Here is a 108,060-nt window from a genome sequence, read left to right as displayed (position 1 = left end):
GTGGCGAGGGAGCTTGCNTCCCGCTGGGTCGCGAAGCGGCCCCAGCTCTTTGTTTCAAAAGACTGGGACTGCTGCGCAGTCCAGCGGGAGCAAGCTCCCTCCCCACAGGTTACTTTTCGCTCTTGCTGCTTCTTAACTGACTGGCATTAGGCTGCCATGCCCCTTTTTCATACCAAATCTTGACGCGGATCCCTGAATAACTGAGGCGGTCAAGTTCCATTGAACGCCATGAGAGCTGAATCAAAATGAAGGCATTCTCGATCGACCGTTACGGCAAAAAGAATGGACGCATCAGCGAAGTGCCCACCCCTGAAGTGGGCACCCATGACGTGCTCGTTCAGGTGCATGCCACAAGCGTCAACCTGCTCGACGCGAAGATCAGGACGGGCGAATTCAAACTGATCCTGCCGTACTCATTCCCGCTGATATTGGGTAATGACCTGGCGGGGGTGGTGGTCCGCGTCGGGGCCTCCGTGCGGCGCTTCAAGCCGGGTGATGAGGTGTACGCACGCCCTCCTCAGGCGCGCATAGGCACCTTCGCGGAACTGATTGCGGTAGATGAAAACGCACTGGCATTGAAACCTGAAAACCTCAGCATGGAAGAGGCCGCCGCCCTCCCGCTGGTTGCGTTGACGGCCTGGCAAGTGCTGGTTGACAGCGCCAGGCTGAAACAGGGTCAGAAGGTCTTTATCCAGGCGGGCTCCGGCGGCGTTGGCAGCGTCGCCATCCAGCTCGCCAAGCACCTGGGTGCCTTTGTCGCGACCACCACCAGCACGGCTAACGTGGAGTGGGTCAAGGCACTCGGGGCAGACGTCGTGATTGACTACAAGACGCAAAAGTTTGAACAGGTTCTTCAGGATTACGACGTCGTATTAAACAGCCTGGGCGCGGATGAACTGGAAAAATCACTGACCATTCTGAAGCCGGGAGGCCAACTGATATCCATCTCCGGGCCACCGACGCCGGCGTTTGCCCAGGCGCAAAAGTTACCCTGGGTAGTGGGCCTGGTGATGCGTCTGTTGAGCAGCGGTATCCGCAGGAAAGCGCGAAACAAGAAAGTCAGTTATGCGTTCGTATTTATGCGTGCCAGTGGCGCGCAACTGGACAAGATAACGGCGCTGGTTGAGTCCGGCAGTATCAAACCGGTGATCGACCGCACATTTACCTTCGACTCGACCGCCGACGCCTTGAGCTATGTCGAACAAGGAAGATCCAAGGGCAAAGTCATCATTAAAGTCAAATAACTACCCCTCCTCTTCGTCCACGAAAGACGTTTTGATTGAGCCGCACACTTGGAGCAGCAAATGAGTACATCTTCCGAAAGAACTGCGATCGTGACCGGCGCCTCATCGGGCATTGGTCGCGCGACCGCTGAGGCGCTGGTACAGGCGGGATACACCGTGTTCGGCACGAGCCGCAAGGCCACCGACACGCCAACCCAGGTGACCATGCTCGTCTGTGATGTGACCGATGACGACGCTGTCAGCGCCCTCGTTTCCACTGTACTTGCGCGGACCGGGCGGATCGACCTTCTGGTCAACAATGCTGGCGTTGGCCTGCTGGGTGGCGCGGAAGAGTTCTCGATCTCGCAGGTGCAGGCACTGTTCGACGTCAACCTGTTCGGCGTAATCCGCATGACCCATGCGGTATTACCGTCAATGCGGGCAAAGGGCCAGGGACGCATCATCAATATCGGATCGATCTTGGGGTTAGTGCCCGCGCCCTACTCCGCTCATTACTCAGCGGTCAAACACGCGCTCGAGGGCTATTCGGAATCCCTTGATCACGAGGTGCGCGCCTTCAATATCCGAGTCTCGATTATCGAGCCGGCATTCGTAAGAACCGTCTTCGATCAGAACGGCATAGAACCGGACTCACCGCTGAAGGAGTACGACCAGGCGCGCGCCGGGTTCAAGGCGCTGCTGGCCGATGTGATGCCCAACGCCGATCGTCCAGAAGTCGTAGCGACGGTAGTCGTAGAAGCGGCGAGCGATATTCACCCCAAGCTTCGCTACACGGCCGGGAAGGCAGCGAAACAAATCAGCCTGCTGCGCCGCTTCGCTCCCGCCGGGGTGTTTGATAAGAGCTTGCGCAAGCAATTCCGGTTGCCGGTTTGAATCCCGGGTCTCATGACGCGCCTGCGAAACCTGTGTAGTCGAGGCAGCCGACTCTCGTCCTAGTACATTTCGCCCTCCGCCACGGGGCAGGGTTGAGGAAGTGTTTCTCAAATCCCAGGCAATAAAAAACCCCGTAGACCATTGATCTACGGGGCTTTAAGAGTGGAGGCCGAGGTCGGAATCGAACCGGCGTAGGCGGATTTGCAATCCGCTGCATAACCATTTTGCTACTCGGCCTCAAACGATCAATGCCCCAACTGCTGACACTCACCGTATAAAAACTTGAGTGGGCTGTATAACCCTGCCTCTACTCTAACTCATTGAATACATTGAAGTTTTTAATGCTTCGTTGCGTTCGATGGGCGCCATTATGTACGTATTTACCAACGCGTGCAACCCCTTGATTTCAAAAATATTTCGTAATGCCATCAAGGGGTTGCGCGTCTGCCCTACTCCTTGATGCGCAGTTGCTGGTACTGCGGGTCGGCCTTGATTTGGGCTTCGGTGAACGGCAGCGGGCTGAGTTTTTTCTGGGAGAACGCTTGGGTCTGGTCGTTGGAATGCGCGGAGGCAGGGTTCGTGGACTCGGAGAACGCAAGTACGCCTTGGGCATGCGGGCCCTGATCGTCGAAGGTAACGATTTGCAGGTAGCTGCTGCCGCTGACCACTTCGCGCTTGCCGTCGGCGCGGGGCACGGTTTGCATGGCGTTGTAGATCCCCAGTTCCTGCGGGCCACCGTGGATTGGGGTTTGGCCGGAGACTTGGATATCGCCCCATGTGCTGTCGGCAGTCAGGCCCAGTTTTTCGACGTCGGCAGTAGAGGCCAGCATGGCTTCGCGCAGCGCTTTCGCCACGGGTGCGCGGTCGATCGCCAGGCCGCGTGGGGTGGTGAGCGGCTGGGCCGGGTCGAAGGCGACGCGCCAGGCGTCGGGGATTTGCTGCAGCTGTTGCACCAGGTTGATGAAGTGCACCAGGCCCATGCCGCTGTCGAGGTTGGCGCGTTGATCCCAGTTTTTCAGGCTGGAGCACAGGGGTTGCAGAGCGGTGGCGTCGGCGCCGAGGTGCTTGGCGCAGAAATCGAGCAGGTCGGGCATGACTTGGCCGGCCAGGTACACCTCGTTGTCCATCACCATGTTTTGCAGGTCGGTGACGCTGATCGGTTTTTGCAGGGATTGCAGGCGCTGCAGGGCAAAACGCGCGCGCGGGCCAAGGCCGATGTGGTCCTGGCTGATTACCGGGGAGAAGCCCGTGAGCGGCGCCTTCGGGTTGGCCAGCCACGCCGAGTCGTTGGAATGCTGGACGTAGTCGGTGCGTTGCAGTTGCGGCAATTGGTCGGCCGCGAAGATCCCAGGCTGGGCCGCGCGCGGGTCGATGTCCCAGGCGCAGGCGCTGTGTGCACCGTCGAGCAGGATCAGTTGCAGGCCGGCACGCGGGTCGCTGCACTGCGCCAGTTTGGCCGCGCTGACGTTGGGCACCACCGACTGGTTCATGTACAGGCTCTGGCCCTGGTCATCCGCGGCCAGGGTGTTGACCCACGGGATGCCTTGCAGGGTGTGCACCGAGGTTTTCAGTTCATTGAGGCTGGCGGCGCGGTTCATCGCGTACCACTGTTGCAGCACGCGGTCATTGCCCAGGTTGGCGTCGCGCAGGCTGAAGGCGTAGTGGCTGTCCCAGTCGAGCTTGCCCGGCCATTGCACCACCGGGCCGAATGGCGAGCTATAGACGGTGTGCGACTGGTCCTTGAGGCTGCCATCCGCTTGCTTGACCTGTACGTTCACCGTGGTTTTATCCAGCGGCACCGACTTGCCATCAAGCATATAGCGCGTGGGGTCCTTGGGATCCAGGGTCAGGCGGTACAGCGTGAAGTGCTTGGACGTATCCACCGTATGGGTCCACGCCACATGCTGGTTAAAGCCGATATTGATGACCGGCAGGCCCGGCAACGCAGCGCCCATCACATCCAGCTGACCGGGGATGGTCAGGTGCATCTGATAAAAGCGCATGCCGCCTACCCACGGGAAATGCGGGTTCGCCAATAGCATGCCGCGCCCGTTGAACGAGCGGTCACGCCCCACCGCCACCGCGTTACTGCCGCGATCGAAGGCGAAGCGCTGCTGGTTGGCGGCCGCGAGCTCAAAGGCCTTGGCGTTGCTCGTCACAGAGGCTGTCGCTTGAGGTGGCGTCGCGCCGACCAGGGCTTCGGCGAATTGCCCCACGCCACCCTCTACCAGCAACCTACGGGTCAATTTGACCAAATCCTCAGCCACCAATGGCCGCACCCAGGCCGCCTGGCACTGTGCCGGGGCGCCCTGCTCTTTCAGGTAACGGTTGTAGCCGGCCACATAGCCTTCGATACGCTGCTGGATCTGCGGGCTCTGCGCTTTCCAGAACGCGGCGACCGCCTCCGGCGGGTTGAGCCAGTTGAAGAACACATCGCTGGCCAGGTTGTTGCGCTCTTCCAGGGTCGCCTGTTCGGGGCCGAAGAACCGGGCACGCTGGCCATTCACCGTGACGACTTCATTGGCCAGCAGGCACAGGTTGTCCTGGGCGTAAGCGTAGCCAATGCCGAAGCCCAAGCCACGCTCATCATTGGCGCGGATATGCGGCACGCCATAACTGGTACGACGGATATCCGCCGACGCTTGCGTCACCTGCTCCCGCGCCGTGGCAGCCAGGCTCAACCCCAGCAATACCCCGGCCACACACACCCTGGACAACCCATTGGAAATAATCACGCAGACTCCACCGTCAGATTTAACCGCCTCACACGGGGCAATAACCCCACCGTAAGAACGCAAACCACCGGGAATAATTTAGCGTGGAGGGAGCGTTAATCAGGGCCGCGCGGATGTGACAAAACGGATACCGACGAAATTTCTACATCCTTCACTTCATGATTTCGCTCGCTCGTTCGTCTTATTAACTAAGAGCGCTCATTTTTTCCTGATCAGGCTCTGAAAAGGAGTTTTTGCATGTACAACCCGCAAGTGCCCACGGATGGACATTCATCGGCTGCCGAGGCCAGTTTCGGCAGCGGTACACAGGCATTCGGCAAAGTGCCCGAACAGCAAGGCAACCAGCGTATCCGCCATTTGCTCAAGTGTTTTGGCTTGCGCACCAGCCTGATCCGGCTGAAGGTCATCGACGCCCTGCTCACCGCCGCCGACAACCAGCGCACCCTGGGTGTGCGCGGCGTACACAGCCATTTATTGGAGCTGGGTATCCCGCTGTCGTTTCTCAGCGTGCGCGAGGTGCTTAAGCGTCTGTGCAGCGAGGGCGTGATCACCCTCAATGCGGATAAAAGCTACAGCCTCCATGAAGAGGCTGCCAAGGTACTCGAAGGTCGCGCCTGATGGGCGCCCTTTCGCTTAGAGCTTGACCTTGCGGCGCATGATGCCGTTGATCACCACCACGACCACTGCGACGGCAATGGCGATGGTCTGGAATGTCTTCTCGCTGATAACCCCGGTGTTCTGCAAATAGGACAGGCCAAACATCGTCGCCAGTACGGCCAGGGCAATCAGAATCGAGTACTTCAAACGCTGCTTTTGTGTCATGACGGGTTCCTGAACTTGAAGAATAGAGCCGGTGTGAATCGCCGGACCTGCGCGGCAGATAAGCGCCAGCACGTCAGGCAGGCGCTTATGGTACAGGCGATGAAAAACTTTGGCTCGACCAATCAGCCCGCATCCACCTCACGCCGTAACCCGGTGCCGGGCTGGGCGCAAAGTGCTACCAGCCAATCCACAAACACCCGTACCCGCTGGGACAATTGGCGATGCGGCGGGTACAACGCCGACAGTGCCATGGTTGGCACCTTCACCTGGGGTAATACTTCCACTAAAGATCCCTCGGCCAATTGACGCATCGCGTGATAATGCGGCGCCTGGATCAAGCCGAACCCGGCCTCACACGCGGCGAAATAGCCGTCGGAACTGTTCACCGCCAAGCCCTTCGACAGGTTCAACGTGTGCAAGTGGCCGCCGACCTGGAACTCCAGGCCAAACCGTTTGCCACTCGCGCTGGAGACGTACTCGACCATCTGATGGTTGGCCAGGTCATCAAGCGACGCGGGCACTCCCCTGCGCGCCAGATACTCCGGACTCGCCAGGGTCAGTTGATCCATCATCGCCAACGGCCGCGCCACCAGCGACTCGTCCAGCGCAAGGCCGCCACGCAGTACGCAATCCACACCCTCACGGATCAGGTTCACCGGGCGGTCGTTAAGGCCGACCTCCAGTTCGATCTGCGGGTAGCGCGCGGTGAACGCGGGCAACGCAGGGATCACGATCAACCTTCCGATTCCCGAGGGCATGTCCACGCTCAACGTGCCGCGTGGGTTCTGTCGCCGGGTGGAAAAGACCGCCTCGGTTTCTTCCAGGTCGGTCAGCAGTTGCACGCAACGTTGGTAATACGCCGCACCGTCCAGCGTCGGGCTGACTTGCCGCGTGGTGCGTTGCAACAGTTGCACGCCCAAGTGCGCTTCCAGCTGCTTGATCAGCACGGTCACCGACGCGCGCGGCAGTTGCAGGCTGTCGGCGGCCTTGGCGAAGCCACGCAGTTCGACGATGCGTGTGAACACGCGCATTGCGTTGAAACGGTCCAAAGGCAGCTCCTCGAACTGATTATTCAGATAATACGAATAGTGATAGTGCTTTTAGCCGGTTTATCCCGATTTTGTCGAGCGTGACAATGCAGCCCTTCCCACCCAAGGCGCTGAAACCATGCACACACGTCAACTCGGAACAAACGGCCCGCTCGTCTCCGCCATCGGCCTCGGCTGCATGGGCATGAGCGATTTCTACACACCCGGCAGCGACACCCGCGAAGCCACCGCGACCCTGCACCGTGCGCTGGAGTTGGGCATCAACTTTCTCGACACCGCCGACATCTACGGCCCGCACACCAATGAACAACTGATTGGCCAAGCCATCGCCGGCAAACGTGACCAGGTGTTCCTGGCCAGCAAGTTCGGGATTGTGCGCGACCCGGCACACCCGGCGCAGCGTGGCGTGAACGGCCGCCCCGACTACATCCGCGAGGCTATCAACGGCACGCTGCGGCGCCTGGGCGTGGAGACCCTCGATCTGTATTACCAGCACCGTATCGACCCGGACGTCGCCATCGAAGAAACCGTCGGTGCCATGGCCGAGTTGGTCCAGCAGGGCAAAGTGCGCTACCTGGGCTTGAGCGAAGCCTCTGCCGCGACGCTTGAACGCGCGCATAAGGTGCACCCGATCAGCGCGTTGCAAAGCGAGTACTCGCTGTGGAGCCGCGACCAGGAACACAACGGCTGCCTCGCCGCCTGCCGGCGCCTGGGCATCGCGTTCGTGCCCTACAGCCCGCTGGGCCGTGGTTTTCTAACCGGTGCGCTGAAAAGCCCGGATGACTTCGGTGCCGATGACTACCGTCGGTTCAGCCCGCGCTTTCAGGGTGAGAACTTTGGCAAAAATCTCGAACTGGTAAAGCAGGTACAAACGCTGGCAGCCGACAAAGGCGTGAGCGCCGGACAACTCGCGCTGGCCTGGGTGTTGGCGCAGGGTGACTTCATCATTCCGATCCCCGGCACCAAGCAGCGCAGGTATCTGGAAGAAAACGCGGCGGCGGTGTCGATCAGCCTCAGCCAGGCAGAGCTCGCGGCACTGGAGGCGATCTTCCCCATCGAGGCAACCGCCGGCTTGCGTTACCCCGAGGCAGTAATGGCCATGCTGGATATCTGAATAAAATGCCAGTCAGTTAAGGGTGAGCACCGTACCTGTGGCGAGGGAGCTTGCTCCCGCCGGACTGCGCAGCAGTCCCATTTTTGGGGCCGCTTCGCGACCCAGCGGGAGCAAGCTCCCTCGCCACGGGTGACTTTTCGCTCTTGCTGCTTCTTAACTGACTGGCATTACACTCACCCGGCGCTCTTTTTTCTTGCACGACCGTACCTAAAGCTCCGCCTTCCCAAGCCGATAGCCCTACGAAGCTCTAACAAAGCCGCGTCGACAATAAACGCTTCGTAAGGACGACCTCATGCCCCCACTGCGCTCTATCCAAGCCCGCTATACCCTGTTCCTGGTGCTGTTCGTCCTGGTGTTATTTGTGTTGACCGTGGTGGGCATCGGCCAGCTGGTCGCGCCCACGCTGCGACAGACAGAAGAACAGGTGGTGCTCAACCGCATCGCCGAGGTCGCCGAGCAGATTCAGGGCGAACTGAACAAGGTTCAGTCCCAACAACGCACCATCACCCAGACCATCCCATTGCTCGACAGCGATGCCATCGACAAAGTCCTGCCGGGCCTGGTCGACCAGTATGGCGAGCTGAAAGTCTTCGGGGGCGGGATCTGGCCGTTGCCCAACCAGCGCACACCGGGGCGTAACAAACACAGCACGTTCTGGCACCGAGATGCCTCGGGCAAGCTGGCGGTGAATACGTTCTGGAACAGCGACCCCGCGCCCAACTATTACGACCAGAGCTGGTACAAAGGCGGCTTGGCCTCGCCGCGCGGTCAATGTGCCTGGGCGGCCGCCTACAAGGACGACGCCAGCCAGGAGCCGCGCACCAACTGCGCCATGGCCATCCAGCGCGACGGCGTGCCTTATGGTGTCGCGACCATCGACGTGACCCTGGGCTTCTTCAATGACCTGGTGGCCAGCAAAGAGAAAGACATCGGCGGGCAAATGCTGATCGTCGAAGGTGACGGCAAGATCATCAGCAACAGCACCCGCATCAGCGGTCCGGTGGTGCTGAAGAACATCAGCGAACTCACCGGCACTTCGGCGTTTGCGGCCCAGGTCAGCAAAGCCCTGGCCCACCGCGACCAAGCGCTGCAACGCAACGAGTTCGACAACCAGGGCGTGGCCAGCACTTTTTACATGCGCCCTATCGGTGGCACGCCATGGTTCCTCGCCACCGCCCTGCCCACCTCACTGATTACCGCCCAGCGTGATGACGTGCTGGGCACCCTGGCCTTGCTGCAAATCCCTATGGTCCTGCTGCTGGTGCTGCTCGCCGCGTATGCGATCCGCCAACTGGTGCAGCGCATGAAGTCGCTGAAAACCAATATCGACGCACTGTCCACCGGCGATGCCGACCTGACCCGACGCATCACCATCCGTGCCGAAGACGAATTGGGCGCCATCGGCCACTCGGTGAACCGCTTTATTGTCTACCTGCAGAACATGATCGGCGAAGTCACCCAAGCCACCGGCGCTATGTCGTCAAGCCTTGAGCAGCTGCAGCGGACGTCGGCGCACACCAACCAGATCCTGGTACGGCATGCCTCGGAAACCGACCAGACCGTCACCGCCATCACCGAAATGAGCTCCACCGCCGACACCGTTGCGCAAAACGCCGCCGAAACCGCAGCGTTCACCCAGCGCGCCAACGAACACGCCGACCGTTCCCGCGTGGTCGTCGGTGAAGCCTCCAACAGTGTCAGCGCGTTGATCGGCGAAGTGTCCAGTGCGACCCACAGCGTGGAAAACATGCGCCAGGATGCCGCGCGCATCACCGAAACCCTCGGCGTGATCGGCGCAATCGCCGGCCAGACCAACCTGCTCGCCCTCAACGCCGCGATTGAAGCGGCGCGTGCCGGTGAGCAAGGCCGTGGTTTTGCGGTGGTGGCCGATGAAGTCCGCGCGCTGGCCGCACGCACGCAGGCCAGCACGTCGCAGATCAACGAAATGCTCACCCGCCTGACGGCGGGCGTGAGTTCTTCGGTCGCCGCGATGGAAAACACCCAGGCCAGCTGCCAGTCGGCCGCGGATGCCACGGCGCGGGTGAACACCGGGTTGGATGAAATGGCCGGCTCGGTCAGCCACATCAATAACCTCAGCACCCAGATCGCCACGGCCGCCGAGCAGCAAAGCGCGGTGACCGAGGAGATCAACCGCAGCATGGTGCAGATCCGACAAATGGTCGAAGAGTTGGTGCAGAGCGGCCATGCCACTGAAACCAATACTCAAAGCCTGCTGGACGCGAATGGTCGGGTGATTGCGTTGATGGGTCGATTCAAGGTGCAGTGATAAACGGCTGAAACACTCCCGTGCAATGTGCGGGAGTGGGACTATTCTGACAGTTCAAGGTGATTACTACTGCCACACAGGAGGTGTGCCATGCGCGCAGCCGAGCAGTCGGTCCGCTTGGAGCGGATCAGTCAGGAACGCTTTATCCAGGCCCCCATCGACGCCGTTTATGACTACGTGACCCAACCGGATCGCTGGCACGAATGGCACCCCACCTCCCTCAGCGCCGATACGGGCACCACCGGTTCTCTCCCGCCCGGCGCACGTTTCACCGAGTTCATCGATTTGCTGGGTGTGCGGGTGCCCTTGAGTTACCGCGTGCAGATCGCGCGGCGCCCCGGCGAATTCAAGACCGTGTTCACTTCCCTGGCCGTCGACGGCTCGATTCACTACTTCCTGTTGCCCCATCAAGGCGGCACGCTGTTCAAACGTGTATTGACCTATGAAACCGAATTGCAATTGGCCACCTTGCATGAACGCATGATTGAACTGTCGGCAGTGGCCCTCGGCCAGCTCAAACATCGCCTGGAAAACCCACCTCTCGTATAATTTGGAAACATTACCGCCACACACACCCCTCGGTGGAAGCTGGCTTGCCTGCGCTGACGTCGTCATGATCGCCTGCATCCTGACGATGTTCACCGACCGACGAGCCCCACCATGAAAACCCGATTGCGATTGGCCCTGCTTTCAACCCTCTTCACCGCCACCCTGGCCCAGGCTGCCGACCTGATCCCCATTGACGTGCACCGCGACGCCAACTGCGGTTGCTGCAAAAAATGGATCAGCCACCTGGAAAGCAACGGTTTCAAGGTCAATGACCACGTCGAAACCGACATGAGTGCGGTCAAACAACGCCTGGGCGTGGCGCCGCGCCTGGGCTCCTGCCATACCGCCGTGATCGACGGAAAATTCGTCGAAGGCCATGTGCCTGCCGAACAGGTGCTGGCCTTGCGCAAACGCAACGACCTGCTGGGCGTCGCCGCGCCGGGCATGCCCATGGGCTCGCCCGGCATGGAGGTGGAAGGCCGCAGCGAGGCCTATCAAGTCATCGGCCTGACCCGTGAAGGCAAAGATGTGGTGGTGGCGCAATACCCGGCACAATGATTGCGGGCTACCTGGGGTTATTTTTCGCGGCGTTTGGCGCCGCGACATTATTACCCCTGCAATCGGAAGCGGTATTGGTCGGCCTGCTCCTCAGCGGCCATTACAGCCTCTGGCTGTTGCTGGGCATTGCCACGTTGGGCAATGTGCTGGGCTCAGTGGTGAACTGGTGGCTGGGCCGCTGGGTGGAGCACTTCAAGCAACGGCGCTGGTTTCCCATCAACGACAAGCAACTGGAAAAAGCCCGCAACCATTACGAGCGCTGGGGGCATTGGACGTTGCTGCTCAGTTGGCTGCCGATCATTGGCGACCCGCTGACACTGGTGGCCGGGGTGATGCGCGAGCCACTGTGGCGATTCCTGCTACTGGTGACCCTGGCCAAAGGCCTGCGTTATGGCGTGCTCGCGGCGATCACCTTGCAGTGGGTGTTAATCCCCACTTAATCGTCTCGCAACAGCATCTGAATACCCTTCTCGGAGCCCAGCCAATGCCTCTGATCCGCGCTTTTTGTATCGCCGGCCTGCTCACAGCCACTGCCGCCCCGGTGTTCGCCGCGACCTACGGTCCCGAACTGCAAGGCTTCGAATACCCCTATCCGCTCACGCATTTCGCGTTTCAATCCCAGGGCAAGTCCTTGCAAATGGGCTATATGGACGTCCCCGCCAAAGGTCAGGCCAACGGTCGCAGCGTGGTGCTGATGCACGGCAAGAACTTCTGCGGCGCCACCTGGGAAGGTTCGATCAAGGCCTTGAGCGACGCCGGCTACCGGGTGATCGCGCCGGACCAGATCGGATTCTGCAGTTCCAGCAAGCCCGATCATTACCAGTACAGCTTCCAGCAACTGGCGCTTAACACCCACCAACTGCTGGAAAAGCTCGGTATTCAAAAGGCCACCCTCCTCGGCCATTCCACCGGCGGCATGCTCGCCACGCGCTACGCCCTCATGTACCCCGAGCAAACCGAACAGCTGGCGATGGTCAACCCGATCGGCCTGGAGGACTGGAAAGCGTTGGGCGTGCCCTCGCTCAGCGTTGACCAGTGGTATGAGCGGGAGCTGAAGGTCAGCGCCGAAGGCATTCGCAACTACCAACTCAACACCTATTATGTCGGGCGCTGGAAGCCGGAGTACGAGCGGTGGGTGGACATGTACGCCGGCCTGAGCAACGGCCCCGGGCATACGCAGGTGGCATGGAACTCGGCGTTGATTTACGACATGATCTTCACCCAGCCGGTGTACTACGAGTTCAAGGACCTGCAGATGCCCACGCTGCTGCTGATCGGCACGTCGGACAACACCGCCATCGGCAAAGACATCGCGCCGCCGGCGGTCAAGGCCACGCTTGGCGACTATGCCGTGCTGGGCAAGCAAGCGGCCAAGCTGATCCCCCATGCAACCCTGGTGGAATTCCCGGGCCTTGGGCACGCACCGCAAATGGAAGAACCCGCCCAGTTTCACAAAGCACTGTTGCAGGGCCTTAACGCCCTTTAGTCCAACCTTTTTCGAGGCACTCGTGGATGTCGGTACAGATCGCGGTCATTGATGATTGGCAGAATGTGGCCAGTGGCGTGGTGGATTGGTCGGTCCTTGCGGCCGTGGGCCAGGTGCATTTCCTGCACGATTACCCGGCGGATACCGCCGCCATGATCGAGCGCTTGCAGGGCTTCGAGGTCATTTGTGTGATGCGTGAGCGTTCTACCTTCGACAAAGCCCTGCTGCAAGGCCTGCCCGCGCTTAAATTGCTGGTGACCGGCGGCATGCGCAACGCCGCGATCGACATTCCCGCGGCCAAGGCCTTGGGTATCCAGGTCTGTGGCACCGACAGCTATAAACACGCGGCGCCGGAATTGACCTGGGCGTTGATCATGGCTTCCACGCGTGACCTGGTGGCTGAGGCCCATTCGCTGCGCGCCGGCCACTGGCAGATCGGCCTGGGCGGCGATCTGTATGGCAAGACCCTGGGGATTCTCGGGCTGGGCAGTATCGGCCAGAAAGTCGCGCAGTTTGCCCAGGTGTTCGGCATGCGTGTCATTGCCTGGAGTGAAAACCTCACCCCGGAACGGGCCGCCGAGTCAGGCGTGACGTGGGTCAGCAAGCAAGCCTTGTTCGAACAGGCGGACATTCTCACCGTGCACCTGGTGCTCAGTGACCGCACCCGTGGCTTGGTGGACGCGCAAGCGCTGGGCTGGATGAAGCCCAGCGCACGCCTGGTCAACACCGCGCGGGGGCCGATCGTGGATGAGCAGGCGCTGGTGCAGGCCCTCGAAAGCGGCCGCCTGGCCGGTGCGGCGCTGGACGTGTATGCCCAAGAGCCGCTGCCCGCGGATCATCCCTTCCGCCGCTTGCCAAAGGTACTGGCCACCCCGCACGTGGGCTACGTGAGCGAGCAGAATTACCGGCAGTTCTACTCGCAAATGATCGAAGACATTCAAGCCTGGGCGAACGGCGCGCCCATTCGCACGCTCGGCTAACGCACCAATGTAGTGAGTGGGCTTGCCCCACGCTGGGGCGCGAAGCGGCCCCAAAACCAAACACCTCGGTGGCACTCATTGCACCGGGTACGCCCTATAAGGAGCCCTTCGCACTCCAGCGCGGGACAAGCCCGCTCACTACAGACCCCTTCCCCAATACCAGGGCATAACGTTAAAAGTATTTTGTCCTACAAAATCTTCTCGAAAACCCTACAGGCTCTAGGATATGTCCTAGACTGATGACCGATGGGTCCGTTTCAAAACAAAAGCCCCGCGAAAAAATCGAAACTTTACAACTCTGCCATAGGTCAGGTTTAGGGTAAGGCGCGCACATGCGGTTCATACCAGATGCCGTCTATCCATTCTTTTTGAGCTAACCGTGCAACTGGCATACGCCTTGCCCCAACTATTCAAAGGGCGTTATGCGCTTGCGCCTGGCCGCAGGATGCGGTCATCGGAGCTAGTGGCAGCGGGCCATTAGCCGACCAACACGTGGAGAGAACTATGATCAGTGCCGCTGCAAGTATTCAGGGAGAGCGTGTTAGTCAGCCAGTTGGCGGGTCGACCTCTTTGGTTGACCTCAACACGGTGCGGCCGGTCCCGAGTCACAATCCCAATCGCAAGAAAGTGCTGTTTGTCACCTCTGAATTCGCCGATCTGGTGAAAACCGGCGGCCTGGGCGATGTGTCCGCTGCGCTGCCCCGCGCCATGGCTCACCTGCACGATGTGCGGGTGCTGATCCCTGGCTATCCGCAGGTGATGGAGAGCGACAACCCGATCCATATCATCGGTGAGCTGGGCGGCCACGCTGCGCTGCCGCCGTGCAAGATCGGGCGGATGGACCTCAAGGACGGCCTGGTCATCTATGTACTGATCTGCCCCGAACTCTACGAGCGTGAAGGTACGCCCTACGGCGCCAACAACGGCCGCGACTGGCCGGACAACCATATTCGTTTCGCACGCCTGGGCCTGGCCGCCGCCGACATGGCCGCGAACTTGGCGCAGATCCACTGGTGCCCGGACCTGGTGCACGCCCACGACTGGCCCGCTGGCCTGGCGCCGGCCTATATGCACTGGCGTGGGTCACGCACCCCGACCCTGTTCACCATCCATAACCTGGCGTATCAGGGCGTCGTCAGCCTGGCCTCCACGCCGGAGCTGGGCATTCCACCCCACGCCTTACAACAGGAAGGCATGGAGTTCTACGGCAAGATGTCGTTTCTCAAGGCCGGCATGGCGTATTCCAGCCATATCACCACCGTGAGCGCCACCTACGCCCAGGAAATCACCACGCCTGAATTCGGCTGCGGGCTGGATGGCTTTTTGGCCAGCAAGACCCAGCAAGGCTTGCTCAGCGGCATCCCCAACGGCATCGAAGACAGCTGGGAAACCTCCACCGACCCCCACCTGACGCACAACTTCAATATTGGCGATTGGGAAGGCAAGGCGGTGAACGCCGCGCAGGTGCGCAACCTGTTCGGCCTCCACGACTCGACAGGGCCGCTGTTCGCCGTGGTCTCGCGCCTGGTCTTCCAGAAAGGCCTGGACCTTACCGAAGCCGTTGCCAGCTTTATCGTCGAACAAGGCGGCCAGATCGCGATTATCGGCCGGGGTGAGCCTGAAGAAGAAAACGCCATGCGTGAACTGGCATTGCGCTTTCCGGGCCAGATCGGCGTGCGCATCGGCTTCAACGAGACCGACGCCCGGCGCATGTTCGCCGGCAGCGATTTCCTGCTGATGCCGTCGCGTTACGAGCCCTGCGGCCTGAGCCAAATGTACGCCCAGCGCTTCGGTTCGCTGCCCGTCGCACGTAACACCGGTGGCTTGGCTGACACCATTGAAAACGGTGTCACCGGCTTCCTGTTCAATGAGTCCACGGTCGACAGCTACAAAGAAGCCTTGAGCCGCGCGTTCAAGGTGTTTGCCTTCCCTGGCTTGCTCAACGCCATGCGCTGCCGGGCGATGACCCAACCGTTCAACTGGAGCCAGGCGGTGGAACCCTACGCCGAACTGTATGAGCAACTGGTGGCTAAAGCACTGGGGAAATCCGCTAAATAATCAAAGGGAGGTTTTTATAGATGCCGTTACGGACTCTGGAAACCTGGCCCCACGGCGCAATCATGCTGGACGCGCAACACACGCGTTTCGCCTTGTGGGCGCCAGACGCGTTTTATGTCAGCGTTGAATTGGAAAACGGCAAGTCCGTCGCCATGCTGCCCCAGGCAGAAGGCTGGTTTGAAACCGAAATAGCGTGCCCGGCGGGCACGCGCTACCGCTTCAATATCGATGGGGAGATGGACGTACCCGATCCCGCCTCCAGGGCCCAGGCCTCGGATGTGCACGGTTGGAGCGTAGTGGTCGACTCCCTCGCCTATCAATGGCGTCACAGCAACTGGCAAGGCCGCCCCTGGCACGAGGCAGTCATCTATGAACTGCACGTCGGTGCCATGGGGGGTTATGCCGGCATTGAGAAACACCTGCCACGCCTGGCCGAGTTGGGCGTTACCGCGATTGAATTGATGCCGTTGGCGCAGTTCCCCGGCGATCGCAACTGGGGCTACGACGGGGTCCTGCCCTATGCACCCCAAGCCTCCTACGGTACGCCCGAACAGCTAAAGCACCTGATCGACAGCGCCCACGAACATGGCCTGGCGGTGATTCTCGACGTGGTCTACAACCACTTCGGGCCCGACGGCAATTACCTGGGCCAGTACGCCAAGGGGTTCTTCCAGGAAGACGTGCACACGCCATGGGGCGCCGGCATCGATTTCAACCGGCGTGAAGTGCGGGACTTCTTCCTCGATAACGCATTGATGTGGTTGCTCGAATACCGCTTCGACGGCCTGCGCCTGGACGCGGTACACGCCATCGATAACCCGGAGTTCCTGAAGGAACTGGCGCACCGCGTGCGCGAGCAGGTGGACACAGGCCGCCATGTCTGGCTGATGCTCGAAAACGAGCTCAACCAGGCCGGGCTCCTGCAGCACGATTTCAACGCGCAGTGGAATGATGATTTCCATAATGTGTTGCACGTGCTGTTGACCGGCGAAACCGATGCGTATTACAGCGACTTCGCCCAAGACCCGACCGCTAAATTGGCCCGCTGCCTGGGCGAAGGCTTTATCTACCAAGGCCATACAACCCGGCATGGCCATGTGCGTGGCGAACCGAGTGGGCACCTGCCACCGAGCGCGTTCGTGGCGTTCCTGCAAAACCATGACCAGATCGGCAACCGTGCCCTGGGCGAGCGCCTGCATCAGCTTTGCTCGCCGCAGGCCTTGAAGGCGGCGACCGCCCTGCTGCTGCTGTCGCCGATGATCCCGCTGATGTTCATGGGTGATGAGGTCAACGCCAGCGAGCCTTTCCTGTTTTTCACCGATCACCATGGCGAGCTGGCCGAGGCGGTGCGTGAAGGTCGACGCAATGAATTCAAGGATTTCGCCGCGTTCCAGGACCCGGAGCGGCGCGAACGCATTCCCGATCCCAATGCCCTGCCGACCTTTTTGCAAACCACGCCCAGCTTCGACGAGAACGAACACACCCAGCTCTATCGCCAACTGCTGAGCCTGCGCCACCGGCATCTCGTGCCGCACCTGCCCGGCAGTGTCGCGCTGGGCGCTCAGGTCCTGGCCGATCACGCCGTCAGCGCCCGTTGGCGCCTGGGTAACGGCAGTGTGCTGCGGATCGACCTCAACTTGAGCGCCGTGCCGCTGGATCACCCCGCCACGGAGCCGGTCCTTTTTCAAACGCCTGCCAACGCTGGCCCATCTCTGCCGCCGTACAGCGCACGCATCACCCTATCCCCTGTTGGAGAGCACCCTTGAGTGAAGCGAACCTTGAAATACTCGCCAGCCGAGCGGGCCTGGCCGTCGATTGGATCGACGCAAACGGCCGCCCGCAACGTGTAACACCCGACGCCCTGCGCGCCGTTCTCAAAGGCCTGGGCCACCCGGCCGACAGTGACGCAGAGATCGACGCCAGCCTGCTTGAACTGGAGCGGGTGCAACAAGACAAACACCTGCCGCCCTTACTGACCATCGACAGTGGTGACGGCCTCGACCTGGCGCGCTACTTCGAACCGGACACCCTGTGCCGGGTCAGCCTGGAAGACGGCGACACCCTGGAACTGCGGCTCGATGGCAACGCCGTCCTGCCAGGCGTCATTGCCCTGGGTTATCACCAAGTGCATATCGCCGACCAGGTCTTCACCCTGGCCGTCGCCCCCACGCATTGCTACAGCGTCGCCGAAGCGGTCGATACCCAACCGGCCCGCGCCTGGGGCCTCAGCGCGCAACTGTATGGCCTGCGCCGCCTGGGCGACGGCGGTTTTGGCGATACCCTGGCCTTGGAGCACCTGGCCCGCTCGGCGGCCGAACGCGGCGCCGATGCCCTGGCCATCAGCCCGATGCATGCGATGTTCAGCGCCGACACCGGGCGCTACAGCCCGTATTCGCCATCGAGCCGGTTGTTCCTCAACAGTTTGTACGCCTCCCCGGGCTGCATCCTGGGTGAACGCGAAGTGCGCAACGCGATCGAGTCCCTCGGCCTGGAGGATGAACTGCACGCGCTGGAGCAACACACCCTGATCGACTGGCCCGCCGCTGCCAAGGCCAAGCAACGCCTGTTGCGTGCACTTTATGAAGACTTCCGTCACGGCCAACACCCACAACACGCCGACTTCCTCAGTTTCCGCCAGGCCGGTGGCGAGGCGCTGGAAAACCATTGCCGCTTCGAAGCCGTGCAAGCGGCTCGCGCAGCGGCGGGTGAAGCACTCGACTGGCGCCACTGGCCCGAAGACTGGCGCAGCCCGCAGAGCCCGGCACTGGCGCAGTTCGCCGAAGACAATCGCGATGAGATCGGCTACTTCGCCTTCAGCCAATGGCTGATCGCCCGTTGCCTTGAGCGCGCGCAACAAGCTGCGCGCGGCAGCGGCATGGGCGTGGGCTTGATCGCCGACCTCGCGGTGGGCGCCGACGGCGGTGGCAGCCAGGCCTGGAGCCGCCAGGATGAATTGCTGGCCGACCTGACCGTCGGTGCGCCGCCCGACATTCTCAACCGTGCCGGCCAGGGCTGGGGGATTTCCGCCTTCTCGCCCGAAGGTCTCAAGCGCAATGGTTTTCGCGCCTTTATCGAAATGCTGCGCGCCAACTTTGCCCATGCCGGCGGCTTGCGCATCGACCATGTGATGGGCCTGCAACGCCTGTGGGTGATCCCCATGGACGCCTCGCCGCGCGAAGGCGCCTACCTGTATTACCCGGTGGATGACCTGTTGCGGCTGTTGGCGCTGGAGTCCCACCGTCACCAGGCCATTGTGCTCGGTGAAGACTTGGGCACGGTGCCGGATGGCCTGCGTGAAAAACTCATCGCGCGCTCGATCCTGGGCATGCGTGTGTTGCTGTTCGAGCAAAACCACGAGGGCCGGTTCACGCCGATCCTCGACTGGCCGGACAACGCCCTGGCCACCACCAGCACCCATGATTTGCCGACCCTGAACGGTTGGTGGCACAGCCGCGATATCGACTGGAACATCCAGCTCGGCCTGATCGACGCGCCCACGGTGGAGCAATGGAGTGAACACCGCCTGCGCGAACGCCAGGCACTGCGCCAGGCCTTGAGCCAGGACCCGCAGAACTTCGTCGAAGAAATCCGCAATGAAACCGACCATATGATCGACGCCAGTGCGCGCTACCTCGGCCACACCCGCGCGCCCTTGGTGCTGTTGCCGTTGGAGGATGCCCTCGGGGTGGAGGAACAAGCCAACCTGCCCGGCACCACCGACACCCATCCCAATTGGCGTCGCCGCCTGCCGGGCGAGGCTTCCAGCCTGCTCGACAATGCCGGTGCCGCCCGCCGCCTCGAGCTGTTGGCCGTCGCGCGCAACCAAGCCTATGAGCGTGACCGATGAACGCACTGCCCCTGCGCGCGACCCAGCGCCTGCAATTCCATAAAGGTTTTACCCTCGATGATGCGGTGCCCCTGGTGCCGTATTTCGCCCAGTTGGGCATCAGTCACCTGTATGCCTCGCCGCTGCTCAGCGCCCGTGCCGGGTCCATGCATGGCTACGATGTGGTCGACCCCACCAGCGTCAACCCGGAGCTGGGCGGCGAACCCGCCCTGCGCCGCCTGGTCGCGGCGCTGCGTGAACACAAGATGGGCCTGATCCTCGATATCGTTTCCAACCACATGGCCGTGGGCGGCGCCGACAACCCTTGGTGGCTGGACCTGCTGGAATGGGGGCGACTGAGCCCCTACAGCGAGTTCTTCGATATTCAATGGCACTCGCCCGACCCGCTGCTCAAGGGCCAATTGCTGATGCCGTTCCTCGGCAGCGACTACGGCGAAGCCCTGCAGGCCGGCACCCTGACGTTGCAGTTCGACGCCCCCCACGGCGCGTTCTACGTTGAGCATTACGAACACCGCTTCCCGATCTGTCCAAAGGACTACGCGGCGATCCTGGGCACCGAGGCGCCGCTCAAGCCATTGGCCGAGCGCTTCACCGCCCTCGCCCATCAGGAAGACGCCTACCACGAGGCGGCGTGGCTCAAACAGGCCCTGGCTGAACGCGCCACCGAGGTGCTGCCGGCCATCGAGCAGCGGCTGACCACCTTCGACGGGCGCCAGCCCGAAGGCTTCAAGCGCCTGCATCAACTGCTGGAACAACAGGCCTACCGCCTGGCCAGCTGGCGCACGGCGGCGGATGACATCAACTGGCGGCGCTTCTTCGATGTCAACGAACTCGGCGGCCTGCGCGTAGAGCGTACCGCGGTGTTCGAAGCCACCCATGGCAAGATCTTCGAACTGATCAGCGAAGGCTTGGTGGATGGCCTGCGCATCGACCATATCGACGGCCTGGCCGACCCGCGCGGGTATTGCCGCAAGCTGCGCCGTCGCGTGGATTCGCTGGTGCCGGAGCGGCACTTGCCGATCTTCGTCGAGAAGATCCTCGGCGAGGGCGAAACCCTGCGTGAAGACTGGCAAGTGGACGGCACCACCGGCTACGAATTCATGAACCAGTTGTCGCTGCTGCAACACCAGCCGGACGGCTTCGAACCGTTGGCCGAGCTGTGGACACGCCACAGCGAACGGCCTGCGGCGTTTATCGAGGAAGCGCGGCTGGCACGCCAGCAGATCCTCAATGGCTCCCTCGGCGGTGACTTTGAAAGCGTGGCCCAGGCCCTGCTGCAAGTGGCCCGCGACGACGTGATGACCCGCGACCTGACTCTCGGGGCCATCCGCCGGGCCTTGCAGGAACTGATCGTGCACTTCCCGGTGTACCGCACCTACATCAGCGCCCGTGGCCGTAGCGCCGCCGACGACAAGGTGTTCCAGCAGGCCATGGACGGCGCGCGCACGACCTTGGGCGAAGGCGACTGGCCGGTACTTGAGCACCTGGAAAATTGGCTCGGCGGCCAGCCCTGGCGCAATCGCCCGGTGGGCCGTGAGCGCAAGATCCTCAAGCATGCCTGCGTGCGCTTCCAGCAACTGACCTCGCCCGCCGCCGCTAAAGCGGTGGAAGACACCGCGTTCTATCGTTCGGCGGTGCTGCTGTCGCGCAACGACGTGGGCTTCAGCACCGAACAGTTCAGTGCGCCCTTGGCCGACTTCCATGCGGTCAACCAGCACCGTTTGCAGACCTTTCCCGACAACCTGCTGGCCACCGCCACCCACGACCACAAGCGCGGCGAAGATACCCGCGCGCGCCTGGCCGTGCTGAGTGAGTGCGCGCCGTGGTATGTCGAACAGGTCGAGCATTGGCGCAGCCTCGCCGCGCCGCTGCGGGTTGACGCGAATACCCCGTCAGCCGGCGATGAATTGATCCTCTATCAGGCCCTGCTGGGCAGTTGGCCGCTGGACCAGGACGCCGACTTCGAGGGTTACCAGCAACGCCTGTGGCAATGGCAGCAAAAAGCCCTGCGCGAAGCCAAGTTGCAGAGCAGCTGGAGCGCGCCCAACGAAGCATATGAGCAAGGCGTCGAAGCCTTCCTCTCGCGGCTGCTGCTCACTGATGAGGGGCGCGAACTGCGCACCGCGATTGGCAACGCCGCCCAGGTGATCGCCCCGGCCGGTGCGCTCAACGGCCTGGCGCAATCCTTGCTTCGCATCACCGTACCGGGTGTGCCGGACCTGTACCAGGGCGACGAGTTCTGGGACTTCAGCCTGGTGGATCCGGACAACCGCCGCCCGGTGGATTTCAACGCACGGCAACAGGCGCTGGATACTCCGCCGGACCTCGGTGAACTGTTGTTCAACTGGCGCGACGGGCGCATCAAACAGGCGTTGATTGCTCAGGTGTTGGGCTTGCGTAAAGCCCATCCCGAACTGTTCCGCAGCGGCGCATATACACCGCTGGAAGTGGTCGGCACGCACGCCGAACGGGTGGTCGCTTTCGCCCGCGAGCATCAGGGCAAATACGTGCTGGTGGTGGTACCACGCTGGTCGCACGCGCTGCTTGAAAACGGTGTGCACCCTCAGGTCAATGCGCGGGTTTGGGGCGATACACGGGTGAAATTACCGTTCGCCGTGACAACTCAAAACTGGAAGGGACTTTTTCATACAGGCGCAGTCACACCAAACAAGGAGCTGTTGATCAGCACTGCCCTGGGGGATTTCCCGGTCAATGTCTTTATCAATCCTGATGATCAAGAAAGCTGAAATTTTCTGCGAGGAGCATTGTGATGAGTACTGAAGACAAACGCATACGCGAACTGGCACATCAGATCTGGGAGTCTGAGGGCAAACCCCACGGCGATGACGCGCGACACTGGGAGATGGCGCGCAAGCTGGCGGAAGCCGAAGCGCTGACGCCGAGCAAGCCCAAGCCCACTGCCAAGCCCAAGGCAAGCGCACCCAAGCCCCCGCCAAAATCCAAGCCGGCCGCACCGGCCGCCAGTAAGCCAGCACCACCGGCGGCGAAGAAACCACCTGCGCCGAAAAAGCCCAAGCCTTGAACCCGAGCCTCTTGCCGGCGCCGTCGGCAAGGGGTGATTTCATTTTCCATATTGTCAGCTGAAATTTCGTCAGCACGGCCGCACTCGGCCTGAAAAAAGACCTTTGCAGGAGCAACACAATGAGCAAACCCGACAAAACCCCACCGACGCCGGACAACGAGCCGTCGCGGATCCGTGAAGGTTTGCCCTTCCCGCTTGGCGCGACCTGGGATGGCCTGGGCGTCAACTTTGCACTGTTTTCGGCCAACGCCACCAAAGTGGAGTTGTGCCTGTTCGATGATTCCGGCGAGGTCGAGCTGGAACGCATCGAACTACCGGAATACACCGACGAGACCTTCCACGGCTATCTGCCCGACGCCCACCCTGGGCTGATTTACGGCTACCGCGTGTACGGTGCGTATGACCCGGCCAACGGCCACCGTTTCAACCACAACAAATTGCTGATCGACCCCTATGCCAAACAGCTGGTGGGCGAACTCAAATGGTCCGAGGCGCTGTTCGGCTACACCATAGGCCACCCGGATGACGACCTGAGCTTCGACGAACGCGACAGCGCGCCCTTCGTGCCTAAGTGCAAGGTGATCGACCCGGCCCACACCTGGGGCAACGATCAGCCGGTACGGGTGCCGTGGGACCGTACGATCATCTACGAAACCCACCTGCGCGGCATCAGCATGCGTCACCCTTCCGTCGGCGAGTCCGTGCGCGGCACCTGCGCCGGGCTGATGGAAGATGACGTGCTCAAGCACATCCGCCAGCTGGGTATTTCGTCGGTAGAACTGCTGCCGGTGCACGCCTTTGTCAACGACCAGCACCTGCTGGAAAAAGGCATGACCAACTACTGGGGTTACAACAGCATCGCGTTTTTTGCTCCCGACCCACGCTACCTGGCCAGCGGCAAAATTGCTGAGTTCAAGGAGATGGTTGCGCACCTGCACGAAGCCAAGCTCGAAGTGATCCTGGACGTGGTCTACAACCACACCGCCGAGGGCAACGAGCGCGGTCCGACCCTGTCGATGCGCGGTATCGACAACGCTTCGTACTACCGCCTGATGCCGGATGAAAAGCGTTTCTACATCAATGATTCCGGTACCGGTAACACCCTGGACCTGAGCCACCCGTGCGTGTTGCAAATGGTCACCGACTCGCTGCGTTACTGGGCGACCGAGATGCACGTCGACGGTTTCCGCTTCGACCTGGCGACCATCCTTGGCCGCTACCGCGATGGGTTTGACGAGCGCCACAGTTTCCTCGTGGCCTGCCGCCAAGACCCGGTACTGCGCCAGTTGAAGATGATCGCCGAGCCCTGGGACTGTGGCCCCGGCGGATACCAAGTGGGCAACTTCCCGCCGGGCTGGGTGGAATGGAACGACCGTTTCCGCGACACCGTGCGTGCATTCTGGAAAGGCGACGACAGCCAGTTGGCCGACTTTGCCGCCCGCATGACCGCTTCCGGCGAGATGTTCAACCACCGTGGGCGCCGCCCTTACAGCTCGGTGAACTTCATCACCGCCCATGACGGGTTCACCCTGCACGACCTGGTGTCGTACAACGACAAGCACAACGAAGCCAACGACGAGAACAACCAGGACGGCAGCAACAACAACCTGTCGTGGAACCACGGTGTCGAAGGCCCGACGGACGATCCGGAAATCAACGCGCTGCGCCTGCGGCAGATGCGTAACTTCTTCGCCACGCTGCTGCTGTCCCAAGGCACGCCGATGCTGGTGGCCGGTGACGAATTTGCGCGTACTCAGCACGGTAATAACAACGCCTACTGCCAGGACAGTGAGATCGGTTGGATCAACTGGGACCTAGACGAAGACGGCAAGGCACTGCTCAAGTTCGTCAAGCGCCTGATCAAGCTGCGCCTGGCCTATCCGATCCTGCGTCGCGGGCGCTTCCTGGTCGGCGACTACAACGAAGACATCGGCGTGAAGGACGTCACCTGGCTGGCGCCGGATGGCAACGAGATGACCACCGAACAGTGGCAAGACAGCAACGGCCGCTGCCTGGGCATGCTGATGGATGGCCGCGCCCAAGAGACCGGGATTCGCCGCCCTGGCGCCGATGCCACCTTGTTGCTGGTGGTCAACGCGCACCACGATATGGTCAATTTCCGCCTGCCGTCGGTGCCCCAAGGTGAATTCTGGACCTGCATGCTCGACACCAACGAGCCGGCCGTGCGCGGCCAGGAACGCTTTGACTTTGATCACGATTACGCGGTGACCGGCCGCTCGCTGCTGCTGTTCGAACTGCAGCGTGACGACGAGGTGTGAGATGGCTTTGCATGGATTCCTTCAGGGCTACCGGGGCTATGCGGACACGCAAGCCCTGGGCGCGGCCCTGAAGGCGCTTCAGGAGGAAGGCCTGGACCAACTGCCCTTGCCGGGCAGCGGCCAGACACTGGCGCGGTTCAGCCGCTTGGCGCAGGTGGCAGGCCATGACCTGCGCCTGTGCAAGCTGTTCGAAGGCCACACCGATGCCTTGGCGATTATTGCCGAGCTCAACAGCCCCTTGCCGCCCTTGGGCAGCACATGGGGCATGTGGGCGGCCGAGCCGCCAACGGCCAAGGTGCGTGTGCTGCAAGAGGGTCATCGCCTCAGGGTACAAGGGCGTAAAGCCTGGTGCTCCGGCGCGGCGGTGGTCAGCCATGGGTTGATGACCGCCTGGGATGAAGAAGATCGGCAGCAGTTGGTAGCGGTGCACATGGATCAACCCGGCATCACCGTCACTGACGAGGGCTGGAACGCGGTGGGCATGGCCGCCACCGGCAGTGTGGAGATTGTGTTTGACGGGGCGTGGGGGCTGGCCGTTGGTGGACCGGGCGACTACCTCGCCCGCCCCGGTTTCTGGCAAGGCGGCATCGGTATCGCCGCCTGTTGGTACGGCGCGGCGCAACGGCTGGCGGAAGTCTTGCGCGAACATTGCGGCAAGCGCCCCGAGCCGCACGCCCTCGCCCACCTCGGCGCCGTCGACAGCGTATTGAACAGCGCTGCCTGCGTACTGCGCGCCAGCGCCGAACAGATCGACCGCGCACCCAAGGCCGACGCCAGGGAACTGGCTCAGCAGACCCGTGCCTGCATCGAAGACACCATTGAGCAAGTGATGCACCACGTCGGCCGCGCGGTCGGCGCGGGGCCTTTCTGCAAGGACCCGCATTTTGCCCAATTGATGGCGGACTTGCCGGTGTATATGCGTCAGAGCCATGCCGAGCGCGACTTGGCAGGCCTCGGAGCATTGGTCGCAGACGACTCCACAGGGAGGTGGCAGTTATGAAACCCAACCCGATTGTGGGCCAGGGCACGCCGCTGCATCACTGGCAGGCCTCAGCGAAAATGGCCGAGCTGCCCCACATCAGCGTCGAACAATTGGTTCCCGAAGGGCATCGTGCCGTGATAATCGCGCCCCATCCGGATGATGAAGTGCTGGGGTGCGGCGGGTTGATGCAGGGATTGGCGGCGCTGGGCCGGCCGATCCAGCTGATTTCGGTGACCGATGGCAGCGCCAGTCACCCCGGCTCGCAGCGCTGGTCGGTGGAGCGCCTGAGCGTGGTGCGCCCTCAAGAGTCCGCCCAGGCCCTGCATCGCCTCGGCTTGCCACTGCACAGCCTGAAATGGCTGCGCGCAGGGTTTGCCGACAGCCAGGTGGCCGCTCGCGAAGCGGAACTCGCCGCGTTTATCCAGCGCTACCTCAAACCCACCGATGTGGTGTTCACCACCTGGCGCGAAGACGGCCATTGCGACCATGAGGCCGTCGGCCGTGCCAGCGCCAAGGCTGCCCAGGCGGTAGGCGCCACCCTGTATGAGTTGCCGGTGTGGACCTGGCACTGGGCAACCCCGGAAAACAGCCTGGTGCCCTGGCACCGCGCGCGCAAGATCCCGCTGACCGGCGAAGCCGTGGCCCGTAAGCGCCACGCCATCCATGCGTTTGCCAGCCAACTGGAAGGCGACCCGCAGATCGGCCTGGCGCCCGTGCTCGCGCCCTATGTGGTGGAGCGCCTGTTGCAACCCTTTGAAGTGGTATTCGTATGAGTGTGGCTACGCCTTACTTCGACCAACTGTTCGCCGAAAACGACGACCCCTGGGCCTTTCGCCAACGCTGGTACGAGCGACGCAAACGCGCGATGACCTTGGCCATGCTCACGCGGCCTCGCTATGCCTCGGTGTTTGAACCGGGTTGCGCCAATGGCGAACTGAGTTTTGAGCTGGCCGCCCGCTGTGATCGCCTGTTGTGTTGCGACACTGCCTCGGCGGCCGTGGCCCTTGCGCGCAGTCGCTTGCTCGGCTTCCCCCATGCCGAGGTGCAGCAGAGCCGTTTGCCCGAGCAGTGGCCCACCGGCCGGTTCGAGCTGATCGTGCTGAGCGAGTTGTGCTACTACCTGGATGCCGAAGACCTCTGCCGGTTGATCGATCGCGCCCGCGCCTCGTTGACCGCCGACGGCCAGTTACTGGCCTGCCATTGGCGTCCACCTATCGCAGGCTGCCCGCAAACCGCCGAAGAGGTGCATGCCTTGCTGCAGCAACGATTGGCGATGCCGCAGGTGGCCAGCTATCACGAACATGACTTTCTGCTCGACCTGTGGAGCTGCGATGGCACCTCGGTCGCTACCCTTGAGGGCCTGCGATGATCGGCATTCTGATCCCGGTACATAACGAAGAGGCGTTGCTGGGCGACTGCCTGAAAGCGGCACTGATCGCCGCGGCCCACCCTGGCCTGTTGGGCGAAGCGGTGACTATCCTGGTCGTGCTCGACAGTTGCAGCGATGGCAGTGCCGCGATTGCACATGCCTACCCGGTGCAGTGCCTGGAAGCCCAGGCGCGCAATGTGGGCCATGTGCGGGGTGTGGGCGCACGTCACCTGCTCAATCAAGGTGCGCGCTGGATCTCCTGCACCGATGCCGACAGCCGGGTGGCGCCCGATTGGCTGGTGGCCCAACTGGCACTGGGAGTGGACGCGGTATGCGGCACCGTGACGGTGGATGCCTGGAGTGAAGATTTCGACCCGGCGGCGCAGATTCGCTATCACCAAGGCTATGAGGCGCGGGACGGTCATCGGCACATCCACGGTGCCAACCTGGGGGTAAGCGCCGGCGCTTATATTCGCGCCGGTGGTTTCGACCCCCTGCCGTGCCATGAGGATGTCCAATTGGTGCGCAACCTTGAGTTGTGCGGCGCCTCTATCGCGTGGAGCCACACCCCGCAAGTGATCACCAGTGCGCGCCTGGACGCCCGTGCACAAGGCGGTTTCGGCGACTATTTGAAGACCCTGATGCACGCCACTTAAAAAAACGACGTTACAAAATGTGAAACCCGGCAATCCTTGTCTATGCTGAGGACGCCTTGCTGGCATTCCTGGAGTGGAATGCCATGCCATCACCGCGGCGGAGCCTGCGGTGAATAAAAGAGCGTCGTCCCGTCAACGGGGCACGACCCAGCATCAACCGACAAGGATGTGACACCCATGAAGCTTGCTTCCTTAAGCGACGGCCGTAGCGGCCCTGCTCAAATCTGGAACAGCGCCCCACAGCTGGCGCAAATCCCGCCCATTACCCCTTCCGCTTTGGTGCCGCGCGGCGCACGCGTGGTGATTATCGCCCCTCACCCCGGCGACGAAGTATTGGCCTGCGGCGGCTTGCTGCAGTTACTCAGCACGCGGGAACATCCGCTGCAACTGATCTCCATCACCGACGGCAGCGCCAGTCATCCAGGTTCCAACGTGTGGCCAGCCAGCCGCCTCAGCGTGATCCGCCCCCAGGAAAGTGCCGAGGCCCTGCGCCGCCTGGGCATGCCGCTGCACAGCCTGAAGTGGATCCGCGGCGGCTTTTGCGATAACGCCCTCGCCGCCCGCGAACCGCAGCTGAGCCCTTTCATTGCGCGTTACCTGCAACCGGGTGATGTGGTGTTCAGCACCTGGCGCAATGACGGCAATGAGGACCACGACGCCGTCGGCCGTGCCAGCGCCAAGGCCTGCAGCCTGGTCGGCGCGCAGCTGTACGAACTGCCGATCTGGGCCTGGCACTGGCCTGCCCGCGAAGGGGCGATCATCCCCTGGCAGCGCGCGCGCAAGGTGCGCCTGGACACCTGGAGCGTGGCGCGCAAACTCCATGCCGCCCATGCCTACGCCAGCCAATTGGCCGGTGACCCGGAGATCGGCCTGCCACCGATGCTGGCCCAGGTGTTGCTGGAAAGAATGCGCGAGCCGTATGAGATCGTGCTTACGTAGGCTCCCCACTCGTCTACACCTGTCAGTTCTGACAGTAGCGCCCTGCGCGATGTGTGGCTAGGGTGCAAAACAGGCTGCACAGGTTGAGGTGCAGTCGAGAAAGCCATGCCAACCCTTTGCACTGGCCGGTGTTTTCAGAACTGGGTAATCCGCTGTCCCTGCTCCGTATCGCGCATCACGTTGTCATGGTCTGGCCCGTACCTGCCTTTGCAGGTGCCGGGGCACCTTCCCCTCAAGTGAGGACGGATCATGCGCATGCGGACACTCTCGTGGTTGTACCTGATCGTCATGGCGGCGGTGCCTGGCGCCTCTAATGCGGCGTGCACCCTCAACACCACGGCCGGCGATGACACCTCTACCTGTGATAGCGCCACGGCTCCTGGGTTTGCCGACACGGGAGGCAACAACACCCTCACTGTCACGCAGACGGGCCGGATTACCGGCAATGTCACCTTTGGCGCCGGCAATGATCTGGTGGATGTGAACGGACCCAGTGCCGGGATTGATGGGAACCTCGACCAGGGCGACGGCGCCAATATCTTCAGGCTCAACCTGGGGAACATAACGGGATCCGTGACCCAGGGCGCGGGCACGGACGTGGCACAGATTTCGGGTGGCCAAGCCGGTGCGGTGCGCCAGGGCACGGGTATCGATAATTTTTCCATGAGCGGCGGCACCGTTGCCCTGCTGGAGCAGGGCGACGGCCTGGACGACTTCTTCATGAGCGGCGGAACGATCACCGGGGCGTTCGAGGACGGTGACCGTGCCAGCATGACCGGCGGCAGCATCGGGCGCGTCGATATGAAACTCGACGACAATATTTTTGATATGTCGGGAGGCCGCATCATCGGCAACCTGGTGACCGGCTTCGGCAACGACACCGTGCTGATTTCGGGCACGGCGTTCGTGGGCGGCAATATCAGTGTCAGCGGCGGTAACGATCAAGTGACCGTTTCGGGTGGCGAGGTCAATGGCCAGATACTGCTCAGTTTCGGCAACGACGCCTTCATCTGGACGGGCGGCAATCTGCATTCATCCGTGCTGATGGGCGCCGGGGACGACAGCGCACGCCTCCAGAACCTGACGGGTTCTCAAGTGGCCGCCGCGCAACTGCTGGAGGGTGGCCTGGGCAACGACACGCTGACCCTGGACACCACCACCGTCGGGAATCCGCAACTGTTGACGCAATGGGAAACCATTCAGCTGGACAACGCTTCAACGCTGACGTTGGGAGGCACGCTCAAGCTGGGTGACAGTGGGACAGGCACCGGCACCCTGGGGCTGGATGGCACAAGTCGGCTGCTGGTCAACACGGGCGTGATCGAAGCTTTTACCGCCGGCCAGTGGGTTGCCGTCAACAACAGCGGCCTGATCGATATGACCACCGGCAGCGCCAGCGCCCGCGATACCTTGACCATTAACGGCAACTACACCGGCAACGGCGGGCGACTGGCCCTGCAAAGCGTTTTGGCCAGCGACGGTTCACCCAGCGACAAACTGGTGATCAACCAGGGCACGCTAGGGGGCACCACGGCAATCAGCGTGACCAACCTGGGCGGCGCAGGCGCAGCGACGTTGCAGGATGGTATCCAAGTGGTGCAGGTACTCAACGGCGCCACTGGCAGTGCCGCTGCCTTTCGCCTGGCAGGCCCGGTGTCCGCAGGGGCGTTCGACTATCGCCTGTTCAAGGGCGGTGTCACGGCGGGCACGGCCGATAACTATTACCTGCGCTCCAGCGTCCCGGTACAGCCCACCGACCCCATCATTATCGTGCCCTTGCCGGGCCCCGGTGAGGAGCCCCTGCCCCCCAACCCAGGCGTTGAACCGATCCCCCTCTACCGCAAAGAAGTGTCGATCTACGCGGTGCTGTTTCCGGCTGCGGACCAGATCGTGCGCGCCATGCTGGGGACCTATCACGAACGCCTGGGCGACCAGGGCCAGCAACTGGCCGGCAACAGCCCAGTGGGCTGGGGTCGATTCTATGGCAGCAGCAGTCGCCAAGGCTTCGCCGGGACTGTCAGCCCCACGCTGGACAGCAGCGTCCAGGGTTTTCAAGTGGGACGTGATGTCTACGCCGACACCGACGACGGTGGCCGCACCCAGCGCGCCGGGGTGTTTGTGGGCCATAGCACACTCAAAGGCAACGTCAAAGGCTTCAGCGGCGGCTGGCAAGGCAGGGACGCCGGCAAAACCACCTTGCGCGGTGACAGCCTGGGGGTTTACTGGACGCTGATCGGTGCCCATCAGGCCTATGCGGACCTGGTGCTGATGGGCACCCGCTTTAATGGCAACAACGAGTCGGATCGTGGCGTGAAGATGAAGACCCGTGGACATAACGTGACGGCATCCGTGGAAGTCGGCTGGCCACTCCAGGTCACCCGGACCTGGACCGTCGAACCCCAGGCTCAGTTGATCGTTGGCAAGACCCGGCTCGACAGCCAGAACGACGGTATTTCCGACGTTAAGTATGACGCCGATACCGGCGTCACCACGCGCCTGGGTGTACGTCTGCGCGGCGACTACAAGGTCGGTGGCCTGCCCTTGCAACCCTATGTGCGCGCAAACGTATGGCACGCCCGTGCCGGGGACAATAGCGTGATTTACAACCAGGCCACCCGTATCGACACCGAACAAAAAGCCGCGACGATGGAGCTCAGCCTGGGGGCCACGCTACAGGTCGCTCAAGGTGTGAGCCTGTACGGCGAAGTCGGTTACAACCGCAATCTGGATAGCAACACCTATAACGGCCGCGAAGGCACAGTGGGTGTAAGGGTGGCGTTCTAGGTGTGTATCGGCCCACGCGCAAAGGCCCGAGGCGTTTGCCAAGGCGATCATTGGCGCGGGTCACCTGTGACCGAATCGGCTGCCTTCATCCAATGGGCGCCCCGATAGCGCGAGAGCTGGTAGGCAATTCCCAGCCAGATGAACCAGGCTGGCATCACATACAGCGCCAGGCGTGTGTCCGGCCGCAACGCCAGCAGGCCGAGTACAAACAGCAGAAACGTCAGGGAAAACCAGGCCATCGGTACACCGCCGGGCATCTTGTAGAGGGATTTGGCGTGCAGGTCCGGGCGTTTTTTGCGGTAGGCGATGTAGGACGCGAGGATGGTCGACCAGGTAAAGATCACCAGGATCGCCGACACCGTCGACACGATGGTGAAGGCGGTCATCACCTCCGGCACCACAAACAGCAACACCAGCCCCAAGAGCATCAGCAAGGTGGTAAATGCCAGGCTGATAAACGGCACGCTGCTGCTCGAGAGGCGCCGGAAGATCCCCGGTGCGTCGCCCAGGTCGGCCAACCCGAACAACATGCGGCTGGCGGAAAACACCCCGCTGTTGGCCGAGGATGCCGCCGAGGTGAGTACCACGAAATTGACGATGCCCGCGGCGGCGGGGAAGCCTGCCACCAGGAACAACTCCACAAACGGACTCTTGCTTGGCGAGACCTGCTGCCATGAAGTCACCGCGATGATGCACGCCAGGGCCAGCACGTAGAACAGGATGATACGCAACGGGATCGAGTTGATCGCCTTCGGTAAGGTGCGCTCCGGTGCACGGGTTTCGGCGGCGGCGGTGCCGATCAGCTCGGTGCCGGCGAAGGAAAAGATCGCCATCTGGAACCCGGCAAAAAAGCCGAACAGGCCATTGGGAAACGCCGCCTGTTTATCCAGCAAATGGGTCAACGACGCGGTAACGCCGGTGGGCGAGACAAACGAGCTGGCGATCAGCACCACACTGACGCCGATCAAGGTCACCACGGCGATGATCTTGATGATGGCAAACCAGAACTCCACTTCGCCAAACAGCTTGACCGTCAATACGTTCAACGCGAACAGCGTGAGCAGCATGCCCACGGCGGGCATCCACGCCGGCACATGGGGAAACCAGTACTGGAAGAACCCGCCCACGACCACCGCATCCCCCACCACGGCCACGCTCCAGCTCAGCCAGTACGACCAGCCCAGGAAGAACGCCGCACGCGGCCCCAGGTACGCACCGGCAAAGTCGGCGAAGCTTTTGAAGTTGAGGTTGGAGAGCAGCAGCTCGCCCATGGCGCGCATCACGAAATACACGAAGAGCCCGATGATCATGTAGATCAGGATGATCGAGGTGCCGGACAGCGCGATGATCTTGCCGGAGCCCATGAACAGGCCAGTGCCGATCGCACCGCCCATGGCCATCAACTGGATATGGCGGTTGCTCAGGGTGCGTTGCAACGCAGGCTTTTCATAAAGCCCGGACGTGGATGTTTTCATCACAAAACCTCTTGTTATGTTTTTGAGTTTTGGCAGAAGAAAAGACGACAGGGTGTTGTTATTGGGATTTGCTTTCGAAACCGTGCAGCACGTTGACGGCATTGATGCCGATCTCATCAACCATGTAGCCGCCTTCCATCACGAACAGCGTGGGCACGCCGACGCTGGCGATGATTTCGCCCATGCCGAGGAAGTCCTGGCTGTCGAGAAGGAAATGGCTGATGGGGTCGTCCTTGAAGGTGTCGACGCCAAGGGAGATCACCAGCACTTCGGGCGCAAAACGGCGCAGTTGCTGGCAAGCGTCGACCAGGGCGGTTTGGTAGTGGGCCCAGGTGGTGTTTTTCGGCAACGGGTAATTCAGGTTGAAGCCCTCCCCCGCACCTGCGCCGCGCTCATCACGGGCACCGGAAAAATACGGGTAGGACACCGCCGGTTCGCCGTGCAGGGAGATGAACATCACGTCCGGACGGTCGTAGAAAATATTCTGCGTACCGTTGCCATGGTGAAAATCCACATCCAGCACGGCCACGCGCTTGGCGCCTTGGGTGATGGCGTGCTGCGCAGCAATGGCGGCGTTGTTGAGGTAGCAGTAACCACCCATGTATTCGCGGGCCGCGTGATGGCCCGGTGGGCGACACAGGGCGAAGGCGCTGTAGTGGCCCTCATCGAGCAGCGCCAGGCCGGTCAGGGCGATGTCCGCGCTGGTCTTTACCGCCTCCCAGGTGGTGCTGGTGATCGGTGAGCCGGCGTCCATGGCGAAGAACCCCAGCTTGCCGTCAATGAAGTCCGGCACCCGTTGGTTGGCCAGGTCGCGTACTGGCCACACCAGGGGCAATGCGTCATGACTGCGGCCGATGGCGGTCCATTCATCCCAAGCGGTTTCAAGGAACGTGACGTAGCGTTCGCTGTGAGCGGCGACGTAACAGCCCCGGTCAAAGCGGCGTGGCGTGATGATATCGCCCAGGCCAACCTGCCTGACGCGGTCACGCACGGTATCGGCACGGCTTGGTTGCTCGAACGAGGGCTTGAGCACGCCGTCCTTCAGTTCGGTGCCATGGTGCAAACGGTGGTCTTCACTAAATACAGTCAACATGTGTGGGCATCCGCCAGTAAAAGACAGGGTCTATTTTGTTCTGACGACGCAGGGCTTTCTTTGCTTTTACTTCTGCCACTGGTAGCTTTATCGGGTGTTTTTACCCTTGTGATTGCCCTATATGAAAAATAAAACCAAACAGGTCGTTCTTGATGACACCGATCTCGCCATCCTCGCCCTGCTGCAAGCAGACGCCAGTATTTCCAACGCGCAATTGAGTGAGCGGCTATCCCTGAGCCTCACGCCCTGCTGGCGCCGCCGCAAACGCCTGGAAGAAGAAGGCGTGATCAAGGACTACCAGGCCAACCTGGATCGCAAGATGCTCGGGCTGGATATCCTGGCTTTCGTGCATGTGCGTTTCGCGATCCATACCGACCATGCGCCCGACGCCTTCGAGGCGGTGGTGAGGGAGCTGCCACAGGTGTTGTCGTGCCATAAGATCACCGGCGATGCCGATTACCTGTTGCAGGTGCTGGCGGAGGATCTGGACAGCTACAGCGAGTTTGTCGAGAGCGTGTTGCGGCGCCAGTTAGGGATTGCGTCGATTCAGTCGAGCCTGGCGTTGAGGGAGGTCAAGGCGACGAGTCGCGTGGCCATTTCAAAGCGTGAATGAGGGTCATACAGAGGGTGCGGTATGGCTAAATGCCGCCACCCAGATGTGAAAAATTCGTTAACTAATTCTCCCCTAAGGGTTTTTCCTACAGACTCAATCTGCCAAACTGATGCGAATAATTATCATCATCTTTATTATTCGCCAGGGACGGCATTCGGGGAGAGTCAGTTTCATGTCTGTGCAACAACACGGCGGCAAAGGTTTTTCACCCAGTTTGATGGCGTTGGCGGTCTGTCTTGCTGCTTCACACGCGGCCTTCGCCGCCGAGGCTGAAAAAGCCGCAACACTGGAGCTGGGTGCCACCCAGATCAGCAGTGAACAGTTGGGCCAGACCACCGAAGGCACACAGTCTTACACCACTGGCGAGATGGCCACTGCGACCAAGCTCCCCTTGACCATGCGCGAGACACCCCAGGCGGTTACGGTGATCACCCGTCAGCGCATGGATGACCAGGCCATGACCAGCGTCAACGACGTGGTCAAGAACACCCCCGGCCTGTTCCTCAGCCAATCCAGCGGCCCCGGCCGGCAGACGTACAGTTCGCGCGGCTTCGACATCGACAACATGATGTTCGATGGCATTCCCAGCGCCTATTCTGGCTACGCCAACAGTGTGCAACCCAACCTGGCGATGTTTGACCGCGTGGAAGTGATTCGCGGCGCCACAGGCCTGGTCACCGGCGCCGGCAACCCTTCGGCGGCAATCAATTTTGTGCGCAAGCGCCCCACTGCTACGCCCCAGGTGTCGATCACCGGTGCAGCCGGCAGCTGGGACGATTATCGAGGCGAATTCGACGCCTCAAGCGCCTTGAATGACAGCGGCACCTTGCGCGGCCGCGTGGTGGGTTCCTACCGCGACGCCAATAGTTTCCACAAAGGGGAAGAAAGCGACCACGGCCTGTTCTACGCCATTGGTGAGGCCGACCTCAGCGAAAACACCACCGCCACCCTGGGCTTCTCGCGCCAGGAAGACCAGACCAACTTTTTCTGGGGTGGCTTGCCCATCGGCACCGATGGCCACCACCTGAACCTGCCCCGCTCCACCAACCCAGGCTCTGACTGGGAAAACAAAAAACTGACCATCGACACGGTATTTGGTGACATCGAGCATCGCTTCGACAACGGCTGGAAACTCCACGTCGCGGGTTCGTCGTCACAGTTGGACGGGGTATTCACCGGTACCTACCAATCCCGCTACCAGACCACGCTCGCGCGCACTGCCTACCAATCGCACCAGGACGACAAGCAATACGGTCTGGACACCTTCTTCAGCGGCCCGGTCGACGCCTTCGGCCGCACCCATGAAGTGGTGGTCGGCACCAGCAAACGCATCTACGACGCGACGTCCAAGGAATACAGCCCTTACGACACCAACTACCCGCTCAACGGGGCAAAGCCGGACTTCGTGCGCGACGGCAAAGGCCACAGCATCACCACTCAGGATGGCGTGTACCTGACCACACGGCTGAACCTGGCGGACCCGCTCAAGGTAATCCTCGGGGCACGCGTGGATTGGTATGACTACGACGATCGTCAGGGCGACGGCGACTACAAAGTCACCCGTAACCTCACGCGCTACGCGGGCGTTATCTATGACCTGAATGATCAATACTCGGTCTATGCCAGCTACACCGACATCTTCACACCGCAGACAAATCGAGACTTTTCGGACAAACCGTTGGAGCCCATCGTCGGCGAAAACTACGAAGTCGGTATCAAGGGCGAATACTTCAACGGAGCACTCAACGCCAGCCTGGCCGTGTTCCAGATCGACCAGAAAAACCGCGCAACGCTGCCGGACAGCCAAGTCGGATGCCCGATCACGGCCTGTTATGAAGCCTCGGGCCTGGTACGCAGCCAAGGGATCGACCTTGAACTGCAAGGCGCGCTTACTGAGAACTGGCAAGTTGGCGGCGGCTTCACCTACATCCGTGCGCATTACATCAAAGACACCAAGCCGGCCAATGACAACCAGCGCTTCGACACCGACACGCCGGAGCGTCTGTTCAAGCTCACCACGTCCTACCGCTTCCAGGGCCCGCTGGAAAAACTGCGTATCGGTGGCAACATCTACTGGCAGAGCCGCATGTACAACGACGTGGTCCTTGCCAACAGCACGACCTATCGCCTGGAACAAGGCAGCTACGCGGTTGCGGACGTCATGGCCGGTTACCAAGTGAACAAGCACCTGGACCTGCAACTGAACGTGAACAACATTTTCGACCGCACCTACTACTCGGCAATCGCCACCAGCCCGATCTGGGGATCCACCGACACCTACGGCAACCCGCGCAGCGTTGGCGTCACGGCCAAATACAGCTTCTGATCACAGCCCGATAAACGGCTACCCACCCGGGTAGCCGCTCCTCAAGTCCCTCCTCCTGTTGCCGATAACCGTTTTGCATCGCTCAATCCAATAAAAACCAAGCACACCTAATTCGCGCCAACCTGCCCCTCGTTTTGTTTCGGCCAGACCACATGGAGTAAGTGTGAATGCCCATCCGCACGCGTTTTTTCGAGCACTACCGCAAGGCCGACCGCATCATGCTGGCGCTGATCTGGCTGATGTTCCTGTTCTCACTGGGCCTGGCGTTCTGGCATGACACGTTGATTCAAGCGGCCATCGTCGGCGGCGGCACCAGCGTGGTGCTGACCGCGCTCTACCGCGCCATCGGTGGCACCCGTGTGATGCGTTGCGCCCTCGGCGCGGGCTTGATGGTCATGGCGGCGCTGCACATCAACCAGGCGCAGGGCGTGATCGAAGCGCACTTCGGGATCTTCGCACTGTTGGCAGTGCTGACGTTTTATCGCGACTGGCTGCCGATCCTGGTCGCAGCGGCCACGATCGCCGTGCACCACGTGGTGTTCCATGCGCTGCAACATCAAGGCTTCCCGGTATTCGTGATGGATCATCACGGCGGTTGGGCCATGGTGTTTGTCCATGCGTTCTATGTCGTGATGGAAACCATCGCCCTCCTCTACCTGGCCGTGCACAGCCAGGCTGAAGCGGTCGAGAGCCAGGAGATGCTGGAAAAAATGCTGGCGGTTACTTCCCAGCTGACGGTTGAAACCGCCGAAGGTGACGCGGGCAAGGTGCACGTCTCCCTCGCCAAGCGTTTCGACCACTTCCTGCAGCAGCTTACCGGCCTGATCGACGGCGTCGCCCGTGACTCCCATGGCCTCGGCCAACTCGGCCAGGAACTGGCCAGCGCCAGCGGCACCCTGGAAAAAGGCGCGCGGCACCAATTGGCGGAAATCACCCAGATGACCGGCTCGATGCAGCGCATGGAAGACGCCATGGGCCACATCGCCGTGCACGTGGAGCAAGCGGTGGATCACGCCGGCAAGGCCCGCCAACAGATCCTGCGCGGCCAGGAAAGCGTGGGCCGCGCCCAGCAGGAAATCACCCAGTTGGCCTCACGTCTCAACGGCACGCATGAGACGGTACAAGGCCTGGCCGTGCAGGCCGAACAGATCGGCACCGTGCTAGAAGTCATCAGCAGCATCGCCAACCAAACCAACCTGCTCGCCCTCAACGCTGCCATCGAGGCCGCCCGTGCCGGCGAGCAAGGCCGTGGTTTTGCGGTGGTCGCCGACGAAGTCCGCAGCCTGGCGCAACGCACAGCGGTGTCCACCCAGGAAATCAAAACCATCATCGAGGGTTTGCAGCACGGCAGCCGCCAAGCCGTCGAAGCCATGCACGACAGCCGCCAAGGCGTGGAGCGGTGCGTGGAAGACAGCCAGGTAGCGGTCGAAATGTTGCGCGCGGTGGGCAATGACATCGCGCACATCGACGACCTGAATGGCCGGATTGTGACCACCACACGCGAGCAAACCTCGGCAAACCTGGAGATTGTCGGCCGGCTGCAGTCGGTGCAAAGCATTGCGCAAAACACCGCCGACGATGTTGAAACCCTGGCCAGAAGCAGTGAGCGGTTGCCGCCGATTGCGGTGCGGTTGGATGCGCTGGGGCGACGGTTTCATCCATGATTTTTAGCGCGGTTCAACCCTCGGCAACGACCTCGCGCACGAAGTCTTCGTAGGTGCGCAACGGGTGCCCAATGAGGGCCTCAAGCATTTCGACCGTGCCTTCAACGGCGTGCATGCCAAAGGTCTGGATACCCGCCATCATCAGGCGCATGTCATACGCCAGCCAGCTGGGGCCTTAAGAAGCCAGCTGTGCTTCGAACGCGGCCAAGTCATCCCCACCGTAGGCGATCTCGCGGCCTAGCGCCGCACTCCAGGTCTTCGCCACGGAGGCACCGGTGAGCGCTTGCGGCCCAACCAATTCCAGCGTTACACGACCCAGCGCCGAGGGCGCTGTGTCGCGTCGCAGCAGTTCTGCGACCGCGACATCAGCGATATCGCGCGCGTCAATCATCGACACGCCCGCCGCGCCGATCGGCATCGGGTATACCGAGTAGGCCTGAATGGTCTGTTGCACCCGGCGGTCGTTTTGCATGAAATAAGCTGGACGCAAGACCGTTACAGGCATGTCGAGGCGCTCGATCATGCGCTCAACCGTCTGCTTGCCGGTGAAGTGCGGGACGTTGGTGAATGTGTCGGCATGAATCACCGACAAATAAACGATACGTTCGATACCCGCCTCACGCGCCAGGTTCAGCGTGATCAGGGCTTGAGTGACCTCGTCGGGCGTCACGGCATTGAGCAGGAACAAGGTACGTACCGACGCGAGTGCAAGGCGCATCGACGCGACGTCAGTGAGGTCTGCGACAACTTCAGTGACGCCGGCCGGAAACTCCCGCTTGCCCGCTTGGCGCACAAGGGCTTTGACCTCGGCGCCCGCGCCAGCCAGGCCTTGAGTGATCAGTGAACCAAGGGTGCCCGTGGCGCCAATAACCAGAATGCTCATGTTTGTAACTCCTGCAGTGGGTTTAGAGTGGATCAGCGAGTGAAATCCGCAACAACCTTGCCCGTCCGTGAAACGGTGCGATTGCGTGCGAGTGCATCGGGATATCGGAGAAGCCGACGACGTCGTCCTGCGGCAACACCGTTGGAGACTGCTCATTGGAAATGCCTCATGGCGTGTCCCGATGACGAGACAGTAATTCGTTGCACTTCCAAAACGAAGACCACAAAATCCAGACACCTCGTTTCACATATGGAACACCCATGAACCTGAACGCGCTGATTGATTTCACCCTCGTCGCCACCCATTCGGGGCTGGGCAAGGCCAGCCGCGCGAGCGGTATTTCCAAAGCCACCTTGTCGCGCCGAATCAGCGACCTTGAAGAACAACTGGGCGTGAGGCTGATCGAGCGCAGCGCACGTGGCCTGAAACTCACCGAAGCCGGTGAGGCGCTGATGTCTCGAACTGAAGGCCCGCTGAGTGAAGTGACCGACGCCATGACCGCCGCACGCGAAGGCGTTTCAACACCGCGCGGACGTCTACGGGTCGCGGCCCCGATTCTGTTCTCGCAACTGGCGATGGGGCGTATCGGCGCCGAATTCTGTGCGGCCTATCCGGAGGTGTTTATCGAGGTGGTGTCGGAAGATCGACGGGTGGACCTGGTGGAGGAACAATTTGATGTCGCCATTCGAATCAACCCAAGCCCGGACAGCAGCCTGGTCGGACGGTGCTTCGCCAAGGACCGGCTGATCGTGGTGGCGGCGCCTGAACTGCTCAGGCCGATGCCCGGCGCGATCCGATCCGTGCCCGCGATTGTGACGTCGACTTTCCAGCCCACCCACTGGCGTCTTGACGGCGGGCAGTTGGTCTTGGAGCCGGTCCCGACCATGCAGTTCTCTTCGCTGTTGATGGTCCGCGATGCCGCTGTCGCCGGTGGCGGTGCGGCGCTCATCCCACAGTCCATCGCCTGGAATCAGCTTGCCCGCGGTGAGTTGGTTCAGTGGGGAACGGTGTCGGGTGTAGAGCCGGCGCTTTGGGTCTTACACACCTCCAGGCGGCTTGCGGCGCCGAAGGTTCGCGCATTCGTCGACTTCATGTGTGATCACTATTCAGACATGTCGCTTGTTCTGAGGGGATAGGACTGATTAAACGCCGAGGGCGGGTGGTCTGGCCCGTAGACATACGACAACCACCGACGAAAGCGGGGTGAATGCTGGCCATGGGCCGAAAATCACCCTTCAATGAAAACGCTCGGCGAACCGCAAAAACTCAGAATGGTAGCCGTTATATAAACGCTTGCCCTTGCTCCTTCGCCTCAAACGCGCTACAAATCCCACCCTCAAGTTGTACGACAACCTAAAAATAAATCGCCATCCTCGACGATGGTGCCCACTGTTCGAGCCTTCTCATGACAGCCCTTGCCGCCACGCAAACCACACCCGCCCCCTTCTCCCGCCCCATCGCCGTGTTGATTCTGCTGTGCATGGGCTGTGCCTTCGCCGGCAACCACATTGCGGCGCGCGTAGCCTTCGATGATGGCGCCGGTGTGTTGCTGGCTATTCTGATGCGTTCGGGCGGCACCTTGCTGGTGCTGGCCGTGCTGGTGCTGTGGCAACGCCAAAACCTGCGCCTGCCGGCCGGGGCATGGCGCTGGCAAGTGCTGCTGGGACTGCTTATCGCCACCCAAAGCCTGTGCCTCTACTCCGCCGTCGCCCGCGTGCCGGTGGCGCTGGCGTTGCTGGTGGGCAACGTGTTCCCGATCCTGCTCGCCCTGCTCACCTGGGCATTCGGCGGCCCACGCCCGACGGCGCGTACCGCCTTGCTGATGGGCTTGATTCTGGTCGGCCTGGTGTTTGTCCTGGACGTACCCGGCCGCCTTTCAAGCAGTGCCGAGATCGGCCCGCAATGGCTGCTCGGCGTCAGCCTGGCATTCTGCGCCGCCTTCGTGTTCGCCTGCGCGCTGTGGATCACCGATCACAAGTTGTCCCAGGTTCGCGGTTCAGTGCGCAGCCTGCTGACGATCTTCATCGTGTTCAGCAGCGTCAACCTCGCGGGCCTCAGCGGCGCCCTTCCGGGCGGCCTGAACCCACCGGCAAGCAGTACCGGCTGGCTGGCGCTCGCGACGTTGGTGGTGCTGTATGGCACCGGTTTTATCGTGCTGTTCATGTCGGTCCCACGCCTGGACATGCCGCGCAATGCGCCGGTCATGAACATTGAGCCGCTGGCGACGCTGTTGATGGGCTGGATCGTGCTCGATCAAATGCTAAACGCCGGGCAGATGCTCGGCGGCGTCATCGTGGTGACCGGGATTGTGCTGCTGACTTACCGCAAATCTGCCCGCTAGCGATAAATCCCCGCCTGACCTAGCCCAATTCCTGCTCCTTCACTCCCACCCAGTCGCTACTGGCTATGCGGACGACTCTTTTGAGCCCGGCCGCCCACCCGCCTTCCCCGGATAATCCAGCATCCCCGACCCCTTCCGAGGCCTTCCCCATGACGAGCCCCTCCACCGAACAGGTAAGCCCCCAAACCCTGCGCAAGGTCATCATCGCCGCCGGCATCGGTAACTTCGTCGAATGGTTTGACTTCGCCGTCTACGGTTTCCTCGCCACCACCATCGCCCAACAATTCTTCCCCAGCGGCGACGCCAGTGCGGCGTTGCTCAAAACCTTCGCGGTGTTCGCCGTCGCCTTCGCCTTCCGGCCCTTGGGCGGGATTTTCTTCGGCATGCTCGGCGACCGCATCGGGCGCAAACGTACCCTGGCCATGACGATCCTGCTGATGGCCGGCGCCACCACCTTGATCGGCCTGCTCCCCACCTACGCCGCCATCGGTGTCGCGGCGCCGATTCTGTTGTCGCTGATCCGTTGCGCCCAAGGTTTCTCCGCCGGGGGCGAATATGCCGGGGCCTGTGCGTACCTGATGGAACACGCACCCAGTGACAAACGCGCCTGGTACGGCAGCTTCGTGCCCGTGTCGACATTTTCCGCCTTCGCCGCCGCCGCCGTGGTGGCGTACGCCCTTGAAGCGTCGTTATCGGCCGAAGCGATGGGCAACTGGGGCTGGCGCCTGCCGTTCCTGATCGCCGCGCCGCTCGGGCTGGTGGGGCTTTACCTGCGCTGGAAGCTGGATGAGACGCCGGCCTTCCAGGCTGTGAAGCAGGAGCATGCGGTCGCCCACTCGCCACTCAAGGAAACCTTGCGCAACCATGGTGCGGCGATCTGCTGCCTGGGCGCTTTTGTGTCACTGACGGCGTTGTCGTTTTATATGTTCACCACCTACTTCGCGACCTATCTGCAAGTGGCGGGCGGGCTGAGTCGGGCGATGGCGTTGCTGGTGTCGCTGATCGCGCTGATCTTCGCTGCGGCGATTTGCCCGCTGGCGGGGTTGTATTCGGACCGGGTGGGGCGTCGGGTCACGGTGATGACCGCGTGCGTGTTGCTGATCGTGGTGGTGTACCCATCGTTCCTGATGGCCAGTTCCGGCTCGTTTGCAGCGTCCATTGTCGGCGTCATGTTGCTGGCGGTGGGCGCCGTGTTGTGCGGCGTGGTCACGGCAGCGCTGCTGTCGGAGACCTTCCCGACACGCACGCGGTACACCGCCTCGGCAATCACTTACAACATGGCGTACACGATCTTCGGCGGTACCGCGCCGCTGATAGCGACGTGGCTGATCAGCACCACGGGCAGCAACCTGTCACCGGCGTTTTATCTGATAGCGGTGGCGTTGCTCGCACTGGCGGGTGGTTTGGCGTTGCCGGAAACGTCGAGGATTTCCCTGCACGACGTGGGCACGGAGGAAAAAAGTGCGGCACTGTCGCTGTCGCGTTAGGTTCATACCTATAGGCGCGAGGCTGCGACACCCTGGCGGTCATTCGCGACCATCACTACTGGGTGCGTTCAGAGGCGGTGCTCGAAATCATTGCGCAACTGCCTGCCACGTGGCGTGCATTGCTGCTGTTGCGCTTTATCCCGCGCGAGCTGAGGGATTAGGCTTACGACCGCGTGGCGCGCAACCGCTATCGACTTTTTGGGAAGTACGACAGCTGGCTGTTGCCACATCCGGATCATGATCAGCGCTTTCTGAAAGGCCGGCTATGAACCACTGCGCAGCCGGTCAAGCACCTCATCACACGCCACTGTATTTCCTCCCTTGATTCTGTGTCCGACTGCATCATCGGCATTTTGGGCGGACCCGGACGCTCACGTTCATGACGGCGGTTGCTTACGTTACACTCGCGGTTCCGAACATCAGCCAAGGAGACAGGCATGAGCATTCGCGGCAAAGACCGACAAATCGACAACATCGAATTCAACGTGGGCGATATTGCCCGTAGCAAAGCCTTCTACGGCGGCGCGTTCGGTTGGACATTCGTCGACTATGGCCCCAGTTACACCGAATTCAGCGACGGCCGCCTGAGCGGAGGCTTCACCACCGGGGAGCCCGTTAGACCGGGTGGCCCGCTGGTGATTTTGTATGCGGATGATCTCGATGATACGCAACAGAGGCTCAAAGCCCTGGGTGCCGTTATCACCCGCGAGACGTTTACGTTCCCCGGTGGAAGTCGGTTTCACTTTACGGACCTGGATGGGTATGAATTGGCGGTCTGGACGGTGCAACAGTAGGCTTGGGAACGCGTGATCAATATCGACAGCAGATTGAAGGGTCCGCCATGCACCCAGCTCTTCACACCGCAGCGAATGGTCATCTAACCCTGGGCCTCAACGAATTGCCTGACGCTTATTGGCTTTCGCTGGTCGACACCTTAGTCAAACACCATGGGTTCCGACAGGTGGGATCTCCCGTCGTCGGCCTTGACACAACAATTCACCCAAGTTTCCATTGCGCTGAGTTTAGCCTCGCCGCTGGCTGGGATATTTGGTTTGGGCACTATTTACTTTCAGAATCAGCGGCAGGTGATGTGTTTCTGCAACAGCTATTCAACCAGTTGAAAACCTGACCGGCTCACTGATGCATCACGATCTTTTTTGGATCAGTCAGCGCCAAGCTATTTCCTGCCCGCTATGGAGAGATCGATGAGAGTCATATTTGCGTTGCTATTGATGTTGAGTGGGTACGCCTACGCCGGTTGCGGCAACATCAGCGACGACAATCAACGCGCCTATTGCAATGCCAAAATCAACGGACAAAGCTGCGGCAACATTAGCGACGATAACCTGCGGGCCACCTGCAAAGCTGAAATGAACGGGCAAAGTTGCGGCAACATCAGTGACGACAATCAACGCGCCTATTGCAATGCCAAAATCAACGGACAAAGCTGCGGCAACATCCGCGACGATAACCTGCGGGCCACCTGCAATGCTGAAATGAACGGGCAAAGTTGCGGCAACATCAGTGACGACAATCAACGCGCTTACTGCAATGCCACGATCAACGGTCAAAGCTGCGGGAATATTCGAGACAGCAACTTACGTAACCAGTGTGAGGCCCTGAAGCATTAATCGACGACTAGCGCGGGGCCGGTTGTTTTACATCGACACCCTCGAACCTGGCCGTGCTCATCACTGACCAGGATAACCGCCGGCCTCCACGAACAGCTTGCGAAGCTTCTTTTGAGCGGCCTCTGAAAGACGCGCATGATAGCGTCGGAACTCTTCTTCAGCCGCGTCGGGCTTGCCGTTCATGGCCAATACAAAGGCATACGCAAGCGGATGCTGCGTGTAGTTGTAGAAACCCAGCCCGCCTGTCGACAGATGCTGCCTGACCCGCTCGAAAGCGCCAGGCAGGTCGGTGATCGAACGCGCTGCGTTCCAGAACGATTCAGCCTTTGGAATGGCGGCCCTGAGGATATCGGGTGCGCACTTCTCGATAGTTTCAGGCCCGTAGTGATAGGAAATATCAAACGCGCGATCGCGCACATCGAACGTCAGATCAGGTCGCGCAGACTTCGCAGTCCTGTGCCATTTGAAGTCATTTCCGCAAAGATGCGGGACGAAATCCAATGACACCCCCCAGGACGGTGCCAGCGCGCCACCTTTCCACTGTGCCAGGCGAAAGACCTGGCGAATCGGAGCGTCAGCGCTGCGAAGCCAAGACAGCGGGCCTTGAACCTCGAAACCCAGCGGCTGTAGCAGGGACTCTACGGTGGGCGAAACGATCGCGTGGATTTGATCTATTCGCATTATTTCAAACGCTGTTCCTTGCATCGTCGACTCCATACTCAAAAGTAAACCCGCGCCAGCGATTCAGGTCGCAGGTTCGAACTCGAATCAGAGGCGCAGTTTTCTTCATCGACACACGGGAATCAAGGCCCCGAGACTTTTCGGTTAGATATCCTCACTGATTCCCGCCTGCGCAAACCCGGAGCCGCCATGGACCACCCTTCCTACCTGGCCGGTGTCGGCCGTCTGCTGGCGTTCGCCGGCATGATCGCCCTCGCCTCGGCTGTTTTTTCGGTGGTGTTGCAGGTGTCGGATTTGTTGTTCTACGGCATCAAGATCTTGGGGGCAGCGTATCTGTTTTATCTGGCGTTTCAGTTGTGGCGGGCAAGCCCGATGATGATCAATATAAGTTTTTCTGATGGACTGCTTTCGGCCAAAAGCGGTCTGTCATGAACTTGAGCATAGAGCTCATTATAGGGCTCGATAAAATTAAATTGAGTTGAGTATAGAGTGCTTTTTGTTTTGAGTATGGCGTTGGAGTAAATATCCAGCCAGAAATAAAAAACCACTCAAATAGATATGCACAGACAGTGCAGGCAATTCGATTGGGCTGCTAGAGTTGCAATTTAGCACTTTAGTATCACAACGCCACTTAACACTTGAACTATTGCCATCCAGCGGCCCATAGTGCCAATGCGCCAGATTCTTGGCTGCGCCGTAAGAATAATAAAAATCTCTTGGAGAGTTAGCATGTTAAATTCATGGTCGGTGCGGACAAGATTGCTGTTGGGCTTTGGCTTGATGGTAGTGATTACGTTTATGATCTCTGCATTTTCTGTCATTAGTTTAAATGAATCAAATCTACGCTTCTCAAGTTATGTTGATGGTTTGGATAAGCGCATGGGTCTGATGAACGATTTGTTGCTCGCTGCGCAGCAACGTGCTATTTCAGCACGCAACCTTGTACTGGTCACCTCTGCAGTTGACCGACAAGCTGAAGCGGACGCCATAAATACCGAACATCAAAAAGTTAAAAAGCTTTTGTCGGAACTTGTAGCGGGCGTCAATGTGCTGCCTCCATCCGCCGAGGGTAACAACGCCCGGAGTTTAGTGGCTGAGATCGAGAAAATTGAGAAAATTTATGGCCCTGTCGCTTTAGAGATTACGCGGTTAGCCATGAGTGGCGATGATAAAGCGGCCATTGATATGATGAACAGTGAATGCTTGCCACTTCTAAAGAAACTAGTAACCAGCGTTATGAATTACAAGAGCTTTAACTCAAGTCTTGCGCAGACTAGTATTAGTGACTCGCAGAACGAATATAAAAACACTCGTAACTTTCTGATGTTCTTCTGCGCACTGGCAATTACCATAGGGGTCGTACTGACCACTCTGATAGTTCGTGGTTTATCACGTGCTCTTGGTGCAGAGCCGACTGTCTTGTCCACCATCGCTCAGCGCGTCGCCAGTGGTGACTTGCGCCCGATTCTTGAAGCGAAAATGTCAGTGGCCGGTAGTGTGCTGTCGTCCTTAGGTGAAATGCAGGCACGCCTGAGCCTGCTTATTAGTCAAGTTAATACGTCATCGGCCGTCATTTCTGATGCCGCCGTTGACCTTTCCGCTGCGACAGAGCAGACCCGCATCGGCGTAGGAAATCAGAGAATTGAAATCGACCAAGTCGCCACCGCGATCCACGAAATGGTAGCAACCACCCTTGAAGTTGCGCGCAACTCCGAAGAAGCAGCCCATGCGGCACACAACGCTAACCTTCAAGCGCAGACCGGCGGCACCATGGCAAAAGACGCAATAGCCCAAATCAAACGTCTGGCCTCTGAGGTGTCAAAATCTGCAGCCGCTATGGCACAACTCAAAATAGAGAGCCTAAATATAGGTGGGGTATTGCAAGTTATAACGTCAGTCGCAGATCAAACCAACTTATTGGCGCTGAATGCGGCCATCGAAGCTGCGAGGGCGGGCGATGCGGGTCGAGGGTTTGCGGTGGTAGCAGATGAGGTGAGAACGCTTGCCAAACGGACTCAGGGCGCAACCCTGGAAATTGGCGCTCTGACCGCCAATCTGCAAAAAATAGCCGAAGAAGCAGCTGGGATGATGGAAGTCTGTCGCGGTTTGACTGATGAAACCGTCATACAAGTTTCAAACACCGGGAGTTCGGTTGAAACCATCGTGGGGATGATTGACAGCATCCAGCAAATGGTCAGGCAAATCGCAACCGCCGGTGAGGAACAAAGTTGTGTGGCAGAAGAAATTAACCGCAGTGTTACTTCAGTTCGTAATATTGCGGATGATTCAGCTTTGTCGTGCGAGAAAACTGCCAGCTCAAGTAATGAATTGGCAGAACTCGGAGCCGTGCTACAGCGGCAAATAGGTAAATTTACGGTTTGATGAGCTTATTGATATTGCGTTTGCGGAGTAAGGAGCGCTCGATTTTATTCACGCTCAGAATTATTTTTACAGATCACCGCAACCCAATCCATCAGAACGATATGTATAGCTTCTCGACCATGTAATAAGTAGCATACCGCCCAGCAGATAGAGGGTTCAGCGACGCCGCTACGTAGATTATTTACATGCTGATTAAGTGATCCTGACTGGGTGCCTGATGAAATTCGAGAAATGATCGAGTGGGAGAATCTTGACTCAGCATCTGAAATCGCCCGAAAAATTATGGAGTGCGACGCCAGACTGGCTATTCAGACAACGGCTCCCGATCAAGTGATCAGTGATGGGGTTTCGATAACTGTATCCACGTTGGGCATGGCAGTTGATCCGTCCGACCCCAATATTTTTGAAGTGCTGACTTTATTGGGTCGTAAGGTGAATGGGGTCATTCAAGAAACTGTAAACGGCGGAGTAACGCTTTCCTAGCCAGTTTCACCGTTGTCCTGAACTGGCCTGCCATTCGCCGAGTACCGCTAACGATGAGAGAGTGACAGCTAGACCGCCTACAGTCATTAGCTGCTGCTAGTATCAAGCGCTCAACCTATCTAGCCCCTGCATCGATTCACGTTTACTATATTTCCAACTCGTATTGCTGCGGCTGCTGAACCCGGTACTCACGAGGATATAACGATGAAAAGAACCCACGTCTGGAGACGTATGCACGCCCGTAAATGCAGAGGCGACAATACGGTTCGTCCGCTGGATTCAAGACAGAAAAGAATTGGAAACTGATGTGCATTCGTGCAGCCAAACTGTACAGAGCACACCCACTCGGGATGAGCTATCCCATCCGCACAACCCGCCAACTACTGAATCAAGAGTGACTAATCTCCTGTTCGTCTGTAGCCGTAACCAATGGCGTAGTCCTACTGCGGAAGCGATCTGGCGCCGTCGTCCAGGCTTTAATGCCCGTTCAGCAGGAACCCGTCCAAATGCACGTAAACCTATCAGCCCAGCGGATATTCGCTGGGCTGATGTGATCTTTGTCATGGAACGCAAACACCTTAATCGTCTTCAGGCTGAATACGCCCGCCTTCTTGAACACAAACGGCTCCACTCTCTCGATATTCCCGATGATTACCGCTACATGGATCCTGAACTGGTGGGCATGCTTGAAGACATTGTGACGTCCTACCTCACCACGTAGGCTTCATGCGGGAACGACTGTCGCAGGAATGGTCGCGGATAGGCCGTCGGGCCGATCTAGACCTTCTATTGCGTTTAAAGATCAAGTTCACACCCATTAGCTGCCATTCGTGACGGGCCACTAACGGCCAATACCGCCCAGCGAGTGACCAGCAAAATTGAAAACGAACCACAAAGACCTGCGGTAACTAAGCCCGATCTATTCGCCCGGAGTAGCAACCCTGCTTGGCATTGTGAACGTGAATGTAACTAACCTCTGGATTGGCAAACATCCGGGTAACGACAGGTTCTATTGCTAGTCCATCAGCGACGTCGGCGTCGAGCATCATCCCATCATCAGTGAAAGCGCGAAGTGATAGCAGGCGGATTCGCATAGACTCGGGTACCTGATCGACTGCGTCATAAGCGTGCGTGGCCCACTCCCGTATGAAGATCGCGTGTGAGGCACGGTATGGCGTCTTGGCTGGCTGACAGACATGGTTGAGTAAAAGCACACTCTGACCTAGCTCCGCATCCTTCATTTCGATACGGTCGGGAAAGCCTGGGTTGCTGTCGACGATGTAACGCTTTATCCCGAGAGACGCAAGCTCTTGGTCGGGCAATCCAAACAGTGACTGAAATGGCTCCGGGGAAAGGCCAGTTATACGAAACACCATCGTCGAACTCCTATTGGTTTGGCGTGCTATCAGACTGGAATTCGTACAGTGCTTACTATCCGATTCTTGCTGCTTTATTCAAGCTGCCGCGACCGGCTGTTTGGGTAAAAAACTGGCATTTCGAATGTCGCTTGATTTGGCGGGATTTCACTGTAAAAAGGCTGCGGACTTTCACGAACCACCTGCATCAAAAAGGTCACAAGGAATGAGATCGATGGAAAATAACCCTCCACAGTTCAGTCGTATTCCGCTGGCAACCATCGGCGTCGGATTGGGCCTTGCCGTTGCCGTCTACACCACGGGAAAAGGCCCCTTCTTCCTGGAGAACTTTGCATGCACCTGGTTACCGCAAGTGGCAGTGCTTTGCATCGCGTTGTTGTGCAAAGCGTCACGAGAATCGCTGGGAGGAATGGCGACTGCCATGGGGCTGTACTTGTTCCTTTTCCACCTCTGGGTCACAGACTCCATGGGGTGGCTTTTCTACTTATTCAGCTTTCCAGGCATCCTCATCGGGGCATTGCTTAGCGTTGTTTTCAGCCCCTCGCGGAAGGTCTTCAAGGCACTGGTAGCGTTTGCGTGGGTGGTCCTCGGTATAGTGGGAAATTTGGCGGTTCTGGTTTTTACGCTCAGATAAGACGCCTAGCAGCGACTGGAAGTGGGTCATTATTTTATGAACGAAGGTTGGCAAAACGACGATTACCTCATCGTCCTCACGCAGGATGAAAGCTTGGCTGCGATGAAAGCCTACCGATTTGATCATTACCTGCCGGGTTACACGCTACTGGGCCTAAAAAGTTGGGACGACTTTATCGTCATCAACGCTTGCGGAGTAATGTTTACGGTACCAACTTTGCCGCTCGACGCGTCCTGTGTTGCGCCGTTTGCGCTGCCCCAGCCGATTTCGCTGGAGCCTGACGAGCAGTTCGCAGGGAAGATCAAGTGGCATGTTAAGCCGTTGGTTTGCGGGGGCGATCCAACAGACAAAACGAACGTGGCGTGGATCACTCATGAACAACATGCCGAACTTGTCGTCTGGTGGAACGAACAGTACAAGCGCGCCGGAGCGCAGCCTTTTAGCGAGTAATCTTTAAGCCAAAATCGTCTGATTCTGAAGGTCAGCGAAAGGTCGGTAGCTGCGCTGCCACTTACATCGCTCATAGCATGCGCCCGATGCATCCTTGATCAGCCAAAAGGATTCATACCGAATCAGGGACGATGAATGAAACCAATCGAGATTCAACAGATTACGCACCTGCCGGCGGAAGTTCTTACTTTGGAGACAGAGGCCGTTGCAGAAGGTTTCAGGTTTCTAACGCGCCTGATTTCGGAGTGGCATTCTGGAACGAATCGCTTCAACGCACCCGGTGAATGTCTCATGGCAGCGTATTCGAACCAGCAAGTGATAGGAATCGGAGGGCTATCAGTTGATCCCTATAACAAGCCCGATACCGCACGGCTGCGGCGAGTGTACGTCGCACCTGCGGCACGGCATCAACACGTCGGTCAGGCGCTGGTAAACGCGTTGGTTGCACACGCCGCTCTTCACTTTCAGAAGGTGCGTCTTTCCACCGATACTTCTGGAGGCGACGCGTTTTACCTGCGCTGCGGCTTCATTCGAACAGAAGATGTACATGCCACCCACATCATGGAGTTGGTCAATGCCTGACCAGGGAGCTGTCGGCCCAGAAGGAACCACTCGGATGCCTCTAGAAAATCAGGGGCGATTCACACGAGCTTAAGTCATTTCAATCTAGATTTTTCTGACTATGTTAAAGGGTGAGTAATGGATATTCTAAAAAAAGAGTGCATTGCCAGTGTAACGTTGTTTGATTTGCGCCTATCTGAAGGGGAGCTAATGATTTATGCAGATTGCATGCGTATTATCAAAGAGCGCCTTTGCGATTCGGAAATAGCTTCTCTAACAGTTTGCGAATCTAAAGAGGAGCTAACTCACTTCTTGGAAGATATGTTGAATGCGCTAAAATTAGTTGAAAGGCAAGAGTACATTCCAGATAGGTTTAAGTAGTTTTTAAGTCTGTGTCCTTTTCAATTTTGTCTCTACAGCTGGGTAAGTTGAGTGTCTTTCTGTGGACAGGTGAAAGGCCGCTCATGGCCGATCGCAGTCGGAGGTGACAGGCAGCTATCCCCCAAGAGCCACCGCTCGCAACCGACAGTTTCCTTGGTGAAGCAGTCAACCGTCGATCAATCTTGCGGAGCTTGGCCAGTCGTTTTTCCAATGTTCGCGAGAAAAATCCTGGTATCTCGATTAGAACGCAGATGAACCACGCTGCAAGCTGATGGCGCTGTTGCCAAGAGTTGTTGCATCTTCGCTCGCGCTGATTTTTTCGTCCGCCACATGAATCTAAAAAACTCCGGCAGGTTCGCCAGCCGTTCGGGGCAGTTCTCCGGCAAGTCAGGCCGAGACTTACCACGTTGGAGCAGTGTTCTGCGCAGTACGCGCAAGAATCGAAGCGTCGCCGAACGATCAATCCATATTAGAAGATCTGCACGGGCCATCCGGTTGTCCCAAGTGACTGAATGGCCACCTTCGAATATCCAACAATCACGGGCCTCGACGTCGAGACAAAGCCGCGTCTTCTCATCCCGGCTTCGCTCGATCCACCCTGGTTGCCAGTGGATAGTGTCGATATGAACGACCGGCAACCCCGTACGCTGGCCAAGCTTACGCGCCAAAGTGCTTTTGCCAGACCCAGGTTGACCAACAATCATCACCCGTTGCATCGGAGCTCCTTCTGGCTATGCAAGCTGATTTTTTGGGGTGGCGATTTTACGCCAATGCCTATCTCCGTCAACAAAAGCGAGGCAGCTTTCGCCCGGGAGACTTCAGTCGTTTGGAGGGCATGGGTTGGATGAACTGTGCCAGTGCGCTGCGGCGTCGAGATGAACATGTTTCTGCTTTCGAGGTAAAAAGGGCGTATCGAGCGTGCCCAGCGCTATTGAAACCCAGTTGGCAAACTCACCTTGAGATCGTGACCAGAACAAGGCCGAACCGCACTGCGCGCAGAACTCGCGTGATACCGTCTCTGAAGAAGCATAGGTTTTGATATGCATAGCGCCGCTAAGTATTTGCAGCGCGCTACGCGGAACGCTGCCGTACGAAGCAAATGCGGCTCCATGACCTTTGCGACACTGGCTGCAATGACAATGACTCACCGCTTTGGGTGTGGTGGACAGCTCATAACTGACGGCCGCACATAAACAGCTTCCTTGATACACCTCTGTCATACGCTCTTCCATGCATGCAAAGACCCCAGCGTAACCTTCCCAATCTAATCAGTCGACCGAGCGCTACAGGCCTAAAGCGTCTCCGGTTCGCAGCGAACGGAGTTGAGAGATTCATGACCGGCTCGTAAGCTGAATCCCTTTAATGACGGCTGCCTTTAGATGGAAAACAATATGTCGCTGCAGATCGAGCGGGCAGCTTATGACGAGTTCATCCGGCTGTGGAGCCAAGGACGCTTCAAGCAACAGCGGTTGGGCCAAGCCTTTTATAATCACTTCAAACTACACAGGCTCAACGATCAAGATTCATTGCACACACTCTACGAAGCGGATGGTGAGAAAGCCTCACGGCTAATTTTGCGCCTTTTCCTTCTGCACTAATCGGCAGTTTTTGACCGTTTACTGCATGTGGTGACCGGCAGAAATCGACCCATTGCTGTCGTTCATACAGGTCCAATCCGCCGTATCAGATAATGCCCATCTCTTCAGCCCAACTATCGACTCCAAGCTTTTTAGCCGCCTCAACTAAACAGTTCCTTTCCGCATCGGAGGCATCGTTCAGTTCAGCAGCAATTGCCTCAAGCGCCGCCACGTCATCATCGTTTTCGAAGGGATGCCGGCCGTCAATATGTTTGCAGGCAAGGACCAATGCGCGCGCGATGGCTTCCATGTAGATCTCCAACACTCAAGTAACGGTTATAGACGTAGTAAAGAGGCATAGCATCCAAAAAACGAAATGCCTTTCGGTCTGGCGTGGTGAGCGCGCCGAACACGACCTCCGGCCTAGCAGCAAATCCAGCTGATCGTCATCACGCCTCATCGCAGGATTGCCCACGCAATGTTGAGAGCGGGCTGGCAAATCAGAATGGCTGTCGCGAGCAACGTGCCATAAGCCCGCCTGGTTCCTGGCGCCGGGTGATGAATGAATTGTCACATCCCCGATCTTGGCTGGATAGAACCCTGTTTGGGGGCATTTTGGGATAAGCGCCTCGAATGCAATTCGAGCCTTCACGCGTGGCTTTCCTATCGTGCCGCAACTGGCCGTCTAAACTCCACACACCCATTCTCACGTGGAGACCCATCATGACCCGCAAAAACACCCTCTGCCTCTGGTACAACGGCACCGCCCTGGAGGCTGCGACCTTCTATGCCAAGACATTCCCGGACAGCCAGGTAAACGCTGTCCACCTGGCCCCCGGCGATTTTCCGGCCGGCAAACAGGGCGACGTATTGACCGTGGACTTCACCGTCCTGGGCCTCCCTTGCATCGGCCTTAACGGCGGGCCAATCTTCTCCCATACCGAGGCGTTTTCGTTTCAGGTGGCCACCGATGACCAGGCCGAAACCGACCGCTATTGGGACGCCATCGTCGGCAACGGCGGCCAGGAAAGCGCCTGCGGCTGGTGCAAGGACAAATGGGGGGTGTCGTGGCAGATCAGCCCACGCGTACTGACTGACGCAGTGACTCACCCCGACCCGGCGACCGCCAAGCGTGCCTTCGAGGCGATGATGACCATGAAAAAGATCGATATCGCCGCCATTGAGGCAGCGGTCGCTGCAGGTTAAGGCAACGCCTCAAGCATCGCCTTGGCCGCCAGTGCATGAACCTTGCGGGTGGGGTGCCATTCGTCCCAGTAGTAATGGGTATCGGGGTCGGCACACACCGGCTTCACCTCCGGGTAGGTGGCTTGGCACGGTGTGTCGAGGTCGGTGAACCCCTTGTCCGCCGGGTTGGCGCGCAGTGTGTCGCTGAAGGCCAGATGATCGAAGTAGCTGACCTTCGCCGTCCCGATCTGCGCCAGCACTGCAGGGAGTTTCTGCGCGAGCAACTGCTGGTACTTTTTCGCATTGTCGACCTGATTGCCCTGCACCACGGCAGGCACATGGCTCAGGTCGGTGGTGCCCACGACCATGATGTGCCTGGCTCCCGCTGTAACCAACTGCTCGGTGGCGCTGCGGATATTCGCCAGGCTGGCTTCGCTCAAGGCCTCGACCGTTTCAGGATGGGCGAAGTCGGCCCATTCAAAAAAATCGTTGGCCGAAATGAAGATGAAATACAGCGCCTTGGGGTCGGCCTTGTCGCCCTTGGCGACCTGCAAATGCTCAGCGACCTGCCCCAGTAGGCCGGTGTCGCGGGATGGCATCATCCACGCGTAGTAGTTGCCATGGCCACTTTTGGCTCCGCCCACCGCATAGTCGGTCAGGGGAATGTTCAATGCCTGTGCCAGGCCTTCGACGGCGGTGGGGCCATTGCTCCAGCGCCCCTTCCAGTACAGGGGGCCTGGCAGCGCCTGGGCCTCCTTGACCTTCTGCGCGACAAGCCGGGTGGTGAGTGCTTCACCCGCGCCATTGTCGGAGTAGCTGTCGCCGAAGGCATACAGATGATCGTAGTTCGAAACGCCAAAGGCGGTCGAGGCGGACAAGGTCAGCAGAGCGGCCAAACACGCACGTCGGATCATCGAGATTCTCCCGGAGTATCTGCACAGCCTACCGCCTCACTACGACCACGGCAGAACGATTGCGACCTGTACATATCCGGCGGCGGCCACGCCACGGCTGTACAGGGGCGGCCATCCTCGTTAGGCTTGCGGCCCGCAACATCCGGTTAAAGATTCAACTTTATCCGCCGTCACCCTTACATCCCTGAATGGACTCAACGAGGCTCTCGTGCGCTTTATCACTCCCCTTTTGCTGATCGGTGGCTTCGCCACCTTGGCCGGTTGCGCCACCCAACAAAAACAGATCGATCAAATCTTCACCCAGGCGCTCACTCAGCCCTTGGTGGAAAACAGCATTGTGCGCGAAGGCGACTCGCTGAGCTTTGAGCTGCTGATGCCCGCCCTCCCCAATGGCGTGCGTCGTACCCTGCAAATGGAAGCGGCGTGTTCTTCACCGAAGGTGCATCTGTTGTACATGGATGCTGTCCGACGCATGTACCCAGGCAGCATTGGCCGCTATGCAACAGCACAGACATTGTCGCCGCAACTGTACGCGACCCTGGCCGCCAACCAGACCTTCGTACGTGCCTGTGCCGAAACACCGCAGCCGGACTGGCGGCTGGTGCAGACCAACGAACGTGACAACCAGGTCCTGATCGATGCCAACAGCATCAAGACCGTCAACGGCGAAACGCGCTTCTGGGCTGCCTTCGATAACCCGACGGTGCTCAATGACCTGCCCTACAACGCCCCGTATGCGCAAAAACGCGAACACTTTTCGGTGGCGTGCAAAGCCGGTACTTACCTGCAACTGGCCGGCTACGACATGGATGCCAACAACCGCGTCAGCGACGGTCGTGTCGACAGTTTCCCCACGCCGCAGAACATCGTCGGCAGCAATGCCGACTATGAGTTGCTGTTCAATAAAGTCTGCGTCAACCCGGAAAAAATCGCCGCACTGCCGGCGTTCAAGCCCCGCATGAAAGCACCGACCACCATTGCCCTGACGTCCGTGCAGCCTGCCGTGCTGGCGGCCATCACGCAACTGAACCTGGACAAGCCCACCCGTTCGTTCAAATACGTACAGTTTGTCGGCACCAGCAACTACCGTGGTAAGGCCAGTGATAACAAAAGTACCCAGTTCATCAGCCAGGATGCGCCGAGCGGTCAACTGGCCCTGGCCACCCGTGGCGACGGCTATGAGAGCCAGGCCGTGAGCTGGCGCAACCTGTTCAACCTGGTGTCGAAAGCCACCTACGGCGGTTCAGGCATGGCCGAAAGCTCGACGCTGACCCAACTGAGCTTCACCGGCAACTGGAAGGCCCTGCCCGTGGGTGAGACAGTGACCTATGCAAGCACACGTTCCAGCCTCAACAGCCTGATCGGCAGCAGCACAAACTCACAAACCACCCGTTGCCAGGTCGAGCGTGAACTGCAAGCCAGCGAACTCAACGCGAAACTGTCGGGCACCGCCAAGGCCTTGTCCTGCCGCGTCGACGAAGACAAGTACAAGCGCGTCAGCCACCTGTACTTCCTGACCGACTACGCCTACTTCCTTGAGTCGAGCACCGACAAGAACGAGTTTTTTTACTCCGACTCGCGTATCGATAAATTCGAATAAGCCCCGTTGACACACTCTGTAATATTCCATGAAGATGGAGGCCTTATTCAGGGTGTGTCAGCCAATGTCTGCAATGTCCTCCGTTAACCTGTGCGCCATTGGCTTGATTGCCAAGGCGCAAGGTTGCGTTGCACACACCCTCAAATCGAAGAAACAGTCGCTCATGTGACCGGGGCGCGCTGTCCCGTCAGATGAGCTGACAGGACATTGAGCGCGACGGTCTACCCACCTTGCACAATTGCCTCTGCCCTTCTGACGGTGACTCCAGCGGTCAATCATCAGGAGAAAGTGCATGTCAACGTTTCAAGGTATCTGGGTTCCCGTGGTCACGCCGTTCCACCACGGCGCTATCGACTTTAACGGCCTGCACCGGCTGGTCAGTCACCTGCAGGACAAGCACGTGTCCGGGATCATGGTGTGCACCACCACCGGGGAAGCGGCGTCGCTGAGCCGTCAGGAGCAACTGGCCGTGCTGGATGCGGTGTTGCAGTGGGTGCCCGCGCACCGTGTGGTGATGGGCCTGGCAGGCAATAACCAGGTCGAGTTGCTGCAGTTCCAGCGTGAAGTGCTGCAACGCCCGGTGGCCGGGTTACTGGTGCCGGCGCCGAGTTACATCCGCCCCTCCCAGGCGGGCCTGGAAGCGTTCTTCCGTACCGTGGCCGATGCGTCCAGCGTGCCGATCATTCTCTACGACATTCCCTACCGTACCGGCGTGACTTTCGACCAGGCGACCCTGCTCGACATCGTTGCCCATGAGCGCATCGTGGCGATCAAGGATTGCGGTGGCAACCTGGGCAATACCCTCGCGCTGCTGGCCAGCGGTGAGGTGGACGTACTGTGCGGCGAAGACGTACAGATGTTCAACGCGTTGTGCCTCGGCGCGACCGGAGCCATTGCGGCCTCGGCACATATTCAGACGCACGCGTTTGTGGCGCTGTGCCAGCAGGTACGCGACAACCAGTTGGCCGAAGCGCGAGCGACATTCTTTCAGTTGCTGCCGCTGATCAACACACTGTTCATGGAGCCCAACCCGGCGCCGGTCAAAGCCGCGCTGGCCCTGCAAGGCTTGATCGGCGACGAATTGCGCGCGCCGATGCAGGCCGCCACTACCGCCGTTGTCACGCGTTTACAGCAGGTGCTGAACCCGCCCGGCTAATGCGCCAAAAACAGTCAGCCAACGGACCGTCCGGTTGCGACCGGACCGATCCCGGCCTATCGTCGAACCCACGCTTTGCGCTTTTGCTGTCCATCCCATCCGTATTCAGGTGACGACATGCCCAGCCCTTCCCGCCCCGCCGTCCTCGAACTGATCGGCAACACGCCACTGGTGCGCGTCAGCCGTTTCGACACCGGTCTGTGCACGCTGTTTCTCAAACTGGAATCCCAAAACCCCGGCGGCTCCATCAAGGACCGCATCGGCCTGGCCATGATCGACGCCGCCGAGCGTGACGGCCGCCTGCGCCCCGGCGGCACCATCATCGAAGCCACCGCCGGCAACACCGGCCTGGGCCTGGCACTGGTCGGCCGGGCCAAAGGCTACCGGGTGGTGCTGGTGGTGCCCGACAAGATGTCCACAGAAAAAGTGTTGCACCTCAAGGCCATGGGCGCCGAGGTGCACATCACCCGCTCCGATGTGGGCAAAGGCCACCCCGAGTATTACCAGGACGTGGCCGCACGCCTGGCCAAGGACATCCCGGAGTCCTTCTTCGCCGACCAGTTCAACAACCCGGCCAACCCCCTGGCCCACGAGACCAGCACCGCGCCGGAGATCTGGGCACAAACCCAGCATGATCTGGACGCGATCGTGGTGGGCGTCGGCTCGGCCGGCACACTCACCGGCCTGACGCGGTTCTTCAAGCGCGTGCAACCCGAACTGGCCATGGTACTTGCCGATCCCGTGGGTTCGGTGATGGCCGAGTACAGCCGCAGCGGCCAGTTGGAGACGCCAGGCTCGTGGGCGGTGGAAGGCATTGGCGAGGACTTCATCCCCTCGATTGCCGACCTGTCCAGCGTGCGCCACGCCTATTCCATCAGCGATGAAGAAAGCTTCGATCACGCCCGCCAGTTACTCAAGGCCGAGGGCATTCTCGGCGGGTCGTCCACCGGCACCCTGCTCGCCGCCGCACTGCGTTACTGCCGCGAACAGACCACGCCCAAACGCGTGGTCACGTTTGTGTGCGACACGGGCACACGCTACCTGTCGAAGGTCTACAACGACCAATGGATGAACGACGCGGGCCTGCTGCACTACAAGCACTACGGCGACCTGCGCGACCTGATCGCGCGGCGCTTCGAAGACGGCCGAGTCATCAGCGTGAGCCCTGACGACAGCCTGCTCACCGCATTCCAGCGCATGCGCCTGGCGGATGTCTCGCAACTGCCGGTGTTGGTGGACGGCCGTGAGTTGGTGGGGGTGATCGATGAATCCGACATCCTGCTGGGCCTGCACCAAGACGCCGCGCATTTCAACATGAGGGTCGCCAGCGCCATGACCAATACCCTGCAAACCCTGGCCCCCAACGCCAGCCTGGCGGAGCTTCAGGCGGAGCTGGATCGCGGCCTGGTCGCCATTATTGCCGATGCTTCGGGCTTTCACGGCCTGATCACCCGCGTCGACCTGCTCAACCACCTACGGAGATCCCTTGCATGAGTCAGTCCGATAAAAGCGCGTTTGCCACCCGCGTGATCCACGCCGGGCAATTTCCCGACCCGACCACTGGCGCGCTGATGCCACCGATCTACGCGAACTCCACCTACCTGCAAGACAGCCCCGGTGTGCACAAGGGCTTCGATTACGGCCGCTCCCACAACCCCACGCGGTTTGCCCTGGAGCGCTGCGTGGCCGACCTCGAAGGCGGCAGCCAGGCGTTTGCCTTCGCATCCGGGCTGGCGGCGATCTCGACGGTACTGGAACTGTTGGATGCCGGCGCCCACATCGTCTCCGGCAATGACCTGTACGGCGGCACCTTCCGCCTGTTCGACAAGGTGCGCCAACGCAGCGCCGGGCACCGCTTCAGCTTTGTCGACCTGAGTGATGTGTCGGCATTTGAAGCGAGCTTGCAGGACGACACCCGCATGGTCTGGGTCGAGACCCCCAGTAACCCACTGCTGAGCCTCACCGACCTCAGCGCCATTGCCCGCATCTGCCGCGATCGAGGCATCATCTGCGTGGCCGACAACACCTTCGCCAGCCCGTGGATCCAGCGCCCGCTGGAGCTGGGTTTTGACGTGGTGGTGCACTCTACGACCAAGTACCTCAACGGCCACTCCGATGTGATCGGCGGCATTGCCATTGTCGGCGATAACCCCGAACTGGCCGAACGTCTGGGTTTCCTGCAGAACTCGGTCGGCGCCATCGCCGGCCCCTTCGATGCCTTCCTCACCCTGCGCGGCGTGAAAACCCTGGCACTGCGCATGGAGCGCCATTGCAGCAACGCCCTCGACCTGGCCACCTGGCTGGAGCAGCAACCGCAAGTGGCGCGGGTTTACTACCCAGGCCTCACGTCCCACCCGCAGCACGCACTGGCGCGCCAACAGATGCGCGGCTTTGGCGGAATGATCTCGATTGACCTGAACAGCGACCTGGCCGGCGCCACGCGCTTCCTGGAAAACGTCAAGATCTTCGCCCTGGCCGAAAGCCTCGGCGGCGTGGAAAGCCTGATCGAGCACCCAGCGATCATGACCCATGCAAGCATCCCGGCGGCCACGCGGGCGCAGTTGGGGATTGGCGATGGGTTGGTGCGGTTGTCGGTGGGGGTTGAGGATGTGGAAGACCTGCGCGCCGACCTGGCGCAGGCGTTGGCACGCATCTAGACAGGTTGGATTGGTTTGTGTGGTGAGCGCGCTCTTGTGGTGCTCTTGTGGTGCTCTTGTGGTGAGCGGGCTTGCCCCGCGCTGGGCTGCGCAGCAGCCCCATGGGCCGACTGCGTATTTCCAGTTATCGGCGCGGAGGGTGTTAGGCCTGCTTCGCAGGCCAGCGCGGGGCAAGCCCGCTCACCACAAGAGCCCGCTCACCACTCCAAGAGCCCGATCACCTAAAACAGCCAATCACCACACACACAAGCCCTCCCACCTACAACAGCCGCTCACCACAACAAGCCAGCTCCCGAAGCGCCGAGTATCAGCCCATGGTGATGTTGGCACGTGCCGCATGCAGCTTCTTGTAGCTCTCGATCAAACGTTGATGCCGGTCCAACCCCTCCAGCTTCATGCTGGTCGGCGTCAGGCCATGGAAGCGCACATCGCCGTTCACCGAACCAATCACTGCATCCATCCGCTCATCGCCGAACATGCGGCGGAAGTTGGCTTCGTAATCCGCCAGGTCCAGGTCGTCGTCCAGTTCCATCTCCAGCACCGCATTCATTGCCTGGTAAAACAGGCCACGCTCGGCGGTGTTGTCGTTGTACTGCAGGAACATCTCCACACACTCCTTGGCCTCTTCATATTGCTGCAAGGCCAGGAAGATCAGCAGCTTCAATTCCAAGATGGTCAGTTGGCCCCAGGCGGTGTTGTCGTCGAACTCGATGCCGATCAGGGTGGTGATATCGGTGTAGTCGTCCAGCTCGCTCTCTATCAGGCGCTCGACCAACGCCTGCAACGCTTCCTCGTTGAGGCTGTGCAGGTTGAGGATGTCCTCGCGGAAGAACAGCGCCTTGTTGGTGTTGTCCCAGATCAGGTCATCCACCGGGTAGATTTCCGAGTAGTCCGGCACCAGGATGCGGCACGCGGTAGCGCCGAGGTGTTCGTACACCGCCATGTAGGATTCTTTACCCATGCCTTCAAGGATACCGAACAGGGTCGCGGCCTCCTGGGCATTCGAGTCTTCGCCTGCGCCCGTGAAGTCCCACTCGACGAATTCGTAGTCCGACTGGGCGCTGAAGAAGCGCCACGACACCACGCCACTGGAGTCGATGAAGTGCTCGACGAAGTTGTTTGGTTCGGTCACCGCCTGGCCTTCGAAGGTCGGCTGCGGCAAGTCGTTCAGGCCTTCGAAACTGCGGCCTTGCAGCAGTTCGGTGAGGCTGCGTTCCAGCGCCACTTCCAGGCTTGGGTGCGCGCCGAAGGAGGCGAATACGCCGCCGGTACGCGGGTTCATCAGGGTCACGCACATCACCGGGAATTCACCGCCCAGGGACGCGTCTTTCACCAAGACAGGGAAACCCTGGGCTTCCAGGCCCTGGATACCGGCGAGGATGCCTGGGTACTTGGCCAGCACCTCGGCCGGTACGTCCGGCAAGGCGAATTCGCCTTCGAGGATTTCACGCTTCACGGCGCGCTCGAAGATCTCCGACAGGCACTGCACCTGGGCTTCGGCCAGGGTGTTCCCCGCGCTCATGCCGTTGCTGAGGTAGAGGTTTTCGATCAGGTTGGACGGGAAGTACACCACCTCACCGTCCGACTGGCGCACGAACGGCAGCGAAACGATGCCGCGTTCCTCATTGCCGGAGTTGGTGTCGAACAGGTGCGAACCGCGCAGCTCGCCTTCGCGGTTGTAGACCTTCAGGCAGTAGGCGTCGAGGATTTCGTTGGGCAGTTCGTCGTTGGGGCCCGGCTGGAACCAGCGCTCATCCGGGTAATGCACGAACGGCGCATTCGCCAGCTCTTCGCCCCAGAACTGGTCGTTGTAGAAGAAGTTGCAGTTAAGCCGCTCGATGAACTCGCCCAGTGCCGACGCCAAGGCGCCCTCTTTGGTCGCGCCCTTGCCGTTGGTGAAGCACATCGGCGAGTGCGCATCTCGGATATGCAGCGACCACACGTTAGGCACGATATTGCGCCACGAAGCGATCTCGATCTTCATGCCCAGTCCGGCCAGAATGCCGGACATGTTGGCGATGGTCTGCTCCAGTGGCAGGTCTTTGCCGGCGATGTAGGTGCCGCCGTCGGAGGTCGAACCGGGCATCAACAAGGCCTGGGCATCGGCGTCCAGGTTCTCGACTTCCTCGATGACGAACTCCGGCCCGGCCTGCACCACTTTTTTGACCGTGCAACGGTCGATGGAACGCAGGATGCCCTGGCGGTCCTTGTCGGGGATGTCCGCCGGCAACTCGACCTGAATCTTGAAGATCTGGTTATAGCGGTTTTCCGGGTCGACGATGTTGTTCTGCGACAGGCGAATATTGTCGGTGGGGATATTGCGCGTCTGGCAATACAACTTCACGAAGTACGCCGCGCACAAGGCCGACGACGCCAGGAAGTAATCGAACGGCCCCGGTGCCGAGCCGTCGCCTTTATAGCGAATCGGCTGGTCGGCAATCACCGTGAAGTCATCGAACTTGGCTTCAAGTCGGAGGTTGTCGAGAAAGTTGACCTTGATTTCCATGGGGGCACACCAGAATAACGGACTAAACAAAAATGGCCGCCATTATGAGGTTTTTCATCGGGAAGTTTCAGGCTTTTGACCAGTGGCGGGCCAATTGACCCACGTGGATTAACTTTTTTGCAGGTGGCGCCGATGAACTGAGGGCAATCAGGGAGTAGTCGGAATGCGCAATAACCAGCCCGTAACACAGCGTGAGATTTCCCTCGCGCCTTCGCAAAAACTCATCTCCGCCACGGATGTCCGAGGTGTCATCACTTACTGCAACGACGCCTTTGTCGAGATCAGTGGCTTTGAACGCGCCGACCTGATCGGCGCCCCGCAGAATATCGTACGTCACCCGGATGTGCCGCCCGCGGTGTTTGCGCACATGTGGGGTGCGCTCAAACAAGGCCTGCCCTGGATGGGCATCGTCAAGAACCGCTCGAAAAATGGCGACCACTATTGGGTCAACGCCTATGTCACGCCGATCTTCGAGGGCAGCAAGGTGGTGGGTTACGAGTCGGTGCGGGTCAAGCCCACTGCCGATGAAATCCGCCGTGCCCAGGCCCTGTACCAACGCATCAGCCAGGGCAAGCCGGGCGTACCGCGCCTGGATGCCTGGCTGCCGGCCGCGATCAGTTGCGTGCCGTACGTGGCGACCGGATTGACCGGCAGCGTCGCGGGGTTATTCCTCAGTGCACCCATCGCCATCGCGGTGGCTGTTGCGGTCGCCGTGCCGGTGGGTGTGCTCTGCTCGCGCTGGCGCCAAGGCAGCACATTGCGCCTGTTGCAAGGTGTGGAGCCTTCGACGTCGGATGCCTTGATCGCGCAGATGTACAGCGATGCACGCGGCCCACAGGCCCGTCTGGAAACCGCGTTCCTCAGCCAGGACGCGCGCCTGAAAACCTGCCTCACCCGCCTGCAGGACAGTGCCGAACAGTTGAGCGCCCTGGCCGGGCAATCCGATCAGCTGGCCACCGCCAGCTCCAAGGGCCTGGACCGCCAGCGCGTCGAAACCGAACAGGTCTCGGCCGCGGTCAACCAGATGGCCGCTACCACCCAGGAAGTCGCCAGCCACGTTCAACGTACCGCCGACGCCACTCAGCAAGCCAACGTACTGACTGGGCGCGGCCGTGAAGTGGCGCGTGATACCCGCGAAGCCATCGAACGCCTGTCCGCAGTGGTCGGCGAAACCGGAGCCACCGTGGCGCGATTGGCCAAGGACAGTGACGAAATCGGCAGCGTAGTGGATGTGATCAAGGGCATTGCCGACCAGACCAACTTACTGGCCCTGAACGCCGCCATCGAAGCCGCACGGGCCGGCGAGCAAGGCCGTGGTTTTGCCGTGGTCGCCGACGAAGTGCGCCAACTGGCACAGCGTACGTCCCAGTCCACCACCCAGATCCACGCGCTGATTACCCAGCTGCAGGCGTCTTCAAACAACGCGGTGCAAAGCATGGAACACGGCCAACGCCAAGCCCAGGAAGGCGTGGCCTGGGTGCTGGAGGCCGACCAGGCGCTGGTAGGCATCAGCGAGGCCGTGTCCCATATCACCGAAATGACCACCCAGATCGCCGCCGCCACCGAAGAGCAAAGCGCGGTCGCCGAGGAGATCAGCCGCAACATCACCACCATCGCCGAACTGGCCGACCAGACCTCGATGCAAGCCCATCAATCCACGGACTTGAGCAAGGAGCTGACGAATACCGCGGCCACCCAATATGCGTTGGTCGAGCGGTTCAATCGCTGACGGTGAGCACCGTTGAGAAGCAACGCTCGACGGTGCAACGCTTTACGCCAAAGGGACGCCCATCAGCCGGTTTCAAGTCATGGCTGCTTACGGTACTTCCCCGTCAAGTAATCCAGGCTGTCGGGCGCCGAGTTGTGTTCAATGACCGCGAAGTTCTTTACCAGTTGGATGTGGTACGGACCTGCCCGTTTGGACGCCAGGGGGTCACGCACGATAATCAGGTTTTCGGTTTCCATCGGCACGGTGTGATGCGCAGTCACGATGGCTTTGGAGCTGCCGGTGGATTTGAGTGTGAGGGTGAATTGCGCGAGTTCCCGGCCCTCGGCATCGCGTTCGGGCAAGATAGTCAGGTCCAGGTCGCCATCGCGGTCGAGGAAGTCATCACGCATCTGGTAATGGCCACTGCGTTGGTCGCGCGCGACTTCGCTGAGTTTGTCGTACTCCGGTTCGCGGTCCTCACGCTGCAATTGGATCTCCAGTTCAGGCGTGTTGCCCTTGCCGGCAGCGACCCAGCTACCGCTGTAGCGATAAGGTTCGACGGTTTCCTGGGTTATGCGCCAGATCCCAGTCTGGTGGCCGTCATCGGTGTATTCGAAGAGGTAGTCGAACGCCTTGCCGTCATACTCGCCCTGCTCGCCCACCAGTTTGATCGGCTTGCCACTGCCACTTTTGGTGTAACGCACTTCACCGATCAGCACCGCACCTTGCTGCTGGTACCAGAGTTGCACCGGGATCTTGCCGTTGAGGGTGCCGACCAGGTACTGAGGGTCTTCATTGACGGGGCCTTCGAGGCGCGGTGTCTCCTGCCATTTACCGTCTTTCCACTCGCCAGTGGTGCGCAGCATGTAGCCGCGGGGCATGCTCGAGTTTTCTCCATCCTCGGTAGGCGGCACTTGTTGTTGGGTGTAGGAATCCAGCCGCACCAACTCACCGTCGCGCATGTGCAAACGGCTGGAACGTGTCCAGCAGCAGCCACGGTCGGTTTGCGAATGGATGATGCCGTCCTTCGCGACTGAAAACATCCCGCCGAAGGTTTCATTCGCCAGGTCGGTCAATGGACGGTTCAGTACCCATTGGGTTTTAACCGGGTCTTGCAGATACACATCGTAGTGGTACTGCAAGCTCTCATTGGCATCTTCACCATTACGAATCGCCAGGTCCTGGCGCCCATCCCCGTTGATATCGGCGAAGTACAACAAGCCGTACTCGCCCACCAGATGGTCAGCGCGTGTCGCGCCATTGCGATCCTGCGGCACGTTACCGGCCGGGGTCTGCAACTGTTGCAGGGTTTCGAGGGTGGTTCTGTCACGCACGGTGATCAGGGCGCGAGCCAGTTGTTGCACGTCTTGCGGCACGTCCGGGAACACTGCTTCGACCAGGAATTTGCCACTGGGATCGTTGACCGAGAACGAGCGCGGCTCGGCCATGGCCGGTGCGGCAAAGGTTATCGAAAGGAACACACCGCGCACTAACGAACGCATTCAGAGCATCCTTGCTGAAATTCGGGGCAGCAGTGTAATGGCAAACGGTGGATGCTTCGCAAAAAATCCCTGTTTGGGTCTACGCATGGGCTGATATGTTTCGCGTCACGCCAGCAAAAGGATGTGCAAACATGCCCTACACACCCCCTTCAAACGGCTTCAGTCGTTTTGGTCCAGGCTCAACAAAGCGATGTGGACGACCTTGTAACCATTCGAATCGAGGCTATGCGCGAAAGCCTGGAGCGTGTTGGGCGCTTTGATCCAGTGCGCGCGAGGGAGCGGTTTCTGAATGGTTTTGAAGCACACAACACACGCTACATCGAGGTTTCTGGAGAGCGGGTAGGTTTCGTAGTCGTCAAGCAATACCACAATGAACTCTTGCTCGATCATTTGTACGTTAGACCGAGCATGCAAGGATCAGGCATCGGCGCTGCTGTTCTCACGCAGATCTTCAACGAAGCCGATGCAACTGAGCGCCCTATTAAAGTGGGGGCACTCAAAGACAGTGCCTCGAATCGCTTTTATACCCGCCATGGTTTCAAGTTCGTCGAAAGCAGTGAATTCGACAATTATTATGTTCGTCAGAGCGTTTCGCCGGCTCAATAAAGCAGTCACCGGGACGGAACAGTTTCCCAAAAAGTCCGTGCGTTCTTAACGTCCAGAAATTGGCGCAAGGTGTAGACGGCATACACATTGCGCCCATGAGTAGGGTTATCGGGCAAGACCCGCACGAGCTTGCCTGACCGCAAGTCATCAATGGCCGAGCACCCAGCCAACAGGCCGATACCGGCGCCATCGCACAGGGCAAACGCCATGACCGCCCTATCATTGACGCTGAAGTTCGGCCCCAGCGAATACGTCGAACAAATCGCTGTCTGGCCCCCACGTTGGCTGATATGTTTCCAGCCATACCCACAAAGGAAAGTGCCATGCCGCCGATAGCCACCAATGCTGCACTGCTGATCATCGACATGCAGCAAGGCATGACCCAACCAACGCTGGGGCGGCGTAACAACCCAGGCGCCGAAGTGCAGATACAGCGCCTGTTGGATGCATGGCGGCAATCCGGCCGCCCGGTCGTGCACATCCGGCACATTTCCCGTTCACCCGGCTCGGTGTTCTGGCCGGGCCAACCGGGTTGCGAGTTCCAGTCTGAACTGCAGCCGCTTGCGCATGAGCATGTGGTGGAAAAGAACGTGCCGGATGCCTTCGCCGCCACGGGGTTGGAGCGCTGGCTGCAGGTGCGTTCGATCCGGCAACTGGTGATCGTCGGCGTGATCACTAACAACTCGGTCGAGTCCACAGCGCGCTCAGGCGGCAACCTGGGTTTTGAAGTGGCTGTGGTTTCAGACGCCTGCTACACCTTCGATCAAACGGATTTGTCCGGGCGCCTGTGGCCGGCCGAGGATGTGCATGCACTGTCGTTGAGTAACCTGGCAATGGATTATGCCGAGGTTGTCACGGCCGGCGAGATCCTGGCTCATGATTGAGCGCACCTGTCACCGGTAGGGTGCGGCTGACGCGCGCGCCTGCAGATACGCCGTCAACAACAGCGTGGTCTGTTGCTCCAGCGCAGCTTCAACAGCCGGCGACGCATTACCTTCCAGCACGGTGCGCACCGGGCCGACGCCCATTTGCACGAAAACCTTGCCGTGGGTGAACTGACATTGACGGACGCAGTGTTTACCGAACTGAACGCAGTCGCGAGCTGAAAGCGTCAGACGTTCAATAGGTGTGCAATGGCCTTGCGCAGCGCTCCATGTGGGTCTTCCGCGTAAGGCAGCGCGTTTTTCCAATCATAAAACCAGACGGGCATCCTGCGTTTGTCGTCCGGTTCCGAGGCGTAGCGCGGGAAAAGATGGCAGTGCAACTCCGGCTCTGAATTGCCCAGGATCTCGTAGTTCATGCGCACTGCGCCGGTGGCCTGCAACACAGCATCGCCGAGGCGCGCCATGTCGAGCAGGTAGGCGGTGCGCGCTTCGGTGTCGAGGTCGTTGAGGCTGGCAACCACCGGGTCGGGCAGCAACAGGCAGTAGCCGGGTAGGAATTGCACATCGCCCATCACCGCCCAGCCTGAGGGCATGCGACAGATGACCTTATCGTTGCCGCCGTTGCGGGCCAGTGCTACGCGTTCCGTGATAAGCGCCATGCCGTGTCCTTGATGAGGATGAATTCAGGCGGGATATTAACCGTGAAACGCGCCAGCATGACCAGCACGGGATTTAGCCAGGGCATGCCATTTTCAGAACGGCACAAACCCAATGTGTGGGGGCTTGCTCGCGAAGACGGAGTATCAGTCACCTAATACATTGACTGATCGACCGCGTTCGCGAGCAAGCCCGCCCCCACAGCGGAAAGTAATCCATGAAAATGGCCCGCCTTTTCCAACCTAGCGAGGCTGCGCCACCATCGCTCGCCACGCCTGGACGCTGGCGCGCTCATTCACCTTGGCTTGCCACGCATGCAGTGCCTCACATTCCTGCGGTATCGGCAGTTCCACCAGCGCGGCGAAGATCAGGCCGCCCAGTACGGCAATGTCCGCCATGGAAAACGCATCGCCCGCTACGTACGCCCGTGTTTTGAGGAGGCCATCAAAGTAGCGCATGCCCCTCACCGCCTTGTCGCGCATACGCATGCCCCATTCGGCATTCTGGTAAAGCTCGACCTCTGGTCCAAGCCCAGGCGTGGCGTGATGGAAATACACGCTGACCGCGTCCATCAGCTCAATTTCCGCACGTTTGGTCAGCATATGGATCAGGCCTTGCTCAACGGGAGTTTTACCGGTGAGGGTCGGGGTTCCTTCAAGGACGTCCAGGTACTGAGTGATCGCGGTGCATTCAGCGATCAACGTGCCGTCTGGAAGCTCCAGCACCGGCAGGGTGCCGGAGTAATTCAGGGCGAGAAATGCAGGCTGTTTGTGCTCGCCCTTCCAGAGGTTGACCGAGACGAACTCGATGCTCGGCAGCAGGCCTTTCTCGGCCAAGGCGATCCGCACGCGGGCCGGATACGGGCCGCTGTACCAGTCATAGATCTTCATCAGCGGGTGGGAGGATGCGTCGGAATGTGCCGGTTGGAACGTCATGATGGAGTCGCCTACCTGTCAAGTGGTAGGCAAACAGTGGGCGTTTGTTTTTCGCCTGTCAAGCGTTACCTACCAGTTGGCAGGTAAAACCTTTTGGGCGTAGAATCCGCCCATCCCACCCCACGACCGAGGAATCCCTACGTGAGTGAAAACGCGCGTGAAGCCATCCTGGAAGCCGCCAAAGCCGCGGCTCAGCATTACGGCTACAGCGGCATCAACTTTCGCAGCATCGGCGAAACGGTGGGGATCAAGAACGCCAGTATCTATTACCACTTCCCGAGCAAAGCCGAGCTCGGCGCGGCAGTCGCCAAGCGGTATTGGGAAAACACCGCCAGTGCCCTCGAGGCCATACGCCTGGAAAACCCGGATCCGCTGGAGTGCATGCAAATCTACCCCAGCATCTTTCGCCAATCCCTCGAGGACGGTAATCGGCTATGCCTGTCCAGCTTTATGGCGGCCGAATACCAGGACCTGCCCGAGGCCGTCAAGAAAGAGATCCTGGCGTTTGCCGATATCAACGTGGCTTGGCTGGCGGCCCTGCTCACTGAGATCCAACCCGGCGATGCCGAAAGCTGCGAGCGCCGCGCCCGCGCCATCTACACCGCCATTGCCGGTGCACAGTTGATTGCCCGCACGCGCGCCGATCTGCGTTTGTACGACGAACTGGTGCAGAGCTATCGGGACGCGGGGCTCATACCGACCTGACCGGCCGGAGCACGCCACCGACGACATCCACTGACAACGCTGTTGGCGCAACAACAGTGCTTGGACAGCTTGTGCGGAATCAACACAACCAAACTCTTCATAAAACACTCGTATCCAATTGAAATAAAAGCATTTAACGCTATGGCATGACGCGTGCAATCGCCTTCGTATCAACCCGAAGGATGCCCCCATGTCCCATACACTGCCCCAGGCGCTGTTGCTTCAAGCCCACACCCGAGGCTCGGCGATTGCCTTGCGCTACAAGCATCTGGGCATCTGGCACACGCGCAGTTGGAGCGAACTGGCGCACGAGGTCAACCGGCTCGCCGCGGCCCTGCAGGCGCGCAATTTCCGTCAGCACGATGATCTGTTGATCATCAGCCAAGCGCGTCCCGAAGCGCTGCTGTTGGCGCTGGCGGCGCAATGGCTGGGGGGCAGCGTCACGCTGCTGGACCCGGACCGCGACAACCGTGCGCTGCTCGCCGGGCTGCGGCCGCGCTTCGTGCTGGCGCAAGACCTGCAATCGCTGCAACACCTGCGTGAAGGCGCAGTGGTGATGTACCTCGACGGACGTGGGCTGAGTCAGCAGCAAAGCGCCGAGTTGATCGCCTATACCGACTTAAGCGCGGACACGCCCGCCCCCGTCTGCGCCACGCAACCGGGCGATACTGCGTTCGTCTTTCATGCCGACACCCCGCTGCGCCTGACTCACACGCAGTTGCTGGCGGGCGCTCGCACGCTGGTCCAGCGGGAACAACTGAGCGCCGAAGAGGAGGCATTGGCCGCACGGGTATTCGCCGCCAGCGGGCAAGCGCGTTACCTGCTTGCCCCCTGGCTGCACACCGGGTTTTGCCTCAATTTTCCCGAGGCTCTGGCGACGCGTGACACCGACCGCCGAGAGCTCGGCCCCACGTTAGTGCTCGGCACCCGCGAATCCTACGCCCGCCTGGAACAGTGGGTGCAAGAGCGCCTGCCCATGCCGGGCACCCTCAGCCACCACGTGTACCGCTGGGCCATGCAGCCGAGCTCATCCCCCGCTCGCCACTGGCTGGGCCACTGGTTGGTGCGGCGTCCCTTGCGGGATGTGCTGGGCATGAGCCGCCTGCGTGTGCCGCTGCTGGTCGGGCCGCCGCTGAGCCCGGAAACGGCGGCGTTCTTCTCCGCCTTGGGGATTCGACCCGGCCACTGGCAAGAGCCCTCCCCCCGCCACGAAACCACCGATCACTTGCTGTCTCAGCCTGTCTGACGAGCCCGCCATGCACTCACCCACTCAATCGGTATTACTGCGGCTCGATGACATCTCCCTGTCGTTCAAGGGTATCAAGGCCATCACCTCCATCAGTTTCGACGTCAAAGCCGGCGACATCTGCGGGCTGATCGGCCCCAACGGCGCGGGTAAAAGCTCGCTGCTCAATGTGATCAACGGGGTCTACCACCCCCAGAGCGGGACTGTCCACTACGCGGGCCAGACGCGACGGCGTATGCGCGCGCACCAGGCGGCCGAAGGCGGGATTGCGCGGACCTTCCAGAACATCGCGCTGTTCAAGGGCATGAGTGTGCTCGACAACGTACTCACCGGGCGCAACCTCAAGCGCCGCAGCAGTTGGATCGAACAGATGCTGCGCCTGGGCCGCGCGCCCAGCGAGGACAACACGCACCGCCTGCACGCGGAAAAGGTGATTGCCTTTCTGCAGATCCATCCCTGGCGCCATGTGCTGGTAGGCACCCTGCCCTATGGCCTGCAAAAGCGTGTCGAACTGGCCCGCGCCCTGGCGTCCGAGCCCACCCTGCTACTGCTGGATGAACCCATGGCGGGCATGAACGCGCAGGAGAAAGCGCAGATGAGTCAGTTCATCCGCGACATCAACCGCGAGTTCGGCACCACCGTGGTGTTGATCGAACACGATATCGGCGTGGTCATGGGCCTGTGCGACCACGTGGTGGTCCTCGACTACGGTCGCAAGATCGGCGATGGCACCCCGGAGCAGGTGCGCGCCAACCCCGATGTCATCGCTGCTTACCTGGGGACTTGAGCATGGAATTTTTCTTCGAAGTGCTGATCGGCGGCCTGCTGGCGGGTGTGATGTATTCCCTGGTGGCGATTGGTTTTGTGCTGATCTACAAAGCCTCGGGCGTGTTCAACTTTGCCCAGGGCGCCATGGTGCTGTTCGCCGCGCTGACATTTGTCAGCCTGCTGGAACGCGGATTCCCCTTTGCCTGGGCGTTCCTGCTCACCCTGGCAAGCATGGTGGTGCTGGCGCTGCTGATCGAAAAAGTGGTGCTGCGCCCTTTGGTCAATCGCCCGCCGATCATCCTGTTTATGGCCACCCTTGGGCTGTCTTACCTGATCGAAGGGTTCGCCCAGTTCCTCTGGGGCGCACAGGTGCATGGGCTGGAACTGGGCATCGCCGACGAGCCGCTGGAAATCCGCGGCATGCTGCTCTCGCAATTCGACCTGTTTGCCGCCGGCACCGCTGCCGTGCTGGTGATCGCCCTGTCGCTGCTGTTCAACAAGACGCGGGTGGGTCTGTCGTTGCGTGCGGTGGCGGATGACCCGCTGGCCTCCATGGCGGTGGGTATCCGGCTGCCGCGTATCTGGGCGCTGGTGTGGGCGGTGGCGGGGTTTGTCGGCCTGGTGGCCGGGTTGCTCTGGGGCGCGCGCCTGGGGGTGCAGTTCTCGCTGTCGCTGGTGGTGCTCAAGGCGTTGCCGGTGTTGATCATCGGCGGTTTCTCTTCCATCGGCGGCGCGATTGTCGGCGGTTTGATCATCGGCGCAAGCGAGAAAATCGCGGAGATCTACCTCGGCCCGATCATCGGCAGCGGCATTGAAAACTGGGTGCCGTACGTCCTTGCCTTGCTGTTCCTGCTGGTGCGGCCTGCCGGCTTATTCGGCGAGCGCGCCATCGAACGGGTCTGATTGTCCTTGAGGAAATGCCTGCATGCTGTATCAAGAAGTCGGTCAAATCAGCACCTCCTACGCGGCCGAGCGCCGTACCTTCCGCCTGCGCCAGGACCGCATCGGGCTGTGGCTGCTGCTGGGCTTTGCGTTTTTTGCGCTGCCGTGGCTGGGCAATGACTACTGGTTCAGCGCCATTCTGGTGCCGCTGCTGGTGCTGTCACTGGCGGGGCTTGGGCTCAACCTGCTGACGGGCTACGCCGGGCAACTCTCATTGGGCTCGGCAGCGTTCATGGCCGTGGGCGCGTTCGCCGCCTACAACCTGCACCTGCGCGTGCCCGGTTTGCCGCTGCTGGTCAGCTTTGCCCTGGGTGGTGTGATCGCGGCGCTGGTGGCGGTGCTCTTCGGGCTGCCGAGCCTGCGTATCAAGGGGTTTTACTTGCTGGTGGCGACCCTGGCCGCGCAGTTCGTGGTGGAGTGGGTGCTCACCCGCTTCAGCTGGTTCACCAACGACAACGCTTCCGGAGTGATCACCTCGCCACCGCTGCTGGTTGCCGGGCTGGATTTCAGCTCACCCAGAGGCCGCTATGTACTGACGTTGACCCTAGTGGCGGCGCTGTTCTGGCTGGGCAAAAACCTGGTCCGCAGCGAGCTTGGCCGCAACTGGATGGCGGTACGCGACATGGACACCGCCGCCGCCGTCATCGGTATTCGCCTGTTGAAAACCAAGCTGCTGGCGTTTGCAATCAGCGGCTTTTACTTGGGCGTCGCGGGCTCACTGTGGGCCTTCGCTTACCTGGGTACCGTCGAGCCTCACGGCTTCGACCTGAGCCGCTGCTTCCAGGTCTTGTTCATCATCATTATCGGCGGCCTGGGCAGCGTGCTCGGCAACTTCCTGGGGGCGGCGTTCATCGTGTTGTTCCCGATCCTGCTGGGCAACCTCTTCGCCCTGCTGCCCGCCGGGCTGATGGACGCGGGCCAACTGGAGAACATCCAGAAGATGCTCTTCGGCGCGCTGATCATCGCTTTTTTGATCAAGGAACCGGAGGGGCTGGCCCGCCTGTGGCAGCGCTTTCGTCAACGGGCCAGGGTGTGGCCGCTGCGTTACTGAACTCAATAACCTCCCAGGAATGACCTCCATGACACACCGCTTATCGCTGCGCCGCCTGGCCTTGGGCCTGGCCCTGATCACCGGCACGCTCTCGGCCGGCGCCCAGGCTGCCAACGAACAATACTTCCCGTTGCAGAGCTACCGGGTCGGCCCCTACGCCGCCGGCGGCACCGGTTTCTTCGGCGGGTTTATCGACTACCTGCAATACATCAACGCCAAGGGCGGGGTGAACGGCGTCAAGCTGACCTGGAGTGAATGCGAGACCGAGTACGTGGTGGAGAAAGGCGTCGAATGCTACGAACGCCTCAAGGGCGGACTCAACGGCGCCCCGGCCGCCGCGACCAACCCACTGTCTGTGGGCATCGCCTACGCCACCTTGGAACGTTCCACCGCCGACAAATTGCCGCTGATCACCATCAACCACGGCCGTACCGACTCCACCGATGGCAGCGTGTTCCCCTATGTATTTCCGCTGCAGCTCAATCCGTACTCGGAAGTTTCGGCGATCATCAACTACATCGGCCAACGCGAAGGGGGCGCGGACAAGCTCAAGGGCAAGAAAATTGCGGTGCTGTACCACGGCTCGCCGTACGGCAAGGAAACCAATGGCGTACTGGAAACCCTGGCACACAATGCCGGCTTCGAATTGACCTTGCTTGAAGTGCCCCACCCCGGTAACGAACAGCAATCGCAGTGGCTGAATATCCGCCGTCTCAAACCCGACTGGGTGATCCTGCGTGGCTGGGGCGTGATGAACCCGGTGGCGCTGAAATCCGCGCAAAAAGTCGGCTACCCGGCCGATCACATCATCGGCAATATCTGGAGCAACTCGGAGGAAGACGTGGTGCCCGCCGGTGCCGCCGCCAAGGGCTTTATCTCGATCACCACGCACCCTTCCGGCACCGACTTTCCGGTCTTGCAAGGCATCAAGCAAAGCGTGGTGGACGCCGGCAAAGGCAACCTGGCCGACCCCAAGCGCTTTGGCACCGTGTATTACAACCTGGGCGTGGTCAACGGCATTCTCAACGTCGAAGCGCTACGCCTGGCCCAGGAAAAATACGGCCACCAACCGCTCACCGGCGAACAGGTGCGCTGGGGGTTCGAACACCTGAACCTCGACGATGCGCGGCTGCAGGCACTGGGCGCCAAAGGCCTGGTGCAACCGCTGAAACTCTCCTGCGCCGACCACGAAGGCGGCGGCGCCGTGCGCTTCCAGCAATGGGATGGCCAGCGCTGGAACCTGATCAGCGACTGGGTACAGGCCGACCGCGCACTGTTGCGGCCGATCATCGAAGCCTCTGCCGCGCAGTACGCCAAGGAAAAAGGCATCACCCCGCGTGATTGCAGCAAAGAGCAGTAAGCATCTATCGGATGCAACACAGTTCAAATGTGGGAGGGAGCGTGCTCTCGATGGCGATGGATCAGCCAATGAATCTGTTGACCGGCACTCCGCTATCGGGGGCAAGCCCCCTCCCACATTTTGACCTCGGTGTGTCAGACCACGCTGACTCGCCGCCTGATCAGCGACTGGGTGCAGGCCGACCGCGTGATGGCAGCCAGGAGCAGTAAGCTCTATCGAATGCAACACAGTTCAAATGTGGGAGGGGGCTTGCTCCCGATGGCGGTGGATCAGCCAATGAATCTGTTGACCGGCACTCCGCTATCGGGGGCAAGCCCCCTCCCACATTTTGACCTCAGTGTGTCAGATCACGCTGACTCATGACGCCACGGCGCTGGCCGCCTGATCAGCGACTAGGTGCAGCAGTAAGCTCTATCGGATGCAACACAGGTCATATGTGGGAGGGGGCTTGCTCCCGATGGCGGTGGATCAGCCAATGAATCTGTTGACCGGCACTCCGCTATCGGGAGCAAGCCCCATCCCACATTTTGACCTGGGTGTGTCAGCCCACGCTGACTTCCACCACGCCAGCATTCAACCGCACCGGCCATACCCGCAGGCGCTGCTCCGGTGCCTCCAGGCATTGGCCGTCGTGCAAACGGTAATGCTGCTTGTAGATCGGCGCGGCCACCACCAGGTCGCCCTTGATGCTGCCGACCAAGCCACGACCGATCACATTCGCACCGGATTGCGGGTCGTGATTGTCGATGGCGTACAGCGTCTGGTCCTGCGCACCGGGCAGGTAGAACAGCGCGACTTGGGCGCCGTCCAACCACACCACCACCCCGGAATTGCTCACCAGGTCGGCCTCGCTGCACACACCTTTCCAAGTGGCCAGGGTGCGTTGAGTATCAGGCTGGCTCATCAGGCAATCTCCTCGATGACGGGAATCAGGTTGAGTTCAGCGGCCATGATCGGCCGGCGCTGGCCGCGTTCCTGGACGAAGTGGATGTCCGGGTCGGGGCGTTTGTCGTTGACGAAGGTGCGGAAACGCTTGAGTTTTTCCGGGTCCTTGAGGGCGTTGGCCCACTCGCATTCATAGCGGTCGACCACCTGTTGCATCTGCGCTTCCAGCTCGGCACCCAGGCCCAGGCTGTCGTCCAGGATCACGTCCTTGAGGAAATCCAGGCCGCCTTCCAGGCTTTCGCGCCATACCGAGGTGCGCTGCAACTTGTCGGCGGTGCGAATGTAGAACATCAGGAAACGGTCGATGTAGCGGATCAGCGTGGCGTCATCCAGGTCGGTGGCGAACAGCTCCGCATGACGTGGGCGCATGCCGCCGTTGCCGGCGATGTAGAGGTTCCAGCCCTTCTCGGTGGCGATCACGCCCACGTCTTTGCTCTGGGCCTCGGCGCACTCGCGGGTGCAGCCGGACACCGCGAACTTGAGCTTGTGCGGCGAGCGCAGGCCCTTGTAGCGGTCCTCGATCAGCAGCGCCATTTTCACGCTGTCTTGCACGCCGTAACGGCACCAGGTACTGCCCACGCAGGACTTCACCGTGCGCGTGGATTTGCCATACGCATGCCCGGTCTCGAAACCGGCCGCGATCAATTCGGCCCAGATATCCGGCAGCTCGTGCAGTTGCGCGCCAAACAGGTCGATGCGCTGGCCGCCGGTGATCTTGGTGTAGAGGTCGTATTTCTTCGCCACCTCACCGATCACGATAAGTTTGTCCGCGGTGATCTCGCCGCCCGGAATGCGAGGCACCACCGAGTAGGTGCCGTTCTTCTGCATGTTGGCCATGAACGTATCGTTGGTGTCCTGCAGCGGCACCAGGGAGGCGTCCATGATCGGTTGGTTCCAGCACGACGCCAGGATCGAACCCACCGCCGGCTTGCACACGTCGCAACCGGTGTGGCCACGGCCGTGTTTGGCCAGCAGTTCTTCGAAGGTGATGATGCCTTCTACGCGCACCAGGGCATACAGCTCCTGCCGGGTGTGGGCGAAGTGTTCGCACAGGCTCTTGTCGACGCTGACACCCCGGGCGATCAGCTCATGCTCGAACACTTGCTTGAGCAACCCCGCGCAGCCGCCGCAACCGGTGCAGGCCTTGGTCTGGGATTTGAGCAGGCCGAGGTCGCTGCAGCCGCTGTCGATGGCCGAGCAGATCGAGCCTTTGGTCACGTTGTGGCAGGAGCACACGGTGGCCGACTCCGGCAACGCACCAGGGCCGAGGGTCGGCGCACCGCTGGAGGATGGCAGGATCAGGCTGGCCGGCTCGGACGGCAGCGCGATGCTGTTCTGCATGTATTGCAGCAAGGTGTCGTAGTAGCTGTTATCGCCCACCAAAACAGCACCGATCACGTGCTTGCCCGAGGCATCCACCACCAGCCGGCGGTAGCTGGCGCTGGCCTCGTCGATAAATTGATAACTGCGCGCGCCGGGCGTGTGGGCGTGGGCGTCGCCGATGGAGCCCACGTCCACGCCGAGCAACTTGAGTTTGGTCGACATGTCCGCGCCCACAAACGGCTCGGCGGTTTGCTCGCAGAGCAGCGCGGCAACCCCACGGGCCATCTGGTAGCCCGGCGCGACCAGGCCGAACAGGCTGCCGTTCCAGGAGGCGCATTCGCCAATCGCGTAAATGTTCGGGTCGCAGCTCAGGCACTCGTCGTTGATCACCACGCCGCCACGCGGACCGATCTCCAGGCCGGCCTGGCGAGCCAGTGCGTCCTGGGCGCGGATGCCGGCGGAAAACACGATCAGGTCGGTTTCGAGGAACTCGTCATTGGCAAAATTCATGCGATAGCGGTACTGCTCGCCGGCACTGATCGACTGAGTCGCACGCGACAAATGCACCCCCACGCCCAACCGCTCGATCTGCGCCTTGAGCGCCAGGCCGCCAAAATCGTCCAGTTGTACCGGCATCAAGCGCGGCGCGAACTCCACCACGTGCGCTTCAAGGCCCAGGCTCTTCAGCGCGTTGGCGGCTTCCAGGCCCAGCAGGCCACCGCCCACCACCACACCGCGCCGCGCATTGGCGGCGGCCTTACGGATGGCATCCAGGTCTTCAAGGGTGCGGTACACAAGGCGCGAATCGCCTTCGGCGCCCTCGATGGGCGGCACGAACGGATAGGAACCGGTCGCCAGCACCAGCTTGTCATAGGCCACGCAACCGTCGGCGGTGATCACCTCGCAGCGGGCGCGGTCGATCTCCAATACCGGCACGCCCAGGTGCAACGTCACCCCCGGCGTCTGGTACAGCGAGGCGTCTGAGAGTGCCAGCGACTCAGCATCGCGGCCGGTGAAATACTCGGACAGATGCACCCGGTCATAGGCGCGCATCGGCTCCTCGCTGAACACATGCAAGCGGTAGTGATCCAGCACGCCGCGTTCGATCAGTTGCGCCACACAGTGGTGGCCGACCATGCCATTGCCGACGACGATCAGGGTTTTGAGACTGTTCATATAAATCACCCGACAAAGCTCATCACGGTTTAAAAAAGCAAAAAAAAACGCCTGAAACCTTGCGGTTCCAGGCGTCTTTGCCTGTTCTTATGCGGGTTCGGATCGGGCGACTGCGCCGGATACTCCGCTATTGCCCATGGTGTCGATCGTCGTTGACCGAGGTGGGTTGAGAGGGAGCTTGCAGGGTCTGTGCCAACCGAAGACAAGGCCTGCGTTCACGGCATCACAACGTAATCAGCGGTTTTTTACGCGCGCTTTCAGCGCCTCCAACTGGTGCGCCCCGCGTCATAAAAGTGCACCCGCCCGCTTCCTGTGGCGAGGGAGCTTGCTCCCGCTGGGCTGCGTAGCGGCCCCAACATCCTGGGAGCGCTGCGCACTCCAGCGGGAGCAAGCTCCCTCGCCACAATGATCTCGGTCCTCCTCAGAATGGGTGTTTCAGGCCGATAAAAAACCTGGCGCGTGACTTGCTAGGAACACTTCAAGCAGGCAATCAACGCTGATTGCCCTCTCACGACAAAGGCGCCGTGTAATCCCCGTTTTTTCAACGGAGGGTTACAAGGCGCCTTTTTTGTTTACGGGGTTACGGATGGCAAACCAAAACGTGCGCAGTGTGTGTCCTTATTGTGGCGTGGGCTGCGGCATCGTCATGCAGGTCGAGCAGAATAAAGTGGTCAAGGTGATCGGCGATAAGGCCCACCCCACCAACTTCGGCCGCCTGTGCACCAAGGGCACCACCTGCGGGCAAGCCATCGCCGAGTCCGGGCGCATGGAGAACGCCTATGTGCGCCAGGCGCGCGAGCATGACCCGGTGCGCATCGCCATGGACAAGGCCATCCGTGAAACCGCAGGCCGCCTGCGCCAGATCCTCGACACCCACGGGCCGGATGCGTTGGCGTTCTACGTGTCGGGCCAAATGTCGCTGGAGTCTCAATACCTGATCAACAAATTGGCCAAGGGCTTCGTGCGCACCGCCAATATCGAGTCCAACTCACGCTTGTGCATGGCCAGCGCCGGCAGCGGCTACAAACTGTCCCTCGGCTCCGACGGCCCGCCAGGCTCCTATGAAGACTTCGACCGCGCCGACCTGTTCTTCGTGATCGGCGCGAACATGGCCGACTGTCACCCGATCCTGTTCCTGCGCATGATGGACCGGGTCAAGGCCGGGGCGAAGTTGATCGTGGTCGACCCTCGGCGCAGCGCTACGGCCGACAAGGCCAACCTGTTCCTGCCCATCAAACCCGGCACCGACCTCGCCCTGCTCAACGGCCTGTTGCACCTGCTGGTCAAAAACGGCCATACCGACCCGACCTTTATTGCCGCGTTTACCGAGGGCTGGGAGGCCATGCCCGCGTTCCTGGAGGACTACTCGCCGGAACGGGTGGCTGCGATCACCGGCCTTGCCGAAGCCGATATCCGCCAAGCCGCCGACTGGATCGGCCAGGCCGCCGAGTGGATGAGCTGCTGGACCATGGGCCTTAACCAGAGCACCCACGGCACCTGGAATACCAACGCCCTGTGCAACCTGCACCTGGCCACCGGCGCCATTTGCCGTCCGGGCAGCGGGCCGTTTTCCCTCACCGGTCAACCCAACGCCATGGGCGGGCGCGAAATGGGCTACATGGGCCCCGGCCTGCCGGGGCAACGCTCGGTACTGGTCGAGGCCGACCGCGTGTTTATCGAGGACCTGTGGCAGATCCCCCACGACAGCCTGCCGCGACAGGCCGGTAGCGGCACCGTGGCGATGTTCGAACAGATGGCGGCCGGGCAGATCAAGGCCTGCTGGATCATCTGCACCAATCCCGTCGCCAGCGTGCCCAACCGCCAAACCGTGATCAATGGCCTGCAGACCGCCGAGCTGGTGATCACCCAGGACGCGTTCCTCGACACCGAGACCAACCGCTACGCCGACATCCTGCTGCCCGGCGCGCTGTGGGCTGAGGCCGAGGGCGTGATGATCAACTCCGAGCGCAACCTGACCCTGATGCAAAAAGCCGTCGACGCCCCCGGCGAGACCCTGCCCGACTGGCAGATCATCGCCAGGGTTGCGTGTGAGATGGGCTTTGCCGAGGCGTTCACCTATGCCTCCGCCGCCGACGTATTTGAAGAAATCAAACGCGCCTGGAACCCCAATACCGGCTACGACATCCGTGGCGCGAGTTACTCGCGCCTGCGTGAACAGCCGCTGCAATGGCCCTGCGCATCCACTGAGGCCGCGCACCGCAACCCGATCCGCTACCGCACCAACGGCACCCTCGCGTTCGCCACCGATAACGGCAAGGCGCAGTTCCTCGCCCGCCCCCATATGCCGCCCGCCGAGATGCCCGATGACACCTTCCCCTTCGTGCTCAACACCGGCCGCGTGCAGCACCAATGGCACACCCTGACCAAGACCGGCAAAGTCGCCACGTTGAACAAACTCAACCCTGGCCCCTTCCTCGAGCTGCACCCGGAAGACGCCGCCCGCTTGGGCATCCAGGACAAGGACCGGGTTGAAGTACGCTCCCAGCGCGGCCACGCCGTGCTGCCCGCCGTGGTCACCGACCGTGTGCGGCCAGGCAACTGTTTTGCGCCGTTTCATTGGAACGATGTGTTCGGCGAACAACTGGCGATCAATGCGGTGACCAACGATGCGGTGGACCCGATTTCCTTGCAGCCCGAGTTCAAGTTCTGCGCCGTCGCCCTGGCTCGGGTCGAACTGATCGACCACCAGTTCCTGGACCTCCCTTCCCCCGTAGCAGAGGATTGCACCATGTCGCGCCTCGACGCCTTCGCCGACCTCGCCGGCATTCGTCACGTATCGCCACCGCCCCTGAGCGACAGTGAGCGCACCTACCTCGCCGGCTTCCTTAGCGGCCTGCAATCCAACGCCGCGCGCCAGGCCGTCGGCGTACCGACAATGCCCGCGAATGCCCCCCTGGCCGACGCATCCCGGCTGTGGCTGAACGGCTTGCTCGGCGGGTTGTTCAGCCATACGGAAGCCCTCGCCGCGCCCTCCCCGGCCGTCACCTTGCTGTGGGCATCGCAAACCGGCAACGCCGAAGCCCTGGCCGAACGATTCGCCAAGCGCCTGCGCGAGGCGGGCATCACGGTGGAGCTGAGCGCGATGTCAGACTTCCCCGCGAGCAAACTGGCGAGCACCCACACCCTGGCATTGATCAGCAGCACCTTTGGCGACGGCGACCCGCCGGACAATGGCGAAGGCTTCTGGCACAGCCTCAGCACCGCCGAGACGCGCCTGGAGTCGCTGCGCTTTGCGGTGCTGGCCTTGGGCGATCCGAACTACGACCAGTTCTGCAACCATGGCAAACAGCTCGATCAGCGCCTGTTGGAACTGGGCGCAACCCGCCTGTTGGAACGCGTCGATTGCGACACCGAATTCGAAGCCCTGGCCGATGCCTGGCTGGTGCGCTTCCAACAGACCCTCCACCCGACAAAGCCCGTAGCACTCGCCGCACCGGCCACGCCTGCCGGCAAGACCAAGCTGTACGGCTCACGCCTGCTGCTCAACCGGCACCTGAACCCGCAAAGCCCGCACAAGGAGACCCGCCAGTTCGCCCTGGACCTGGCCGACTCCGGGCTGACTTATGAAGCCGGTGACGCGTTGGGCGTGCGGCCGCGCAACTGCCCCGAACTGGTCAGCGAACTGCTCGACCTGACCCGCCTGAGCCCCAGTGCCAGCGTGAACATCGACACTTTCGGCGATGTGCCCCTGCAACAGGCGCTCACCCAGCATTTCGAAATCGCCCGGCCCAGCAGCGATACCTTGACCTTCATCGCCGAGCGCAGCGCCAACCCTGGCCTCAAGCACCTGCTCAACCCCGAGCACAAGGCCCAATTGAATGACTGGTTGTGGGGCCGGCAACTGGCGGACGTGCTGCAGGAATACCCGATCGAGTGCTCTGCGGACGAACTGCTGGGCACGCTCAAGCGCCTGCAACCGCGTTTGTATTCGATCGCCTCGAGTGCCAAGGCGTACCCGCAGCAAGTGCACCTCACCGTGGCCGCCGTGCGCTATGGCAAACGCAAAGGCGTGTCCTCGACCTTCCTGGCCGACCGTGTCGGCGACGGAGAAGTGCCGTTGTTCGTGCAGCCGTCCAAGCACTTCCGCACCCCCAGCGACGGCGAGGTGCCGATGATCATGGTCGGCCCCGGCACCGGCGTCGCACCGTTCCGCGCCTTCTTGCAGGAACGCCGGGCGCTGGGCCATCAGGGACGCAACTGGCTGTTCTTCGGTGAACAGCACGCGGCCAGCGACTTCTATTATCAGGACGAACTGCAAGGTATGCAGCGCGACGGCCTGCTCACCCACTTGAGCCTGGCGTTCTCCCGCGATCAGGCGCAGAAGGTCTACGTGCAGGACCGCATCCGCGAACAGGGCGCCGAACTGTGGCGCTGGCTGCAGGACGGCGCAAAGCTGTACATCTGCGGCGACGCCAGCCATATGGCCAAAGACGTCGACCAGGCCCTGCGCCAAGTGGCGCAAACCCACGGCGGGCTTGGCATGGAAGGCGCCGTGGAGTACTGGCGGCACTTGAGCGAGCAGAAGCGTTATCTGCGTGATGTGTACTGATTGGATACAGAACAATAAGCACTTTGTATTGTGTACAAAAAACCCTAAAGATTTACCGGTATCGGGCCGAAACAGCAGAAACAGCGAATCGCCGTATTTTATTGATTGAAATCGGCGATTTGGCCGCCCTCTCCGCTGATGGTCGTCTCGATGAAAATAAAAAATAAGCTGGTACTGGCATTCGTCTCTGTCGCTTTTATCCCGGTAAGCCTCGTGGCGGTGATCTCGGTCATGAACACGCGCACCCAGGCCGTGGATCAGTTCATCGATGGCAGCACCCGTGAAATCCGCCAGATCGATGGCAACATCCGGCAGTTCTTCGACGGCACACTGCAAAACGTCGATCAGATGGCCACCGACCCTGTATACACGTCGGTGAACACGCTGAAAAACTACCAGCCCACCGACGCGGCCAGCCAGCCGATGCCGGCCGAGGCGCAAGCCGTGATCGACCGTTTCGCGCGCTTTGGTGCCACGCACCCGGCGGCGGCGATCCTCTCCATCGGCCTGGAAGACGGCACCTACGCCAAATGGCCGGATGACCCGCAACTGGCCAAGTACGACCCACGCACCCGCCCTTGGTACAAGGCCGCGATGGCCAGCCCCGGCAAGACCGTGCGCACCCCCGCTTACTACTACGACAAAGACGACGTGGCACTGGTGGGCACCGCGCGGGCGCTGTTGGACAACGGCAAGCCCAAGGGCGTATTCGTGGTCAGCGTGTCGCTGAAGAACCTCACCGAACTGGTCAAAAGCATCAAGCTGGGAGAAAGCGGCTATGTGATGCTGATCGAAGACGGCGTGGTGCTGGTAGACCCGCGTGACGCCGCCCACAGCTTCAAGCCGCTCAAGGACCTGGGCGCCCCTTATGCGCATTTGGCCGACACCCCTCAGGGCTCCACGGAAGTGGTGATCGACGGCGTGCGCTACATGGCCAACGTGTGGACCTCGCCCGGCCTCGGCTGGCGCTATATCGGGCTGATCGAACACCGTGAAGTCATGGCCGAAGCCACCCGCATGACCTACCTCACCGCGACCATCGTCGGCGTGCTGGTGCTGATCTTCGGGCTGATCGCGGCGGCGTTCTCCAAGGTCATCGTCAAACCCATCGGCCAGGTCAGCACCGGCCTGCAGTCCATCGCCCAAGGTGAAGGCGACTTGCGCCACGAACTGCAGGTACAGGGCAAAGATGAAACCGCCGAACTGGCCGGCTGGTTCAACAAGTTTCTCGCGGCGATCCGCCAACTGATCCAGCATATCGGCGCGGCCTCGGCCAACCTGCAGAACGCCTCCAAGGTCAACAGCGAGGTGGCGCACAACATGAACGAGGCCGCTGGCCGGCAACGCGAGGCGGTCGAATTGGTGTCGACGGCGTTCAACGAGATGGTGGCTACCGCCAACGAAGTCGCGCGCTCATGCAGCGGTGCGGCGGAATCCGCCGAAAACGGGCACCGGCGTGTGGCCGAGGGCAAACAGCAGATCGAAGCCACCACCGATAACGTCAACCGTCTGGGTCGGCGCCTCACCGAATCGTCCCAGGCCATGGTCGAGCTGGAAGCCGGCAGCCGCAGCATCAACCAAATCCTCGGCACCATTCGCGCGATCGCCGAACAGACCAACCTGCTGGCGCTCAACGCCGCCATCGAGGCTGCCCGTGCCGGTGACCAGGGCCGTGGCTTCGCCGTGGTCGCTGACGAAGTGCGCGCGCTGGCCAAACGCACTTCCGACTCCACGGGCGAGATCGAGCAACTGCTCGGCACCCTGGAAAACAAGACCCAGGAAGTCACGCAAAAAATGGGCAGTTGCCTGGACCTCTCGCGCGCCAGCGTCTCGTCCATCGAAAGCGCGCGGGACAGCTTTGAAGGCATCCAGACGTCGGTAAACGAAATCCGCGACCAGAACCTGCAGATCTCCGCTGCCGCCGAGGAGCAGCACAGCGTGGCCGAAGAGATCAACCGGCACATCCAACAGATCTACGACGAAGCGCGGCTGGTGGAAAGCCTGGCCAACTCGGCGCAGGACGACTCCGGACGGCTGTCGGACCTGTCGGATGAGTTGAATGGGCTGGTGGGCCGGTTCAAGTCCTGAGGAAGGCGGCGATGCTCATTGAGGTGCCGCCTACCGTCAACGGGGAAAAGAGTGAACGAGCGACATGCGAGGGGTTCATACGCCAACGGTATGAGCCTGGAAGTGCGCGACCAACATTGAGTGAGGGAGCTGTCGAGCCCCAGCGAGGCTGCGAACGCGGCGGCACTGCCAACATCTTCAGCGCCTGACACACCGCTATCGCAGCCTCGCTAAAGCTCGACAGCTCCCACAGGGGATCGGCTGTGTAAGTGGGATTTCGGTCGTAGCGGCGAGCGCAATTTGAGCCACGACGAAAATCAAATGTGGGAGCTGTCGAGCCCCAGCGAGGCTGCGAAGGCGGCGGTACTGCCAACATTTTCAGCGCCTGACACACCGCTATCGCAGCCTCGCTAAAGCTCGACAGCTCCCACAGGGGATCGGCTGTGTAAGTGGGATTTCGGTCGTAGCGGCGAGCGCAATTTGAGCCATGGCGAAGATCGGTATGGGAGCTGCTATCTACCTTTGCTGTGAAACCATCCAGCCCAGAAATGCTTGAAGCCGATCTAAGAATTTTTCGCTGTCGGCACTGGGGTTTCGGGCTTCAAACAGGAAGAAGGCTACCTGGGCAACCTGCGTCGGATAACCCCGTAGGAACAGCGCAACATGCTCTTCAAGTGTCTGCGGCCACGTCGATCCGTCTTCTCCACTCAATACCTGGGTGGCTCTGATCAGTTTGCGCGACGCTTCGCGCTGCAGGCGCAGGCGTTCTTGCTCGGTGTCGGCACGTGCGATGCGGGTGACATAGGCTATCAGCACCGCTGCATAGTCACCATTCACGGCCAAGGCAATGTCCAGTGACGGCCGAAACCGCTCGAAGTGCAGTGCCAGGTCATTGCCCCATACGCATCGGCAATGGTGCTTGAGCCAGTAGCCCCAGCGGTTCCGGTTTTCAGCCGCAAGTGCTTGTGCGCGGCTGCCGATATCGAAATCCACCTTGGTGACGTGCGGGTGGCGCCGCTCCAGGTCGCACCGCACGACTTCCAAGCGCGCCAACTGCGTTGACGTCGGCGACTCGCGCAGCACCAGCGTGAGATCAAGATCGGAAACACCCGGGACGGCATCGCCGCGCGCCACACTGCCATAGAGGTAAATGCCGTGCACCCCAAACTCTGGATGTGAGAGTTGGTTGCAGACATCCTCAAGCAATGGCTGAAACTCACGCTGCACGGGGCCGTCGGAAACCGTGAGGATAAAACCGTCGGCGTCCACGCCAGTGGATCGCGATGCGCTCATGGCCGATGCCTCTCGATCACCAGCCCCTCCTCCTCGCTCGGCACGCAGAAGTCGCGGGTAATCAGGTCAAACTCGGCATCCGTGGCGGCAAAGTCATGCTCACCTTGGGCGTTGCGCGCGTGCAGTCGGGCGCGGCAGGTGGCGTCATCCTCTTCAAGGTAATGCAGGCAGTGCGGGACCTGGGCGACGTGCGCCAGGCCCAACAGCCATTCGCGGCTGGCCAAGGTATTGGCAGGAAAATCCAGCACCACGTTGACGCCCGATTGCAGCATATTGATGACCAGCGGCCCCAGCACGCCGCGAATACGCTGGGCGCAGCTGAGATAATCGGCAATGGCGCGGATTTCACCGGGGTAAAGCGTGGCGAGCCAGTGATCTTCACTGAGCACAATGGCGGCGTGCTCGGCGGCAAGGCGCGTGGCGAGCGTAGACTTGCCCGAGGCGATCTTGCCGCAGAGCAGATGCAGGGTTGGCATAGGGCGGTTCCTTGTGTCAGGCCTGCCAGCATGCAGGCCGAGGATTGATCGCACAACGTCCTGCACGCCTTGAGCTATTGCGATGGCCCCTCTTCAAGGTGGGCTGCGCCGCTTCCAGTGCTCATGGAACGCCAGCGAGGCGACGTTCTTGTCCTTGGCTTCAAGCATGATGTCGAAGCGATCGAGAAATTGCAGCGCGTAGTCGTTGGTCCAGCGGTTCCACATCTGCGCGCTGTGGGCGTACAGGTCGCGCTTGGACACCACCTGCAACAGCGCGTCCATTTCCAGCTTATGCTCGGCGTCGAATCCCAGTTCCTGCAGGCTCTCCTGGGGTTGGGAATAGTGCAGGGTCGGCCGTACGCCGCGCCAGCTTTCGATCACGCGGGCGACCCGCTCCGAGTGGGGGTCGATGTAGTGGTTTTCGTTGACCCAACAGTGGTGAATGTCCAGCACCACCGGCGCCAGGTCGGCCACTTGCAGGCAATGATCGAGGCCGTAGGTCTTTTCGTCGTTCTCAAAGGTGATGCAGTTGCGCGCCACTTCCGACAGGCGCGACCACACCGCACGGGTGCCTTCCACACCGAGGCGGCCGGCAATATGCACGTTGCACTTGAGGTCCTGGAAGCGCCGGCCGTAGCCCATCATGCGGATCATGTCGGCGTGGTATTCGAATTCAGCCAGGCTGTTTTCCACCACGCCGGGGTTCTCCGAACCGAGCACACAGTACTGACCGGGGTGGAACGACAGGCGGATATCCGCAGCGCGGGCCAGCTCGCCGATGGCGGCAAAACCTTCCACCAATTGACGCTCGATGGCCGGGTCTTTATAGACGGCGGCAACGTTCGGATGGCTATAGAACGGCAGCAGATCACTGCTCAGGCGCAGCATGCGCAGGGTCGGTGGCAGTCCGGCGACATAGCTCAACAGGCGTAATTGGGCGGCCAGGTTGTGAGTGACCACTTCCACCAATTTGTCGCGAGCCACCTGCGGCGAGACACTCTCCATCCAACGCAACGTGGTCGTGCGCGGGTTGAAGGGGCCTTCGATCAGCTTCAAGGCGCTGGCCGACAGCAGGCGTTCGGGATGCTTGTACTGGCATGCGAAGCCGATGCGAGGATGGGTCATGGAAGCGCCTGACGGAATAAAGTACGGAAATGATACGGCGTTAGGCCGAAACCGGCCCAGTGGGTTCACAATATTTCGACACGATTCACGCTGAACTTTCTGACACGCGGTGCGTTCACTTCCTATGCGCTGCCCCGCTAAGGGGCGTTGTACAACAAGGAGCCGCTACCACGATGACTACCCTTCCCGCTTACCGATACACACCCGGGCCGCTGCATGCGACCTTACTGGCCGGCACCGTGCCGTTGTTTCTCGGCGCCTTGCTCAGCGACATTGCCTACACCCAGACCTACCAGATTCAATGGGCCAACTTCGCGTCCTGGTTGATTGCCGGCGCGCTGGTGTTTGCTGGCTTCGCGTTTCTGTTCGCACTGGTCAACCTGCTCCGTGCCGAACGCAAGGCCGGGCAACCCACACGCTATGTCCTGCTGCTGTTGGCCACCTGGGTAGTGGGCCTGGTCAATGCCTTCCAGCATGCCAAGGATGCCTACGCCTCGATGCCGACCGGCCTGGTCCTGTCGGCCATCGTCTTGCTGCTGACACTGGCGGCCACCTGGACCGGCCTGCGCGCGGGATGTGTCAAATGAAAACGTCCAGCACCCTGACCCTGTTGAGCGCCACATTATTGCTCGCCGCCTGCGGTGGCGAAGGCGACAAGACCCAGGCACGCGGCCCCGACCCCAAGCTGCCGGAACAACAAAGCAGCCTGTTGCCGAGCATGAAGATCGCCGAGCCTGCGCCCTGGGGCGAGCAGAAACCCAAGGTTCCGGAAGGCTTCAGCGTCACGGCGATCGCCACGGACCTCGCCATCCCGCGCCAGACCCTGGTGTTGCCCAACGGTGACATCCTCGTGGCCGAAGGCCGTGGTGGCAGCGCGGCCAAGCTCAAGCCCAAGGATGTGATCGCCAGCCTGATCAAGGCCGAAGGCAACACCAAGGTCAAGAGCGGCAACCGCCTGACGTTGCTGCGCGACGCCGATGGTGACGGCACCTACGAACTCAAGACGGTGTTCGCCGACAACCTCAACGCACCGTACGGCCTGGCGTTTGCCAACGGCAAACTCTACGTGGCCAACCAGGACGCGCTGGTGAGCTTCGACTACGCCGACGGCCAGACCAAGGCCAGCGGCCCGCCCAGCACCGTCACCGACCTGCCGGCGCAGATCAACCATCACTGGACCAAATCCCTGGCCGTGAGCGCCGACGGCAGCCAGCTCTACGTCGGTATCGGTTCCAACAGCAACGTCACCGAACGCGGCATGGAAGTGGAGATCGACCGTGCGATGGTCTGGCAGATCGACGCCACCACCGGCGCGCACAAGCCCTACGCCACCGGCTTGCGTAACCCGACGGCACTGACCATCCAGCCGGACACCGGGCAATTGTGGACGGTGGTCAACGAACGCGACGAACTCGGCCCGGACCTGGTGCCGGACTACCTAACCTCCGTGCGCGAAGGCGCGTTTTACGGCTGGCCCTACAGTTATTGGGGCCAGAACGTCGACCCGCGCGCCCAACCGCAGAACCCGGCCAAGGTCGCCGCCGCGATCAAGCCGGATTACAGCCTGGGTTCCCACGTGGCGGCGCTCGGCGTGGACTTTTCGATCCCGCAAATGGGCGAGAAGTTTGCCGACGGCGTGTTCGTCGGCGAGCACGGCAGTTGGAACCGCGACAACCCAGTGGGCTACAAGGTGATCTTTGTGCCCTTCAGCAACGGCAAGCCGTCCGGTGAGCCGATCGACTTTGCCACTGGCTTTCGCGGTGACGACGGCAAGACCCGTGGGCGTCCGGTGGGTGTGACGGTGGACCCGAAAGGTGCGCTGATCATTGCCGATGACTTGGCCAATACCGTGTGGCGGGTGACACGTAATCAATAGCTGGCCGCGCGTGATCCGCTATTAACCTCGGGCGCCCCGTCTAACACGGTGCCCGAACCCAGGCTTGAATCGGAGGCTAACCCGGCAGGACGCCGGGTTAGCCACGGGTGACGCGCTCGCCGACGCCTTCCCCCTCATCATCTTGCAGCTGCGCTTCCAGCCAAGCCAGCAAGGCTGCAACCTCCGCCCGGTTCCCCTCCCCTTGGTGCCTGTACACCGAAATAGCCTCAGGCAAATGCACACTCTGCGCACACGGCCTTACGAGCGCGCCGCTTTCAATCAACCGACTCGCCGTACGCCGCCAACCCATGGCGATACCGTGCCCTTCCACGGCCGCTTGCAGCATCAGCGGGTAACTGTCGAAGCTGGCACTGCGTGCATTCCCGGCCATCAACTGCCCGAACACCCGTAGCCACTCATCCCACTCCATCAAGTGGGGCGCGTCAGCCCTGTGGTGCAAAAATGTATAGGACTGCAATTCGGTGATCAGCAGCGGTTGTTCCGCGCTCAGGTAGGCGGGACTGCACACCGGAAACACCTCGTCGGACGCGGTGAACATCAACGGATGCGAGCCACTGGCGCGCCAGGTGCTTTGCAGCGCCACGTCAAAAGGGTCATTGAATTCCGTGAGTGGCCGGGTGGAGGTCACCACCTGGATCTCGATGTGCGGGTATTGCTGGTGAAACGTCGAGAGGCGCGGCATCAGCCAATAAAACGCTTCGCACAACTGGCACAGCAGCACCACCCGGTTGCGGTGGTGCGACGCGCGCAGGCTAGCGGCCCCCTCGCTGATGCTTTGCAGCGCAAGGCTCACCACCCGTCCGAGCTCACGCCCTTCCTGGGTGAGGAACACTGCGCGATTGCGCCTTGAAAACAGCTTGACGCCCAAGTTGTCTTCCAGGCCCCGAATCTGCCGGCTGATAGCGGCCTGGGTGATGTGAAGCTCATCGGCCGCCCTGGAGAAACTCTCCAGGCGCGCCGCCGCTTCAAAGGGCAACAAGCTCGCGAGAGGCGGTAGGGTTTTGCCGAGTGCATTCATAATCTGAGGTTATGTATCCAGGGCTGAGAACTCGTTTGTAGCATACCCGCGTGGCTGGGCACCATGAATGCATGACTTCAGGGACACCCTCCATGCAGACCTCCGCTTTCCTCGGCGTAAGCCTTGCCGTTATCGCGACCCTGGGCTGGGCGCTGAATTTCATCGCGCCATACGTGACCGGTGAATACAGCCTCTTTGACTTCATGGCGGTGCGGTACCTGATCGCCGGCGTACTCGGCTGCGCGGGGTTGATTCTGTATCGCGCCCAATTGCGCTGTCTTGGCCCGCGCCGGTTGTGGATCGCTGCCGGACTCGGTGTAACGGGCTGCCTGGGCTACGGCGCCTGCATTACCGCTGGCGTCGTCTTCGGCGGCCCGGTGTTGACCCCGACGTTTGTCAGCCTGGTCCCCGTGTTGCTGGCCCTGCTCGGTAACGCCAGGAACAAAACCGTGCCCTGGCGCCGGCTGGCCATCCCGCTGGGGTTCTTGACGGCAGGATTGCTGCTGTCGAATCTCAGCAGCCTCCAACACGCCCCTGCGAACAGTGGCGACTGGCTGGCCGGTCTGTGCTTTTCAGTGGGTGCCGTGGTGGTGTGGGTGGGCTTCAGCGTGATCAACCAGAAGCAGTTGCAGGCCCTCGCGCCCTCCGCAACCGGCGTCTGGACCGCGCTCATGCTGACGGGCAGTGGTATTGCCACGCTGTGCCTGGTACCGCTGGCGCAGATGCTGGGTTTGTTCAAGCTGCCAACCCTCGGTTTCGGCTTTGCCCAGGCGGGGCCATTGTATGCCTGGTGTTTGTTTATCGCGCTGATGTCGACCCTGATCGGCGCCTGGGCCTGGAACGCTGCGACCCAGCGCCTGCCGATGGTGCTGAGCAGCCAGTTGATAGCCCTTGAATCCTTGTTCGCCAGCCTGCTCGGCCTGTGGTTCAGCACGCGTTGGCCCACGCTCATGGAAACGGCCGGGATAGCCGCAGTATTGATCGGTGTGGTCCTGGCTGTTCGCATTATTCTGACGGTGGTGCGCACCTGATCAAATGGATTGACATGCTTGCCTGAAGCAACAATATAATTGCCCCAGGCAACCATTCGAGCATTCGCGCATGTCTACCCCTCTGCTGATCGAACGCGCCGGTGTCGTGCGCGGCTTCAACCGCTTCTATACGCAGCAGATCGGCGTGCTGCAGGAACACCTGCTGCAAAGCGACTACTCGCTCACCGAAATCCGCGTGATGTACGAGTTGTCTTCCCGAGGCGATCTCACCAGCGCTGACCTGTGCCACATGCTCAGCCTGGACGCGGGTTATCTGAGCCGGCTGGTAGGCGGCCTGGAAAAGCGCGGCCTGATCCAGAAAGTCCGCTCCGTTACCGATGCTCGCGCGGTGCAATTGCACCTCAGCGATCTCGGTCGCGCCGTGTTGGCGCCCCTGGAGCAACGCACCCAGAACGAAGTCATCGCCCTGCTCGACAGCCTGCCGGAGCAGCAACAGCATCAGCTCACCGAAGCCATGAAACGCATCCAGGCCCTGCTGCAAGGCACGGCGCCCAGCTATCTGCTACGCGATCCACAACCCGGCGACATGGGGTTGGTGGTGCAACAACAAACCGCGATATACGCGCGTGAATATGGCTGGAATTGGGAATTCGAAGCGCTGGTGGCGGAGATTGTCGCCAAGTACCTGCGCGAATTTGATCCGACCTCCGAGCGTTGCTGGATCGCGGAAAAGGACGGTGAGGTGGTGGGGTCGGTGTTTGTGATCCGCCATGACTACACCACAGCCAAGTTGCGCATGCTCTACGTGGATGCCAGCGCGCGGGGCATGGGCATCGGCCAGCGTTTGGTGGACGAGTGCGTGCGCTTTGCCCGCCAGGTGGGCTACACCCGCATGCTGCTGTGGACCGTGGACATCCTGACCGATGCGCGCAAGCTCTATCAGAAAGCCGGGTTTGAGTTGGTGGAGGAGGAACCGATGGCCAGCTTCGGTAAATCCCTGGTCAGCCAGACCTGGGCCCGCGCGCTGTGAAACGGTCCCGCGCGATCGCCGCGCGGGACGTCAAGCCTTACAGGTCGGTGATTTCCTTGTGGCGCGGCACCAGCGTCTTCATCACGCTCCAGGCCACCAGGTAGGCCAGGGCACAGATCGCGAACATGATCATGTAGCCGGTGTGGATATCGTTGACTGACTTGTAGTAGTCGAACACCCATCCACCAATCTTGGTCATCACCACCCCGCCCAAACCGCCGGCCATGCCGCCGATGCCGACCACCGAGGCCACGGTCTTCTGCGGGAACATATCGGACACGGTGGTAAAGATGTTGCACGACCACGCCTGGTGCGCCGACGCGCCCACGCCGATCAACAATACCGGCACCCAGAAGCTGATGTAGCCCAGGGGTTGCGCCAACAGCACCACCAGCGGAAACAGGGCGATCACCAGCATGGCTTTCATGCGGCCGTCATACGGCGCATCGCCACGGGCCATGAAGTAGCTCGGGAACCAGCCGCCGCCGATGCTACCGACCATGGTCATGCTGTACAGCACCGCCAGGGGCAGCACGATGTCGGGACCTTTCATGCCGTATTGCGCCGACAAGTAGGTGGGCAGCCAGAACAGGAAGAACCACCACACGCCGTCGGTCATGAACTTGCCGAAGGCGAAGGCCCAGGTCTGGCGGTAGGTGAGCAGCTTGAACCACGAGACTTTTTTCGTTACATCGCCCGCAGCTGCCGGGGTGAACGGCTGCACGGTCTGGTCGCTGCGGATATACGCCAGCTCGGCGGCCGACAGGCGTTTTTGCTCATCCGGCTTCTTGTACAGCGCGACCCACACCGCCACCCATACAAAACCCAGGCCGCCGATCACGATGAAGGCCGCTTCCCAGCCCCATAACCCGGCAATCAACGGCACGCAGATCGGCGCCAGGATCGCCCCGACATTGGCACCGGAGTTGAAGATACCCGTGGCCAGGGAGCGTTCTTTCTTGGGGAAATATTCGGCAGTGGCCTTGATCGCAATCGGGAAGTTGCCCGCTTCACCAATCGCCAGCACGGCGCGGGACAGCATAAAGCCGGCAATCGACACCGGAATCACCGCCAGGCCGATTGCACCGCTGATCGCCGCGATGCCCTCGCCCATCGGTACCGAGAACGCATGCATGATGGCGCCCGTGGACCAGATGCCGATCGCCACCACGTAGGCCGCCTTGGTGCCGATCTTGTCGACAAAACGCCCGGCGAACAGCATGGAGATCGCGTAGACAAACTGGAACACTGCGGCAATGTTGGCGTAATCGGTGTTGCTCCAGCCAAATTGCGTCGACAGTTGCGGCGCCAGCAAGCTGAGCACCTGGCGGTCGAGATAGTTGACGGTGGTCGCGAAAAACAGCATCGCGCAGATGGTCCAGCGGTAGTTACCTACCGCTTGGCCAACGCGATGAGCATGGATGGGCTCGATCAAGTTCATGGCATCACTTTTTATTTTTGTTAGGTAGGACATATGTAACGTCATATGTCGTCGTACAACTGTGGCTTTTATATCGAGGTCCCTATCCCCTGTCAATCTGAAAGATTAGGGTTATATGAGGTCTTGCGCGGCTGTGAAAAGTGTCAGCTTTGAGCAGTTGTAGGATGACAAATCCTGAATACCCGGCTGGGTGGCTTGCCGGGTACATCATCGAGCAGGCCGAAAGGCTGCATGCCAAGCTTCTCCAGCACGCGGATCGACGCCGCATGGCCGGGCCGGACCAGGCCAAATACCTCGGGTAACGCCAGGGTTTCAAATGCCAACTTCAGGGCATCGCGCCCCACTTCGGTGGCATAGCCCTGGCCCCAGGCTTGCTCGGCAAAGCGGTAACCCAGGTTGATGCGCCTTTGCGTCAGGTAATTGAGAGGCGCGATACCGCCAAAGCCGATGATGTGCTCGGGTGCTGCGTGGCGCGCAATCGCCCACCAGCCATAGCCCTCGCTGGCCCACTGCTCGAGCCAGCCGTCGAGCAGGCGTTGCGCATCGGCCAGGCACGTCAGGGGGCCGGCGGGGTTGAACAGGTGGGTCCGAGGGTCGCCGAAGATCGCGAACAATGGCTGCAGGTCGCTGGGGAGTGGCTGACGGTAGGTGAGACGCGCGGGGCTGGCGAGCATTCGGATAACTCTCTGTAAAATTCACAAAGTTCAATGCATCTGCAAAAAAACGCAAATACGGGTGAATTATTTCATGTCCGCTTGTATCTGAACTGACAGAGCGGTGCCATCGCTGCGATGGCACCTCCCCTGTTCTGCTTTAGAGTGCCCCCGCATGAAATTACGTAAGAAAAGCGTCAAACCCATCGGTTTGAAAGACATCACCATCGTTGACGACGCCAAGGTGCGCAAGGCAATCACCGCTGCCGCCTTGGGTAACGCCATGGAATGGTTCGACTTCGGCGTCTACGGGTTTGTCGCCTATGTGCTCGGCAAGGTGTTCTTCCCGGACGCCTCGCCCAGCGTACAAATGATCGCTGCATTGGGTACCTTTTCGGTGCCCTTCCTGATTCGCCCGCTGGGCGGTCTGTTCTTCGGCGCACTGGGCGATAAATACGGGCGGCAAAAAGTACTCGCCGCCACCATTGTGATCATGTCCCTGAGCACCTTTGCCATCGGCTTGATTCCCGGCTATGCCTCCATCGGCATCTGGGCACCGATCCTGCTATTGCTGTGCAAAATGGCCCAGGGCTTCTCGGTCGGCGGTGAATACACCGGCGCGTCGATCTTCGTCGCCGAATACGCCCCGGACCGCAAGCGCGGTTTCCTGGGCAGCTGGCTGGACTTCGGCTCCATCGCCGGTTTCGTGCTGGGCGCCGGTGTGGTTGTACTGATTTCCACCGTGTTGGGTGAAGCCGAGTTCGAAGCGTGGGGCTGGCGCCTGCCGTTCTTCCTCGCCCTGCCCCTGGGCATCATCGGCCTGTACCTGCGTCACGCGCTGGAAGAAACCCCAGCGTTCCAACAGCACATGGACAAACTCGAGCAAGGCGACCGCGAAGGCCTGACCCACGGTCCCAAAGTGTCGTTCAAGGAAGTCGCGACCCAGCACTGGCGCAGCCTGCTGACCTGCATCGGCATCGTCGCGGCCACCAACGTGACGTACTACATGCTGCTCACCTACATGCCGAGCTACCTGTCGCATAACCTGCATTACAAAGAAAACAGCGGCGTGCTGATCATCATCGCGATCATGGTCGGGATGCTGTTCGTGCAGCCGTTCATCGGTTTTGTCAGCGATAAGATCGGTCGCAAGCCGTTCATCATCGCCGGCAGCATCGGCCTGCTGTTCCTGTCTATCCCTGCATTTATGCTGATCACCAGCGGCAAGATCGGGCTGATCTTCGCCGGTTTGCTGATCCTGGCGGTGATCCTCAACTTCTTTATCGGGGTGATGGCCTCGACACTCCCGGCGATGTTCCCCACGCACCTGCGCTACAGTGCATTGGCCAGTGCGTTCAACGTGTCGGTGTTGATCGCAGGCGTAACCCCGACTGCCGTGGCCTGGCTGGTGGAAAGCACCAACGACCTGTACATGCCCGCCTACTACCTGATGGTGTTTGCGGTGGTCGGCCTGGTCACTGGCCTGACCATGAAGGAAACCGCCAACAAGCCGTTGCGCGGCGCAGCGCCGGCCGCTTCGGACATGGAAGAAGCCAAGGAGCTGCTGCAGGAACATCACGACAATATCGAGCAGAAGATCGAAGACATCGATGCCGAGATCGCCGAACTGGAAGCCAAGCGCAACAACCTTGTGCAGCAGCATCCACGGATTAACTAAGCCCTCAACGTGCGTGGTGGGCCAGGACCACCACGCAATTGGAGTGTTCACCTATGATTCCTAGCGTCACCTCAGCACAGTCCCTGCTCAGCGCCGATGAGCGCGCTGCCATCGCCGAAATAGAAGCCACCACCAGCATCCTGCAACTGGTCACCCGCCTGACCGGCATGCGCTTTGCCGGCCTCGCCAAATTCACCGACCAGGAATGGGTGGTCTGCTCCGTGCACGACACCGCCGAAATGGGCATCCAGGTCGACGACGTGCTCGACCTCGAAACCACGCTGTGCAGTGAGTTCTGCATCAACCCTCAGACGCTGTTCATCCCGCAGATCAGCCGAAACGGCCGCTTTGCCACGCGCCCGGTGGTCAAGCAATTCGCGATTGAAAGCTACGCCGGTGCGCCGATCTTCCTGCCTGACGGCCGCCTGTTCGGTGCGCTGTGCGCGCTGGATTCCAGGGCGATGTTGTTTGAAGACCCCAACCTGCCGGAAACCCTCAGCCTGTTCGCGCGGCTGATCGGTTGTATTTTCTACGCTAACCTGACGGCGGCTGATTACTGAAAGTCGCTTTGCCACGCAGTGCCGCCACATCGCGCTTAGGCGGCATGCCGAACAAGCGGCTGTACTCGCGGCTGAACTGTGACGGGCTTTCATAGCCCACTTTGAACGCGGCACTGGACACGTCCTGGTGCTCGTTCAACATCAAGCGCCGCGCCTCATTCAGGCGCAGCCACTTCTGATACTGCAACGGGCTCATCGCCGTCAGCTGGCGAAAGTGATGATGAAAGGTTGCCGCACTCATTTGCACGCGCGCCGCCAACTCATCGACGCGCAATGCCGCGTCGTAATTGAGCTTCAGCCAATCAATCGCTTTGGCAATCCGATAGCCCTGCCCGTCGACGGAACAGATCTGACGCAATCGGCTCGCCTGGTCGCTTTTCAGTAGACGATAGTGAATCTCGCGCTGGATCAACGGTGCCAGCACCGCAATTGCTTCGGGTTCATCCAGCAGCGCCACCAGACGCGCGAAAGACGCCAGCATGCCCTGGGTCACCGTACCGATGCCCACCCCCTTCAGCACCGACCGCTCCCGCGCCGGCGGCAGCTCACTCTGAGCGATCAGCTCGGCCAATATGCGCAAATCCAACTTGAAGGTGAGCCCAAGGCAAGGTCTTTCGGGGCTGGCCACCAGCACTTCGGAATTGGCGGGAATGTCCAGTGAGGTCACCAGGAAGCGCGAAGTATCGTATGGATAACCCTCACCCCCCGCCCACAGCTGTTTTGCACCTTGGGCAACCAGCACGATGCACGGCTCGACCATGCACACCACGGGGCTTGCGGGCTGTTCACGCCGGTAGAAGCCCAGACCAGGAATCGGCATGGGGTAGTCGCCCGGTGCCTGCGCCCGCGATCCGATAGCCTGGATCAGCGCGTCCAGGGGCGTTTCATTGTTAGTCATAACAGGCTCTTTTTCTCTCGTCATCGGACTTTACCCCGAGCGGTCCGTGGCGTCCCGGCAAACCGCAGAACTCAGAGGATCAGGCAAGTAATCCAGTCAAACGCACTACAGAACCCTGACCGCCCCCGGGAAAATGTGCGCACCCACCCCCTCAAGGATCATCCGATGAAAAACCTCCTGCTCACCCTGGGTTTGCTGGTGACCTGCACCTCTTCACTGGGAGCCGATATGTCCAACGGTGCCAACAACTTCTACACAAGCGACAAGGTCAGTGTCGAAAAGGTTACCTTCAACAATCAATACGGCATGGCGGTCGCGGGTAACCTGTTTGTGCCCAAGGACCTTGCCCCCACCTCCAGAAATGCTGCGATTATCGTTGGCCACCCGATGGGTGCCGTCAAAGAACAGAGCGCGAACCTCTATGCGACCAAAATGGCAGAACAGGGTTTTGTAACGTTGTCCCTGGATCTCCCATTCTGGGGAGAAAGTGCCGGCACACCACGCAATGCGGTGTTGCCCGAGCTCTACAGCGAAGCCTTCAGCGCCGCCGTGGATTACCTCGGCACCCAGCCAATCGTCGACCGCGAGCGCATTGGCGTGATCGGTATCTGCGGCAGTGGCAGCTTCGCCATCGCTGCCGCGAAGATCGACCCACGCCTCAAGGCCATCGCCACGGTAAGCATGTACGACATGGGCGCCGCGACTCGCAATGGCCTCAAACATGGCGTGACCTTGGCGCAACGCCGACAGGTACTGCTGCAAGCGGCCAACCAGCGCTATGTGGAATTCCAGGGGGGCGACACCGTCTACACCGGCGGCACACCGAACACCCTGACCGGCGATGCGGTTGGCGATGAGTTCTACGATTTCTATCGCACATCGCGCGGTGAGTTCACCCCCACCGGCGCCTCGCCACACACCACCACCCGGCCGACGCTGAGCAGCAACGTGAAGTTCATGAACTTCTACCCGTTCAATGACATCGAGACCCTTTCTCCGCGTCCGCTCTTGCTGATTGCCGGCGCCAATGCGCACTCCCGCGAATTCAGCGAGGACGCCTACCAGCGTGCTGCCGAGCCCAAGGAACTGGTGATCATCCCCGACGCCGGGCATGTGGACTTGTACGACCGGGTCGACCTGATCCCGTTCGACACGCTCGCTAGCTTTTTCAGGAAGTACCTGAAGTGACGACCGCCGAACCAAAAAACTGGGGCGCCGTACTCGCAATGTCACTGGCGGCATTTGCCCTGGTGGCCTCCGAGTTCCTGCCCGTGAGCCTGTTGACGCCGCTGGCGACCGACCTGCATATCACCGAGGGCCAGGCCGGACAGGGCATTTCGGTATCAGGGCTGTTTGCCCTGCTCACCAGCCTGGTGATTGCGGCCGTGGCGGCGCGGGTTGAACGCAAGCGCTTGCTGCTGTCCTTGACCCTGCTAATGATCATCTCTGGCACGGTGGTGGCATTCGCACCCAATTACTCCGTGTTCATGCTGGGCCGCGCGTTGATCGGCGTGGCCATCGGCGGCTTCTGGTCACTGTCGGCCGCCACCGCCATGCGCCTGGTGCCCGCAGCCCAGGTGCCGCGGGCATTGGCTATCGTCAATGGCGGCAACGCACTGGCAACGGTGATCGCGGCACCGTTGGGCAGCTTCGTCGGCGGCTTGATCGGCTGGCGCGGGGCGTTCTTTTGCGTCGTCCCCGTTGCGGTGCTGGCGGCGGCCTGGCTGATGCTCAGTCTGCCGTCGATCAAAGCGCAGGGGGCGGCAAAAAACGGCAGCCTGTTGGGCTTGATGAAGCGCAAGCCGGTGGCCTTGGGCATGCTGGCGGTCAGCGTGTTTTTCATGGGCCAGTTCATGCTGTTCACTTACCTGCGACCGTTTCTGGAGGCTGTCACCCAGGTCAGTGTTTCCCGGTTGTCGCTCATATTGTTGGTGCTGGGCCTGGCCGGACTGGTGGGGACGCTCCTGATCGAGCGTTTGCTGAAAAAGAGCGTGTTCCTGACGCTGATCATCATCCCGTTGGTGATGGCGGGGATTGCGCTGGCGTTGGTCAAGGTCGGCAGCTCCATGGTGATGACCACGTTGTTGCTGGGGGTATGGGGCCTGGTCGCTACCGCCGCGCCGGTGGGCTGGTGGACCTGGCTGTCGACAACCCTGCCCGACGATGCCGAAGCAGGGGGTGGCTTGATGGTCGCGATCATCCAGCTGGCGATAGCATCGGGCGCTATCGTTGGCGGCCTCGTGTTTGACTGGAGCGGTTACCAGGCTACCTTCCAGTTGAGTGCGGCGGTGCTGGGTGCGGCAGCCGTATTGGCGTGGCTCGCGGCTCGCGCCAGCGGTTACCGCGCACTGTCGATGATTTGCCCGCCATCCGGTGTGAGGCTGTAGCCGGTAATGAATTGCGCGTCCTGGCTGGCCAGGAACAGCACCACAGGCGCAATGTCATCTTCAGGCGAGCCGTAACGCCCCAGCACATTGGTCGGCGCCGGGGCGTCATACGCATCGCCCCAGGTGTCGGCCACCGGCAACAGGTTGTTGACCGTGATGTTGTCCACTCCCCATTCTCGCGCCGCCGAGCGTGTGAGTGCGCGTACGGCTTCCTTGGCAATGTTGTAGGGCGCATAGCCGCCGGTGAAGCCCAAAGCCAGGGGACGCACTGCGCCCCAACGTGAGCCCTGATCCGCTGCAACGCTCTCAACGTTTTGCCCCGGCCGCCGATAACACGTCATACCCCTGACTTGCAGCGACGCTCTGCGGGAAACAATGCCGAACTCTCTCGCTCCTATCGTCCGCTCGCTTTCCGACCGCACCAGCCTTTCACTGGCGCGCACCTCGCTGTTCCGGTTCATGGGCTTGTTGGCCGTGGTATTTGCAGCCGCCGCCTACTCGCTGGTTTACCTCGCCCACGAACTGGACCGTTCCGAGCAGGTTGAAAGCGCCTTCTATACCCGTAAAGCCGTGCAATCGCTGGAGAAATCCTTACGGGTGACCGTCAAGGACTACGCCTTCTGGAGCGATGCCTACAAGCACTTGCACGTTAAAGTCGACAATGACTGGGCTTACATGCGGGGCAATCTCGGCGCCACGTTGTTTGATGATTTCGGTTTTCAAGGCCTGTTTGTGATCAACGACGCCAATCGCACGGTGTACGCGGTCGTCGACGGCAAGCTGCTGGATATCGACCTCACGCAATGGCTGGGCCAGCCCATTGCCGGGATTCTCGACCAGGCCCGTGCGGGTGCCGACAGCGAAACACCGGTCACCGCCTTTATCAACGTGCACGGCAGCCCCGCGCTGGTGGCGGCCGCCGCCATCACTCCCGGCACCGACCCCACGGTGGTGACGGATGGCAGGCCGGCCTCGGTGCTGATCTTCATCGACATCCTCAACAGCGCCAAACTGACCGTGATCGGCGATGAGTTCGGCGTGAACAAACTGCACATTGCCAGCCCCGATGAAATCGGCAAAACGTTGCTCTTTCCCCTCGGCGACAACGGTACCGCCGGCAGCCTGCACTGGGAGCCGGCCCGGCCCGGTTTGCGGCTTATGGGGGTCGGCCTGCCGCTGCTGGGCCTGGCCGCGTTGCTGGTGTGCCTGATGACCTGGGCCATTTCGCGCCGCACCACGGCCGCCGCGCTCGCCCTGGATGCGAGCCATTCGTCGCTGCAGAACAGCCAGAATGCCCTGGCCACCAGCGAAGCACGCTTTCGCGATGTGGTGGAGGCCAGCTCCGACTGGGTGTGGGAAATCGACGCCGGTTGGCGCTTCACTTACCTGTCGGAACGCTTCGAAGACGTCACCGGGTTGACCCGCTATGCGTGGATCGGGGCGACGATGAACGACTTGCTGGAGACCGAGTCGGGCCCGCTTTCCCAGTGGCTCAGCGCCCCCGGACGACGCCCGGATATCAGCGTGCAGTGTCGCTACGTCGATGCAGCGGGACAGGAACGCACCACTCGGCTGTCGGCGCGAGAGATGCCGTGCGGCGGGTTTCGCGGGACGGCCACCGACGTGACGGAAGAAGTCGAAGCCCGTCGGCGCATCGAGTTCTTGTCCCAGCATGACGCCCTGACCGGGCTGCCCAACCGCACCCGCCTGCAAGCGTTCCTCGACGGCAAACTCAAAGCCCTGCCCTCCACGGAACAGCCCCTGGTGATGCTCAGCCTGGACCTGGATCGGTTCAAGCCGGTCAATGACCTGCTCGGGCACGCGGCAGGTGACCGGGTGCTCAACGAAGTGTCTGCGCGCCTGGCAGACTGCGTGCGCCATGGCGATCTGGTCGCCCGTGTCGGCGGCGATGAATTTGTGCTGATCCTGACCGATGCAGGCACTCAGGACGAAGTCGAAACCCTGTGTAAGCGGTTGATCGAATCCATCGAACGCACGATCAGAATTGACGAGCAAGAGGTGTTCATCAGCGCCAGTATCGGGATTGCCATCGCGCCCAACGATGCTCGCGAAGCCACGGAACTGCTGCGCTACGCCGACATTGCGCTGTACGAGGCGAAGGCCGCCGGGCGCAATACCTGGCGGTTCTATTCCGGCGACATGAATGCGCGGATCATCGAACGTCGGCGCCTGGAAAGCGACCTTCGGTATGCAATCAAACATGCCGAACTGCGCCTGCACTTCCAACCCCGCTATCGCATCGCCGACGGGCAAATGGTCGGCGCCGAAGCGCTGGTGCGCTGGCAGCACCCGGTACGCGGCCTGATCGCGCCGGACACCTTCATTCCGATTGCCGAAGAGTCCGGGTTGATCCTGGCGCTGAGCGATTGGGTACTGGAGACCGCTTGCGTGTGTGCCGCACAGTGGCCGGAGCCGCTTTTTGTGTCCGTCAACCTGTCACCCACGGAGTTCAAGCGTGGCAACCTGGTGGAGCGTACGCAGCAAGCGCTGAAGAGCTCAGGCATTGATCCCGCGCGCGTAGAACTGGAAATCACCGAAAGCGTCATGCTTGAAGATGCCACCGGGGCGCTTGAGGTGATGCGCACGCTCAAGCAATTGGGCGTACGCATTGCCATGGATGACTTCGGCACCGGCTACTCGTCCCTGAGCTATCTGCGCGACTTCCCGTTCGATGGTTTGAAAATAGACCGCAGCTTCCTCACCCGACTGGAGGAAAGTGACGATGACAAGGCAATTATCCAGGCGATTGTCGGGCTGGGCCGCGCCCTGGCACTGACAGTCACGGCCGAAGGCATTGAAACCGCCGAACACCTGGCGCTGCTCAAGGCCGTGGCCTGTGAAGAGGGCCAAGGCTATTTCCTCAGTCGGCCACTGGATATCGAGGCGCTCAACAGCTTGCTCGACGTGCACGCCGGCACCGTGCAGTGATTACCGGAAAAACTGGCTCGGCGTCTTGCCAAACTGTTTCTTGAACATGCTGGTAAACGCGCTCGGGCTTTCATAGCCCAGTTCCAGGGCGATATCGATCACCTTCTCGCCCACCGCAATGCGCTCCAGCGCCAGCAGCAGCCGCGCCTGCTGACGCCACTGGCCGAAGGTCATGCCGGTTGCCTTGCGGAACAGGCGCTGGATGGTGGTCTGGTCCAGGTTCAGGCGCGTGCTCCAATCCGCCACGGTGGAGGCGTCGCCCGGATCGTCCTGTAACGCAAGGCAGATCTGCTTGATACGCGGGTCGGCGGGCTGGGGCAACGCCAGTGGCAGCGCCGGCAGGATGGCGAGTTCGTCGAGGATCAGGTGCATGATCCGCGCCTCCCGCGAGTCCTCGGCGTACGGCGGTTTCAAACTCACCGACGCCTTGATCAGCTCGCTCAGCAGCGGCGAGATGCTGACCGTCTTCGGCTCGCCGGGCATGTTCGGGAACCGGTCCGGGCGCACGAACACGCTGCGCATTTTCAGGGTGCCGACACAGCGCAACGAATGCACCTGCCCGCTGGGCATCCAGATCCCGCGATTGGGCGGTACCGTCCACTGGTTCAGCGCCGAGTACACCACCATCACCCCTTCGATGGCGTAGAGCAGTTGATGTTTTTCGTGGCTGTGGTCGGGGATCACCCAATTTTCCGGGTAATCCGTGGCGGAACTGATGACCGCCCAGGCGCCTTCGTTGATTTCCTGGAGAAATTCATTCAGTGGTTTGATCATTTCGCCCTTTTTGCGATGGTTGCCGCCCGAATTACGCGAGACAGGCACTCATGACGAATCTAGCATAAACGCCGAATCATTTTGTAATGGATGGTGACCTTAAGAAGTCGCCGCCTCTGATTAGCTGCCTTGTATGGAATGCCTGCATGTCGACCCTCACCGCGTCACCCGCCGCTGCAACCACTGCACCCCAAGCCAGCCCCTTGGTCATGCGTATCCTCGGCGCCTGCGCCTTGGCGCATTTGATCAATGACCTGATCCAGGCCGTGCTGCCGTCGATCTACCCGATGCTCAAGGCCAACTACGGCCTGTCGTTCACCCAAGTGGGCCTGATCACCCTGACCTTCCAGCTCACCGCCTCGCTGCTGCAACCCTGGATCGGCTACCACACCGATCGCCACCCCAAACCGTGGCTGCTGCCGGCGGGCATGGTGTGCACCTTGATCGGCATCCTGATGCTGGCGTTTGTCGGCAACTTCCCGGCGATCCTGCTGGCGGCCGGCCTGGTCGGCGTCGGCTCGTCGACCTTCCACCCGGAAACTTCGCGTGTCGCGCGCCTGGCCTCCGGCGGTCGCTACGGCCTGGCCCAATCGACCTTCCAGGTCGGCGGCAATACCGGCAGCGCGCTGGGCCCGTTGCTGGCGGCGGCGATCATCATTCCCTACGGCCAAGGCCATATCGCCTGGTTCGGGCTGTTTGCCGTGTTCGCGATCCTGGTGCTGTACGGCTTGAGCCGCTGGTACCGCAACCACCTCAACCTGTTCAAGCTCAAGCAAGGCGGCAAAGCCACCCATGGTTTGTCCAAAGGCCGCGTGACCTTCGCCCTGGTCGTACTGGCCGTGCTGGTGTTTTCCAAGTACTGGTACATGACCAGCCTGACCAGCTACTTCACGTTCTACCTGATCGAAAAATTCCAGCTGTCGGTTTCCAGCTCCCAGATGTACCTGTTCCTGTTCCTGGGCGCAGTGGCGGTCGGCACCTTCGCAGGCGGCCCCATCGGCGACAAGATCGGCCGTAAGAAAGTCATCTGGTTCTCCATCCTTGGTGCAGCGCCGTTCACCCTGGCGCTGCCCTACGTCGACCTGTTCTGGACGGCGGTATTGAGCGTCGTGATCGGGTTTATCATCGCCTCGGCCTTCTCGGCCATCGTGGTCTTTGCCCAGGAACTGGTGCCCGGCAATGTGGGCATGATCGCCGGGATCTTTTTCGGCCTGATGTTCGGTTTCAGCGGGATTGGCGCGGCGCTGCTCGGTTTGCTCGCTGACACACACGGTATCGAGTACGTCTACAAACTGTGCTCGTTCCTGCCGCTGGTGGGCATTCTCACGGTGTTGTTGCCGTCGACCAAAGGCGCCTGACCTGCCGATCATCGCCTGGCCGTGTGCCATCACACGGAATGCTCTGAAAAACCTGCGTGTGCGCTTACAATCCCGGTTCTAAACGCACACCAGGCAGACCCGGCAGCACATGACGCTCGACCCTCCTACGATTTTGGCACTCACCGTTGCCCTGGCAGCCGCTGCCGCCCTGTACCTGGCCGTTGAATGGCGCAGTGTGCGTGAACCTTCGCTGCTGTACTGGAGCGCCGGTTTCGCGACCATCAGCATCGGTTCCACGCTTGCGCTGCTGCGCATCAATGGCTTTGTGATGATCGGCATCTGGTTCGCCAACGGCCTACTGGTGAGCGCGCACTTTCTGTTTTTGCTCGGCGTGGCGCGGTTCACCCAAACGCGTCTGTCGCCGTTGTGGTTGCTGATGCTGCTGGTCTGGCTGGGCATGCTGATGTTGCCGGCCGATCCGTCATGGTCCAAAGCCATGCTGGCGGTGCAGTCACTGCTGGTGGCGTTGCCGACCCTGCGCGCCAGCTTTTTGCTGCGCCCCCACGGCAAATCCCTGAGCATTGGCGCGGTGCAGTTGCGCTATGTGCTGCTGATCCATGGCGCGTTCTATGTGGCCAAGGCCCTGTCGGTACTGATCCCCGGCACCTTGATCGACCTTGCCGCGTTCAAGGGCGAGATCATCCAGATCTCCCTGGTGGAAGGCGCCATGGCGATCATGCTGATTGCCCTATCGATGACCGGCTCCGAACGCTACCGACGCGAACAACAGATCGCCCGCCTCGCTGCCCGCGACCCCCTCACCGCCCTCTACAACCGCCGCGCCCTCGACCTGCGCGCGCCACGCCTGCTGGCCCAGGTGTCGCCGGCGCAACCGGGTGCGTTGCTGCTGATCGATATCGACAACTTCAAATCGGTCAACGACCTCCACGGCCATATCGCCGGCGACCGCTTGCTGATCGCCTTGAGCGAAATGATCCGCGGCGTGGTGCCCCGAGGTGCGCTGGCCGCACGCCTCGGCGGCGATGAGTTCGTGATCCTGTTGAACCCGGCCTCCACGGAGCAAATCGTCACGCTGGGCAGCAGCCTGCGCGACCAGTTTCACCAACTGGCCGCGCAGACCTTCGCCACGCCCGCGCCGGTCACCCTGAGCATCGGCGCCAACCTGTTTGATCAACCACCGCCGAGCCTGACGGCGCTGATTGAACAAGGCGATACCACGCTGTATGAATCCAAGCGGGCTGGCCGGGACAGCATTCGCCTGGTCGACCGGACCGGCACCGGCCCGTACGGCTAACTGCTTTTTCCAAAATCGACCGTGGCGGCGAATGCAAATGAGATGACGACCGTTGCAGCCATGCCAACACAGACATCGACACAACGTTTTAGCAACCACA

The 108,060-nt window shown here is 60.8% G+C and carries 93 protein-coding genes, 1 tRNA gene and 6 pseudogenes; 71 read left to right on the top strand and 29 right to left on the bottom strand.

Features of this window, described 5'->3' with window-relative positions; translation table 11 throughout:
• The first annotated feature begins 245 nt into the window (after nt 1–245).
• Nucleotides 246–1,244 (top strand): NADP-dependent oxidoreductase, encoded by a 999-nt coding sequence (locus AO064_RS12475; protein ID WP_064053486.1) that lies wholly within the window; start codon nt 246–248, stop codon nt 1,242–1,244.
• Between the two features lie 60 nt (nt 1,245–1,304).
• On the top strand, nt 1,305–2,117 hold the full coding sequence (locus tag AO064_RS12470) for an oxidoreductase (protein WP_064053485.1): 813 nt from the start codon (nt 1,305–1,307) through the stop codon (nt 2,115–2,117).
• Between the two features lie 163 nt (nt 2,118–2,280).
• Here AO064_RS12470 and AO064_RS12465 read toward each other — a convergent pair.
• A tRNA-Cys gene (locus AO064_RS12465) sits at nt 2,281–2,354 on the bottom strand.
• A gap of 212 nt (nt 2,355–2,566) precedes the next feature.
• Nucleotides 2,567–4,852 (bottom strand): bifunctional acylase PvdQ, encoded by a 2,286-nt coding sequence (gene pvdQ / locus AO064_RS12460; protein ID WP_064053484.1) that lies wholly within the window; start codon nt 4,850–4,852, stop codon nt 2,567–2,569.
• Nucleotides 4,853–5,089: 237 nt separating this feature from the next.
• On the opposite strand from pvdQ, the gene AO064_RS12455 reads away from it, so the two are divergent.
• A complete protein-coding gene (locus AO064_RS12455; protein ID WP_012724513.1) occupies nt 5,090–5,470 on the top strand; it encodes a hypothetical protein in 381 nt (126 codons plus the stop codon).
• A 15-nt stretch (nt 5,471–5,485) separates the two neighbouring features.
• On the opposite strand, the gene AO064_RS12450 is transcribed toward AO064_RS12455, so the two are convergent.
• Nucleotides 5,486–5,674, bottom strand: a complete 189-nt coding sequence (locus AO064_RS12450) for a hypothetical protein (protein ID WP_010210250.1) — start codon at nt 5,672–5,674, stop codon at nt 5,486–5,488.
• Nucleotides 5,675–5,796: 122 nt separating this feature from the next.
• Entirely contained in the window at nt 5,797–6,723 is a 927-nt protein-coding gene (locus AO064_RS12445) for a LysR family transcriptional regulator (protein WP_064053483.1), read from the bottom strand.
• A gap of 118 nt (nt 6,724–6,841) precedes the next feature.
• Between AO064_RS12445 and AO064_RS12440 the strand changes: the two genes are divergently transcribed.
• The 20 genes and pseudogenes from AO064_RS12440 (at nt 6,842) to AO064_RS12350 (ending at nt 31,654) form a co-directional block, all read left to right on the top strand.
• Complete coding sequence (locus tag AO064_RS12440; RefSeq protein ID WP_012724515.1) at nt 6,842–7,837, top strand: aldo/keto reductase; 996 nt, start codon at nt 6,842–6,844, stop codon at nt 7,835–7,837.
• Between the two features lie 292 nt (nt 7,838–8,129).
• Nucleotides 8,130–9,263, top strand: a pseudogene (locus AO064_RS31775) (HAMP domain-containing protein); the annotation flags it as partial.
• Nucleotides 9,264–9,278: 15 nt separating this feature from the next.
• On the top strand, nt 9,279–10,124 hold the full coding sequence (locus AO064_RS31770) for a methyl-accepting chemotaxis protein (RefSeq protein ID WP_371914036.1): 846 nt from the start codon (nt 9,279–9,281) through the stop codon (nt 10,122–10,124).
• 90 nt (nt 10,125–10,214) lie between these two features.
• On the top strand, nt 10,215–10,673 hold the full coding sequence (locus tag AO064_RS12430; protein WP_064053481.1) for an SRPBCC family protein: 459 nt from the start codon (nt 10,215–10,217) through the stop codon (nt 10,671–10,673).
• A gap of 111 nt (nt 10,674–10,784) precedes the next feature.
• The gene (locus AO064_RS12425) at nt 10,785–11,231 is read left to right on the top strand and encodes a DUF411 domain-containing protein (protein ID WP_012724518.1); all 447 of its coding nucleotides are present in this window, start codon (nt 10,785–10,787) and stop codon (nt 11,229–11,231) included.
• A complete protein-coding gene (locus AO064_RS12420) occupies nt 11,228–11,671 on the top strand; it encodes a YqaA family protein (protein WP_012724519.1) in 444 nt (147 codons plus the stop codon). Before AO064_RS12425 ends, AO064_RS12420 begins: the two co-directional genes overlap by 4 nt.
• Before the next feature lie 44 nt (nt 11,672–11,715).
• Complete coding sequence (locus AO064_RS12415) at nt 11,716–12,717, top strand: alpha/beta fold hydrolase (RefSeq protein WP_064053480.1); 1,002 nt, start codon at nt 11,716–11,718, stop codon at nt 12,715–12,717.
• A 26-nt stretch (nt 12,718–12,743) separates the two neighbouring features.
• Complete coding sequence (locus AO064_RS12410) at nt 12,744–13,697, top strand: D-2-hydroxyacid dehydrogenase family protein (protein ID WP_064053479.1); 954 nt, start codon at nt 12,744–12,746, stop codon at nt 13,695–13,697.
• Nucleotides 13,698–14,201: 504 nt separating this feature from the next.
• Entirely contained in the window at nt 14,202–15,755 is a 1,554-nt protein-coding gene (gene glgA, locus AO064_RS12405; RefSeq protein ID WP_080567197.1) for a glycogen synthase GlgA, read from the top strand.
• Between the two features lie 20 nt (nt 15,756–15,775).
• Complete coding sequence (gene treZ, locus AO064_RS12400; protein WP_064053478.1) at nt 15,776–17,521, top strand: malto-oligosyltrehalose trehalohydrolase; 1,746 nt, start codon at nt 15,776–15,778, stop codon at nt 17,519–17,521.
• Nucleotides 17,518–19,602 carry a 4-alpha-glucanotransferase gene (malQ, locus tag AO064_RS12395; protein ID WP_064053477.1) on the top strand — a complete coding sequence of 695 codons (2,085 nt, stop codon included), beginning with the start codon at nt 17,518–17,520 and terminating at the stop codon, nt 19,600–19,602. The genes treZ and malQ overlap by 4 nt, the downstream gene beginning before the upstream one ends.
• Complete coding sequence (locus tag AO064_RS12390; protein ID WP_064053476.1) at nt 19,599–22,349, top strand: malto-oligosyltrehalose synthase; 2,751 nt, start codon at nt 19,599–19,601, stop codon at nt 22,347–22,349. The genes malQ and AO064_RS12390 overlap by 4 nt, the downstream gene beginning before the upstream one ends.
• A 23-nt stretch (nt 22,350–22,372) precedes the next feature.
• On the top strand, nt 22,373–22,645 hold the full coding sequence (locus AO064_RS12385) for a DUF2934 domain-containing protein (RefSeq protein ID WP_064053475.1): 273 nt from the start codon (nt 22,373–22,375) through the stop codon (nt 22,643–22,645).
• A 119-nt stretch (nt 22,646–22,764) separates the two neighbouring features.
• On the top strand, nt 22,765–24,924 hold the full coding sequence (gene glgX / locus AO064_RS12380) for a glycogen debranching protein GlgX (protein WP_064053474.1): 2,160 nt from the start codon (nt 22,765–22,767) through the stop codon (nt 24,922–24,924).
• A gap of 1 nt (nt 24,925) precedes the next feature.
• A complete protein-coding gene (locus AO064_RS12375; protein WP_064053473.1) occupies nt 24,926–25,924 on the top strand; it encodes an acyl-CoA dehydrogenase family protein in 999 nt (332 codons plus the stop codon).
• Nucleotides 25,921–26,679 carry a PIG-L deacetylase family protein gene (locus AO064_RS12370; protein WP_064053472.1) on the top strand — a complete coding sequence of 253 codons (759 nt, stop codon included), beginning with the start codon at nt 25,921–25,923 and terminating at the stop codon, nt 26,677–26,679. Before AO064_RS12375 ends, AO064_RS12370 begins: the two co-directional genes overlap by 4 nt.
• Nucleotides 26,676–27,275: an SAM-dependent methyltransferase gene (locus AO064_RS12365; RefSeq protein ID WP_012724529.1), complete on the top strand. Its 600-nt coding sequence runs from the start codon at nt 26,676–26,678 to the stop codon at nt 27,273–27,275. Before AO064_RS12370 ends, AO064_RS12365 begins: the two co-directional genes overlap by 4 nt.
• Nucleotides 27,272–27,931 carry a glycosyltransferase family 2 protein gene (locus tag AO064_RS12360; protein WP_064053471.1) on the top strand — a complete coding sequence of 220 codons (660 nt, stop codon included), beginning with the start codon at nt 27,272–27,274 and terminating at the stop codon, nt 27,929–27,931. The genes AO064_RS12365 and AO064_RS12360 overlap by 4 nt, the downstream gene beginning before the upstream one ends.
• Nucleotides 27,932–28,108: 177 nt before the next feature.
• Nucleotides 28,109–28,870 carry a PIG-L deacetylase family protein gene (locus tag AO064_RS12355; RefSeq protein WP_064053470.1) on the top strand — a complete coding sequence of 254 codons (762 nt, stop codon included), beginning with the start codon at nt 28,109–28,111 and terminating at the stop codon, nt 28,868–28,870.
• Between the two features lie 249 nt (nt 28,871–29,119).
• Nucleotides 29,120–31,654: an autotransporter family protein gene (locus AO064_RS12350; protein WP_064053469.1), complete on the top strand. Its 2,535-nt coding sequence runs from the start codon at nt 29,120–29,122 to the stop codon at nt 31,652–31,654.
• Nucleotides 31,655–31,701: 47 nt separating this feature from the next.
• On the opposite strand, the gene AO064_RS12345 is transcribed toward AO064_RS12350, so the two are convergent.
• Both AO064_RS12345 and AO064_RS12340 read right to left on the bottom strand, forming a co-directional pair.
• Entirely contained in the window at nt 31,702–33,129 is a 1,428-nt protein-coding gene (locus tag AO064_RS12345; protein WP_064053468.1) for an amino acid permease, read from the bottom strand.
• A 58-nt stretch (nt 33,130–33,187) separates the two neighbouring features.
• Nucleotides 33,188–34,222: a histone deacetylase family protein gene (locus AO064_RS12340; protein ID WP_064053467.1), complete on the bottom strand. Its 1,035-nt coding sequence runs from the start codon at nt 34,220–34,222 to the stop codon at nt 33,188–33,190.
• A gap of 121 nt (nt 34,223–34,343) precedes the next feature.
• Between AO064_RS12340 and AO064_RS12335 the strand changes: the two genes are divergently transcribed.
• The 3 genes from AO064_RS12335 (at nt 34,344) to AO064_RS31480 (ending at nt 38,825) form a co-directional block, all read left to right on the top strand.
• Nucleotides 34,344–34,835: an Lrp/AsnC family transcriptional regulator gene (locus AO064_RS12335; RefSeq protein WP_064053466.1), complete on the top strand. Its 492-nt coding sequence runs from the start codon at nt 34,344–34,346 to the stop codon at nt 34,833–34,835.
• A 172-nt stretch (nt 34,836–35,007) separates the two neighbouring features.
• Nucleotides 35,008–37,161, top strand: a complete 2,154-nt coding sequence (locus AO064_RS12330) for a TonB-dependent siderophore receptor (RefSeq protein ID WP_064053465.1) — start codon at nt 35,008–35,010, stop codon at nt 37,159–37,161.
• A 167-nt stretch (nt 37,162–37,328) separates the two neighbouring features.
• Entirely contained in the window at nt 37,329–38,825 is a 1,497-nt protein-coding gene (locus tag AO064_RS31480; protein ID WP_064053464.1) for a methyl-accepting chemotaxis protein, read from the top strand.
• 13 nt (nt 38,826–38,838) lie between these two features.
• On the opposite strand, the pseudogene AO064_RS12320 reads toward AO064_RS31480, so the two are convergent.
• Nucleotides 38,839–39,708: pseudogene (locus tag AO064_RS12320) on the bottom strand (SDR family oxidoreductase).
• A gap of 260 nt (nt 39,709–39,968) precedes the next feature.
• On the opposite strand from AO064_RS12320, the gene AO064_RS12315 reads away from it, so the two are divergent.
• The 7 genes and pseudogenes from AO064_RS12315 to AO064_RS12290 all read left to right on the top strand — a co-directional run bounded on the left by AO064_RS12315 (nt 39,969) and on the right by AO064_RS12290 (nt 45,167).
• Nucleotides 39,969–40,844, top strand: a complete 876-nt coding sequence (locus AO064_RS12315) for a LysR family transcriptional regulator (RefSeq protein WP_064053463.1) — start codon at nt 39,969–39,971, stop codon at nt 40,842–40,844.
• 269 nt (nt 40,845–41,113) lie between these two features.
• Entirely contained in the window at nt 41,114–42,049 is a 936-nt protein-coding gene (locus tag AO064_RS12310; protein WP_064053462.1) for an EamA family transporter, read from the top strand.
• A gap of 149 nt (nt 42,050–42,198) precedes the next feature.
• Nucleotides 42,199–43,536 (top strand): MFS transporter, encoded by a 1,338-nt coding sequence (locus tag AO064_RS12305; RefSeq protein ID WP_064053461.1) that lies wholly within the window; start codon nt 42,199–42,201, stop codon nt 43,534–43,536.
• A gap of 26 nt (nt 43,537–43,562) precedes the next feature.
• Nucleotides 43,563–43,805 (top strand): annotated as a pseudogene (locus AO064_RS30230) (thiol-disulfide oxidoreductase DCC family protein); the annotation flags it as partial.
• Nucleotides 43,806–43,973: 168 nt separating this feature from the next.
• A complete protein-coding gene (locus AO064_RS12300; RefSeq protein ID WP_046036163.1) occupies nt 43,974–44,330 on the top strand; it encodes a VOC family protein in 357 nt (118 codons plus the stop codon).
• A 47-nt stretch (nt 44,331–44,377) separates the two neighbouring features.
• Nucleotides 44,378–44,665 (top strand): hypothetical protein, encoded by a 288-nt coding sequence (locus AO064_RS12295; protein WP_043205424.1) that lies wholly within the window; start codon nt 44,378–44,380, stop codon nt 44,663–44,665.
• A 76-nt stretch (nt 44,666–44,741) separates the two neighbouring features.
• Nucleotides 44,742–45,167 carry a hypothetical protein gene (locus tag AO064_RS12290; RefSeq protein WP_064053460.1) on the top strand — a complete coding sequence of 142 codons (426 nt, stop codon included), beginning with the start codon at nt 44,742–44,744 and terminating at the stop codon, nt 45,165–45,167.
• 60 nt (nt 45,168–45,227) lie between these two features.
• On the opposite strand, the gene AO064_RS12285 is transcribed toward AO064_RS12290, so the two are convergent.
• Nucleotides 45,228–45,872 carry a hypothetical protein gene (locus tag AO064_RS12285; protein ID WP_244159513.1) on the bottom strand — a complete coding sequence of 215 codons (645 nt, stop codon included), beginning with the start codon at nt 45,870–45,872 and terminating at the stop codon, nt 45,228–45,230.
• A gap of 177 nt (nt 45,873–46,049) precedes the next feature.
• Between AO064_RS12285 and AO064_RS12280 the strand changes: the two are divergent.
• The 4 genes and pseudogenes from AO064_RS12280 to AO064_RS12265 form a co-directional block, all read left to right on the top strand.
• Nucleotides 46,050–46,220: pseudogene (locus AO064_RS12280) on the top strand (LysE family translocator); the annotation flags it as partial.
• A gap of 357 nt (nt 46,221–46,577) precedes the next feature.
• Nucleotides 46,578–48,230, top strand: a complete 1,653-nt coding sequence (locus tag AO064_RS12275; RefSeq protein ID WP_064053457.1) for a methyl-accepting chemotaxis protein — start codon at nt 46,578–46,580, stop codon at nt 48,228–48,230.
• 210 nt (nt 48,231–48,440) lie between these two features.
• The gene (locus tag AO064_RS12270) at nt 48,441–48,713 is read left to right on the top strand and encodes a hypothetical protein (RefSeq protein WP_147469615.1); all 273 of its coding nucleotides are present in this window, start codon (nt 48,441–48,443) and stop codon (nt 48,711–48,713) included.
• Nucleotides 48,714–49,107: 394 nt separating this feature from the next.
• On the top strand, nt 49,108–49,434 hold the full coding sequence (locus tag AO064_RS12265; RefSeq protein WP_064053455.1) for a low molecular weight protein tyrosine phosphatase family protein: 327 nt from the start codon (nt 49,108–49,110) through the stop codon (nt 49,432–49,434).
• Between the two features lie 187 nt (nt 49,435–49,621).
• On the opposite strand, the gene AO064_RS12260 is transcribed toward AO064_RS12265, so the two are convergent.
• Nucleotides 49,622–50,089 (bottom strand): DUF1203 domain-containing protein, encoded by a 468-nt coding sequence (locus tag AO064_RS12260; protein WP_064053454.1) that lies wholly within the window; start codon nt 50,087–50,089, stop codon nt 49,622–49,624.
• Between the two features lie 214 nt (nt 50,090–50,303).
• Between AO064_RS12260 and AO064_RS12255 the strand changes: the two genes are divergently transcribed.
• The 4 genes from AO064_RS12255 to AO064_RS12240 all read left to right on the top strand — a co-directional run bounded on the left by AO064_RS12255 (nt 50,304) and on the right by AO064_RS12240 (nt 52,115).
• Nucleotides 50,304–50,723 carry a hypothetical protein gene (locus AO064_RS12255; RefSeq protein WP_224265939.1) on the top strand — a complete coding sequence of 140 codons (420 nt, stop codon included), beginning with the start codon at nt 50,304–50,306 and terminating at the stop codon, nt 50,721–50,723.
• A 36-nt stretch (nt 50,724–50,759) separates the two neighbouring features.
• On the top strand, nt 50,760–51,173 hold the full coding sequence (locus tag AO064_RS12250; RefSeq protein ID WP_064053453.1) for a hypothetical protein: 414 nt from the start codon (nt 50,760–50,762) through the stop codon (nt 51,171–51,173).
• Between the two features lie 135 nt (nt 51,174–51,308).
• The gene (locus AO064_RS12245; protein ID WP_064053452.1) at nt 51,309–51,755 is read left to right on the top strand and encodes a GNAT family N-acetyltransferase; all 447 of its coding nucleotides are present in this window, start codon (nt 51,309–51,311) and stop codon (nt 51,753–51,755) included.
• 117 nt (nt 51,756–51,872) lie between these two features.
• The gene (locus AO064_RS12240; protein WP_064053451.1) at nt 51,873–52,115 is read left to right on the top strand and encodes a hypothetical protein; all 243 of its coding nucleotides are present in this window, start codon (nt 51,873–51,875) and stop codon (nt 52,113–52,115) included.
• Nucleotides 52,116–52,291: 176 nt separating this feature from the next.
• Here AO064_RS12240 and AO064_RS12235 read toward each other — a convergent pair whose 3' ends face one another.
• Together AO064_RS12235 and AO064_RS30220 are read right to left on the bottom strand one after the other, a co-directional pair.
• The gene (locus AO064_RS12235) at nt 52,292–52,831 is read right to left on the bottom strand and encodes a P-loop NTPase family protein (RefSeq protein ID WP_064053450.1); all 540 of its coding nucleotides are present in this window, start codon (nt 52,829–52,831) and stop codon (nt 52,292–52,294) included.
• Nucleotides 52,832–52,933: 102 nt separating this feature from the next.
• A complete protein-coding gene (locus AO064_RS30220) occupies nt 52,934–53,335 on the bottom strand; it encodes a GFA family protein (protein ID WP_082893930.1) in 402 nt (133 codons plus the stop codon).
• Nucleotides 53,336–53,494: 159 nt separating this feature from the next.
• Between AO064_RS30220 and AO064_RS12230 the strand changes: the two genes are divergently transcribed.
• Nucleotides 53,495–53,713, top strand: a complete 219-nt coding sequence (locus AO064_RS12230; protein WP_064053449.1) for a hypothetical protein — start codon at nt 53,495–53,497, stop codon at nt 53,711–53,713.
• Nucleotides 53,714–53,798: 85 nt separating this feature from the next.
• Here AO064_RS12230 and AO064_RS12225 read toward each other — a convergent pair whose 3' ends face one another.
• Entirely contained in the window at nt 53,799–54,002 is a 204-nt protein-coding gene (locus tag AO064_RS12225; RefSeq protein ID WP_064053448.1) for a hypothetical protein, read from the bottom strand.
• A gap of 413 nt (nt 54,003–54,415) precedes the next feature.
• On the opposite strand from AO064_RS12225, the gene AO064_RS12220 reads away from it, so the two are divergent.
• Entirely contained in the window at nt 54,416–54,898 is a 483-nt protein-coding gene (locus tag AO064_RS12220) for a VOC family protein (RefSeq protein ID WP_046036171.1), read from the top strand.
• Here the strand turns inward: AO064_RS12220 and AO064_RS12215 are convergent.
• On the bottom strand, nt 54,895–55,791 hold the full coding sequence (locus AO064_RS12215) for an SGNH/GDSL hydrolase family protein (RefSeq protein ID WP_064053447.1): 897 nt from the start codon (nt 55,789–55,791) through the stop codon (nt 54,895–54,897). The two genes, AO064_RS12220 and AO064_RS12215, sit on opposite strands and share 4 nt — an antisense overlap.
• Before the next feature lie 208 nt (nt 55,792–55,999).
• On the opposite strand from AO064_RS12215, the gene AO064_RS12210 reads away from it, so the two are divergent.
• From AO064_RS12210 to AO064_RS12195, 4 genes are all read left to right on the top strand, one after another.
• Complete coding sequence (locus AO064_RS12210) at nt 56,000–57,391, top strand: hypothetical protein (RefSeq protein WP_064053446.1); 1,392 nt, start codon at nt 56,000–56,002, stop codon at nt 57,389–57,391.
• A 292-nt stretch (nt 57,392–57,683) separates the two neighbouring features.
• Complete coding sequence (dapA, locus tag AO064_RS12205; protein ID WP_064053445.1) at nt 57,684–58,547, top strand: 4-hydroxy-tetrahydrodipicolinate synthase; 864 nt, start codon at nt 57,684–57,686, stop codon at nt 58,545–58,547.
• A gap of 117 nt (nt 58,548–58,664) precedes the next feature.
• Complete coding sequence (locus AO064_RS12200; RefSeq protein ID WP_046036175.1) at nt 58,665–60,041, top strand: pyridoxal-phosphate dependent enzyme; 1,377 nt, start codon at nt 58,665–58,667, stop codon at nt 60,039–60,041.
• A complete protein-coding gene (locus tag AO064_RS12195; RefSeq protein WP_012724563.1) occupies nt 60,038–61,204 on the top strand; it encodes a cystathionine gamma-synthase in 1,167 nt (388 codons plus the stop codon). The genes AO064_RS12200 and AO064_RS12195 overlap by 4 nt, the downstream gene beginning before the upstream one ends.
• Nucleotides 61,205–61,511: 307 nt before the next feature.
• Here the strand turns inward: AO064_RS12195 and AO064_RS12190 are convergent, their stop codons facing one another.
• Entirely contained in the window at nt 61,512–63,710 is a 2,199-nt protein-coding gene (locus AO064_RS12190; protein ID WP_064053444.1) for an OsmC domain/YcaO domain-containing protein, read from the bottom strand.
• A gap of 163 nt (nt 63,711–63,873) precedes the next feature.
• On the opposite strand from AO064_RS12190, the pseudogene AO064_RS31765 reads away from it, so the two are divergent.
• Together AO064_RS31765 and AO064_RS12185 are read left to right on the top strand one after the other, a co-directional pair.
• Nucleotides 63,874–64,146 (top strand): annotated as a pseudogene (locus AO064_RS31765) (PAS domain-containing protein); the annotation flags it as partial.
• Between the two features lie 258 nt (nt 64,147–64,404).
• Nucleotides 64,405–65,439 carry a methyl-accepting chemotaxis protein gene (locus AO064_RS12185; protein WP_412070938.1) on the top strand — a complete coding sequence of 345 codons (1,035 nt, stop codon included), beginning with the start codon at nt 64,405–64,407 and terminating at the stop codon, nt 65,437–65,439.
• Between the two features lie 77 nt (nt 65,440–65,516).
• Here AO064_RS12185 and AO064_RS12180 read toward each other — a convergent pair whose 3' ends face one another.
• Nucleotides 65,517–66,920, bottom strand: coding sequence for an XAC2610-related protein (locus tag AO064_RS12180; protein ID WP_064053442.1), 1,404 nt, complete (start codon nt 66,918–66,920; stop codon nt 65,517–65,519).
• Nucleotides 66,921–67,043: 123 nt separating this feature from the next.
• Between AO064_RS12180 and AO064_RS12175 the strand changes: the two genes are divergently transcribed.
• Both AO064_RS12175 and AO064_RS12165 read left to right on the top strand, forming a co-directional pair.
• Nucleotides 67,044–67,526, top strand: coding sequence for a GNAT family N-acetyltransferase (locus AO064_RS12175; protein WP_064053641.1), 483 nt, complete (start codon nt 67,044–67,046; stop codon nt 67,524–67,526).
• A gap of 323 nt (nt 67,527–67,849) precedes the next feature.
• Nucleotides 67,850–68,410 (top strand): cysteine hydrolase family protein, encoded by a 561-nt coding sequence (locus AO064_RS12165; protein ID WP_064053440.1) that lies wholly within the window; start codon nt 67,850–67,852, stop codon nt 68,408–68,410.
• Between the two features lie 9 nt (nt 68,411–68,419).
• Here the strand turns inward: AO064_RS12165 and AO064_RS30675 are convergent, their stop codons facing one another.
• The 3 genes from AO064_RS30675 to AO064_RS12155 form a co-directional block, all read right to left on the bottom strand.
• On the bottom strand, nt 68,420–68,560 hold the full coding sequence (locus tag AO064_RS30675; protein WP_156521564.1) for a hypothetical protein: 141 nt from the start codon (nt 68,558–68,560) through the stop codon (nt 68,420–68,422).
• A 77-nt stretch (nt 68,561–68,637) separates the two neighbouring features.
• Entirely contained in the window at nt 68,638–69,069 is a 432-nt protein-coding gene (locus tag AO064_RS12160; protein WP_064053439.1) for an HIT family protein, read from the bottom strand.
• 240 nt (nt 69,070–69,309) lie between these two features.
• The gene (locus AO064_RS12155; protein WP_064053438.1) at nt 69,310–70,002 is read right to left on the bottom strand and encodes a glutathione S-transferase; all 693 of its coding nucleotides are present in this window, start codon (nt 70,000–70,002) and stop codon (nt 69,310–69,312) included.
• Nucleotides 70,003–70,143: 141 nt separating this feature from the next.
• Between AO064_RS12155 and AO064_RS12150 the strand changes: the two genes are divergently transcribed.
• The 6 genes from AO064_RS12150 to AO064_RS12125 all read left to right on the top strand — a co-directional run bounded on the left by AO064_RS12150 (nt 70,144) and on the right by AO064_RS12125 (nt 76,074).
• Nucleotides 70,144–70,707: a TetR/AcrR family transcriptional regulator gene (locus tag AO064_RS12150; RefSeq protein ID WP_012724574.1), complete on the top strand. Its 564-nt coding sequence runs from the start codon at nt 70,144–70,146 to the stop codon at nt 70,705–70,707.
• A 190-nt stretch (nt 70,708–70,897) separates the two neighbouring features.
• Complete coding sequence (locus AO064_RS12145; RefSeq protein ID WP_064053437.1) at nt 70,898–71,953, top strand: AMP-binding protein; 1,056 nt, start codon at nt 70,898–70,900, stop codon at nt 71,951–71,953.
• Between the two features lie 10 nt (nt 71,954–71,963).
• Nucleotides 71,964–72,740, top strand: a complete 777-nt coding sequence (locus AO064_RS12140) for an ABC transporter ATP-binding protein (protein ID WP_064053436.1) — start codon at nt 71,964–71,966, stop codon at nt 72,738–72,740.
• Between the two features lie 2 nt (nt 72,741–72,742).
• The gene (locus AO064_RS12135; RefSeq protein ID WP_064053435.1) at nt 72,743–73,624 is read left to right on the top strand and encodes a branched-chain amino acid ABC transporter permease; all 882 of its coding nucleotides are present in this window, start codon (nt 72,743–72,745) and stop codon (nt 73,622–73,624) included.
• Between the two features lie 22 nt (nt 73,625–73,646).
• Nucleotides 73,647–74,714 carry a branched-chain amino acid ABC transporter permease gene (locus AO064_RS12130; protein WP_064053434.1) on the top strand — a complete coding sequence of 356 codons (1,068 nt, stop codon included), beginning with the start codon at nt 73,647–73,649 and terminating at the stop codon, nt 74,712–74,714.
• A 28-nt stretch (nt 74,715–74,742) separates the two neighbouring features.
• Nucleotides 74,743–76,074, top strand: coding sequence for an ABC transporter substrate-binding protein (locus AO064_RS12125; protein WP_064053433.1), 1,332 nt, complete (start codon nt 74,743–74,745; stop codon nt 76,072–76,074).
• A 541-nt stretch (nt 76,075–76,615) separates the two neighbouring features.
• Here the strand turns inward: AO064_RS12125 and nirD are convergent.
• Both nirD and nirB read right to left on the bottom strand, forming a co-directional pair.
• Entirely contained in the window at nt 76,616–76,978 is a 363-nt protein-coding gene (nirD, locus tag AO064_RS12120; protein WP_064053432.1) for a nitrite reductase small subunit NirD, read from the bottom strand.
• The gene (nirB, locus tag AO064_RS12115; RefSeq protein WP_064053431.1) at nt 76,978–79,518 is read right to left on the bottom strand and encodes a nitrite reductase large subunit NirB; all 2,541 of its coding nucleotides are present in this window, start codon (nt 79,516–79,518) and stop codon (nt 76,978–76,980) included. Before nirB ends, nirD begins: the two co-directional genes overlap by 1 nt.
• A gap of 586 nt (nt 79,519–80,104) precedes the next feature.
• Here nirB and AO064_RS12110 point away from each other — a divergent pair.
• The 3 genes and pseudogenes from AO064_RS12110 (at nt 80,105) to AO064_RS31755 (ending at nt 86,176) form a co-directional block, all read left to right on the top strand.
• Complete coding sequence (locus AO064_RS12110; RefSeq protein ID WP_064053430.1) at nt 80,105–84,088, top strand: bifunctional nitrate reductase/sulfite reductase flavoprotein subunit alpha; 3,984 nt, start codon at nt 80,105–80,107, stop codon at nt 84,086–84,088.
• Between the two features lie 138 nt (nt 84,089–84,226).
• Nucleotides 84,227–85,321, top strand: a pseudogene (locus AO064_RS31760) (cache domain-containing protein); the annotation flags it as partial.
• 87 nt (nt 85,322–85,408) lie between these two features.
• The gene (locus AO064_RS31755; RefSeq protein ID WP_370636048.1) at nt 85,409–86,176 is read left to right on the top strand and encodes a methyl-accepting chemotaxis protein; all 768 of its coding nucleotides are present in this window, start codon (nt 85,409–85,411) and stop codon (nt 86,174–86,176) included.
• 495 nt (nt 86,177–86,671) lie between these two features.
• Here AO064_RS31755 and AO064_RS12100 read toward each other — a convergent pair whose 3' ends face one another.
• The 3 genes from AO064_RS12100 to AO064_RS12090 form a co-directional block, all read right to left on the bottom strand.
• A complete protein-coding gene (locus AO064_RS12100; RefSeq protein ID WP_064053429.1) occupies nt 86,672–87,448 on the bottom strand; it encodes a nucleotidyltransferase domain-containing protein in 777 nt (258 codons plus the stop codon).
• Nucleotides 87,445–87,924, bottom strand: a complete 480-nt coding sequence (locus tag AO064_RS12095; protein ID WP_064053428.1) for a P-loop nucleotide/nucleoside kinase family protein — start codon at nt 87,922–87,924, stop codon at nt 87,445–87,447. The genes AO064_RS12100 and AO064_RS12095 overlap by 4 nt, the downstream gene beginning before the upstream one ends.
• Nucleotides 87,925–88,017: 93 nt before the next feature.
• Nucleotides 88,018–89,049: a UV damage endonuclease UvsE gene (locus AO064_RS12090; RefSeq protein WP_064053427.1), complete on the bottom strand. Its 1,032-nt coding sequence runs from the start codon at nt 89,047–89,049 to the stop codon at nt 88,018–88,020.
• A 173-nt stretch (nt 89,050–89,222) separates the two neighbouring features.
• Between AO064_RS12090 and AO064_RS12085 the strand changes: the two genes are divergently transcribed.
• Both AO064_RS12085 and AO064_RS12080 read left to right on the top strand, forming a co-directional pair.
• Nucleotides 89,223–89,636, top strand: coding sequence for a DUF2231 domain-containing protein (locus tag AO064_RS12085; protein ID WP_064053426.1), 414 nt, complete (start codon nt 89,223–89,225; stop codon nt 89,634–89,636).
• Nucleotides 89,633–90,925, top strand: coding sequence for a PQQ-dependent sugar dehydrogenase (locus AO064_RS12080; RefSeq protein ID WP_012724588.1), 1,293 nt, complete (start codon nt 89,633–89,635; stop codon nt 90,923–90,925). Before AO064_RS12085 ends, AO064_RS12080 begins: the two co-directional genes overlap by 4 nt.
• Before the next feature lie 97 nt (nt 90,926–91,022).
• Here AO064_RS12080 and AO064_RS12075 read toward each other — a convergent pair whose 3' ends face one another.
• Nucleotides 91,023–91,964 carry a LysR substrate-binding domain-containing protein gene (locus tag AO064_RS12075; protein WP_064053425.1) on the bottom strand — a complete coding sequence of 314 codons (942 nt, stop codon included), beginning with the start codon at nt 91,962–91,964 and terminating at the stop codon, nt 91,023–91,025.
• A gap of 92 nt (nt 91,965–92,056) precedes the next feature.
• On the opposite strand from AO064_RS12075, the gene AO064_RS12070 reads away from it, so the two are divergent.
• Entirely contained in the window at nt 92,057–92,995 is a 939-nt protein-coding gene (locus AO064_RS12070; RefSeq protein ID WP_082893928.1) for a DMT family transporter, read from the top strand.
• A 70-nt stretch (nt 92,996–93,065) separates the two neighbouring features.
• Nucleotides 93,066–93,986 (top strand): bifunctional helix-turn-helix transcriptional regulator/GNAT family N-acetyltransferase, encoded by a 921-nt coding sequence (locus AO064_RS12065; RefSeq protein ID WP_064053423.1) that lies wholly within the window; start codon nt 93,066–93,068, stop codon nt 93,984–93,986.
• A 37-nt stretch (nt 93,987–94,023) separates the two neighbouring features.
• Here the strand turns inward: AO064_RS12065 and AO064_RS12060 are convergent, their stop codons facing one another.
• Together AO064_RS12060 and AO064_RS12055 are read right to left on the bottom strand one after the other, a co-directional pair.
• Nucleotides 94,024–95,427, bottom strand: a complete 1,404-nt coding sequence (locus tag AO064_RS12060) for an MFS transporter (RefSeq protein ID WP_064053422.1) — start codon at nt 95,425–95,427, stop codon at nt 94,024–94,026.
• A gap of 143 nt (nt 95,428–95,570) precedes the next feature.
• The gene (locus tag AO064_RS12055; RefSeq protein WP_064053421.1) at nt 95,571–96,101 is read right to left on the bottom strand and encodes a GNAT family N-acetyltransferase; all 531 of its coding nucleotides are present in this window, start codon (nt 96,099–96,101) and stop codon (nt 95,571–95,573) included.
• Between the two features lie 154 nt (nt 96,102–96,255).
• On the opposite strand from AO064_RS12055, the gene proP reads away from it, so the two are divergent.
• Both proP and AO064_RS12045 read left to right on the top strand, forming a co-directional pair.
• Complete coding sequence (proP, locus tag AO064_RS12050) at nt 96,256–97,758, top strand: glycine betaine/L-proline transporter ProP (protein WP_012724594.1); 1,503 nt, start codon at nt 96,256–96,258, stop codon at nt 97,756–97,758.
• 53 nt (nt 97,759–97,811) lie between these two features.
• Nucleotides 97,812–98,318, top strand: a complete 507-nt coding sequence (locus tag AO064_RS12045; RefSeq protein ID WP_064053420.1) for a GAF domain-containing protein — start codon at nt 97,812–97,814, stop codon at nt 98,316–98,318.
• Here AO064_RS12045 and AO064_RS12040 read toward each other — a convergent pair.
• Nucleotides 98,293–99,216, bottom strand: coding sequence for an AraC family transcriptional regulator (locus AO064_RS12040; RefSeq protein WP_064053419.1), 924 nt, complete (start codon nt 99,214–99,216; stop codon nt 98,293–98,295). The genes AO064_RS12045 and AO064_RS12040 overlap by 26 nt on opposite strands.
• A gap of 165 nt (nt 99,217–99,381) precedes the next feature.
• Here AO064_RS12040 and AO064_RS12035 point away from each other — a divergent pair, with 165 nt between their 5' ends.
• Both AO064_RS12035 and AO064_RS12030 read left to right on the top strand, forming a co-directional pair.
• Nucleotides 99,382–100,404 carry an alpha/beta hydrolase gene (locus tag AO064_RS12035; protein WP_064053418.1) on the top strand — a complete coding sequence of 341 codons (1,023 nt, stop codon included), beginning with the start codon at nt 99,382–99,384 and terminating at the stop codon, nt 100,402–100,404.
• Nucleotides 100,405–100,442: 38 nt separating this feature from the next.
• Nucleotides 100,443–101,603, top strand: a complete 1,161-nt coding sequence (locus AO064_RS12030; protein WP_064053640.1) for an MFS transporter — start codon at nt 100,443–100,445, stop codon at nt 101,601–101,603.
• Here the strand turns inward: AO064_RS12030 and AO064_RS12025 are convergent.
• Nucleotides 101,555–101,872, bottom strand: coding sequence for an SDR family oxidoreductase (locus AO064_RS12025; RefSeq protein ID WP_236382808.1), 318 nt, complete (start codon nt 101,870–101,872; stop codon nt 101,555–101,557). The two genes, AO064_RS12030 and AO064_RS12025, sit on opposite strands and share 49 nt — an antisense overlap.
• A 106-nt stretch (nt 101,873–101,978) precedes the next feature.
• On the opposite strand from AO064_RS12025, the gene AO064_RS12020 reads away from it, so the two are divergent.
• Nucleotides 101,979–104,552 (top strand): bifunctional diguanylate cyclase/phosphodiesterase, encoded by a 2,574-nt coding sequence (locus AO064_RS12020; protein ID WP_064053417.1) that lies wholly within the window; start codon nt 101,979–101,981, stop codon nt 104,550–104,552.
• Here AO064_RS12020 and AO064_RS12015 read toward each other — a convergent pair whose 3' ends face one another.
• Nucleotides 104,553–105,326 (bottom strand): AraC family transcriptional regulator, encoded by a 774-nt coding sequence (locus AO064_RS12015; RefSeq protein ID WP_082893936.1) that lies wholly within the window; start codon nt 105,324–105,326, stop codon nt 104,553–104,555.
• Between the two features lie 146 nt (nt 105,327–105,472).
• Here AO064_RS12015 and AO064_RS12010 point away from each other — a divergent pair, with 146 nt between their 5' ends.
• Nucleotides 105,473–106,684 carry an MFS transporter gene (locus AO064_RS12010; RefSeq protein WP_064053415.1) on the top strand — a complete coding sequence of 404 codons (1,212 nt, stop codon included), beginning with the start codon at nt 105,473–105,475 and terminating at the stop codon, nt 106,682–106,684.
• A 109-nt stretch (nt 106,685–106,793) separates the two neighbouring features.
• Complete coding sequence (locus AO064_RS12005) at nt 106,794–107,960, top strand: GGDEF domain-containing protein (protein WP_064053414.1); 1,167 nt, start codon at nt 106,794–106,796, stop codon at nt 107,958–107,960.
• The last annotated feature ends 100 nt before the right edge of the window (nt 107,961–108,060 follow it).

It is taken from the genome of Pseudomonas marginalis, from assembly GCF_001645105.1.
In the GTDB taxonomy this organism is placed as follows: domain Bacteria; phylum Pseudomonadota; class Gammaproteobacteria; order Pseudomonadales; family Pseudomonadaceae; genus Aquipseudomonas; species Aquipseudomonas petroselini.
Note: the sequence above shows the minus strand (reverse complement) of the source record. Positions and strands in the feature narration are given on the sequence as shown.

What these genes read in the sequence shown, in the direction of transcription:
- AO064_RS12155 (WP_064053438.1), bottom strand. Translation starts at nt 70,002, where the DNA reads ATGACGTTCCAACCGGCACATTCCGACGCATCCTCCCACCCGCTGATG.
- AO064_RS12040 (WP_064053419.1), bottom strand. Translation starts at nt 99,216, where the DNA reads ATGACTAACAATGAAACGCCCCTGGACGCGCTGATCCAGGCTATCGGA.
- AO064_RS12235 (WP_064053450.1), bottom strand. Translation starts at nt 52,831, where the DNA reads ATGCAACGGGTGATGATTGTTGGTCAACCTGGGTCTGGCAAAAGCACT.
- AO064_RS12130 (WP_064053434.1), top strand. Translation starts at nt 73,647, where the DNA reads ATGCTGTATCAAGAAGTCGGTCAAATCAGCACCTCCTACGCGGCCGAG.
- AO064_RS12110 (WP_064053430.1), top strand. Translation starts at nt 80,105, where the DNA reads ATGGCAAACCAAAACGTGCGCAGTGTGTGTCCTTATTGTGGCGTGGGC.
- AO064_RS12430 (WP_064053481.1), top strand. Translation starts at nt 10,215, where the DNA reads ATGCGCGCAGCCGAGCAGTCGGTCCGCTTGGAGCGGATCAGTCAGGAA.
- AO064_RS12330 (WP_064053465.1), top strand. Translation starts at nt 35,008, where the DNA reads ATGTCTGTGCAACAACACGGCGGCAAAGGTTTTTCACCCAGTTTGATG.
- AO064_RS12070 (WP_082893928.1), top strand. Translation starts at nt 92,057, where the DNA reads ATGCAGACCTCCGCTTTCCTCGGCGTAAGCCTTGCCGTTATCGCGACC.
- AO064_RS12230 (WP_064053449.1), top strand. Translation starts at nt 53,495, where the DNA reads ATGGAAAACAATATGTCGCTGCAGATCGAGCGGGCAGCTTATGACGAG.
- AO064_RS12415 (WP_064053480.1), top strand. Translation starts at nt 11,716, where the DNA reads ATGCCTCTGATCCGCGCTTTTTGTATCGCCGGCCTGCTCACAGCCACT.
- AO064_RS12010 (WP_064053415.1), top strand. Translation starts at nt 105,473, where the DNA reads ATGTCGACCCTCACCGCGTCACCCGCCGCTGCAACCACTGCACCCCAA.
- AO064_RS12220 (WP_046036171.1), top strand. Translation starts at nt 54,416, where the DNA reads ATGACCCGCAAAAACACCCTCTGCCTCTGGTACAACGGCACCGCCCTG.
- AO064_RS12345 (WP_064053468.1), bottom strand. Translation starts at nt 33,129, where the DNA reads ATGAAAACATCCACGTCCGGGCTTTATGAAAAGCCTGCGTTGCAACGC.
- AO064_RS12100 (WP_064053429.1), bottom strand. Translation starts at nt 87,448, where the DNA reads ATGAGCGCATCGCGATCCACTGGCGTGGACGCCGACGGTTTTATCCTC.
- AO064_RS12080 (WP_012724588.1), top strand. Translation starts at nt 89,633, where the DNA reads ATGAAAACGTCCAGCACCCTGACCCTGTTGAGCGCCACATTATTGCTC.
- glgA (WP_080567197.1), top strand. Translation starts at nt 14,202, where the DNA reads ATGATCAGTGCCGCTGCAAGTATTCAGGGAGAGCGTGTTAGTCAGCCA.
- AO064_RS31770 (WP_371914036.1), top strand. Translation starts at nt 9,279, where the DNA reads ATGATCGGCGAAGTCACCCAAGCCACCGGCGCTATGTCGTCAAGCCTT.
- AO064_RS12060 (WP_064053422.1), bottom strand. Translation starts at nt 95,427, where the DNA reads ATGAACTTGATCGAGCCCATCCATGCTCATCGCGTTGGCCAAGCGGTA.
- AO064_RS12470 (WP_064053485.1), top strand. Translation starts at nt 1,305, where the DNA reads ATGAGTACATCTTCCGAAAGAACTGCGATCGTGACCGGCGCCTCATCG.
- AO064_RS12195 (WP_012724563.1), top strand. Translation starts at nt 60,038, where the DNA reads ATGAGTCAGTCCGATAAAAGCGCGTTTGCCACCCGCGTGATCCACGCC.
- AO064_RS12420 (WP_012724519.1), top strand. Translation starts at nt 11,228, where the DNA reads ATGATTGCGGGCTACCTGGGGTTATTTTTCGCGGCGTTTGGCGCCGCG.
- AO064_RS12390 (WP_064053476.1), top strand. Translation starts at nt 19,599, where the DNA reads ATGAACGCACTGCCCCTGCGCGCGACCCAGCGCCTGCAATTCCATAAA.
- AO064_RS12410 (WP_064053479.1), top strand. Translation starts at nt 12,744, where the DNA reads ATGTCGGTACAGATCGCGGTCATTGATGATTGGCAGAATGTGGCCAGT.
- treZ (WP_064053478.1), top strand. Translation starts at nt 15,776, where the DNA reads ATGCCGTTACGGACTCTGGAAACCTGGCCCCACGGCGCAATCATGCTG.
- dapA (WP_064053445.1), top strand. Translation starts at nt 57,684, where the DNA reads ATGTCAACGTTTCAAGGTATCTGGGTTCCCGTGGTCACGCCGTTCCAC.
- AO064_RS12200 (WP_046036175.1), top strand. Translation starts at nt 58,665, where the DNA reads ATGCCCAGCCCTTCCCGCCCCGCCGTCCTCGAACTGATCGGCAACACG.
- AO064_RS12355 (WP_064053470.1), top strand. Translation starts at nt 28,109, where the DNA reads ATGAAGCTTGCTTCCTTAAGCGACGGCCGTAGCGGCCCTGCTCAAATC.
- AO064_RS12450 (WP_010210250.1), bottom strand. Translation starts at nt 5,674, where the DNA reads ATGACACAAAAGCAGCGTTTGAAGTACTCGATTCTGATTGCCCTGGCC.
- AO064_RS12140 (WP_064053436.1), top strand. Translation starts at nt 71,964, where the DNA reads ATGCACTCACCCACTCAATCGGTATTACTGCGGCTCGATGACATCTCC.
- AO064_RS12300 (WP_046036163.1), top strand. Translation starts at nt 43,974, where the DNA reads ATGAGCATTCGCGGCAAAGACCGACAAATCGACAACATCGAATTCAAC.
- AO064_RS12030 (WP_064053640.1), top strand. Translation starts at nt 100,443, where the DNA reads ATGTCACTGGCGGCATTTGCCCTGGTGGCCTCCGAGTTCCTGCCCGTG.
- AO064_RS12075 (WP_064053425.1), bottom strand. Translation starts at nt 91,964, where the DNA reads ATGAATGCACTCGGCAAAACCCTACCGCCTCTCGCGAGCTTGTTGCCC.
- AO064_RS12290 (WP_064053460.1), top strand. Translation starts at nt 44,742, where the DNA reads ATGAGAGTCATATTTGCGTTGCTATTGATGTTGAGTGGGTACGCCTAC.
- AO064_RS12225 (WP_064053448.1), bottom strand. Translation starts at nt 54,002, where the DNA reads ATGGAAGCCATCGCGCGCGCATTGGTCCTTGCCTGCAAACATATTGAC.
- AO064_RS12035 (WP_064053418.1), top strand. Translation starts at nt 99,382, where the DNA reads ATGAAAAACCTCCTGCTCACCCTGGGTTTGCTGGTGACCTGCACCTCT.
- AO064_RS12085 (WP_064053426.1), top strand. Translation starts at nt 89,223, where the DNA reads ATGACTACCCTTCCCGCTTACCGATACACACCCGGGCCGCTGCATGCG.
- AO064_RS12475 (WP_064053486.1), top strand. Translation starts at nt 246, where the DNA reads ATGAAGGCATTCTCGATCGACCGTTACGGCAAAAAGAATGGACGCATC.
- AO064_RS12005 (WP_064053414.1), top strand. Translation starts at nt 106,794, where the DNA reads ATGACGCTCGACCCTCCTACGATTTTGGCACTCACCGTTGCCCTGGCA.
- AO064_RS12245 (WP_064053452.1), top strand. Translation starts at nt 51,309, where the DNA reads ATGAAACCAATCGAGATTCAACAGATTACGCACCTGCCGGCGGAAGTT.
- AO064_RS12275 (WP_064053457.1), top strand. Translation starts at nt 46,578, where the DNA reads ATGTTAAATTCATGGTCGGTGCGGACAAGATTGCTGTTGGGCTTTGGC.
- AO064_RS12305 (WP_064053461.1), top strand. Translation starts at nt 42,199, where the DNA reads ATGACGAGCCCCTCCACCGAACAGGTAAGCCCCCAAACCCTGCGCAAG.
- AO064_RS12285 (WP_244159513.1), bottom strand. Translation starts at nt 45,872, where the DNA reads ATGCAAGGAACAGCGTTTGAAATAATGCGAATAGATCAAATCCACGCG.
- AO064_RS12240 (WP_064053451.1), top strand. Translation starts at nt 51,873, where the DNA reads ATGGATATTCTAAAAAAAGAGTGCATTGCCAGTGTAACGTTGTTTGAT.
- AO064_RS12145 (WP_064053437.1), top strand. Translation starts at nt 70,898, where the DNA reads ATGTCCCATACACTGCCCCAGGCGCTGTTGCTTCAAGCCCACACCCGA.
- AO064_RS12095 (WP_064053428.1), bottom strand. Translation starts at nt 87,924, where the DNA reads ATGCCAACCCTGCATCTGCTCTGCGGCAAGATCGCCTCGGGCAAGTCT.
- AO064_RS12020 (WP_064053417.1), top strand. Translation starts at nt 101,979, where the DNA reads ATGCCGAACTCTCTCGCTCCTATCGTCCGCTCGCTTTCCGACCGCACC.
- AO064_RS12350 (WP_064053469.1), top strand. Translation starts at nt 29,120, where the DNA reads ATGCGCATGCGGACACTCTCGTGGTTGTACCTGATCGTCATGGCGGCG.
- proP (WP_012724594.1), top strand. Translation starts at nt 96,256, where the DNA reads ATGAAATTACGTAAGAAAAGCGTCAAACCCATCGGTTTGAAAGACATC.
- AO064_RS31480 (WP_064053464.1), top strand. Translation starts at nt 37,329, where the DNA reads ATGCCCATCCGCACGCGTTTTTTCGAGCACTACCGCAAGGCCGACCGC.
- AO064_RS12365 (WP_012724529.1), top strand. Translation starts at nt 26,676, where the DNA reads ATGAGTGTGGCTACGCCTTACTTCGACCAACTGTTCGCCGAAAACGAC.
- AO064_RS12055 (WP_064053421.1), bottom strand. Translation starts at nt 96,101, where the DNA reads ATGCTCGCCAGCCCCGCGCGTCTCACCTACCGTCAGCCACTCCCCAGC.
- AO064_RS12440 (WP_012724515.1), top strand. Translation starts at nt 6,842, where the DNA reads ATGCACACACGTCAACTCGGAACAAACGGCCCGCTCGTCTCCGCCATC.
- AO064_RS12215 (WP_064053447.1), bottom strand. Translation starts at nt 55,791, where the DNA reads ATGATCCGACGTGCGTGTTTGGCCGCTCTGCTGACCTTGTCCGCCTCG.
- AO064_RS12295 (WP_043205424.1), top strand. Translation starts at nt 44,378, where the DNA reads ATGCACCCAGCTCTTCACACCGCAGCGAATGGTCATCTAACCCTGGGC.
- nirB (WP_064053431.1), bottom strand. Translation starts at nt 79,518, where the DNA reads ATGAACAGTCTCAAAACCCTGATCGTCGTCGGCAATGGCATGGTCGGC.
- AO064_RS12260 (WP_064053454.1), bottom strand. Translation starts at nt 50,089, where the DNA reads ATGGTGTTTCGTATAACTGGCCTTTCCCCGGAGCCATTTCAGTCACTG.
- AO064_RS12090 (WP_064053427.1), bottom strand. Translation starts at nt 89,049, where the DNA reads ATGACCCATCCTCGCATCGGCTTCGCATGCCAGTACAAGCATCCCGAA.
- AO064_RS12165 (WP_064053440.1), top strand. Translation starts at nt 67,850, where the DNA reads ATGCCGCCGATAGCCACCAATGCTGCACTGCTGATCATCGACATGCAG.
- AO064_RS12045 (WP_064053420.1), top strand. Translation starts at nt 97,812, where the DNA reads ATGATTCCTAGCGTCACCTCAGCACAGTCCCTGCTCAGCGCCGATGAG.
- AO064_RS31755 (WP_370636048.1), top strand. Translation starts at nt 85,409, where the DNA reads ATGAACGAGGCCGCTGGCCGGCAACGCGAGGCGGTCGAATTGGTGTCG.
- AO064_RS30220 (WP_082893930.1), bottom strand. Translation starts at nt 53,335, where the DNA reads ATGACAGAGGTGTATCAAGGAAGCTGTTTATGTGCGGCCGTCAGTTAT.
- AO064_RS12255 (WP_224265939.1), top strand. Translation starts at nt 50,304, where the DNA reads ATGGAAAATAACCCTCCACAGTTCAGTCGTATTCCGCTGGCAACCATC.
- glgX (WP_064053474.1), top strand. Translation starts at nt 22,765, where the DNA reads ATGAGCAAACCCGACAAAACCCCACCGACGCCGGACAACGAGCCGTCG.
- nirD (WP_064053432.1), bottom strand. Translation starts at nt 76,978, where the DNA reads ATGAGCCAGCCTGATACTCAACGCACCCTGGCCACTTGGAAAGGTGTG.
- AO064_RS12180 (WP_064053442.1), bottom strand. Translation starts at nt 66,920, where the DNA reads ATGCGTTCGTTAGTGCGCGGTGTGTTCCTTTCGATAACCTTTGCCGCA.
- AO064_RS12425 (WP_012724518.1), top strand. Translation starts at nt 10,785, where the DNA reads ATGAAAACCCGATTGCGATTGGCCCTGCTTTCAACCCTCTTCACCGCC.
- AO064_RS12370 (WP_064053472.1), top strand. Translation starts at nt 25,921, where the DNA reads ATGAAACCCAACCCGATTGTGGGCCAGGGCACGCCGCTGCATCACTGG.
- AO064_RS12125 (WP_064053433.1), top strand. Translation starts at nt 74,743, where the DNA reads ATGACACACCGCTTATCGCTGCGCCGCCTGGCCTTGGGCCTGGCCCTG.
- AO064_RS12310 (WP_064053462.1), top strand. Translation starts at nt 41,114, where the DNA reads ATGACAGCCCTTGCCGCCACGCAAACCACACCCGCCCCCTTCTCCCGC.
- AO064_RS12385 (WP_064053475.1), top strand. Translation starts at nt 22,373, where the DNA reads ATGAGTACTGAAGACAAACGCATACGCGAACTGGCACATCAGATCTGG.
- AO064_RS12250 (WP_064053453.1), top strand. Translation starts at nt 50,760, where the DNA reads ATGAACGAAGGTTGGCAAAACGACGATTACCTCATCGTCCTCACGCAG.
- AO064_RS12455 (WP_012724513.1), top strand. Translation starts at nt 5,090, where the DNA reads ATGTACAACCCGCAAGTGCCCACGGATGGACATTCATCGGCTGCCGAG.
- AO064_RS12160 (WP_064053439.1), bottom strand. Translation starts at nt 69,069, where the DNA reads ATGGCGCTTATCACGGAACGCGTAGCACTGGCCCGCAACGGCGGCAAC.
- AO064_RS12190 (WP_064053444.1), bottom strand. Translation starts at nt 63,710, where the DNA reads ATGGAAATCAAGGTCAACTTTCTCGACAACCTCCGACTTGAAGCCAAG.
- AO064_RS12340 (WP_064053467.1), bottom strand. Translation starts at nt 34,222, where the DNA reads ATGTTGACTGTATTTAGTGAAGACCACCGTTTGCACCATGGCACCGAA.
- AO064_RS12135 (WP_064053435.1), top strand. Translation starts at nt 72,743, where the DNA reads ATGGAATTTTTCTTCGAAGTGCTGATCGGCGGCCTGCTGGCGGGTGTG.
- AO064_RS12360 (WP_064053471.1), top strand. Translation starts at nt 27,272, where the DNA reads ATGATCGGCATTCTGATCCCGGTACATAACGAAGAGGCGTTGCTGGGC.
- AO064_RS12375 (WP_064053473.1), top strand. Translation starts at nt 24,926, where the DNA reads ATGGCTTTGCATGGATTCCTTCAGGGCTACCGGGGCTATGCGGACACG.
- AO064_RS12335 (WP_064053466.1), top strand. Translation starts at nt 34,344, where the DNA reads ATGAAAAATAAAACCAAACAGGTCGTTCTTGATGACACCGATCTCGCC.
- AO064_RS12015 (WP_082893936.1), bottom strand. Translation starts at nt 105,326, where the DNA reads ATGATCAAACCACTGAATGAATTTCTCCAGGAAATCAACGAAGGCGCC.
- AO064_RS12065 (WP_064053423.1), top strand. Translation starts at nt 93,066, where the DNA reads ATGTCTACCCCTCTGCTGATCGAACGCGCCGGTGTCGTGCGCGGCTTC.
- AO064_RS12315 (WP_064053463.1), top strand. Translation starts at nt 39,969, where the DNA reads ATGAACCTGAACGCGCTGATTGATTTCACCCTCGTCGCCACCCATTCG.